This window comes from Sphingobium sp. RS1 (assembly GCF_056156825.1).
In genome coordinates this window covers 3134304-3244638 of record NZ_JBLZXE010000002.1, presented here as the reverse complement: position 1 = coordinate 3244638, position 110335 = coordinate 3134304, and the positions used below count along the sequence as shown (strand labels likewise).

Annotated in this window: 115 protein-coding genes and 1 riboswitch (2 of these 116 only partly in view); of the genes, 35 read left to right on the top strand and 80 right to left on the bottom strand. The window is 64.8% G+C overall.

What is annotated here, in order from left to right; all coding sequences use genetic code 11:
• On the bottom strand, nt 1–506 hold the 5' portion of the coding sequence (locus tag ACNHGR_RS17650; RefSeq protein WP_475287756.1) for a CAP domain-containing protein. Its footprint begins 166 nt before the window's first position; the window shows 506 of its 672 coding nt (coding positions 1–506); the start codon lies at nt 504–506; its stop codon lies beyond the left edge, outside the window.
• On the opposite strand from ACNHGR_RS17650, the gene hemW reads away from it, so the two are divergent.
• Entirely contained in the window at nt 505–1692 is a 1188-nt protein-coding gene (gene hemW / locus ACNHGR_RS17645) for a radical SAM family heme chaperone HemW (protein WP_475287755.1), read from the top strand. The genes ACNHGR_RS17650 and hemW overlap by 2 nt on opposite strands.
• Before the next feature lie 4 nt (nt 1693–1696).
• Here the strand turns inward: hemW and ACNHGR_RS17640 are convergent, their stop codons facing one another.
• Entirely contained in the window at nt 1697–3361 is a 1665-nt protein-coding gene (locus tag ACNHGR_RS17640; RefSeq protein ID WP_475287754.1) for a M56 family metallopeptidase, read from the bottom strand.
• On the bottom strand, nt 3358–3726 hold the full coding sequence (locus tag ACNHGR_RS17635; protein ID WP_184269899.1) for a BlaI/MecI/CopY family transcriptional regulator: 369 nt from the start codon (nt 3724–3726) through the stop codon (nt 3358–3360). Before ACNHGR_RS17635 ends, ACNHGR_RS17640 begins: the two co-directional genes overlap by 4 nt.
• 632 nt (nt 3727–4358) lie before the next feature.
• Here ACNHGR_RS17635 and ACNHGR_RS17630 point away from each other — a divergent pair.
• Nucleotides 4359–4658, top strand: coding sequence for a GIY-YIG nuclease family protein (locus tag ACNHGR_RS17630; protein ID WP_184272405.1), 300 nt, complete (start codon nt 4359–4361; stop codon nt 4656–4658).
• A 117-nt stretch (nt 4659–4775) separates the two neighbouring features.
• On the opposite strand, the gene grxD is transcribed toward ACNHGR_RS17630, so the two are convergent.
• The 6 genes from grxD to ACNHGR_RS17600 form a co-directional block, all read right to left on the bottom strand.
• The gene (gene grxD / locus ACNHGR_RS17625) at nt 4776–5108 is read right to left on the bottom strand and encodes a Grx4 family monothiol glutaredoxin (RefSeq protein WP_184269897.1); all 333 of its coding nucleotides are present in this window, start codon (nt 5106–5108) and stop codon (nt 4776–4778) included.
• A gap of 55 nt (nt 5109–5163) precedes the next feature.
• Nucleotides 5164–5397: a BolA/IbaG family iron-sulfur metabolism protein gene (locus ACNHGR_RS17620; RefSeq protein ID WP_475287751.1), complete on the bottom strand. Its 234-nt coding sequence runs from the start codon at nt 5395–5397 to the stop codon at nt 5164–5166.
• 13 nt (nt 5398–5410) lie between these two features.
• A complete protein-coding gene (locus ACNHGR_RS17615; RefSeq protein ID WP_475287750.1) occupies nt 5411–5734 on the bottom strand; it encodes a DUF1476 domain-containing protein in 324 nt (107 codons plus the stop codon).
• Between the two features lie 57 nt (nt 5735–5791).
• Complete coding sequence (gene leuD, locus ACNHGR_RS17610) at nt 5792–6388, bottom strand: 3-isopropylmalate dehydratase small subunit (RefSeq protein ID WP_184269891.1); 597 nt, start codon at nt 6386–6388, stop codon at nt 5792–5794.
• Nucleotides 6389–6497: 109 nt separating this feature from the next.
• Nucleotides 6498–7949 carry a 3-isopropylmalate dehydratase large subunit gene (gene leuC, locus ACNHGR_RS17605; RefSeq protein WP_475287748.1) on the bottom strand — a complete coding sequence of 484 codons (1452 nt, stop codon included), beginning with the start codon at nt 7947–7949 and terminating at the stop codon, nt 6498–6500.
• Nucleotides 7950–8038: 89 nt separating this feature from the next.
• Entirely contained in the window at nt 8039–8725 is a 687-nt protein-coding gene (locus ACNHGR_RS17600; protein ID WP_475287747.1) for a glutathione S-transferase family protein, read from the bottom strand.
• Nucleotides 8726–9021: 296 nt separating this feature from the next.
• Between ACNHGR_RS17600 and ACNHGR_RS17595 the strand changes: the two genes are divergently transcribed.
• Nucleotides 9022–10830 carry a DUF885 domain-containing protein gene (locus tag ACNHGR_RS17595; protein ID WP_475287745.1) on the top strand — a complete coding sequence of 603 codons (1809 nt, stop codon included), beginning with the start codon at nt 9022–9024 and terminating at the stop codon, nt 10828–10830.
• A 491-nt stretch (nt 10831–11321) separates the two neighbouring features.
• Here ACNHGR_RS17595 and ACNHGR_RS17590 read toward each other — a convergent pair whose 3' ends face one another.
• On the bottom strand, nt 11322–12920 hold the full coding sequence (locus ACNHGR_RS17590) for an isocitrate lyase (RefSeq protein WP_475287744.1): 1599 nt from the start codon (nt 12918–12920) through the stop codon (nt 11322–11324).
• 145 nt (nt 12921–13065) lie between these two features.
• On the opposite strand from ACNHGR_RS17590, the gene ACNHGR_RS17585 reads away from it, so the two are divergent.
• Both ACNHGR_RS17585 and ACNHGR_RS17580 read left to right on the top strand, forming a co-directional pair.
• Nucleotides 13066–14475 (top strand): helix-turn-helix domain-containing protein, encoded by a 1410-nt coding sequence (locus tag ACNHGR_RS17585; RefSeq protein WP_475287742.1) that lies wholly within the window; start codon nt 13066–13068, stop codon nt 14473–14475.
• A 33-nt stretch (nt 14476–14508) separates the two neighbouring features.
• Nucleotides 14509–15537, top strand: a complete 1029-nt coding sequence (locus ACNHGR_RS17580) for a glycosyltransferase family 2 protein (protein ID WP_475287741.1) — start codon at nt 14509–14511, stop codon at nt 15535–15537.
• Here the strand turns inward: ACNHGR_RS17580 and ACNHGR_RS17575 are convergent, their stop codons facing one another.
• The 10 genes from ACNHGR_RS17575 to ACNHGR_RS17530 form a co-directional block, all read right to left on the bottom strand.
• Nucleotides 15538–15732, bottom strand: a complete 195-nt coding sequence (locus ACNHGR_RS17575) for a hypothetical protein (RefSeq protein ID WP_184269878.1) — start codon at nt 15730–15732, stop codon at nt 15538–15540. It abuts the gene before it with no gap.
• Nucleotides 15733–15776: 44 nt separating this feature from the next.
• Nucleotides 15777–16715 (bottom strand): right-handed parallel beta-helix repeat-containing protein, encoded by a 939-nt coding sequence (locus ACNHGR_RS17570; RefSeq protein WP_184269876.1) that lies wholly within the window; start codon nt 16713–16715, stop codon nt 15777–15779.
• A 108-nt stretch (nt 16716–16823) separates the two neighbouring features.
• Nucleotides 16824–17183 carry an argininosuccinate lyase gene (locus ACNHGR_RS17565; RefSeq protein ID WP_475287740.1) on the bottom strand — a complete coding sequence of 120 codons (360 nt, stop codon included), beginning with the start codon at nt 17181–17183 and terminating at the stop codon, nt 16824–16826.
• Between the two features lie 126 nt (nt 17184–17309).
• Entirely contained in the window at nt 17310–17744 is a 435-nt protein-coding gene (locus ACNHGR_RS17560; RefSeq protein WP_475288468.1) for a DUF488 domain-containing protein, read from the bottom strand.
• 37 nt (nt 17745–17781) lie between these two features.
• A complete protein-coding gene (locus ACNHGR_RS17555; protein WP_475287739.1) occupies nt 17782–18072 on the bottom strand; it encodes a type II toxin-antitoxin system RelE/ParE family toxin in 291 nt (96 codons plus the stop codon).
• The gene (locus tag ACNHGR_RS17550; RefSeq protein ID WP_184269872.1) at nt 18065–18310 is read right to left on the bottom strand and encodes a type II toxin-antitoxin system ParD family antitoxin; all 246 of its coding nucleotides are present in this window, start codon (nt 18308–18310) and stop codon (nt 18065–18067) included. Before ACNHGR_RS17550 ends, ACNHGR_RS17555 begins: the two co-directional genes overlap by 8 nt.
• Nucleotides 18311–18409: 99 nt before the next feature.
• A complete protein-coding gene (metH, locus tag ACNHGR_RS17545) occupies nt 18410–21127 on the bottom strand; it encodes a methionine synthase (protein ID WP_475287738.1) in 2718 nt (905 codons plus the stop codon).
• A complete protein-coding gene (locus tag ACNHGR_RS17540; protein WP_475287737.1) occupies nt 21093–22139 on the bottom strand; it encodes a homocysteine S-methyltransferase family protein in 1047 nt (348 codons plus the stop codon). The genes metH and ACNHGR_RS17540 overlap by 35 nt, the downstream gene beginning before the upstream one ends.
• A 97-nt stretch (nt 22140–22236) precedes the next feature.
• Nucleotides 22237–23142 carry a methylenetetrahydrofolate reductase gene (gene metF, locus ACNHGR_RS17535; RefSeq protein WP_184269866.1) on the bottom strand — a complete coding sequence of 302 codons (906 nt, stop codon included), beginning with the start codon at nt 23140–23142 and terminating at the stop codon, nt 22237–22239.
• Nucleotides 23139–24110 carry an ArsR/SmtB family transcription factor gene (locus ACNHGR_RS17530; RefSeq protein ID WP_475287736.1) on the bottom strand — a complete coding sequence of 324 codons (972 nt, stop codon included), beginning with the start codon at nt 24108–24110 and terminating at the stop codon, nt 23139–23141. Before ACNHGR_RS17530 ends, metF begins: the two co-directional genes overlap by 4 nt.
• 229 nt (nt 24111–24339) lie before the next feature.
• On the opposite strand from ACNHGR_RS17530, the gene ACNHGR_RS17525 reads away from it, so the two are divergent.
• Both ACNHGR_RS17525 and ACNHGR_RS17520 read left to right on the top strand, forming a co-directional pair.
• Nucleotides 24340–24555: a circumsporozoite protein gene (locus ACNHGR_RS17525; protein ID WP_184269862.1), complete on the top strand. Its 216-nt coding sequence runs from the start codon at nt 24340–24342 to the stop codon at nt 24553–24555.
• A 78-nt stretch (nt 24556–24633) separates the two neighbouring features.
• The gene (locus tag ACNHGR_RS17520; RefSeq protein ID WP_184269860.1) at nt 24634–24876 is read left to right on the top strand and encodes a hypothetical protein; all 243 of its coding nucleotides are present in this window, start codon (nt 24634–24636) and stop codon (nt 24874–24876) included.
• Between the two features lie 57 nt (nt 24877–24933).
• Here ACNHGR_RS17520 and ACNHGR_RS17515 read toward each other — a convergent pair whose 3' ends face one another.
• Entirely contained in the window at nt 24934–25353 is a 420-nt protein-coding gene (locus ACNHGR_RS17515) for a hypothetical protein (protein WP_475287734.1), read from the bottom strand.
• A gap of 191 nt (nt 25354–25544) precedes the next feature.
• Here ACNHGR_RS17515 and ACNHGR_RS17510 point away from each other — a divergent pair, with 191 nt between their 5' ends.
• Nucleotides 25545–26549: an esterase-like activity of phytase family protein gene (locus ACNHGR_RS17510; RefSeq protein ID WP_475287733.1), complete on the top strand. Its 1005-nt coding sequence runs from the start codon at nt 25545–25547 to the stop codon at nt 26547–26549.
• A 14-nt stretch (nt 26550–26563) separates the two neighbouring features.
• Here the strand turns inward: ACNHGR_RS17510 and ACNHGR_RS17505 are convergent, their stop codons facing one another.
• The gene (locus tag ACNHGR_RS17505) at nt 26564–27469 is read right to left on the bottom strand and encodes an AraC family transcriptional regulator (protein WP_475287731.1); all 906 of its coding nucleotides are present in this window, start codon (nt 27467–27469) and stop codon (nt 26564–26566) included.
• 257 nt (nt 27470–27726) lie between these two features.
• Here ACNHGR_RS17505 and ACNHGR_RS17500 point away from each other — a divergent pair, with 257 nt between their 5' ends.
• Nucleotides 27727–28458 carry an SDR family oxidoreductase gene (locus ACNHGR_RS17500; protein ID WP_475287730.1) on the top strand — a complete coding sequence of 244 codons (732 nt, stop codon included), beginning with the start codon at nt 27727–27729 and terminating at the stop codon, nt 28456–28458.
• 110 nt (nt 28459–28568) lie between these two features.
• Here ACNHGR_RS17500 and ACNHGR_RS17495 read toward each other — a convergent pair whose 3' ends face one another.
• From ACNHGR_RS17495 to ACNHGR_RS17485, 3 genes are all read right to left on the bottom strand, one after another.
• On the bottom strand, nt 28569–29369 hold the full coding sequence (locus ACNHGR_RS17495) for a LytR/AlgR family response regulator transcription factor (protein WP_184269851.1): 801 nt from the start codon (nt 29367–29369) through the stop codon (nt 28569–28571).
• Nucleotides 29366–30478 carry a histidine kinase gene (locus ACNHGR_RS17490; RefSeq protein WP_184269849.1) on the bottom strand — a complete coding sequence of 371 codons (1113 nt, stop codon included), beginning with the start codon at nt 30476–30478 and terminating at the stop codon, nt 29366–29368. Before ACNHGR_RS17490 ends, ACNHGR_RS17495 begins: the two co-directional genes overlap by 4 nt.
• A gap of 155 nt (nt 30479–30633) precedes the next feature.
• Nucleotides 30634–31116, bottom strand: coding sequence for a winged helix-turn-helix transcriptional regulator (locus ACNHGR_RS17485; RefSeq protein ID WP_475287728.1), 483 nt, complete (start codon nt 31114–31116; stop codon nt 30634–30636).
• Nucleotides 31117–31226: 110 nt separating this feature from the next.
• Here ACNHGR_RS17485 and ACNHGR_RS17480 point away from each other — a divergent pair, with 110 nt between their 5' ends.
• Nucleotides 31227–33332: a RelA/SpoT family protein gene (locus ACNHGR_RS17480; protein ID WP_184269845.1), complete on the top strand. Its 2106-nt coding sequence runs from the start codon at nt 31227–31229 to the stop codon at nt 33330–33332.
• A gap of 21 nt (nt 33333–33353) precedes the next feature.
• Here the strand turns inward: ACNHGR_RS17480 and ACNHGR_RS17475 are convergent, their stop codons facing one another.
• Nucleotides 33354–33842: a hypothetical protein gene (locus ACNHGR_RS17475; RefSeq protein ID WP_475287727.1), complete on the bottom strand. Its 489-nt coding sequence runs from the start codon at nt 33840–33842 to the stop codon at nt 33354–33356.
• 372 nt (nt 33843–34214) lie between these two features.
• On the opposite strand from ACNHGR_RS17475, the gene rplJ reads away from it, so the two are divergent.
• A complete protein-coding gene (rplJ, locus tag ACNHGR_RS17470; RefSeq protein ID WP_475287725.1) occupies nt 34215–34730 on the top strand; it encodes a 50S ribosomal protein L10 in 516 nt (171 codons plus the stop codon).
• A gap of 68 nt (nt 34731–34798) precedes the next feature.
• Nucleotides 34799–35176 (top strand): 50S ribosomal protein L7/L12, encoded by a 378-nt coding sequence (gene rplL / locus ACNHGR_RS17465; protein WP_009820791.1) that lies wholly within the window; start codon nt 34799–34801, stop codon nt 35174–35176.
• Between the two features lie 310 nt (nt 35177–35486).
• Here rplL and ACNHGR_RS17460 read toward each other — a convergent pair whose 3' ends face one another.
• Both ACNHGR_RS17460 and ACNHGR_RS17455 read right to left on the bottom strand, forming a co-directional pair.
• A complete protein-coding gene (locus tag ACNHGR_RS17460) occupies nt 35487–35993 on the bottom strand; it encodes an SMI1/KNR4 family protein (protein ID WP_475287724.1) in 507 nt (168 codons plus the stop codon).
• A 119-nt stretch (nt 35994–36112) separates the two neighbouring features.
• Nucleotides 36113–37555, bottom strand: coding sequence for a porin (locus ACNHGR_RS17455; protein WP_475287722.1), 1443 nt, complete (start codon nt 37553–37555; stop codon nt 36113–36115).
• Between the two features lie 144 nt (nt 37556–37699).
• Between ACNHGR_RS17455 and ACNHGR_RS17450 the strand changes: the two genes are divergently transcribed.
• Entirely contained in the window at nt 37700–39193 is a 1494-nt protein-coding gene (locus tag ACNHGR_RS17450) for an ABC transporter substrate-binding protein (protein ID WP_475287721.1), read from the top strand.
• A 92-nt stretch (nt 39194–39285) separates the two neighbouring features.
• Nucleotides 39286–39708 carry a DUF4112 domain-containing protein gene (locus ACNHGR_RS17445; protein WP_184269835.1) on the top strand — a complete coding sequence of 141 codons (423 nt, stop codon included), beginning with the start codon at nt 39286–39288 and terminating at the stop codon, nt 39706–39708.
• Here ACNHGR_RS17445 and ACNHGR_RS17440 read toward each other — a convergent pair whose 3' ends face one another.
• A complete protein-coding gene (locus ACNHGR_RS17440; protein WP_475287719.1) occupies nt 39709–40554 on the bottom strand; it encodes a ribonuclease T2 family protein in 846 nt (281 codons plus the stop codon).
• Complete coding sequence (nadC, locus tag ACNHGR_RS17435; RefSeq protein ID WP_475287718.1) at nt 40547–41395, bottom strand: carboxylating nicotinate-nucleotide diphosphorylase; 849 nt, start codon at nt 41393–41395, stop codon at nt 40547–40549. The genes ACNHGR_RS17440 and nadC overlap by 8 nt, the downstream gene beginning before the upstream one ends.
• A gap of 83 nt (nt 41396–41478) precedes the next feature.
• Here nadC and ACNHGR_RS17430 point away from each other — a divergent pair, with 83 nt between their 5' ends.
• Complete coding sequence (locus ACNHGR_RS17430; RefSeq protein WP_475287717.1) at nt 41479–41727, top strand: type II toxin-antitoxin system Phd/YefM family antitoxin; 249 nt, start codon at nt 41479–41481, stop codon at nt 41725–41727.
• Nucleotides 41724–42110 (top strand): type II toxin-antitoxin system VapC family toxin, encoded by a 387-nt coding sequence (locus tag ACNHGR_RS17425; RefSeq protein ID WP_475287715.1) that lies wholly within the window; start codon nt 41724–41726, stop codon nt 42108–42110. Before ACNHGR_RS17430 ends, ACNHGR_RS17425 begins: the two co-directional genes overlap by 4 nt.
• Nucleotides 42111–42208: 98 nt before the next feature.
• On the opposite strand, the gene nadA is transcribed toward ACNHGR_RS17425, so the two are convergent.
• The 3 genes from nadA to ACNHGR_RS17410 are packed head-to-tail and all read right to left on the bottom strand — an operon-like array spanning nt 42209 to nt 44838.
• Nucleotides 42209–43198: a quinolinate synthase NadA gene (nadA, locus tag ACNHGR_RS17420; protein ID WP_475287714.1), complete on the bottom strand. Its 990-nt coding sequence runs from the start codon at nt 43196–43198 to the stop codon at nt 42209–42211.
• A 45-nt stretch (nt 43199–43243) separates the two neighbouring features.
• Entirely contained in the window at nt 43244–43975 is a 732-nt protein-coding gene (locus tag ACNHGR_RS17415) for a DUF4230 domain-containing protein (protein WP_475287713.1), read from the bottom strand.
• Nucleotides 43960–44838 (bottom strand): MBL fold metallo-hydrolase, encoded by an 879-nt coding sequence (locus ACNHGR_RS17410; protein WP_475288466.1) that lies wholly within the window; start codon nt 44836–44838, stop codon nt 43960–43962. The genes ACNHGR_RS17415 and ACNHGR_RS17410 overlap by 16 nt, the downstream gene beginning before the upstream one ends.
• Nucleotides 44839–45496: 658 nt before the next feature.
• Here ACNHGR_RS17410 and ACNHGR_RS17405 point away from each other — a divergent pair.
• Nucleotides 45497–46387, top strand: coding sequence for a tyrosine recombinase XerC (locus tag ACNHGR_RS17405; protein WP_475287712.1), 891 nt, complete (start codon nt 45497–45499; stop codon nt 46385–46387).
• Nucleotides 46388–46455: 68 nt separating this feature from the next.
• The gene (locus ACNHGR_RS17400; RefSeq protein ID WP_475287710.1) at nt 46456–46746 is read left to right on the top strand and encodes a hypothetical protein; all 291 of its coding nucleotides are present in this window, start codon (nt 46456–46458) and stop codon (nt 46744–46746) included.
• A 99-nt stretch (nt 46747–46845) separates the two neighbouring features.
• On the opposite strand, the gene ACNHGR_RS17395 is transcribed toward ACNHGR_RS17400, so the two are convergent.
• From ACNHGR_RS17395 to rsmI, 4 genes are all read right to left on the bottom strand, one after another.
• Nucleotides 46846–47445, bottom strand: a complete 600-nt coding sequence (locus ACNHGR_RS17395; protein WP_475287708.1) for a DedA family protein — start codon at nt 47443–47445, stop codon at nt 46846–46848.
• 111 nt (nt 47446–47556) lie between these two features.
• A complete protein-coding gene (gene gshB / locus ACNHGR_RS17390) occupies nt 47557–48531 on the bottom strand; it encodes a glutathione synthase (RefSeq protein ID WP_475287706.1) in 975 nt (324 codons plus the stop codon).
• A 121-nt stretch (nt 48532–48652) separates the two neighbouring features.
• Complete coding sequence (locus ACNHGR_RS17385) at nt 48653–49006, bottom strand: YraN family protein (RefSeq protein ID WP_475287705.1); 354 nt, start codon at nt 49004–49006, stop codon at nt 48653–48655.
• Entirely contained in the window at nt 49003–49845 is an 843-nt protein-coding gene (gene rsmI, locus ACNHGR_RS17380; RefSeq protein ID WP_475287704.1) for a 16S rRNA (cytidine(1402)-2'-O)-methyltransferase, read from the bottom strand. The genes ACNHGR_RS17385 and rsmI overlap by 4 nt, the downstream gene beginning before the upstream one ends.
• A gap of 11 nt (nt 49846–49856) precedes the next feature.
• Between rsmI and ACNHGR_RS17375 the strand changes: the two genes are divergently transcribed.
• Nucleotides 49857–51062, top strand: a complete 1206-nt coding sequence (locus tag ACNHGR_RS17375) for a penicillin-binding protein activator (RefSeq protein ID WP_475287703.1) — start codon at nt 49857–49859, stop codon at nt 51060–51062.
• Between the two features lie 138 nt (nt 51063–51200).
• Here ACNHGR_RS17375 and ACNHGR_RS17370 read toward each other — a convergent pair whose 3' ends face one another.
• Nucleotides 51201–51986: an ABC transporter ATP-binding protein gene (locus ACNHGR_RS17370; protein WP_475287701.1), complete on the bottom strand. Its 786-nt coding sequence runs from the start codon at nt 51984–51986 to the stop codon at nt 51201–51203.
• The gene (locus ACNHGR_RS17365; RefSeq protein ID WP_475287700.1) at nt 51980–52978 is read right to left on the bottom strand and encodes a FecCD family ABC transporter permease; all 999 of its coding nucleotides are present in this window, start codon (nt 52976–52978) and stop codon (nt 51980–51982) included. Before ACNHGR_RS17365 ends, ACNHGR_RS17370 begins: the two co-directional genes overlap by 7 nt.
• Before the next feature lie 50 nt (nt 52979–53028).
• Here ACNHGR_RS17365 and ACNHGR_RS17360 point away from each other — a divergent pair, with 50 nt between their 5' ends.
• Nucleotides 53029–53823, top strand: a complete 795-nt coding sequence (locus tag ACNHGR_RS17360) for an ABC transporter substrate-binding protein (RefSeq protein WP_475287699.1) — start codon at nt 53029–53031, stop codon at nt 53821–53823.
• Nucleotides 53824–53839: 16 nt separating this feature from the next.
• Here the strand turns inward: ACNHGR_RS17360 and ACNHGR_RS17355 are convergent, their stop codons facing one another.
• The 7 genes from ACNHGR_RS17355 to ACNHGR_RS17325 all read right to left on the bottom strand — a co-directional run bounded on the left by ACNHGR_RS17355 (nt 53840) and on the right by ACNHGR_RS17325 (nt 63165).
• On the bottom strand, nt 53840–55690 hold the full coding sequence (locus ACNHGR_RS17355) for a TonB-dependent receptor plug domain-containing protein (protein ID WP_475287698.1): 1851 nt from the start codon (nt 55688–55690) through the stop codon (nt 53840–53842).
• A 169-nt stretch (nt 55691–55859) separates the two neighbouring features.
• Nucleotides 55860–56071: riboswitch (cobalamin riboswitch) on the bottom strand.
• Nucleotides 56072–56138: 67 nt separating this feature from the next.
• Nucleotides 56139–56939: a formate dehydrogenase accessory sulfurtransferase FdhD gene (gene fdhD, locus ACNHGR_RS17350; protein WP_475288465.1), complete on the bottom strand. Its 801-nt coding sequence runs from the start codon at nt 56937–56939 to the stop codon at nt 56139–56141.
• 28 nt (nt 56940–56967) lie between these two features.
• Complete coding sequence (locus tag ACNHGR_RS17345) at nt 56968–57273, bottom strand: formate dehydrogenase subunit delta (protein WP_475287697.1); 306 nt, start codon at nt 57271–57273, stop codon at nt 56968–56970.
• Between the two features lie 9 nt (nt 57274–57282).
• Nucleotides 57283–60129 (bottom strand): formate dehydrogenase subunit alpha, encoded by a 2847-nt coding sequence (fdhF, locus tag ACNHGR_RS17340; RefSeq protein ID WP_475287695.1) that lies wholly within the window; start codon nt 60127–60129, stop codon nt 57283–57285.
• Nucleotides 60126–61715, bottom strand: a complete 1590-nt coding sequence (locus ACNHGR_RS17335) for an NADH-ubiquinone oxidoreductase-F iron-sulfur binding region domain-containing protein (protein ID WP_475287693.1) — start codon at nt 61713–61715, stop codon at nt 60126–60128. Before ACNHGR_RS17335 ends, fdhF begins: the two co-directional genes overlap by 4 nt.
• A complete protein-coding gene (locus tag ACNHGR_RS17330) occupies nt 61712–62164 on the bottom strand; it encodes an NAD(P)H-dependent oxidoreductase subunit E (protein ID WP_475287692.1) in 453 nt (150 codons plus the stop codon). The genes ACNHGR_RS17335 and ACNHGR_RS17330 overlap by 4 nt, the downstream gene beginning before the upstream one ends.
• A gap of 98 nt (nt 62165–62262) precedes the next feature.
• Entirely contained in the window at nt 62263–63165 is a 903-nt protein-coding gene (locus ACNHGR_RS17325; protein WP_475287690.1) for a LysR family transcriptional regulator, read from the bottom strand.
• A gap of 61 nt (nt 63166–63226) precedes the next feature.
• Here ACNHGR_RS17325 and mobA point away from each other — a divergent pair, with 61 nt between their 5' ends.
• Nucleotides 63227–63748: a molybdenum cofactor guanylyltransferase gene (mobA, locus tag ACNHGR_RS17320; RefSeq protein ID WP_475287688.1), complete on the top strand. Its 522-nt coding sequence runs from the start codon at nt 63227–63229 to the stop codon at nt 63746–63748.
• A gap of 235 nt (nt 63749–63983) precedes the next feature.
• Here mobA and cobA read toward each other — a convergent pair whose 3' ends face one another.
• The 9 genes from cobA to ACNHGR_RS17275 form a co-directional block, all read right to left on the bottom strand.
• Nucleotides 63984–64766: a uroporphyrinogen-III C-methyltransferase gene (gene cobA, locus ACNHGR_RS17315; RefSeq protein WP_475287686.1), complete on the bottom strand. Its 783-nt coding sequence runs from the start codon at nt 64764–64766 to the stop codon at nt 63984–63986.
• Nucleotides 64753–67365, bottom strand: coding sequence for a molybdopterin-dependent oxidoreductase (locus ACNHGR_RS17310; protein ID WP_475287685.1), 2613 nt, complete (start codon nt 67363–67365; stop codon nt 64753–64755). The genes cobA and ACNHGR_RS17310 overlap by 14 nt, the downstream gene beginning before the upstream one ends.
• Nucleotides 67365–67700 carry a nitrite reductase small subunit NirD gene (gene nirD, locus ACNHGR_RS17305; RefSeq protein ID WP_184269785.1) on the bottom strand — a complete coding sequence of 112 codons (336 nt, stop codon included), beginning with the start codon at nt 67698–67700 and terminating at the stop codon, nt 67365–67367. The genes ACNHGR_RS17310 and nirD overlap by 1 nt, the downstream gene beginning before the upstream one ends.
• A 5-nt stretch (nt 67701–67705) precedes the next feature.
• Nucleotides 67706–70228 carry a nitrite reductase large subunit NirB gene (gene nirB / locus ACNHGR_RS17300; protein WP_475287682.1) on the bottom strand — a complete coding sequence of 841 codons (2523 nt, stop codon included), beginning with the start codon at nt 70226–70228 and terminating at the stop codon, nt 67706–67708.
• 226 nt (nt 70229–70454) lie between these two features.
• The gene (locus ACNHGR_RS17295; RefSeq protein ID WP_475287681.1) at nt 70455–71663 is read right to left on the bottom strand and encodes a hypothetical protein; all 1209 of its coding nucleotides are present in this window, start codon (nt 71661–71663) and stop codon (nt 70455–70457) included.
• Between the two features lie 81 nt (nt 71664–71744).
• Entirely contained in the window at nt 71745–72989 is a 1245-nt protein-coding gene (locus ACNHGR_RS17290) for a nitrate/nitrite transporter (RefSeq protein WP_475287679.1), read from the bottom strand.
• Between the two features lie 215 nt (nt 72990–73204).
• Nucleotides 73205–74419, bottom strand: a complete 1215-nt coding sequence (locus ACNHGR_RS17285; RefSeq protein WP_475287678.1) for a CmpA/NrtA family ABC transporter substrate-binding protein — start codon at nt 74417–74419, stop codon at nt 73205–73207.
• Nucleotides 74416–74997: an ANTAR domain-containing protein gene (locus ACNHGR_RS17280; RefSeq protein WP_184269774.1), complete on the bottom strand. Its 582-nt coding sequence runs from the start codon at nt 74995–74997 to the stop codon at nt 74416–74418. The genes ACNHGR_RS17285 and ACNHGR_RS17280 overlap by 4 nt, the downstream gene beginning before the upstream one ends.
• Nucleotides 74998–75130: 133 nt before the next feature.
• Nucleotides 75131–75553, bottom strand: coding sequence for a hypothetical protein (locus ACNHGR_RS17275; RefSeq protein ID WP_475287676.1), 423 nt, complete (start codon nt 75551–75553; stop codon nt 75131–75133).
• 149 nt (nt 75554–75702) lie between these two features.
• On the opposite strand from ACNHGR_RS17275, the gene ACNHGR_RS17270 reads away from it, so the two are divergent.
• Nucleotides 75703–77280, top strand: coding sequence for an ABC-F family ATP-binding cassette domain-containing protein (locus ACNHGR_RS17270; RefSeq protein WP_475287675.1), 1578 nt, complete (start codon nt 75703–75705; stop codon nt 77278–77280).
• On the opposite strand, the gene ACNHGR_RS17265 is transcribed toward ACNHGR_RS17270, so the two are convergent.
• From ACNHGR_RS17265 to ACNHGR_RS17255, 3 genes are read right to left on the bottom strand one after another with little or no spacing between them, the layout of a single operon-like run.
• Nucleotides 77277–78806: a DHA2 family efflux MFS transporter permease subunit gene (locus ACNHGR_RS17265; RefSeq protein ID WP_475287673.1), complete on the bottom strand. Its 1530-nt coding sequence runs from the start codon at nt 78804–78806 to the stop codon at nt 77277–77279. The two genes, ACNHGR_RS17270 and ACNHGR_RS17265, sit on opposite strands and share 4 nt — an antisense overlap.
• A 25-nt stretch (nt 78807–78831) precedes the next feature.
• Nucleotides 78832–79980, bottom strand: a complete 1149-nt coding sequence (locus tag ACNHGR_RS17260; RefSeq protein WP_475287672.1) for an EmrA/EmrK family multidrug efflux transporter periplasmic adaptor subunit — start codon at nt 79978–79980, stop codon at nt 78832–78834.
• Nucleotides 79973–81487, bottom strand: a complete 1515-nt coding sequence (locus tag ACNHGR_RS17255; protein ID WP_184269763.1) for an efflux transporter outer membrane subunit — start codon at nt 81485–81487, stop codon at nt 79973–79975. The genes ACNHGR_RS17260 and ACNHGR_RS17255 overlap by 8 nt, the downstream gene beginning before the upstream one ends.
• Nucleotides 81488–81627: 140 nt before the next feature.
• On the opposite strand from ACNHGR_RS17255, the gene ACNHGR_RS17250 reads away from it, so the two are divergent.
• Nucleotides 81628–82221, top strand: coding sequence for a TetR/AcrR family transcriptional regulator (locus ACNHGR_RS17250; RefSeq protein WP_475287669.1), 594 nt, complete (start codon nt 81628–81630; stop codon nt 82219–82221).
• Between the two features lie 10 nt (nt 82222–82231).
• Here ACNHGR_RS17250 and ACNHGR_RS17245 read toward each other — a convergent pair whose 3' ends face one another.
• The 3 genes from ACNHGR_RS17245 to ACNHGR_RS17235 are packed head-to-tail and all read right to left on the bottom strand — an operon-like array spanning nt 82232 to nt 83557.
• The gene (locus ACNHGR_RS17245) at nt 82232–82453 is read right to left on the bottom strand and encodes a winged helix-turn-helix domain-containing protein (RefSeq protein WP_475287667.1); all 222 of its coding nucleotides are present in this window, start codon (nt 82451–82453) and stop codon (nt 82232–82234) included.
• Between the two features lie 4 nt (nt 82454–82457).
• Nucleotides 82458–83420, bottom strand: a complete 963-nt coding sequence (locus tag ACNHGR_RS17240; RefSeq protein ID WP_475287665.1) for a transposase — start codon at nt 83418–83420, stop codon at nt 82458–82460.
• Nucleotides 83417–83557, bottom strand: a complete 141-nt coding sequence (locus ACNHGR_RS17235; protein WP_475287663.1) for a hypothetical protein — start codon at nt 83555–83557, stop codon at nt 83417–83419. The genes ACNHGR_RS17240 and ACNHGR_RS17235 overlap by 4 nt, the downstream gene beginning before the upstream one ends.
• A 176-nt stretch (nt 83558–83733) precedes the next feature.
• Here ACNHGR_RS17235 and ACNHGR_RS17230 point away from each other — a divergent pair, with 176 nt between their 5' ends.
• Nucleotides 83734–84354, top strand: a complete 621-nt coding sequence (locus tag ACNHGR_RS17230) for a response regulator transcription factor (protein WP_475287661.1) — start codon at nt 83734–83736, stop codon at nt 84352–84354.
• Here the strand turns inward: ACNHGR_RS17230 and ACNHGR_RS17225 are convergent.
• Genes ACNHGR_RS17225 through argH form a run of 4 tightly spaced genes read right to left on the bottom strand, consistent with a single transcriptional unit; the run spans nt 84351 to nt 88005 of the window.
• Entirely contained in the window at nt 84351–85100 is a 750-nt protein-coding gene (locus ACNHGR_RS17225) for a precorrin-2 dehydrogenase/sirohydrochlorin ferrochelatase family protein (RefSeq protein ID WP_475287659.1), read from the bottom strand. The genes ACNHGR_RS17230 and ACNHGR_RS17225 overlap by 4 nt on opposite strands.
• A complete protein-coding gene (gene lysA, locus ACNHGR_RS17220; RefSeq protein WP_184269754.1) occupies nt 85100–86365 on the bottom strand; it encodes a diaminopimelate decarboxylase in 1266 nt (421 codons plus the stop codon). Before lysA ends, ACNHGR_RS17225 begins: the two co-directional genes overlap by 1 nt.
• A gap of 15 nt (nt 86366–86380) precedes the next feature.
• On the bottom strand, nt 86381–86638 hold the full coding sequence (locus ACNHGR_RS17215) for a hypothetical protein (protein WP_184269752.1): 258 nt from the start codon (nt 86636–86638) through the stop codon (nt 86381–86383).
• Nucleotides 86635–88005 carry an argininosuccinate lyase gene (argH, locus tag ACNHGR_RS17210; RefSeq protein ID WP_475287656.1) on the bottom strand — a complete coding sequence of 457 codons (1371 nt, stop codon included), beginning with the start codon at nt 88003–88005 and terminating at the stop codon, nt 86635–86637. Before argH ends, ACNHGR_RS17215 begins: the two co-directional genes overlap by 4 nt.
• Nucleotides 88006–88048: 43 nt before the next feature.
• On the opposite strand from argH, the gene ACNHGR_RS17205 reads away from it, so the two are divergent.
• Nucleotides 88049–88654, top strand: coding sequence for a TlpA disulfide reductase family protein (locus ACNHGR_RS17205; RefSeq protein ID WP_184269748.1), 606 nt, complete (start codon nt 88049–88051; stop codon nt 88652–88654).
• 175 nt (nt 88655–88829) lie between these two features.
• Here the strand turns inward: ACNHGR_RS17205 and ACNHGR_RS17200 are convergent, their stop codons facing one another.
• On the bottom strand, nt 88830–89060 hold the full coding sequence (locus ACNHGR_RS17200; RefSeq protein ID WP_475287654.1) for a hypothetical protein: 231 nt from the start codon (nt 89058–89060) through the stop codon (nt 88830–88832).
• Between the two features lie 26 nt (nt 89061–89086).
• On the opposite strand from ACNHGR_RS17200, the gene ACNHGR_RS17195 reads away from it, so the two are divergent.
• From ACNHGR_RS17195 to ACNHGR_RS17165, 7 genes are all read left to right on the top strand, one after another.
• Nucleotides 89087–91660: a TonB-dependent receptor gene (locus tag ACNHGR_RS17195; RefSeq protein WP_184269744.1), complete on the top strand. Its 2574-nt coding sequence runs from the start codon at nt 89087–89089 to the stop codon at nt 91658–91660.
• A gap of 67 nt (nt 91661–91727) precedes the next feature.
• A complete protein-coding gene (locus tag ACNHGR_RS17190) occupies nt 91728–92213 on the top strand; it encodes a RidA family protein (protein ID WP_475287651.1) in 486 nt (161 codons plus the stop codon).
• Nucleotides 92214–92325: 112 nt separating this feature from the next.
• Nucleotides 92326–93912, top strand: a complete 1587-nt coding sequence (locus tag ACNHGR_RS17185) for a flavin monoamine oxidase family protein (RefSeq protein ID WP_475287649.1) — start codon at nt 92326–92328, stop codon at nt 93910–93912.
• A gap of 2 nt (nt 93913–93914) precedes the next feature.
• Entirely contained in the window at nt 93915–94313 is a 399-nt protein-coding gene (locus ACNHGR_RS17180; protein WP_184269738.1) for a c-type cytochrome, read from the top strand.
• The gene (locus ACNHGR_RS17175) at nt 94310–95440 is read left to right on the top strand and encodes an aminotransferase class I/II-fold pyridoxal phosphate-dependent enzyme (protein ID WP_475287647.1); all 1131 of its coding nucleotides are present in this window, start codon (nt 94310–94312) and stop codon (nt 95438–95440) included. The genes ACNHGR_RS17180 and ACNHGR_RS17175 overlap by 4 nt, the downstream gene beginning before the upstream one ends.
• Complete coding sequence (locus tag ACNHGR_RS17170) at nt 95437–96696, top strand: aminotransferase class V-fold PLP-dependent enzyme (RefSeq protein ID WP_475287645.1); 1260 nt, start codon at nt 95437–95439, stop codon at nt 96694–96696. Before ACNHGR_RS17175 ends, ACNHGR_RS17170 begins: the two co-directional genes overlap by 4 nt.
• A gap of 19 nt (nt 96697–96715) precedes the next feature.
• Complete coding sequence (locus tag ACNHGR_RS17165) at nt 96716–97162, top strand: RidA family protein (protein ID WP_475287643.1); 447 nt, start codon at nt 96716–96718, stop codon at nt 97160–97162.
• Between the two features lie 91 nt (nt 97163–97253).
• Here the strand turns inward: ACNHGR_RS17165 and ACNHGR_RS17160 are convergent, their stop codons facing one another.
• From ACNHGR_RS17160 to ACNHGR_RS17115, 10 genes are all read right to left on the bottom strand, one after another.
• A complete protein-coding gene (locus ACNHGR_RS17160; protein ID WP_475287641.1) occupies nt 97254–97709 on the bottom strand; it encodes a hypothetical protein in 456 nt (151 codons plus the stop codon).
• A gap of 42 nt (nt 97710–97751) precedes the next feature.
• On the bottom strand, nt 97752–97931 hold the full coding sequence (locus ACNHGR_RS17155; protein WP_184269728.1) for a Trm112 family protein: 180 nt from the start codon (nt 97929–97931) through the stop codon (nt 97752–97754).
• A 21-nt stretch (nt 97932–97952) separates the two neighbouring features.
• On the bottom strand, nt 97953–98567 hold the full coding sequence (locus ACNHGR_RS17150) for an LON peptidase substrate-binding domain-containing protein (RefSeq protein ID WP_475287638.1): 615 nt from the start codon (nt 98565–98567) through the stop codon (nt 97953–97955).
• A gap of 4 nt (nt 98568–98571) precedes the next feature.
• The gene (locus ACNHGR_RS17145) at nt 98572–99483 is read right to left on the bottom strand and encodes a tetratricopeptide repeat protein (protein WP_475287636.1); all 912 of its coding nucleotides are present in this window, start codon (nt 99481–99483) and stop codon (nt 98572–98574) included.
• A gap of 98 nt (nt 99484–99581) precedes the next feature.
• Entirely contained in the window at nt 99582–100427 is an 846-nt protein-coding gene (locus tag ACNHGR_RS17140; RefSeq protein ID WP_475287634.1) for a MipA/OmpV family protein, read from the bottom strand.
• 86 nt (nt 100428–100513) lie between these two features.
• A complete protein-coding gene (locus tag ACNHGR_RS17135) occupies nt 100514–100915 on the bottom strand; it encodes a DUF2141 domain-containing protein (RefSeq protein WP_475288463.1) in 402 nt (133 codons plus the stop codon).
• Between the two features lie 29 nt (nt 100916–100944).
• The gene (locus tag ACNHGR_RS17130) at nt 100945–101673 is read right to left on the bottom strand and encodes a sterol desaturase family protein (RefSeq protein WP_475287632.1); all 729 of its coding nucleotides are present in this window, start codon (nt 101671–101673) and stop codon (nt 100945–100947) included.
• Nucleotides 101674–102010: 337 nt separating this feature from the next.
• A complete protein-coding gene (locus ACNHGR_RS17125; protein WP_475287630.1) occupies nt 102011–102460 on the bottom strand; it encodes a hypothetical protein in 450 nt (149 codons plus the stop codon).
• 157 nt (nt 102461–102617) lie between these two features.
• Nucleotides 102618–103448 (bottom strand): 23S rRNA (adenine(2030)-N(6))-methyltransferase RlmJ, encoded by an 831-nt coding sequence (locus ACNHGR_RS17120; RefSeq protein WP_475287628.1) that lies wholly within the window; start codon nt 103446–103448, stop codon nt 102618–102620.
• Nucleotides 103449–103580: 132 nt separating this feature from the next.
• A complete protein-coding gene (locus tag ACNHGR_RS17115; RefSeq protein WP_184269712.1) occupies nt 103581–104471 on the bottom strand; it encodes a prephenate dehydratase in 891 nt (296 codons plus the stop codon).
• A 173-nt stretch (nt 104472–104644) separates the two neighbouring features.
• On the opposite strand from ACNHGR_RS17115, the gene ACNHGR_RS17110 reads away from it, so the two are divergent.
• On the top strand, nt 104645–105271 hold the full coding sequence (locus tag ACNHGR_RS17110; RefSeq protein WP_184269711.1) for a c-type cytochrome: 627 nt from the start codon (nt 104645–104647) through the stop codon (nt 105269–105271).
• 33 nt (nt 105272–105304) lie between these two features.
• Nucleotides 105305–105883, top strand: a complete 579-nt coding sequence (locus ACNHGR_RS17105) for a GNAT family N-acetyltransferase (RefSeq protein WP_475288462.1) — start codon at nt 105305–105307, stop codon at nt 105881–105883.
• Nucleotides 105884–106058: 175 nt separating this feature from the next.
• On the opposite strand, the gene ACNHGR_RS17100 is transcribed toward ACNHGR_RS17105, so the two are convergent.
• Nucleotides 106059–107375 carry a hemolysin family protein gene (locus ACNHGR_RS17100; RefSeq protein WP_475287625.1) on the bottom strand — a complete coding sequence of 439 codons (1317 nt, stop codon included), beginning with the start codon at nt 107373–107375 and terminating at the stop codon, nt 106059–106061.
• Between the two features lie 152 nt (nt 107376–107527).
• Between ACNHGR_RS17100 and ACNHGR_RS17095 the strand changes: the two genes are divergently transcribed.
• Entirely contained in the window at nt 107528–108208 is a 681-nt protein-coding gene (locus ACNHGR_RS17095; protein WP_184269707.1) for a YiaD family glycine zipper/OmpA-like lipoprotein, read from the top strand.
• Between the two features lie 140 nt (nt 108209–108348).
• Here the strand turns inward: ACNHGR_RS17095 and ACNHGR_RS17090 are convergent, their stop codons facing one another.
• The 3 genes in view from ACNHGR_RS17090 to folD are tightly spaced (each overlapping or abutting the next) and all read right to left on the bottom strand, a layout consistent with a single transcriptional unit that may run on beyond the window.
• Nucleotides 108349–108969: a MarC family protein gene (locus tag ACNHGR_RS17090; protein WP_184269705.1), complete on the bottom strand. Its 621-nt coding sequence runs from the start codon at nt 108967–108969 to the stop codon at nt 108349–108351.
• Nucleotides 108966–109628, bottom strand: coding sequence for a YybH family protein (locus ACNHGR_RS17085; protein WP_475287622.1), 663 nt, complete (start codon nt 109626–109628; stop codon nt 108966–108968). Before ACNHGR_RS17085 ends, ACNHGR_RS17090 begins: the two co-directional genes overlap by 4 nt.
• Nucleotides 109625–110335, bottom strand: partial view of a bifunctional methylenetetrahydrofolate dehydrogenase/methenyltetrahydrofolate cyclohydrolase FolD gene (gene folD, locus ACNHGR_RS17080; RefSeq protein WP_184269701.1) — the 3' portion only. 183 nt of this gene lie beyond the right edge of the window; the window shows 711 of its 894 coding nt (coding positions 184–894); its start codon lies beyond the right edge, outside the window; it ends in the stop codon at nt 109625–109627. Before folD ends, ACNHGR_RS17085 begins: the two co-directional genes overlap by 4 nt.

Here is a 110335-nt window from a genome sequence, read left to right as displayed (position 1 = left end):
ATCATCTGGGTATAATGGCCGACATCCTGCCAGCGCCCGGTGCTGCTCATGTCGGGCAGCTTGCCCGCGATCCGGGTCAGCCGCTTCTCCTCCAGAAACGACCCGACCATGGCCTGATAGGCAAAGAGGCGGGGCGACCCCATCCACAGATTCTCGCCACTGGGTATGGCGCGGTCGACGCGCGGCGAATGACGGAACAGACCGCTACGCGCCATATCATCGGCATAGCGGGCCGCATCGGCCGCCAGCGCTTCGTCCCAGTCCAGCAGTGGCAGGCCGAGCGAGGCGCGCTCCCCATTATGCGCTTCGAGCATGACGGTCCGCAGCAAGGCCTTGCCGCGCGGCGCTTCCTCCATGCCATAATAAGCGGGCGGCATGGCCGTGCCGGCGGCGACGGACGCGGTCGGTGCGGCACGCTCCGACGCCGCCTGTGCACCCGTCGCACCGAGCGTGAGCGCCACCCATAGCGAAGCGCGCAAAAATTCTTTAGGGCTGCCCCCAGCCATGTCGTCTCTTAGCCCCCAACGCGTAACGGCTCCAGCCTCTGCCAGTGCCGACGCGCAAGCCTTATATATCCATTGGCCCTTTTGCGTATCCAAATGTCCCTACTGCGATTTTAACAGTCATGTCCGCGACGGCGTGGACATTGCCGCATGGGAAGCCGCGTTGCTGGCGGACATGGCGCATGAGGCGGCGCTGACGCCGGGCCGGCCGCTATCCTCCATCTTCTTCGGCGGCGGCACCCCGTCGCTAATGCCCCCCGCGCTGGTCGAAACGCTGATCGGCGCGGCGCAGCGCCATTGGGGCTTTACCCCGGACATAGAGATCACGCTGGAGGCCAATCCCAATTCGGTCGAAGCGGCGCGCTTTGCCGATCTGGCCGCCGCGGGGGTCAACCGCACCTCGCTCGGTCTTCAGGCGCTCGACAATCAGGCCCTCCTTTTCCTCGGCCGCGCCCATGACGTCAGCGAGGGACTGGCCGCGCTCGACACGGCGCAGCGGGTGTTCGACCGGGTAAGCTTCGACCTCATCTACGCCCGCCCCGACCAGAGCGAGGCGGATTGGGAGGCCGAACTGACGCGCGCCTTGTCGTTCGGCACCGGCCATTTGTCGCTTTATCAACTGACGATCGAGCCGGGCACCCGCTTTGCTACTTTGGTGGCGCAGGGTAAGCTGACGCCCGCCGATCCCGATCATGGCGCCACCCTTTATGAACTGACGCATGCGATGACCAATGCGGCGGGCATCCCCGCCTATGAGATCAGCAACCATGCCCGACCGGGGCAGGAGAGCCGCCATAATCTCGTCTACTGGCGCTATGGCGACTATGCCGGGATCGGGCCGGGGGCGCATGGGCGGCGTGGCGGCATGGCGACATTGCGGCACAAGAAGCCGGAAAACTGGATGGGCGCCGTAAGCCGCAACGGCCATGGCATCCAGAGCGAGGAGCCATTAGTGCCGGAGGACCGTGCGCGTGAAGCGCTGCTGATGGGATTGCGCCTCGGCGAAGGCGTGGACCTCGCCCGCATCGCTGCCCAGTCCGGCATCCGGGCGGACCGGCTGGTCGACGATCGGGCGATCGCCCAACTGACCGATCTTGGCCTCATCCGCCTGACCGGCGACCATTTGCAGGTGGCGCCGGCAGGGATGCTCCTGCTCGACGCCATTCTGCCGGAGGTGGTGGCGGTCTGAACAATCAGTTCCTGTCGCGATCCAGCGCCGCAATTTCATCATCGATGTCACGCAGAGCGTCGGCCTGATCCTTGGCGGGCATCCGGCTGTTGGCGATCTGAACCCGCGCATTCATCAGGCCACGCCGCGCCGCCAGCTTGCCCATGCGTTCGGCATAGGCACCATTGCGTTCCGCAACGGCAGCCTGTCGCTCGGCCAAAGCCTCAGCGCGGGCGGCCTGCCGTTCGGCCAGTGCTTCGGCCCGGCTGGCTTGCGCTTCTGCGCGGCGAGCCTGCGCTTCGATCGCGCTATTGCAAATGCGGATGCGGATCTGACGCTGGCCACTGGCATCCACCCATTCGCGGCGCGTTTGCATCTGGCCATTATGGCCATCGCACCCATCGCGAACATCGACATTCGGGACCATCCGCGCAATCTCGGCCTGCGTCGGGATGCGATGCGTTTCGACGCGACCATCGGCATGGGTGACGGTGATCCGGCCCTTTTCGCTGCGTACGATGGGCGGCGCCGGCGGTACGGGCGCAACCGGCGCGATCATATCGGCGGCGGGCACGATCGGTGCAGGCGGGGCCATGGGCGCAGGCGAGGGCCACGCGTCATCGCTCGCCTTTACGGCGGGGACGGCTGGAACCGCAGGCACGGCCGAAACAGCCGACACCGCGGCGGCGGCCGGTGCGCTGGCGGCGGCAGGCTGGGCCACCAGATCGGTCAGGCGGGCGAAGTCGGCGCCCTCCACCTTGTCGGTGATGCTAGCCATCTGCTGCGCGGCGCGGCTGCCCGATGCGGTGAGCGCCAGGCCAGCGGCGGTAACGATCGCGACGGCGGCCATGCCCCAGCTGATGCGCTGGAGCGAAATGTCATGGTTGGACAGCATTTTCAGCCTCCCCTTGAGCGTGGTGATACGGGTGAGATGGCAGGCGCCGGCAAATTGCCGACCGCCGGCCGCCTTCAATATGGCGCGACCATAGGCATGGGCCTGATCGCGGCCGTAGAGCGAAAGGACGCGGGCGTCGCAGGCGGTTTCCTGATCGGCGCGATAGGCGCGATAGGCGATCCAGGCGACCGGATTGCACCAGTGCACCGCCAGCAGCAGCAGCGCGACCATGTTGGCGGCCAGATCGCGCCGCTCATGATGCGCCCGTTCATGGGCGATCGCCATATCCTGTTCCTGCGCGTCATAGCGCAGGGCGAAATCGGCGGGCAGCACGATGTAGGGGCGCAGCACGCCGAAGGCGAGCGGACCGGACGCATGCGGGCTGGTGATGAGGCGGATGCGCCCTTCCTCCCCGATCGGGGTGGCGCCATCCAGCATATGACGGCGAAAACGGCTGTACCCCACGGCCTGCACGATCAGAAAGCCGATCATGCCGACAAACCAGAGCGACAGGCCAGCCTCCAGCCAGGGAAAGCCCTGCGCCGTGGCCACGACGGGCGCTGCGGGCGTCACGGCCAGCAGGTCGGGCAGGCCCGCCTGATCCACCGCCAGATGCAGCGGCGAAGGATCGACATCGTTCGGCAGCGCCGGCAGCAGCATCCGCGCGAGCGGCAGCGCCCAGAGCAGATAGGCCGCCCCCGCCCCCAGCCAGCGCGCCACCGGCCGCCGCAACATCATGACCAGCGCCATCAGCAGGGTGGTGGCGATCAGCGTTTCGGCCAGCCAGACGCTCATGATTTCAGCCCTTTCAGGATCGCCTCAAGCTCGGCGATATCGTCCGCCGTCAATTGATCCTGCTGCGCCAACTGGGCCACCAGCGGCGACACGCGCCCGCCGAACAGCCGGTTGACGAGACGCCCGGATTCACCCGCGACATAATCGTCGCGCGCCACCATCGGGCGATAGAGAAAGCGGCGCCCATCCTGATCGGCGGCGATGATATCCTTGGCCATCAGCCGCGACAGCAATGTCTTGACGGTCTGAAGGCTCCAGTCGCGTGTCGTCGCGACGCGATCGGCCACGTCATTGGCGGTCTGCGGCGCGGCTTCCCACAGCGCCTCCATCACCACCAGTTCCGCTTCGCTGATCTTCTCGCTCACGTCTTTTTACCCGACTCGATGTTTAACAACCACAGATGTAGTCGCATTGATTACAGATGTAGTCAATAGCCGTTCGAAGGTGGCAATCTTTGGGTCTATCCGTTGAAAAGGCGCAAAAATGTCGGAAATTTTGACAGATGGCGCTGGCGGGATCGACGCGTTAACCTTTGGAACCCGCAGCTTCCCGCGATCGCCCCAAATTGGCACGGCCATTGCGGCTTTAGTCGCGTTCCCACCGTTCAACTACCCGGGGGATGCAGGCAGGTCTCCGCAGGCATCCCCCACCCGGTGGCCCTCCCCCCATCCATCACAGCGACGCGACAGGCGAAGTTCATAGTGTCGTGCGGCTTTTGCGCCGGAAGCATTCGTGAAGCGCTCGCGAGGCTCTCGCAAAGCGTCACAGACGCGTCACGCACGCGACAGACGCGCGCCATCACGGCGACAACAGCGCACCACCCGCGCGCTCGCTCGTAACGGGCCGTGGGGGATCTGCGAAAGAATGAGGAAGGCTTCATCCCGCAGGATAGATCAGAGAAAATCCTACATTGGAAGGATGACAGCAGCTGTGTAACCAAAGTAAACATCGTCGCCCCGGGCTTGACCCGGGGCCCCGCTTTTCTGAAACTCGGATGATGGAGCGATCTCGAAAGGGCGGCTGGGTTTACATCATGGCCAACCGTTATCGCGGCACTATGTACGTGGGTGTAACAGCCGATTTGACTGCCCGCGTGAGCCAGCATCGCTCCGGCTCAGGGTCTGACTTCTGTTCCAAATATGCCTTGTTTCGCTTGGTATGGGCCGAGCGATGCGACGACATCATTTTGTGCATAGAGCAGGAGAAACGCGTCAAACGCTGGCGGCGAGAATGGAAATTTGAGCTGATAGAGCGAGGCAACCCAGAATGGCTCGACCTGTTTCACGTGCTACACTGAAATAGCGGGGCCCCGGGTCAAGCCCGGGGCGACGACCTGAGTGTAAATCAGCGTGCTCCCCAACAAAAAAGGCGGCCCGTTCCCGGACCGCCTTCCCTGTTATCTATCCGATCCCGCTCAGTTGGCGGCGGCAATGCCCTGATCGGCCATCAGCTGGCTCAGTTCGCCGGCCTCATACATTTCCATCATGATGTCGCTGCCGCCGACGAACTCGCCCTTCACATAAAGCTGGGGGATGGTGGGCCAGTCGGAGAAGGCCTTGATGCCCTGACGCACGGCCTGGTCCTGCAACACGTCGACCGTTTCATAGGTCACGCCCAGATGCTCCAGGATGGCGATGGCGCGGCTGGAAAAGCCGCACTGCGGGAAAAGCGGCGTGCCCTTCATGAAGAGCACCACGTCGCTGCCCTTGACGATCTCGGCGATCCGCTGCTGCACGGCGTCGGTCATGTGAAAATTTCCATTCCTGTCTGGCGCCCGGTCGCGGGCGCAAATATCTGGCCCGTTAGTTGGGAACGGCGGTGGTCAGTTGCAAGGCGTGAAGCACGCCCCCCATGCGCCCGCCGAGCGCGGCATAGACGGCGCGCTGCTGCGCCACCCGCGTCATCCCGCGAAAGCTTTCCGCCACAACTTTGGCCGCATAATGATCGCCATCGCCGGCCAGGTCGGTAATTTCGACCTGCGCATCGGGAATAGCGGCCTTTATCATGTCCGCAATATCGTCAGCCGCCATCGGCATCGTCGCGTGGTCCTTACTGCGCTTCGATGAACATGCGGCGGGCGATCACCGCCTGCTCGTCCAGCGCGGTGCGCACGCCGGCTTCGTCGATGTCGATGCCGGCCGAGGTCAAGTCGCCCAGCAGCTTGCGGATGACATCCTCATCGCCCGCTTCTTCGAAATCGGCCTGCACCACCGCCTTGGCATAAGCGTCGGTTTCTTCCGGCGTCAGGCCCATCTTCGCGGCAGCCCATTCGCCCAGCAGCCGATTGCGGCGCGCCTGGATGCGGAACTGCATTTCCTGATCATGGGCGAACATATTTTCGAACGCCTTTTCGCGATCGTCAAAGGTGGTCATGCGTCAAAGCCCTGTTGCAAGCGGTATCTGAACTAAGAGATAGGCAGAAGCGCGAAATTACGCAACGGCAGCGGGGACGATCCAGGGACGGTCCTGCGCAACTTTCGCTTCATAGCTGTCGATCACATCGCCCTGATCCAGCGTCAGGCCGATTTCGTCCAGGCCCCCGAGCAGGCAATGCTTGCGAAACGGGTCGATCTCGAAGGCGAAGCGATCCTGAAACTGGGTGGTGACGGACTGCGATTCCAGATCGACATGGATCGGGTCGGTCTTCGCCACTTCCAGCAGCCGGTCGACTGCCTCCTGCGGCAGCACTACGGTCAGGATGCCGTTCTTGAAGGCGTTGCCCGAGAAGATGTCCGAGAAGCTGGGCGCGATCACCACCTTGATGCCGAGGTCGCCAAGCGCCCAGGCGGCATGTTCGCGGCTGGAGCCGCAGCCGAAATTGTCGCCCGCGATCAGGATCGGACTGCCGGCATATTCGGGATCGTCGAAGACGTTACCCGGTTCCTTGCGCAACACTTCGAACGCGCCGCGCCCCAGGCCGTTGCGCGAAATGGTCTTCAGCCAATGCGCGGGGATGACGATGTCGGTGTCGACATTCTTCATCCCGAACGGATAGGCACGGCCGTCGACGGTCGTCAGCTTGTCCATCAGTGAACCTTCTTTACCTCAGCGGCCGGCGTGTCTTCGGCGCGGCCCAGGGTCGCGGCCATCGCCGCGCTCGCCAGCGCGCCCAGCGTCAGCAGCCAGAAAATCTTCTTCATGCGACCAGCCCCTTTTCTTCATTCAACAGTTCGCGCACGTCGGTCAGCCGGCCGGTGATGGCCGCCGCCGCCGCCATTTCGGGCGATACCAGATGGGTGCGCGATCCCGGTCCCTGACGGCCCATGAAATTGCGATTGCTGGTCGATGCGCAGCGCTCGCCCGCCGGCACCTTGTCCGGGTTCATGCCCAGGCAGGCTGAACAGCCCGGCTCGCGCCATTCGAAGCCAGCGTCGAGGAAGATGCGGTCCAGCCCTTCGGATTCCGCCATCTGCTTGACCAGACCGGAGCCGGGCACGACCATCGCATGCTTGATGCCGGCGGCAATATGTCGCCCTCTCAGCAGCGAAGCGGCCGCGCGCAGATCCTCGATCCGGCTGTTGGTGCAACTGCCGATGAAGACATGCTCAATGGCGACGTCGGCAAGTCTCTGACCCGCGGTCAGACCCATATAGTCCAGCGACTTCTGCGCCGCCGCCTGCTTGGACGGGTCGGCGAAGCTGCGCGGATCGGGCACCACGCCGGTCACGGCCACGACGTCTTCCGGGCTGGTGCCCCAGGTGACGTTGGGCACGATATCGGCGGCGTCGATCACGACGGTCTTGTCGAAGACGGCGCCTTCATCGGTGACGAGCGCCTTCCAATAAGTCACGGCCGCGTCGAAATCCGCCCCCTTGGGCGCCATCGGGCGGCCCTTGATATAGGCGAAGGTCTTTTCGTCCGGGGCGAACAGGCCGGAGCGCGCGCCCGCCTCGATCGACATGTTGGCGACGGTCAGGCGACCTTCGATCGACATGTCGCGGAACACGGAACCGCGATATTCCATGACATAGCCGGTGCCGCCGGCCGTACCGATGGTGCCGCAAATGGCCAGCGCGACGTCCTTGGGCGTGACGCCGGGCGCCAGTTCGCCATCGACCACCACGGCCATCGTCTTCGATTGCTTGAGCAGCAGCGTCTGGGTGGCCAGCACATGCTCCACCTCCGACGTGCCGATGCCGAAGGCCAGCGCGCCCAGCGCCCCATGCGAGGATGTATGGCTGTCGCCGCAGACAAGCGTCGTGCCGGGCAGCGTGAAACCCTGTTCCGGGCCGACGACATGGACGATGCCCTGTTCCAGATCCGCGTCACCGATCAGGCGCACGCCAAATTCGGGCGCGTTGCGTTCCAGCGCGGCCAGCTGCTGTGCGCTTTCCGGATCGGCGATCGGGATGCGATGGCCGTCCGCGGCGCGGCGCGGCGTGGTCGGCAGGTTATGATCGGGCACCGCCAGCGTCAGATCGGGCCGGCGCACCTTGCGGCCGGCAAGGCGTAGCCCCTCGAACGCCTGCGGACTCGTCACTTCATGGACGAGGTGCCGGTCGATATAGATGAGGCAGGTGCCGTCAGGACGCCGTTCGACAACGTGCGCGTCCCAGATCTTTTCATACAGGGTGCGAGGCTTGACCATAGTGTCCACCCCCTAGACCCGTCGGGCGGATCGGGAAAGGGGGTGAACGACCGATTTGCCCTGTTTTTCCTATCAGGCAGGCAAGAATGTTACACTGCCCGATAGTCTTCCACGATCCGGCCCGCCGCGCCGATCTCCGCCTCGTGACTCTCCTCGCGCCATGTTTCGGCCAACGCTTCCTCTTCCCACTGCTGCATCGCCGGATGAGCAAGCATATGATCGACCCAGCGCTGCGCGACGGGGCCAACGTCCAGCCCATAAGTGCGCACGCGGAAGGCCACCGGCGCGTAGAAGGCATCGATCGCAGTAAAGGCCTTGCCAGCGAGGAACGGCCCGCCGAAGCGATCCAGCCCCTGCTCCCACAATTCGCGCAGACGGGCGATATCCTTGTTCAGCGCGGGCGAGTGCATGTGCGGCTCGACGCGAACGCCGACATTCATGGTGCAATCGTTGCGCAGCGTCGAAAAACCACTGTGCATTTCGGCAGCGGCGCACTGGGCGAAAGCGCGCGCAGCCTCATCCGCCGGCCAGACGCCGGGATGACGATCGGCGAGGTAGAGGATGATCCCCAGCGAATCCCAGACGGTGCGCTCCCCGTCGACCAGCGCGGGCACCTGTCCGGTGGGTGAGAAGCTGCGGAACGCGGCATAGTTGGTGGCCGACGCGAACGGCTCGATCCGATCCTCGAACGGGATGGCCAGCGCCTTCATCAGCAGCCAGGGGCGCAGCGACCAGCTGCTATAGTTCCGGTTGGCGGTGATGAGCGTGTAGGACATCGGCTTTCCCCTTTCTGTAAGGCACGCGCGCCATATCGCAGGAAGAAACGGCGGGACAGCCGCAACGATCCATACAGCTCACAAGCTGGACTTATCAAACCTGAAGGCTCGTTCGGTTCGAGCCTGTCGAGAACCCTGCTCCCCAGTTCTCGACAGGCCTGTCCTGAGCGTGTCGAAGGGTTCGAACCGAACGGAGGCGCGGGTGGGCTAGCCAAGCTGTTGCACAGCCGTCAAAAGAGCGCGTCGCGGGCGGCGCCCCCTTGCCGCCTCTCAATCCCATAATGGAGCATCCTGTCGTGAACCGACGCCAATTTCTCGCCACCAGCGGCGCCACCGCGCTTGTTGCTGCCACCCCCAACGTCTTTGCCCAGACGAACAGTGCCGACGCCCGCTTCCGCGCCATGCTGGACGATTTCTTCTACGGCCGCCTGGACGAATCCCCGGAAAGCGCGACGCGGCTTGGCCTCGACACCGGCGCGCGCGCGGCGCTGCGCGGCAAGCTGTCCGACACCAGCGCAGCCGGCGCGGCAAAGGATCTCGCCCGTACCAAGGCACAGGCGAAGCAACTCGCCAGCGTCGATCGTGCCAAACTCAGCCCCGCCAGCCAGCTCGACTATGACGTCGTCGGCTATCAGCTGGACCGCGCCGTGGGCGGCGAACGCTTCGGCTATGGCGAAACGGCGGGCCGCTATGCCCCCTATATCCTCAGCCAGCTGACGGGCAGCTATCGCGAAGTCCCTGACTTCCTCGATTCCCAGCATCGCGTGAAGAATGCCGCCGACGCCGACGCCTATCTGTCGCGCCTCGAAGCCTTCCCCGCCGCGATGGATGGCGAACTGGCCCGGCAGAAGGCGGATGCGGCCAAGGGCGTGTTCGCGCCCGACTATATTCTCGACACCACCATGAAGATGCAGGCCGCGCTGCGCGACCAGCCCGCCGCGCAGACCGTGCTCGTCGCATCTTTCGTCAAGAAGCTGGCCGCCGCCGGCCTGCCGCCGGAACGCGCCGCACAGGCGGAAAAGATCGTCGCGGAAAAGATTTTCCCCGCCGTCGATCGCCAGCGCGAACTGGTGGCGCAGCTGCGCGCCAAGGCCAGCCATGATGCCGGCTGCTGGCGCCTGCCCGATGGCGAGGCCTTCTACGCCGCCGCCGCCGAAGCCGCGACTACGACCCGGCTGACCGGCGATGAAATTCATCAGATGGGTCTGGATCAGGTGGCCGACATCTCCGCCCGCATCGACGCGATCCTGAAGGGTCAGGGGATGAGCCAGGGCAGCGTCGGCGACCGGCTGGTCGAACTCAACAAGCGCCCCGACCAGCTGTTCCCCAACACCGATCCGGGCCGCGAGGCGCTGCTGGCGCAACTCAACAGCCAGATCATCGCCATGAGCAAGCGCCTCCCCGAAGCCTTCAACACCGTGCCCAAGGCGCCGGTGGAGGTCCGCCGCGTGCCGGTGACGATTCAGGCTGGCGCGCCGGGCGGCTATTATCAGAATGCCTCGCTAGACGGGTCGCGCCCGGCCATCTATTTCATCAACCTGCGCGACACGTTCGACCGGCCGAAATTCGGGCTGGCGACGCTCAGCTATCATGAAGCGGTGCCGGGCCATCATTTGCAGGTGTCGGTGGCGCTAGAATCCGATTCCATCCCCATGATCCGCCGTCGCGGCTTCTACAGCGGCTATTCGGAAGGCTGGGCACTCTATTCGGAGCAGCTGGCCGACGAAATGGGCATGTATGAAGGCGACCCGCTGGGGCAGGTCGGCTATCTCCAGTCGCTGCTGTTCCGCGCAACCCGTCTGGTGGTGGACAGCGGCATGCACGCCAAACGCTGGAGCCGGGAAAAGGCGACCGATTACCTCATCGCCACCACCGGCATCGCGCGCGGCCGCAGCCAGGGCGAGATCGATCGCTACACCGTCTGGCCGGGTCAGGCGTGCAGCTACAAGATCGGCCATACCGTGTGGACGCAGTTGCGCGACGCGGTGAAGGCGAAGCAGGGCGACAAGTTCGACCTCAAAGCGTTCCACGACGTGCTGACGCTGGGCGCGATGCCGCTCGACATTTTGAAGCAGACGGTGCGTCAGCGGGCGGGGATAGCTTAATCTCTGCCCCCGTTCGGGCTGAGCTTGTCGAAGCCCCTTACTTCTTAAAGAAGTGCCCTTCGACAGGCTCAGGGCGAACAGATTTTTTTGGGTTAGTTCAGTCAAAAAACGACCCGGCGGTGCGCCGCCGGGTCGTCCAGTTCCTTCCACCCAAAGACGCGAAGGGAGTGTCGAAGTCCCCGCGCTTTTGGCCATTGTCACGGCTTCCGCCGCAAATTTCATCGGCCGATCCACCTCCCCGGCCAGCATCGGGTTCCCGCCGGGGAGATGGAGCGCCTGCGGCCTGCACGCCGCAAACTCCTGCGTCATTCCCGCGACCCGAAGGGCGGCCGCAGGCCAACGCGGGAACCCATCTCCCAACGTTGCGCCCGGATGTTAGGTCGGAGGATGACGCGTATAGAGATCAGGCACCTTGCATGACCCACCTCATCCCAGTGACGCTGGGATGAGGCTATTGGTCTTTAGGCCGCCAACTGGTTCCCCCGCGGCCTTTAGGCCGCAAACTGGTTCATCGTGTTGTGGGCGCCACCAGCCTTCAGTGCAGCTTCCCCGGCGAAATAATCCTTGTGATCGTCGCCAATGTCGCTGCCCGACATATTCTGATGCTTCACGCAGGCGATGCCCTGACGGATTTCCTTGCGCTGCACGCCCTCGACATAGCCCAGCATGCCCGCCGCCCCGAAATATTCCTTGGCAAGGTTATCGGTGCTGAGCGCCGCCGTATGATAGGTCGGCAGGGTGATGAGGTGATGGAAGATGCCGGCCCGCGCCGCCGCATCCTTCTGGAAGGTGCGGATCTTCTCATCAGCCTCGACACCCAATTCCGTGCCGTCATAATCCGCGCTCATCAGCTTCGCCCGGTCATAGGCGCTGACATCCTTGCCGGCTTCAGCCCACGCATCAAACACCTGCTGGCGGAAATTCAGCGTCCAGTTGAAGCTGGGCGAATTATTATAGACCAGCTTGGCATTGGGGATGACTTCGCGGATACGGTCGACCATCGAGGCGATCTGCTCGATATGCGGCTTTTCCGTCTCGATCCACAGCAAGTCCGCGCCATTTTGAAGGCTGGTGATGCAGTCGAGGACGCAGCGATCCGCACCGGTGCCTTCGCGGAACTGGAACAGGTTGCTGGGCAGCCGCTTGGGCTTCAGCAGCTTGCCCCCACGATTGATGATGACGTCGCCATTGGCCTGCGCAATGTCGCTAATCTCTTCGCAGTCGAGGAAGCTGTTATACTGGTCGCCAATGTCGCCCGGTTCCTTCGAATAGGCAATCTGCTTGGTCAGGCCCGCACCCAGCGAGTCGGTGCGGGTCACGATGACGCCGTCATCGACGCCCAGTTCCAGGAAGGCATAGCGGCAGGCGCGAACCTTGGCCAGAAAGTCCTCATGCGGCACCGTGACCTTGCCGTCCTGATGGCCACACTGCTTTTCGTCCGAAACCTGATTTTCGATCTGGAGCGCGCAGGCGCCTGCCTCGATCATCTTCTTGGCGAGCAGATAGGTCGCCTCCGCATTGCCGAAGCCCGCGTCGATATCCGCGATGATCGGCACGACATGGGTTTCATAATTGTCGATGGCGTGGGTCAGGCGCTGGGCCTCGACTTCGTTGCCGGCCTCGCGTGCCTTGTCGAGATCGCGGAACATCATTCCCAGTTCGCGGGCATCGGCCTGCTTCAGGAAGGTGTAGAGTTCCTCAATCAGCGCAGCGACGCTGGTCTTTTCATGCATCGACTGGTCAGGCAGCGGGCCGAAATCGCTGCGCAGCGCGGCGACCATCCAGCCGGACAGATAGAGATACTTCTGCTTCGTCGTGCCGAAATGCTTCTTGATCGCGATCAGCTTCTGCTGGCCGATGAAGCCATGCCAGCAGCCAAGCGACTGGGTGTAGTTGGCCGGGTCCAGATCATAGGCGGCCATGTCGCGGCGCATGATGCCCGCGGTGTACTTGGCGATGTCGAGGCCGGTGTTGAAGCGGTTCTGGAGCTTCATGCGGGCAACGGATTCGGCGTTGATGCCATCCCAGGTGCCGGGGTGGCTGCCGATGAGGCTTTGCGCCTGCGCGATGCTGTCCTGATAGGTCGTCATGGGCCTTGTCCTTTGGATTGGGAGTGAGCTGTTGCGCCCGACCTAATCGCCCCTGTTGCAGTGCGGCAGTCCTCCTGAAGTTCAGTTGTCGATCTTTACAAAAATCTGCTGTAAAGTTGTAAAGCCTGCACAGGAGTCGGATGCCATGGCCAAGGATCGCCCGGTTTACATGGGGCCGCGCCTGCGGCGGTTGCGGCGCGAACTCGGCCTGACGCAGGCGGACATGGCCGCCGACCTCGACATTTCGGCCTCCTATGTCGCGCTGCTGGAACGCAACCAGCGGCCGCTGACCGCCGACATGCTGCTGCGCCTCGCCCGCACCTACAAGCTCGACATGGCCGAAGTGGCCGGGGATGGCGGCGCGGAACAGACGGCGCGGTTGCAGGCGGTGCTGAAAGACCCGATGTTCGCGGACATAGACCTGCCCGCGCTTGCGACTGGCGATGTGGCGGTCAACTATCCCGGCATCACCGAAGCGCTGTTGCGCCTCTATACCAGCTATCGCGAAGAGCATCTGGCGCTGGCGGATCGCGGGGCGGATCAGAGTGCGGGGTCCGAACCTGTCGAAGACGTTGCCGATCCCGTCGCCGAATCACGCCGCTTCCTCGCCGCCCGCCGCAACAGCTTCCCGTTGCTGGATGACGCGGCTGAAAAGCTGGCGGCCGAAGCGGAGGCCGAAGGCGGCCTTGCCGCCTGGCTCAAGGCCAAACATAATCTGCGCGTGCGCCGCCTGCCCTCCGACGTGATGGCCGGCTCCATGCGCCGGCTGGACCGGCATCGCGACGCGGTATTGCTGGACGATGCGCTGGACGGCGCCAGCGCGCAGTTCCAGCTTGCGCTCCAGATCGCCTATCTGGAAATGCGCAAGGCGTTCGATACGCTATTGAAGGACGGGCAGTTTAGCGGGGAGAGTGGCCGACGCCTCGCCCGCCGGGCGCTGGCCAGCTATGCCGCCGCCGCCATCCTGATGCCCTATACCGCCTTTGCCAAAGCGGTGGAGGCGCGCCGCTATGATGTGGAGGCGCTGGCCCGCCAGTTCGGCGCCAGCTTCGAACAGACCGCCCATCGCCTGACCACGCTGCAAAAGCCGGGGCAGGAGCGCGTGCCCTTCTTCTTCCTGCGGGTCGATCCGGCGGGCAATGTGTCCAAACGACTGGATGGCGCAGGCTTCCCCTTTGCCCGCCATGGCGGCTCCTGCCCGCTCTGGTCGGTGCATCGCGTGTTCGAAACCCCGCGTGAGGTAGTGACGCAATGGCTGGAACTGCCCGACGGCCAGCGCTTCTTCTCCATAGCGCGCACGGTGACGGCGGGCGGCGGCGGCTGGGGCGCGCCGAAGGTGGAGCGCGCCATTGCCCTATGCTGCGCGGCGGATCATGCGCACCGGCTGATCTACACGCAGGATGCGCCCGCGCCCGATCCCACGCCGATCGGCGTCACCTGTCGCCTGTGCCACCGCGCGCAATGCATGGCCCGATCCGCCCCGCCGATCGGCCGCGACATGCTGCCCGACGACTACCGCCGCACCCGCGCACCCTTCGGCTTTGCCGATGGTTAACGGCTTTTTAGGTCGGCCAAGCGAAACAGGGGCATGACCGCCGACCGCCCCCGCATCGCCGCGACGCTCATCATCCGCAACGAGGCGCGCTGCATCGCCCGCTGCCTGGACAGCGTGCGGCCCCATGTCGACGCCATGGTCGTGCTCGACACCGGATCGACCGACGACAGCGTCGCCATCGCCCGGCAATGCGGCGCGCAGGTCCATTATCTCGACTGGCCCAGCGACTTCTCGGCGGCGCGCAATCATGTGCTGGCGCTGGCCGATGCCGACTGGAATCTGGTGATCGACGCCGACGAATGGATCGCGGAAGGCGGCGAGGCCCTGCGCGACTGGTGCGACGGCCCGGCGCGGCTAGGCGCGCTCTGCATCCGCAGCAGCTTCGACCTGCCGCAGCAGGCTGGCACCGTCCTGCCCTCGACCCGCAACTGGATCGCCCGGCTGCTGCCGCGCGGCGTCCGCTATGCCGGGCGCATCCATGAACAGCCGGTATCGGACCTGCCGGTGGAGCGGACCGCCCTCATCCTCGACCATGACGGCTATGAGGAGGCGCAGGCGGCGGGCAAGCGCGATCGCAACACGCCGATGCTGCTGGCGGAATTGCAGGCCGAACCCGAAAACCCCTACATCCTCTACCAGTTGGGCAAGGAGGCGGAGACGGCGCGCGACTATGCGCGCGCGGCGGACTGGTATGCGCAAGCCAGCATCCGCACCCCCGATGGCGCGCCATGGACCCATGCCCTGCTGATCCGCCGCCTCCACTGCCTTGGCCAGTCGGGCGCGTCGGAGGAAGGCATTGCCATCGCCGGGCAACAGATGGCCCATTGGCAGGAGTCGCCCGACTTCTTCTTCGTGCTCGGCAACCTCGCCATGGACCGGGCGCTGGCCGAGCCGGCGCATGCCCTGACCGAATGGCTGCCGCTGGCCGCAACGGCGTGGGAACGCTGCCTGGAAATTGGCGAGCGCCCCGATCTGGACGGGTCGGTCGCGGGACGCGGCAGCCATCTGGCCCGGCATAATCTGGACGTCATCCGTCAGCAGTTGGCGCTGCTGGGCGGGTGATTACTCCTCGATCAGGTCCAGATAGGCGATCACGTCATTGTCGGTTGCCAGGAACAGCCCGTCCTGCACCTCCGCCGGCTGCTGCTCGGCGACATGCAGCGCCTGGCTCAGCGGGCCATACATGATCGTCATGGCCGCGCCGTCATCGCCCAGATGATAGAGACGGACGGTCGCGCTGTCATAAGTGGTTCGCATGGGCTCACCCTTATCAGATCAGCGCACGCAAGTCAGCGCCCGGACTAACGACGATCCTTGACCTTCATGGATGGCGCCAGTTCATTGGCTCCGATCCGTACCGCATCATCCGTGAAATTGGCGACGAAGGTGGAGCCGCGCTCCAGCCCCGGCACGAAGCCGGCCTTGTTGCCCTCGATCACCAGCCCCGCGCTCGAATGTTCCCGCCCTTCCGGCGCGACGGTGATGAAGGCGGACCAGTTATCCTTGTCCTTGCCCTGTACCATTTCATTGCCGGTGATGGTGCCGGTCGCTCCGTTGGACAGGTCGATCATGTAATTGGTCAGGTGCCCGCCGCTATCGTCGAAGCTGTTGCCGCTGATGGTGACGCGGGCGGTGCGGGTCTTGAGATAATGGCCGCCGTCACCCTGGTCGAAGCGGCTGTTGGTGACGGACAGGCTAGCAAGGCGGCCGATATAGATCCCATGCGCACAATCGAGATCGCGGTCGCAACGGCCGAGCTTGCGGAAGGTCGACTTGTCGATCACCACCTGCCCGCCGTCATAATCGCCGGTGAGGATGCCTTCCTCGCTGTTGCGGAACAGGCTGTTGCGGACGGTCAGGTTCCCGCTTTCCAGACGGATGCCCGCGCCATTGCCGTCGGGCACGCGGACATTTTGAAAGATGATGCCATCGACCGTGCTGGCCCGACCGCGCAGCACGAGCGCGCCCTTGCCCTCGCACGGCACCCCGTCGAAGATCACCGTACCGGGCGTGGCGGCGCGGATGGTGACGTCGCCACCCTGCTGCACGCCGCATTGACGATAGCTGCCCGGCGCCACGACCACCGTGCCGCGCGCATCGCCGATCGCGGCCAGCGCGTCGCCGATGGACGCGAAGCCCTGCCCGGTTTCGGCAACGGTGAAAGGAGCGGGACGGCCCTGCGCCAGCGCGGTCGACACGATCGCGACGGAGACGAGGAGGCTGGTGGACAAGATGCGCATGGGGACAGGCTATAGCGCCCGCCCCCAGGGGCCAATGGTCCGGCAGGCCCCAATATGCCACTGCCCCATAAAGGGACGGACCGGGCCCGCCGGGTTAACCGCGCGACATCACTCCCATTTCGCAGTCGCCTTCTGCGTCTTGGCGTTCCAGAAAATCTGGATCTTGCTGATCGTGCACAGGTCGAAATTGGTCCAATAGGCTTCGTCGCCGTCGGTGAAGATGACTTTCAGGTCGTAATTGCAGATCGCATTCTTCGCCTGAAAGGTGATGGGCACGCTATGGGCATCCTCCAGCACCTCATCCTCCATCACATCGTCGCCCCAATTTTTCGACTTTGCGGGCGAGACATAGACTTCGGCAATGTCATAGCCGGTCTTGTTGTACAGGGTGAAGTCCTGATCCCCGGCAAAGGCAGGCGCGGCAAAGGACAGGGCGCAAGCGCCCATGACGATGGCAATGGCTTTCATGATATTCCCCCCGACCTGGCAGGGCTGCCGGTCCGGGACGAAGATTAACCATATAAAATACGGTGGGAATAGGCGGATTCCGACAAGACTAACCTGCATTGTGCAAATAATGCGGACAGCCGCTGCTTAATCCACGAACAAATCCACCCGTTCAGCCTTCGGCATCACCGCATCCAGCAACAGCGAACGATGACAGCCTGACGGATCGCGTTCGAAGCACAGCAAGGCGGTGGGCGTTTGCGCCGCCATATCCTTCAACTGCTCGGCCTGGACGATCGCTTCGGGCAAATCGAGCTGGCGGGCGTAAATCTCCGCGAGACGGGCGCGGTGCCCCTTGCGCGCAGCTTCGCGCCCCTCCGCCGGGGTACCCAGCGCCTTGAGGCCGACATAGGCGATGCCGGCCTCCCGCAACCCGGCCGCAAGGATATTCTTCGAAAAGCCCGGCCGCCGCGACAGCGGCACCGCCCGGACATCGGCAAGGAGCCGCACGCCGGCGGCTTGCAGCGTGGCGACCTGTTCCGCCTGCGTCGCGCCTTCGTAGCCGATAGTGAAGATCTTCATGGGAGAGAGATAGGGATAGGCACCGTCGTCATCCAGCTCATATATGCCGCGACGCATCCATGCGCTGATGAAGAATGCGGATCACTGCGATTCCATAGTCGGTCTGACAGAAATAGAGGATGTGCTGCCCGACACTGCGCCGCCGATAGCCGGGTCGGATCGAGGCACAATCCTGCGAAAGATGCGGTGTCTGCACGAGGCTGGTAAAGGCCGCTTCGATCAGGTCGGCATAACGCAGGGCCTGTGCCAGCCCCCACTGGTCTACACTATAATCGAAAATGGCCTCCATATCGCGCAGCGCCCGAGGGCTGAGGCGATATTCAGCCATGTTCGGCAATTTTGTTCTGGCGGAAAGCGGCAAAATCAAACCGTTCCGGCTCACCGCTCTGCTCGCCTTCGATCAGCGCCTGGCGGATGGCATCCCGCTCGAACCCACGCTCCTGTTCGCGCCGGATCAAGTCGCGGATCGCTTCGCTGTCATTGGTGTAATGTCCCGCAGCGACCTGTGCCGCGATCCAAGCATCCTGCTGCTCCGTCAGGGTGATCGTCTTGCGAACCGCGCCCATGAGTTCTCCACAATTGGCATCATATGATATTTTCATACCATTGGCGCCGGGCAGAGGGAAGGGACGGACGACCGGCGCGCATCCCCTCGCCACGGCAACTCAGTCCAGGTTCGGCCGCAAATAGCGTTCCGCCGTGTCCAGATCGATGCCGCGCCGCTGCGCATAATCTTCCAGCTGGTCGCGGCCGACCCGCGCCACGCCGAAATATTCCGCCTGTGCATGGCCGAAATAGAAGCCGCTGACCGCCGCCGTCGGCAGCATGGCGAAGCTCTCCGTCAGGGTCGCGCCGGTGGCATGATGCGCATCCAGCATGTCGAACAGGATCGGCTTCAGGCTATGTTCCGGGCAGGCGGGATAGCCGGGCGCCGGGCGGATGCCGCGATACTGCTCCTTGATGAGCGCTTCGTTGGTGAGTTGCTCACCCTCCGCATAGCCCCACAAAGCGGTGCGGACATAATGGTGCAGCCGCTCGGCAAAGGCTTCGGCCAGACGATCGGCCAGTGCCTTCAATAGGATGTCCGAATAGTCATCAATCGCATTTTTGAACCGCGCCAGATGCGGTTCAATGCCATGGATCGACACGGCAAAGCCCCCCATCCAGTCGCCATCGGGACTGATGAAGTCGGCCAGGCACATATTCGCCCGCCCCTCCCGCTTCTGGATCTGCTGGCGCAGCATCGGCAGGCGGACATGTTTTTCATCCTCGACATGGACGATGATGTCGTCGCCATCCCGGCGGCAGGGCCACAGGCCGCACACGCCGCGCGCGGTCAGCCATTTGTCATTGATGATCCGGTCCAGCATCTTCTGCGCATCGGCGAACAGACTGGTGGCGCTTTCCCCCACCACTTCGTCGGTCAGGATCGCGGGATAATTGCCCGCCAGCTCCCACGCGCGGAAGAAGGGCGTCCAGTCGATATAATTGACCAGATCCTTCAAATCCCAGTCGGGGAATTTATGCACGCCGGGCAGGCGCGGGCGCGGCGCCTTCAGGCTCTCGTCGATTTCAAAGCCGTTGTCGCGCGCGTCGGCGATGCTGATGAGTGCGCTCTGCCCCTTGTTGGCGCGAGCGACGCGGACATGCTCATAATCGTCCTTGGTCTTCTGGACGAAATCATTCTTCTGCGTTTCACTGACCAGCGCGGTCGCCACGCCCACGGCACGGCTGGCGTCAAGCACATGGACGACCGGGCCGGTAAAGGCGGGATCGATGCGCAGCGCGGTATGCACGCGCGACGTCGTCGCCCCGCCGATCAGCAGCGGCATGGTCATGTTGGCGCGCTGCATTTCGGTGGCGACCGTCACCATCTCGTCCAGAGATGGCGTGATGAGGCCGGACAGGCCGATCATGTCCGCATCATTCTCGTTCGCGGCCTTGATGATGTCCTGCCAGGGGACCATCACGCCCATGTCGATGACTTCAAAGCCATTGCACTGGAGCACGACGCCAACGATATTCTTGCCGATATCATGCACGTCGCCCTTCACGGTCGCCATGATGATCTTGCCCTTGCCCTTGGCGCCCGGCTCCTTTGCCGCTTCGATGAAGGGCAGCAGATGCGCCACCGCCTTCTTCATGACGCGGGCGGACTTCACGACTTGCGGCAGGAACATCTTGCCCGCGCCGAACAGGTCGCCGACCACGTTCATGCCGTCCATCAGCGGGCCTTCGATCACCTGGATGGGCTTTTCGGCGGCGAGGCGGCATTCCTCCGTATCCTCGACCACATACATGTCGATGCCCTTGACCAGCGCATGTTCCAGCCGCTTGGCGACCGGCCAGCCGCGCCATTCCTGCGCGGCCTTTTCCGACGCGGCATCCTTGCCCTTGAAGGACTCCGCCAGCGCGACGAGGCGGTCGCCCGCTTCGGGATCGCTGTTCAGCAGCACATCCTCGCACGCCTTGCGAAGCGCCGGGTCGATCGCGTCATAGACGTCGAGCTGCCCGGCATTGACGATCGCCATGTCGAGGCCGGCGGGAATGGCGTGATAGAGGAACACGCTGTGCATCGCCCGGCGCACCGGCTCATTGCCACGGAAGGAGAAGGAGAAGTTCGACAGGCCGCCCGAAATATGAACATGCGGGCAGCGCTTCTTGATCTCCCGGCAGGCTTCGATGAAGTCGACGCCGTAATTATTATGCTCTTCGATCCCCGTCGCCACCGCAAAGATATTGGGGTCGAAAATGATGTCCTCGGGCGGGAAACCGATCGTCATCAGCAGCTTGTAGGCGCGCTCGCATATCTCGACCTTGCGGGCCTTGGTATCGGCCTGCCCCGTCTCGTCGAAGGCCATGACCACCACCGCTGCGCCATAGGCCATGCACAGGCGCGCATGATGCAGGAAGGCTTCCTCGCCCTCCTTCATGCTGATCGAGTTGACCACCGGTTTGCCCGAAACGCATTTCAGCCCCGCCTCGATGACTTCCCACTTGGAGCTGTCGATCATGACCGGCACGCGGCTGATATCCGGCTCCGACGTCATGAGCTTCAGGAAAGTGGTCATCGCCTCGACCGCATCGAGCAGACCCTCGTCCATGTTCACATCGACGATCTGCGCGCCATTCTCGACCTGTTCGCGCGCGATGTCGATGGCGGCGGCGTAATCGCCCGCCATGATCAGCTTCTTGAACTTGGCCGAACCGGTGACGTTGGTACGTTCGCCGATATTGACGAAGGTGGCGGTGGAGGTCTTGGTCATTCTATCGTTCCGTTCGCTTCGAGCCTGTCGAGAAGCGTTGCGCGCCCGGTTCTCGACAAGCTCGAACCGAACGGAGGGTGGTTTACGCCGCGATGTGCATCGGTTCGAGGCCCGCAAGCCGCGTCACAACCGGCAGTTCCGGCACGACGCGCGGCTTGTGCCCGTCCAGCGCCTTGGCCACCGCGCCGATATGCGCGGGCGTCGTGCCACAACAGCCCCCAACCATGTTGACCAGCCCCTCGTCCACCCAGTCGCGGATCAGCTTTGCGGTGGTTTCGGGCAGTTCGTCATATTGGCCCAGTTCATTGGGCAGGCCGGCATTGGGATAAGCCAGGATCAGCGTGTCGGCATTCTTGGACAGTTCGCTGAGGTACGGCCGCAGCAAATCCGCCCCGAACGCGCAGTTCACGCCGATGGTCAGCGGCTTCAAATGCCGGAGCGAATACCAGAAGGCGTTGATCGTATGGCCCGACAGGTTGCGGCCGGACATGTCGGTGATGGTGAAGCTGAGCATTAGCGGCACCGAACGGCCCGCCGCCGCTTCCGCCTCGCGCGCGGCCATGCCGGCGGCCTTGGCATTGAGCGTATCGAAGCAGGTTTCGACCAGCAGGAAATCCACCCCCCCCGCGATCAGCGCCTCGCACTGTTCACGATAGTCGGCCTTGAGCGTGTCATAATCGACCTCGCGATAGGCGGGGTCGTTGACATCGGGCGAGATCGACAGCGTCTTGTTGGTCGGGCCGATCGAACCGCACACGAAACGCGGTTTGCCGTCCTTGGCCGTCGCTTTTTCGCAGGCCGAACGGGCCAGCTTCGCCGCCGCGACATTGATGTCCCACACCAGATGCTCGCATCCATAATCGGCCATCGCGATCTTGGTCGAGGAAAAGGTGTTCGTCTCGATCATGTCTGCGCCGGCTTCCAGATAGGCGCTATGAATGCCTTCCACGATGTCGGGGCGCGTGAGGCACAGTAGGTCGTTATTGCCCTTCTGATCCTTGGCGAGGTCCAGATCGCCGCGATAATCGGCCTCGGTCAGGCCATGTTTCTGGATCGACGTACCGTACCCGCCGTCGAAGATCAGGATCTTGTCAGCGGCCAGCGCGCGCAATTTCTGTTCAGCCGTCATAATCTTTTCCCTCGTTCCATTCGGTTCGAGCTTGTCGAGAACCCTCGCGCAACCGGTTCTCGACAGGCTCGAACCGAACGGAGGGGGTTGATCCATTTCAGGCGTCGGTCATCACCTTCGCCCGAAGCCCGAGCAGGTGGCAGATCGCAAAGCTGAGTTCCGCCCGGTTGAGCGTGTAGAAATGAAAGTCGCGCACGCCGCCTTCATACAGTTTGCGGCACAGTTCGGCGGCGATCGTCGCCGACACCAGCTGGCGCGACGCGGGATGATCGTCCAGCCCCTCGAACAGCCGCGCCATCCATAGTGGCACGTCCGTATTGCACATCGCCGCCATGCGCTGCGTCGCGGCGAAATTGCTGACCGGCATGATGCCCGGCACGATATCCGCCGTGATGCCCGCCGCGCCGACCTTGTCCATGAAGCGGAAATAGGCTTCGGGCGAGAAGAAGAATTGGGTGATCGCGCGGGTCGCCCCGGCGTCCAGCTTGCGCTTCAAATTATCGAGGTCGCTCTGCGCGCTCGCAGCATCGGGATGGACTTCGGGATAGGCCGATACGCTGATTTCGAAGGGATGGCGCTTCATCAGCCCTTCGACCAGATCGGCCGCGCCCGTATAACCGTCCGGATGCGGTTCGAACATGCCGCCGACTTCGGGCGGATCGCCGCGCAGCGCAACGATATGGCGCACGCCCGCTTCCCAATAGGCGTCGGCAATCTCGCCGATCTCGTCCTTGCTGGCGGCCACGCAGGTCAGGTGCGCGGCGGCGGCCAGCGACGTTTCCCTGGCGATGCGCGCGACCGTATTATGGGTGCGTTCGCGCGTGGAGCCGCCCGCGCCATAGGTGACGGACACGAATTTGGGCGCCAGCGGGGCCAAAGTCTCGATCGCCGACCAGAGCTGCGCTTCCATCTTCTCCGTCTTGGGCGGGAAAAATTCGAAGCTGACGCGGGCGTCGCCGGCCAGATCCGCATAGAGCGGGGCAGCTGGATCATTCAGAGTCATGCGGAAATCCGTCCTTCGATGGGCAGAACCTTCGCGCTCTGGCGCCGGCCCAGCCACAATACTACCGTCAATTCCTGGCCGGGCAGCGTTTCCACCCGTTCCAGCGCCAGGCCCGCCTGCGCGAACCAGCCGGTCATCTGCTCTTCGGAAAAGCCCAGCCGCGCATGCTGGTCACGCAGGCGCAGCTCTTCCCGTTCATGGGCCGCGAAATCGGCGATCAGCACCCGCCCGTTCGCCGCCGCCACCCGCGCCGCTTCCGCGATCACCCGTTCGGGCGCCTGCGCATAATGCAGCACCTGATGCAGCACCACCGTATCGGCGCTGCCCGGCTCCAGCGGCAGGTCCAGGAAATCGCCCAGCAGCAACGCATATTTGTCGCCGGCATCCTGCGGCAGCTTCGCCCGGGCCAGACGCAGCATGTCCGGGCTGCGATCCAGCGCCGTCACCTGATCCGCGTCGCCGCCCAGCAGTTCGATCATGCGGCCTGTGCCGGTGCCGATATCGAGCAGATGGCCGATCGGCTCACGCCCCAGCAGCGCGACCATGGCCGCCTCCACCTTCGCCTCCGCCACATGAAGGGAGCGGATCGCGTCCCATTCCTCGGCATGTTCGGCGAAATAGCTTTCCGCCGCCCGTGCCCGGTCGGCGCGCACCGCCGCCAGCCGGGCGAGGTCCGCCGCCTGCCACAGGGCTTCGCTGTCGGACGGGGTCAGACGGTCGAACAGGGTGAGGAAAGGCACGACCGACCGGTCCTTGCCCAGCCGCAGAAACACCCAGTTGCCTTCCTTGCGCCGCTCTACCAGCCCCGCTTCGGCGAGAATGCGGACATGGCGCGATACGCGCGGCTGGCTTTGCCCCACGACCTGCGCAATCTCCCCCACGGCCAGCTCCATCGCCCGCAACAGGTGGATGATGCGCAGCCGCGTCGGGTCGCCAAGTGCCCGGAATATGTCGAGTGCCGCATGCATGCCCATGTCATATAAAGAAATCTTTATATACGTCAATGCCAGTGAATTTTCCGTGCATTTTTCATCCATAAAGCGATGAAATGGCGGGTATCCGACCTTTCAGCCCCATGAATGGGATTGCCTTGCGCATTCCAAGGCAGTACGAATCGGCCCGCAGGCGCAATGGGGGGTGAGCTTTTCTCCGAGAGTGGTCTGCATTTTTATTTTTCTCAGAGAGGGGTTTAAACCCATGACCAAGTCGATTGCTCTTTCGCTCGTTCTCGCCGCTTCGCTGGGCCTGGCTGCTTGCTCGGGCGGCGCTGAAAACGCTGCCAACAACGCCGCCAACTCGGCCGAGAACGCCTCGAACGCCGCCGACAACGCCATGAACGCCGCGCTAAACGCTGCCGACAACGCCGCCAACGCTGCGTCGAACGCGACCAACAACGCCGCGAACGCGATGTAATTCGGTCCCGTTCGGGTCTTGAATTTAGGAAAGGGTCGCACCGGCAACGGCGCGGCCCTTTTTCTGTTGGAGCAAGCCATGGTCCGTCCTCTCCTCCCCCTCGCTGCCCTCATCGGCCTGGCCGCCTGTGGATCGGGATCGCAGGATGGCGTCGGCGGCGTCAGCGCCGGCGAAGCCCAGGCCTTGAACGATGCGGCAGCACAGCTCGACGCGCGCACCGGCGCTGCACAGAGCGGCGAGCCCGGTCTCAACCCCGCCGCCGTCACCGCCGCCCGCGCCGACCGCAAGCGCATCCCGCCGCAGCCCGCACCAAAACCCTGACGCAAAAAAGGGCCGCCCCACCGGGACGGCCCTTCTCATATCCAGATCAAACCGGATTTAGCAGTTGCGGTCGATCGCCCGGCCGGCCAGCGCACCCACGCCTGCGCCGATGATGGCGCCCGTGGTGCCGTCGCCGCGACGACCATAGCGGCCCGAACCCTTGCCGATTTCGTTACCCAGCAGGCCACCGGCGATCGCCCCGATGATGGTGCCGCCCGTGCCATTGTCCCGGCAACGATAGCCGCCGCGATAGCCACGATAGCTGTTGCGATAATAGCCGTCGCCGCGATAGCCGCGATTGTAACCGCGATAATAACGATCGCCGCGATAGCCACGGTCATAGCCGCGATAATAATCGCCACGCTCATAACCGCGATAATAATGGTCGCGTGCTGCGGCCGGGGTTGCCGTCACGGCGAAGGAAGCGGCGCCCATGGCCAGAGCGGCTCCCAGATTGACAAGAAACTTCATCTTCATGGCGTTGCTCCTCATAATGCCATCCTCTTGGGCCGGCCGTTGAAAAGGAACGGGATTGCCCATCGATTGACGTCTTTATGACCGATTCGCCTTGAGCCGAGCCTGAATGGGGGTGTCAGCCGCCGTTCACCTGCGCACGACCCGTCACGCCGCTGCTGCGCCCTGCCGGATTATGCCCTATGGCGGGCGGGATGCAGCGAATCCTGATCGTCCTCCTCCTTGCCGTCCTGCTGCTGCCGGCTCCGCATATGGGGAAGCAGGAGATGGTGCGTCCCGGCACGTTGCTGGTCACCGCGCGCGCGCTGCCGCTCAGCAGCATCGACCCCGGCCTTACCCATGTCGGCGCCCTGACCTATCTGGGCGGCTGGCAGCTGGAGAGCGACAATCCCGGCTTTGGCGGCATTTCGGCGCTGCTGGTGTCACCCGTCGGCGACCTGTTGGGGCTGAGCGATTCCGGCATATTGATGGGGTTTCGCATCGCGCCGGGCGACGGACAGGGCCACCCCTTCATCGCCCCGCTGCCGATCCGCCCGCAGGATCGCTATCGCCCATGGTGGGCGTGGGATTCGGAAAGCATGACCCATGATCCGGCGACCGGCCGCTATTGGGTGGGGTTCGAACTGCAACAGGCGATCTGCCGCTATGGCCCCGGCTTCGCACGGGTGGAGGCATGCCGCACCTGGCCGGAAATCATGGCCTGGCCCAAGACCGGATCGATCGAATCCCTCGCCCGCCTGCCCGACGGCCGGTTCCTCGCCATTGGCGAGATGGGGATGACCGCGGACGGGCGACATGACAGCCTGCTCTTCGCCGGCGATCCGGCGGAAAAGGACACGCCCAGCCCCATCCATCTGCGCTACACCGCACCACGCGGCTATCGCCCGACCGATGCCGTGGCGCTGGACGACCGGCACCTGCTGGTACTCAACCGCCGCCTGACCGTGGAGCAGTTGTTCACCGGCGTGATCGCCATCGTCGACCTGCCCGAAAAGCTGGAGCCGGGCACGGAACTGAAAGCCCGGACCCTCGCCCGGCTGGCGCCGCCCCTTCTGGCGGACAATTTCGAGGGGCTGGCGGTATCCCATGAACATGGCCGGCCGGTCATCTGGATCGTGTCCGACGACAATCATGAATTTTTCCAGCGCACGCTTCTGTTGAAATTCGGCATGGATGGGCAGGCCGGCCAGCAACCCTGACCGGCCCGGCGCGCTCAGATTGCCAGCGCCACCTGCGGCAACGCCCGCAGCCGCCCCATGTCCCGCTGCGGCGGGGCGCCGAAGAGGCGGCGATATTCACGGCTGAACTGCGACGGACTGTCATAGCCGACGCGAAACCCCGCCTCCGCCGCATCCAGCCGGTCGGCCAGCATCAGCGTGCGCGCGGCCTGCAACCGCAACTGCTTCTGATATTGCAGCGGCGTCATCGCGGTCGCGCGGCGGAAATGCTCGTGAAAGCTGGACACGCTCATGCCCGCCAGGTCCGCCAGGCCCGGCCCGTTGAAGGGCTCGCGAAAATGCGCCTTGAGCCAGCCGATCGCCCGCGCAATCTGCCCGGTACGGCTTTCGCCGGCCGCGATCGCGCGCACGATGCCGCCGCTCGGCCCGGTCATCAGCCGCACCAGTAATTCCCGCTCGATCAATGGCGCCAGCAGCGGTGCCCCGGCCGGGTCGCCCAGCAAAGCCGTCAGCCGGCTCGCCGCGTCCAGCAATTCGGGCGTGATCGGATGCAGCGACAGCGCACGCCCTTCCGTCACCGGCGCCATCGGCGGCGTCATGGGCGGCAAGCTGATGGCGATGTCGGACAGCAGCACCGGGTCCAGATAGAGACAGAAGCAGAGATAGGGCGCGTCGTCGCTGGCCTGCGTCACCATGCCGGTGATTGGCAGGTCGAGGGAGGCGACCAGATAGCTGGCCGGCCCATAGGCGACCACGCTATCCCCCAGCATCACCCGCTTGGCGCCTTGCGCGATGATGCAGAGCGCGGGCCGTTGGAGCATATGCACCGGCTCGTCCGCATGGCTCCAGCGTACCAGCGTCAGGCGCGGGATCGCCGTGTCCAAGATCCCGTCGCCATCGGCATATCGGGCAATCTGCTGACCCAGGGCATCATGGGACATCTGACTCTTCCCGATCTCCAACTCCACTCGTCATTGCGAGCGTAGCGAAGCAATCCATCGGCACAACATGGATTGCTTCGCTACGCTCGCAATGACGAAACAGCTAAACGCATCGGCGAGGCATGAACAGCCCGCCGACCTCATATCTGGAAAATCGTGCAATCATCGCGCAAGCCCACTCTACCGCCTCCACGCCATGATGGCGCATCCATGGCCCATCGGATCGACGGTCGATCCGCCCAATCAGGAGACGGGATATGGCAATCGACAACAAGGTCATCGCGATCACCGGCGCCAGCAGCGGCATCGGCGAGGGCACGGCGCGGCTGCTGGCGGGGCGCGGCGCGAAGCTGATGCTGGGCGCGCGGCGCACAGACCGGCTGGCCAGCCTTGCGGACGAACTGAACGCCGCCGGCGGCACGGTCGCCTTCCGCGCGCTCGACGTCACCGACCCCGCCGATGTCGAAGCCTTCATCGCCGCGGCGGAAGCGGAATTTGGCCGCATCGATGTGCTCGTGAACAATGCGGGGCTGATGCCGCTCTCGCGCTTCGACAGCCTCAAGGTCGAAGAATGGGATCGGATGATTGACGTCAACATCCGCGGCGTGCTGCACGGCATCGCCGCCGCCCTGCCCCGCTTCAAGGCACAAGGCAGCGGCCATTTCGTCAATATCTCGTCGATCGGCGGCTACCGCGTCTGGCCCGCCTGCGGCGTCTATTGCGCCACCAAATATGCCGTGCGCGCCATTTCCGACGGACTGCGCATGGAACATGACGACATCCGCGTGACGATCGTGTCGCCCGGCACCGTGGAATCGGAACTGGCCGACAGCATCACCGAAGCCGGCGCGGCCGCCGCCATGGTAGATTTCCGCGCCATCTGCCTCACCCCGGACGCGATCGCCCGCGCCATCGCCTATGCGGTGGAACAACCCGACGACGTAGACGTCAACGAACTGATCGTGCGCCCGGTCCGTACGATGGAGTGATATGCTCAACTCCGTTCGTTTCGAGCATGTCGAGAAACGAGAAGCACAACGCTGGCCGCTTCTCGACTTCGCTCGAAGCGAACGGGCCTGCTAAATGGCCCGCACGAGCATCAGTGCACGAACCGCGCCACCACGTCGCGATAGGAGCGGCTGACCTTCACCTGCGCGCCGCTTTCCAGCACCAGGAAACATTCGCCATTGGTATGCGGCTTCACCTGCCGCACCTGGCTCAAATTCACGATGGTCGAGCGATGCACCCGCTGGAAATTGCGCGGGTCCAGCCGCTTTTCCAGATCCTTCATCGTCTCGCGCAGGATCAGCGAATTGTCGGCGGTATAGATGCACATATAGTCGCCCGCCGCGTCGATCCGCTCGATCGAATCCACGTCGACGCGGAAAATCTGGCCGCGATCCTTGATGTTGATGAGCTTTTCGAACCGGCTGGACGCGGGCGAATCATCGTCGGCGACGAAATCGCTCATCGCCTGCGGCGCAACCTCGGCCAGCACTTCGCGCAGCTTCTCGACTTCCTGCACCTGCCGCTTCTCGTTCAGGCGCTGGCGCACCCGGTCGAGCGCATCGGCCAGCCGCCCTTCGTCCACCGGCTTCATCAGGTAATCGACCGCCTGCGCCTCGAACGCGCGGATCGCATGGTCGCTATAGGCGGTGCAGAAGATCACCAGCGGCGGTTCGACCTCCATCAACCCCTGCACGACGGAAAAGCCGTCGAAACCGGGCATCTGAATGTCGAGGAACACAAGGTCGGGTTTATGCGTCTTGATCGCACGGATGGCTTCGCGGCCGTTGTTGCAGGTTTCGATAATTTCGACATCCTCATGCGCTTGCAGACGCAGCTGGAGCCCTTGAATGGCCAGGCTTTCGTCATCGACGAGGATTGTTCTGATGGTCATGCGGCCACTTTCGATGTTTCATCCATGTTAAGCGGAAATTCGATGATGACCGAAAATCCGCCCGGCGTGGAACGCGTTTCGAAGCTCTGTCGTTCCCCGAAGGCCTGAATTAATCGGTCCCGGATGTTCGGCAGGCCCACGCCCGTCCCCTCGCTCATGGGAATGTGCGGCTTCATTCCGCCTTCGTTCAATCCCGGTCCGCTGTCCGATACGACGATCCGGACATTATCCCCGGCAGGCTGCGCGCTGACCGATATTTCGGCCCCCTCTTCCTTGGGCGTGACCGCATATTTGATCGCATTTTCGACCAGCGGCTGAAGCAGGAGCGAGGGCAGCCGCGCCCGCGCGACCGCCGGATCGATGGTGAAGACCGGGCGCAACCGGTCCTCGAACCGCATCTTCTCGATCTCCAGATAGAGTTTCAGCGTCTCGATCTCCTGCTCGATCGTCACCTGCGCGGTCGGCTCGTTGATGAGCGTGTAGCGCAGGAAGGAGGATAGCCGCGACAGCATCGCATTGGCGCGATCGGTCTGCTTGAGCAGCACCAGCGTCGAGATCGAGTTGAGCGTATTGAACAGGAAATGCGGGTTCAGCTGGTAGCGCAGCATCGCCAGCTGGGCATTGGCCGCCTGATTTTCCAGCCGCAGCAGCTGGTCCGCCTGCTCCTCCACCGTCAGGTAGAAATTGATCGCATAATAAAGCGAGGACCATGCCCCCAGCAGCGTCATCGACAGATAGAAGGCGCCCAGAAACAGTTGCAGCCCCGCCGTCTCGCTCGCACGGTTCTGGGTTGAAAAGACCCAGGCGTCGATGAACGCGACCAGCGCAGCGGCCGCCACCACCGTCACGATCGACACGCCCCATGTTATGATCGGCCGCTTCTTCACCAGAAAACGGAACATCACCGCGATCAGCAGCGTCACCGAATAGCCCGAAACGGTCGAGATCAGCACCGGCACCAGGCTGGACAGCGGCTGGCCGTTGGCGATGGTGGACGATCCGCGCAGCAGGAAGGCCCCGGCCCAGCCCAGCGACTGGAGGTTCCAGAAAGCACGATTCTTGTCAGCGAAGAAAGGCTGCGGCTTGATGCGGGGGACGGTGACGGACATTGCCCCCAGACTTAGAGTGATTTCGAGTGAAATGGAACATTTCACGGCTCGGAAATCACGGCAGGCAAAAACTAGATCGCGATTTTGATTCAATCAAAATCCAACGACGCCCAGCCGATTTGTGCCCGGGTCAAAGACGCTTTGATCGTCCGCTCTCAGGCAGCCGCAGCCGGCTCCTCGGCCATTGGCGTCACTTCATCGGTGCACAGCCAGACCAGATCGGACAGATCCAGCGTGCGCCCGTCATGCGCCTGGATGCCGATGGTGCGGATCGGCTGGCCATCGCGCTTGTCCGCCAGAACCTGACAGGCGGGGGTGCCGCAGCCCCATTTTTCGCCCCACTGGCGCAGCGCGATCATGGCGGGGGCCAGCCCCTGCCCCTTTTCGGTCAGGCGATATTCCACCTTGCGCCGGTCGCACTGCATCGGCTGGCGGATCAGGATGCCATTTTCCACCAGCCGCGACAGCCGGTTGGCCAGGATGTTGCGGGCGATGCCCAGCGTCGACTGAAATTCCTCGAAATGGCGGATACCCGACAGGGCGCCGCGCAGGATGAGGAAGGACCAGCGTTCGCCCATCATCTCCAGCGCGCTGGGCAGCGCGCATTGTTCCAGATCCTGAGCCAGATTATGTTTCATGGGTCCAACCCATAGCGTAAAGTCACAGGCGTTGCAAAATCGCCGCCTTATTCGCTCAAATGGGATTTTTTTGTTGCACCGCAAGCCCGTTCTCACACAATCGGGCAACGATGCTGCGTCAATATGAACTTGTCGAACGGGTAAAGCGCTACGATCCGGATGCGGACGAAGCGATGATCAATCGCGCTTATGTGTTTTCGGTCCAGAAGCACGGCTCGCAAAAGCGCGCCAGCGGTGATCCCTATTTCAGCCACCCGATCGAGGTGGCGGGCATCCTGACCGATTTCAATCTGGACGACCAGACGATCGTGACCGCGCTGCTGCACGACACGATCGAGGATACGCTGGTCACCTATGAGGAGATTGAAAGCGCGTTCGGCAAGGATGTCGCGCGCATGGTCGACGGCGTGACCAAGCTCAGCAAGATCGAGGCCATGTCCGAAAATGAGCGGGCGGCGGAAAATCTGCGCAAATTCCTGCTCGCCATGTCGGACGATATCCGCGTGCTGCTGGTGAAACTGGCCGACCGGCTGCACAATATGCGCACGCTGCACTTCATCAAGAATCCCGACAAGCGCCGCCGCATCGCGCGCGAGACGATGGATATCTATGCCCCGCTGGCGGAGCGGATCGGCATGTATGATTTCATGCGCGAAATGCAGCTGCTCTCCTTCCGCGAGATCGAGCCGGAAGCCTATGCCAGCATCACCAAGCGGCTGGAGCAGCTGAAGGAAGGCGGCCATGACAAGGTCGACCGGATCGGCGCCGAACTGCAACTGCTGCTCGCCGGCAAGGGCATGACGGTCAGCGTGTCGGGGCGTGAGAAGCATCCCTATTCCATCTGGAAGAAGATGCAGGAACGGCATATCAGCTTCGAACAGCTGACCGACGTCATGGCCTTCCGCGTCATCACCGACAGCCATGAGGATTGCTACCGCGCGCTGGGCATCATCCACCAGACGTTCAAGATGGTGCCGGGCCGGTTCAAGGATTATATCTCCACGCCCAAGCGCAACGGCTATCAGTCGCTGCACACCACCGTCATCCATCAGGACAATGCCCGGATCGAGGTGCAGATTCGCAGCCGCGACATGCATAATGACGCGGAACTGGGGCTGGCGGCGCACTGGGCCTACAAGCAGAAGGGTGACGCCACCGACCATCATGCCGCCTGGCTGCGCGACCTCGTCGAAATTCTGGAACAGAGCCAGGATGCCGACGAACTGCTCGAACATACCCGCATGGCGATGTATCAGGACCGCATCTTCGCCTTCTCGCCCAAGGGCGAACTGCACCAGATGCCCAAGGGATCGACCCCGGTCGATTTCGCCTATGCGGTGCACACCTCGCTCGGCAACCAGACGGTCGGGGCCAAGGTGAATGGCCGGGTGGTGCCGCTGCGCACATCCCTCGAAAATGGCGATCAGGTCGAAATCCTGAAATCGGAGGGGCAGGAGCCGCAACCGGGCTGGCTGACCTTCGCCATCACCGGCAAGGCCCGCGCCGCCATCCGCCGCTATATCCGCCAGAAACAGCGCGGCGAGGAGATCAAGCTCGGCGAGAAGCTCTATGAGGAAATCGTCGGCCGCTTCTCGCCCGACCTCGCCAAGGAACTGGGCGACAAGGCGCTGACCGCCGCCCTGAAACGCCTCAAGCTGGACGATCGGGCCGCGCTGATGGTGGCGATCGCGACCCATCGCCTGCTCGACAGCGAGGTGATGGAGGCGCTGATCCCCGGCTCGACCACCGCCGCAGGGATGGAGGAAGCCCACCCCCGCCAGCATGAACCCGTGTCGATCCGTGGCCTGACCCCCGGCATCGCCTATAATCTGGGCGATTGCTGCCATCCCGTCCCCGGCGACCGCATTGTTGGCGTGCGCCGCACCGGCGAACCGATCGAGGTCCACACCATCGACTGCCGCTCGCTGGAGGTGGACCAGGACGATGACTGGGTCGATCTGTCCTGGGACAGCAAGTCGAAGGGCGGCACCGCGCGCCTCTCCGTCATCGTCAAGAACCAGCCGGGTGCGCTCGCCGCCGTCGCCAATGTGTTCGGCGCGACCAAGGCGAACATCCTCAACCTGCAACTGGTGAACCGCGAAGGCCCGTTCCACACCGACATCATCGATCTGGAAGTGGCCGACGCCCAGCATTTGAACCGCATCCTGTCGGCATTGCGGGCGATCGACGTGGTGGTGCAGGCGGACCGGGTCTGACCGGGCCGCCCACCTCCACGCTTATTTTTCGGCCGGCGCCTTCACCCCGGCCTCGGCCATCAGCTCGGCCCACCGGGCCTTGTCCAGATGATTGCCCAGGTCCGACATATAGGCGCTCGTGCTGTCCTCGCGCATCAGGTCCGCCATGGCGATCTGCCCCAATGTGCCGAACGCCTGCTGGATCGCCCCCGCACCCTCATATTTGATCGCATCGACCGTCTGCTTGTGACAATCGGTCAGCATCAGCCGCTGGATCAGCAGCGCCGCGTCCTTGCTCAGCCCGGTTGCCCGCTCGGGCGACACCTGCGCCATGTCCTTGATCTTGGGATTGGACGCCATGGCCGCAAATACCCACCGCAACAACATGGTGCGATCCTCCGGCTTGGCCCCGGCGACGATGCAACGGCTCAGGTCGTCCTGATACAGGCCCGCTCTTGCCGGAACCGCGCTGCCCGCCATCGCCACGGTCGCTATCGCCAGCATCGCCCGGCGACCATATCGCAAATCCATATTTCCTCCCTGTAAAACCACTATCGCTATTCCCCGTGCCGGCCCGGCGCGCAATGGCAGAATCCGCGTGACATCGCCCTCCCTTTCCCCTAATGGCGCCGGCAGCAGATCGGTGGGCCAGTCCCGTCGATCTTCCGTCCGAGACAGTTGGTGAAGGGAATTTGCCCTTCTTAATGTCCAGCCTAGACGGGGAAAAGTTCTTTACCGGTCGGGTCACGCACCCGATTCGGGTCTGCCTGCTTCCTTTTGAGGATAGGCCAGTCGATCTCTCCCCTTCGGACTTAGTGCCCCGCGCGCCCAAAAGGCCTGCGGGTTTTAGCCGTTCGCTTGGTCCCTAAACCCGGCGAAGCGAACATGAAGTGGAGTAATGGCATGGATCGTAATCAGAAAGCTGATGTCGTCTCCGCGCTGAATGCACAGCTGAACGAAGTTGGCGTGGTCGTCGTGACCCGCAACCTCGGCATGACCGTCGCCCAGTCGACGGTCCTGCGTCAGAAGATGCGCGATGCCGGTGCGACCTACAAGGTTACGAAGAACCGCCTCGCCAAGATCGCCCTCGAAGGCACCAGCTACACCGGCCTGAGCGACCTGCTCACCGGCCCGGTTGGCCTCGCCTCCTCGGTCGATCCGGTCGCCGCCGCAAAGGTTGCGATCGATTTCGCCAAGACCAACGACAAGCTTGAGATCGTTGGCGGCGCGATGGGCGAAGTGCTGCTCGATGCGGAGGGCGTCAAGGCCCTGGCGTCGATGCCGTCGCTGGATGAACTGCGTGCGAAGCTGGTCGGCCTTCTGGTCGCCCCGGCTACCAAGCTCGCAACCGTCACCCAGGCACCGGCTGCGCAGCTTGCGCGCGTCTTCAACGCCTATGCGGAGAAGGAAGCGGCATAAGCCGTTCCGGAACCGATTTTTTGACCCTCATCTGACGGGGCATTTCGCCCCAATAAAGGAACTATATCATGGCAGACATCAACGCTCTGGTCGACCAGCTCTCGGCCCTCACCGTCCTCGAAGCCGCTGAACTCTCGAAGGCTCTGGAAGAAAAGTGGGGCGTTTCGGCCGCCGCCGCTGTTGCCGTTGCCGGCCCCGCCGCTGGCGCCCCGGCCGCTGCCGCTGAAGAAGTGAAGGACGAATTCGACGTCGTTCTGACCGGCGACGGTGGCAAGAAGATCAACGTCATCAAGGAAGTCCGCGCCATCACCGGCCTGGGCCTGACCGAAGCCAAGGCTCTGGTCGAAGGCGCTCCCAAGGCCGTCAAGGAAGGCGTGAACAAGGAAGAAGCCGAAAAGCTGAAGAAGCAGCTGGAAGAAGCCGGCGCGACCGTCGAGCTGAAGTAATCGGAACTTGCCCCATCCCTATGGGTGGGGCGAACCGATCCGGTCCAGCCGGACAAGGAGGCGGCACCTTTAAGGTTGCCGCCTTTTTTGTGCCTGCTTGCGATGGGGATTTTTGGGCCGGGTAGCGAGGCAGGCTCGCACCAGATTGTACCGTCTGGAGATATGACCGCCGACGACCAACTTCCGTCACCCCGGACTTGATCCGGGGTCCGGCTTTTCATCTTACGTCACATCTCGATAGAAGCGGGATGCCGGGTCAAGCCCGGCATGACGAAAGAATCTATGGCGGTTGACGACCAAAAGTCGCCGATTAGCTTCTACCAATCCAAGCCCGGAAGCGGTCTAATGCTCCCGCCTTCTGAACCTGACTGATCGAGTGCCAATCTGTAGTATATTTTTGAACGAACTCGGTGAAGCTATCAGCAACATATCCGTCAGATGCACCACCTCCACCTATTATGGCGACCTTTCCATGCGTATCATCACTCGCGCACGAAATTGCCCACGCCCAGCTCCAAATGCTGAAATCGAGAAAAACGAGATGTTGAATCGCATTCGGCGCTATTTCGTCGCCGACCGGGTGCGGGTATTCGTCAGGAATATTCTTTATGCGCTCCATTGGCCACCAGTTGCCGTCCTCTGCATCCCAATTTGGTGCAGCGGGCCCTCCGGCACGCAGATATTCTCGAAAGTCATCGGGCAGGCTAACGCCATAGTGCTGTTCCAAAGCGGCTATTTCCGCTTCAGAACTCGATCGCGTTGTTATCCCTGCTTCGGTCTGGAACCACCAACTCTGTAGGGTCAAATGCGGCTGCATATCTTTGGATCGTACATTGCAAGGTGCGCGTCAATGTCCGCGAATATCGAACGATCCCCAAAACCAGCCGTTCCGCTTCCCACCCAAATCAGTCATCCACGCTCCGGTATCCTCACCCCTCAATAATTCCACTGCACCTGCGTGCGGATCAGATTGCCTTCGGCGCGACCTGTGCGGCGTTCATCCGCCTCGGCACGTTTCATCCGCGCATAGGCGACCGTCAGTTCGAACGCCTTCCAGATCTGCCATTCGACGCCCAGCTCGAACTCGTCGGTTTCCAGCCGCGGTGCGTTGGTCCCGGCCTTCCACCCGCCGCGATAATGTTGCCAGCGGCCATAGGGCATGAGCGTGCCGACCGTTTCGGTGGGCAGGCGGTACATCATCTGGACATAGCCGCCATTCAGCGTCTTCGTGTCGATCGACTGGCTGTCCAGGTCGAACTCCGGCCCCTTGCCCCAATTCCATTCCGCCTGGATGCCGAAGGGCTGGGGATAGAGCATGGCGTGCAGGCCGACGCGATTATCCTTGTAGGCAACGGGGCTGATCGATCCGCTGCGCAATTCGGGCTGCACGTCGTTCAGCATCGCCGATCCGCCGAATTCGAACACCTGCCCCTCAAAGGCCCCGCCCAAACCATCCAGTTCGAACGGCCAGGTGGCGAAGGCGACCTTCATCAACCCGCGATTCTGCTCGGTCCGGTTCGTCCCCTGCCCGTTGAAGACACCCAGGCCAAAGGCGCCATAATTGCCGAACAGCTTCTGCCCGCCCTGCTCCAGCCGGTCCCAGATCCGGTCCACCGACGCCGGCGTATAATAAGCGACGATGCCCAGATCGCGCTCGCTCGGCACCGCGCTGTTGATCGCGTCGCTGCGATCGAGCGTCAGCCGGTTGGACGAGGATTGCATATTCTCCCAACCGAAGGGCACCTTGGACTGGCCGAAACGCAGGCGCAGGCTCTTGCCCTTGTCGATGAAGACGTCGGCATAGGCATCGCGCAACTGGGCAAAGCCTTCGCGCCGCTCGGTCCCCGCCTGATTGTTCACGGCGGTCGCGAAATCGGACTGGAGGTAGAGCGATACGCGATCGGACACATCGCCCTGCAACACCAGGCGCGCCCGGCGCAGCGAAAAGCCGCCGCGATCCGAAATGGAGCTGTCATGGACCGAGCGCAGGCGCGACACGCCTGCCGGCGCGCTGTCGTCCCCGGACAGGAAAGCGTTGTAGCGCATCTGCGTATAGCCGCGCAGCGTCAGCTTCTCATACCAGGCCTTCGATCTGGGCGCTGGCGCGGCGGCGGCGACCGGTACGGCCGGCGGCGGGGATGCGGCGGCCAGCGCGGACGGGGCCGCATCGGCCGCAGGCACGGGTGCCGCTGCCGGTACGGATGCAGGCGAGGGCGCGGTCTTGCTGGCGGCCAGCGCAGCCGTCAGCGCCTGTACCTGCGCCTTCAACTCATCGATCTGCTGCTGCAACGCGGCATTGCTCTGCGCCTGCGCCACCTCCGGCATCAGGGCGATCAGGCTCACCGCCACCATCGCGCGCTTCAGTCCCGTTCCTGCCATTACCCGCCTCCGATCCGCATGCGGCGGAGCGCTATGGCAGTTTGATGACGCCAAAATGACGTTTATATCTCAGTTTGATGACAGTCACGCCGCGACGCCGACTGTTTCCCCCCGCGCCGAAAATGCTTTAAGCCCTTGCCCAGCATGTCGATCATCCTTGCCTCCGCCCGGTCCTGCCGCCGCATCATCCTGATCGCCGGAGCGGGACTCACCCTGCTGGCGAGCGGCTGCTCGGACGAAGGCCGCGATCCCGTCGTCGTCAGCGTATTGGGCGATCGCGACGATTTTGCGAAACCGCTGCCCAACCTGCCCGATCCCGGCGCCAAGCTGATCCTGGAAGCGACCGCGCAGGGGCTGGTCGCCTTCGATGCGGGCGGGGAAATCCTGCCCGCGCTGGCGCAGCGCTGGATCGTGGAGGATGACGGGCGCTCCTACATCTTCCGCCTGCGCCGCGCTTTCTGGGCCAATGGATCGCGCGTCACCGCGCCCGATGTCGCCCGGATGCTGATGGCGCGAATCGAATCGCTGCGCCGGCTGGACCCGGACGGCCCGCTCGATGCGGTGCAGGCGGTGGTGCCGATGACCGGCGAAGTGATCGAAATCCGGCTCGCCGCGCCGCGCCCTTATGTGTTGCAGATGCTGGCCCAGCCGCAAATGGCCGTCCTGTCGCGCGATGGCGGCACTGGCCCCTATCGCCGTGCGGCACGGGGCAATGCGCTCGTCCTCACCCCGGTCGACCGGTCGACCGGCGATGATGCGAGCGACGAGCCGGTCCAGCCCTGGCAGACCCGCGTGCTGCGCGCCGAACGCGCGGCGCTGGCCATCATCCGCTTTCGCGAAGGCGATGCCGCGCTGGTGCTGGGCGGCCGCTTCACCGATCTGCCACTGCTGGTCCCCGCCGGCATCGACCGTGACAATGTCCGGGTCGACCCGGTGCGCGGACTGCTGGGGCTGGCGATCACCGGCCGGGGCAAGTTGCTGGACGATCCCGCCATCCGCGCGGCGATCAACATGAGCATCGACCGCAGCCAGTTGCCCGCCATCTTCCCGCTCGGCGGCTGGGCGACCAGCGAACGCCTCCTCCCCGACCAGATGGACCTTGGCCGCCCGCCCACCGATCCCGACTGGGCCGCGCTGCCGCTAGACCAGAGGCGCGCGCAGGCCGGGGCCAGCGTCACCCGCTGGCGCGCAGACAACGGCCCGCCGCCACCGCTGCGCATCGCCCTGCCGCGCGGCCCGGGCGCCACGCTGCTGTTCGGCATGCTGCGCCGCGATCTGGCCAGCATCGGCCTGCCGGTCCAGCGCGTCACCCTCACCGCAGAGGCCGACCTGCGTCTGGTCGATGAAGTCGCCGCCTATGACAGCGCGCTCTGGTATCTCGGCCGCATCGGCTGCGCGCGCAAGATTCATTGCAGCGACATTGCCGATGCCCAGTTGCAGGCGGCCAGCCTCGCCAGCACGGCGGACGAACGCGCTGCCCGCATCGCCGAGGCGGAAGCGCAGATGGTCGCCCATAATGGCTATATCCCGCTGGGCGCGCCGGTGCGCTGGTCGCTGGTGTCGAAACGGCTCAGCGGCTTCCAGCTTTCGGCCCGTGCGCGCCACCCATTGAACCATCTCTTCCGCGCCACCAATTAGGACTTGGAGCGTTCGAACCGTGAATGCGCCGGCGTGCCGGTTCGGACGTGAATCAGGCTCCCATCGGAAAGGGGGCGAGGAGTTCAGACAAGATGGCGATTTCGCAGGACCAGTTCGACCGCGTTGTGCGCGACATGCCGGGTTTCGGCCGCGACCCCGCCTCGATCCGCCGCCGGATCGAGACGATGGAAGCCGTGCTGGAGGGATTGTTCGTCATTCCGGGCACGCGCTTTCGCGTCGGCCTCGACAGCATGGTCGGCCTCGTCCCGGTGGTGGGCGATCTCGCCACCGCCGCCATGGGGGCGTGGATCGTGTGGGAAGCCCGCAACCTCGGCATGTCGAAATGGCAGATCACGCGCATGGCCGCCAATGTCGGCATCGACACGCTGGTCGGCGCCATTCCCTTCGCCGGCGACCTGTTCGACTTCCTCTACAAGTCGAACACGAAGAATCTGCGCATCATCCGCAAGCATCTCGACCGCCACCATCCCTCGACGGTGACGATCGACGGCTGATTATCCGGCGCCGTTGGCGATCGGCTGGACCTTGGGATCAAGGTCTAGGATCAGGCCGGGCTTGCGCGCGGGCTGGCTGCCCGGCCTGACGGGCGCAGCGGCGGGCCGGCGCGCATTGGGGATGTTCGGCCCCGGTTCGATCCGCAGATAGCTGGACGTCGGCGCACCGCCCTGATGCGCGGGGCAGCGGGTGAATTCCAGCGCCTTGTCCATGCACAGCCAGATTTCGCTCAGCCAGTTGCCCCGCACCGTCGTGACGCGCAGCATGTCGGCCCGCAGCCCCTTGTTGGCGCGGGCAAAGGCTTCCGCAAACTGTCCGACCGTCAGCGTCTTGCGCTGTGCCAGCGCCGCCATGTCGGGATAACGCATCGACTGGTAGAGCGCGCGCGACAGGTTGAAATACAGCTCCGGCTTGGTTGTCATGCAGGTGCCATGCTTGGCCCATTCATGCTGGAGCAGCTGGACCGAAGGCGTGGTGCAGAGATTGTCGCGCAGCACCTCGCGCGGCAGCAGGTCGGTCGACCGGCAATATTGCGGCCATTCCTTGCCCACGCCATCGGGCCACAGGCCATGCAGGGTGAAGCCGAATCGCCCATTGCCGCCGCCACACTGGAGCCGGCTGGAAGCCCCGCGCGCGGTCGAGCAAAATTGCGGCGACCAGCTGATCGCCAGCGTATAGCTGCCGATCGGCAGGACGCGCTTGGGTTCCTTGGCGCTCGGTGCCTCGATCTCCGGCCGTGGCAACTGGCCGGGCATGCTGCACTGGGCCGACTGGGCAAAGGCTGCGCCGGGAACGGCCAGCAGCGCCAGCGCGGTCAGGGCGGGGGCAATCAGCGGCTTAAGCATAAGCGAAGTCCAGTCCGATGTCGGCCGCCGGCGCCGACTGGGTCAGCCGGCCGACGCTGATATAGGTGACGCCGGTATCCGCCTTCGCCCGGATGGTGTCCAGCGTGACGCCGCCCGACGCCTCGGTCGGCACGCGCCCGCCCACCAAAGTCACCGCGCCGCGCAGCGTCGGCGCATCCATATTGTCGAGCAGCAAATGGGTGGCACCGGCGGCCAGCGCCGGTTCGATCTGGTCGACCCGGTCGACCTCCACGATGATGCTGGCGATCCCGGCGGCGGCCGCGCGGCGCACCGCTTCCCCGACCGATCCGGCGACCGCGACATGATTGTCCTTGATCATCGCCGCGTCCCACAGGCCCATGCGATGATTGGTCGCCCCGCCCTGCCGCGTCGCATATTTTTCCAGTACCCGCAGGCCCGGAATCGTCTTGCGCGTATCGAGCAGGGTCGCGCCCGTACCCAGAATGGCATCGACATAGGCCCGCGTCATCGTCGCGATGCCGGTCAGATGCTGCACTGTGTTGAGCGCCGACCGCTCCGCCGTCAGCATCGCCCGCGCCTTGCCCCGGATGCGCAGGATGTCGGTCCCCGCAGACACCCGATCGCCATCGCGATGCAGCAGCTCGATCTCGACGTCGGGGTCCAGCGCCCGGAAGAACGCCACTGCAATCGGCAGTCCGGCCAGCGTCACATCGTCCCGGCTGTCCATCACCCCGTCGAAGATCGCATCGGCCGGGATCACCGCCTCGCTGGTCACGTCCCGGCCATCAGGGCCGAGGTCTTCGGCCAGCGTGGCCGCCACAAAAGCATCAAGGTCGAAACCGGGAAGGGAGAAAGTCATGAGGCTTCTCTAACTATCTTGCGTCTACTCGCAAGCTTTCTCGAAACTTGACTTAGTCCACGGACTTAGTCCATTCTGCACCCATGACCGAAATCGTCAACGTCCATCAAGCCAAGACGCATTTTTCCAAGCTGCTGGAACGCGCCCATGCCGGCGAAGAAATCATTCTGGCAAAGGCTGGCAAGCCTTACGCGAAGCTGGTGCCGATCGCGGCGGATCAACCGCAACGCAAACCGGGGCGGTTCGAAGGCCAGATGGTGTATGACGACTCCTCTTTCTTCGATCCACTGCCGGAAGATGAATTGCGCCTCTGGGAAGGACGCGACGATTGAATCTCTTGCTCGACAGCCATGTGCTGATCTGGTGGTGGGCGAATGATCGCAAGCGCCTGGGCAAGGCTATGGAGCATTTGCTCTCACCGTCCGGCACATTGTTCGTCAGCGCCGCTTCGGCGTGGGAAATCGCGACCAAGCAACGCCTCGGCAAATTACAGCCCGGCGTTGCGATGACAGCCTTCGAAGATGCGTTGGAAGCGGACGGTTTCATCCCGCTCGATATAAGCACGGCTCATGCGCTGCATGCTGGCAGCTATAGCATGACACATGCCGACCCGTTTGATCGCCTGCTCGCCGCACAGGCAGAACTGGAAGGCCTGACGCTCCTGAGCTGCGACAAGGCCTTCCGTGACTTTCCCTGCATGACGCTCTGGGATTAGAGCATCGTGTGCAAAAGTGGGAACCGGTTTTGCGCTTAAAATGATGCGACAACAAAACTTGGAGCGCGCGGCTTGCGTCAGATTTAACGCGGCGCGCTCTAAGGCCGCGCGCCCACATCCCCCTGCCCCACCGTGCCGCTGGCCATTTCCAGCATCCGGTCCAGGCTCTTCTTCGCCGCGACGCGCAGCGTCTCGTCCATTTCGATCCGCGGCGTCAGGTCGCGCAGCGACAGATACAGCTTCTCCATCGTGTTGAGCGCCATATAGGGGCAGATATTGCAGTTGCAGTTGCCGTCCGCACCGGGCGCGCCGATGAAATTCTTGTCCGGCACCGCCTTTTGCATCTGGTGGATGATATGCGGTTCGGTCGCCACGATCAGCGTGTCGCCGGGCATGGTCTTGGCAAAGTCCAGGATGCCGCTGGTCGACCCGACATAGTCGGCATGGTCGACGATATAGGGCGGGCATTCGGGGTGCGCGGCGATCGGCGCATCGGGGTGGACCGCCTTCAGCTTCAGCAATTCGGTTTCGCTGAACGCCTCATGCACGATGCACACGCCCGGCCACAGCAGCATGTCGCGGCCCAGCTTGCGCTTGAGGTAACCGCCCAGATGCTTGTCGGGGCCGAAGATGATCTTCTGCTCCTTGGGGATCTGCGCCAGGATCTTCTCGGCTGAAGAGGACGTCACGATGATGTCGGACAGCGCCTTCACCTCGGCCGAACAGTTGATGTAGCTCAGCGCAATATGATCGGGATGCGCCTCACGAAACGCCTTGAACTGGGCCGGAGGGCAGGAATCTTCGAGGCTGCAACCGGCATCCATGTCCGGCAGCACCACGATCTTTTCGGGCGACAGGATCTTCGCCGTCTCCGCCATGAAGCGCACGCCGCAAAAGGCGATGACGTCCGCATCCGTCTCCGCCGCCTTGCGCGACAGTTCAAGGCTATCGCCGACGAAATCGGACAGATCCTGAATTTCGGGCGACTGGTAATAATGGCCAAGGATCACGGCGTTGCGCTCCTTGCGCAGACGCTCGATTTCAGCGCGCAGGTCCGTGCCCTGCGGAATCCCGGTGAAAGCGTTCATACCCTGTAACTCCTGCGTCCCTGCAAAACGGGCTTGACCCGCGCCCTAGCGCTGCGGTCGCCGGTTTGCCAGTACCTCGTTGATCGGCGTAGTGACGTCCCACCGTTCGCGACTCTGATCCTTGCGCTCCGGCGGGAACGTCACGATCACACGCGCATCGCCAAGGCCCATCGCGGCGAGCGGCGCGCCCATGACCTTCACGACCGCCGAGCGCCCATATTCGCGCGCCTGCGCCATGCGTTCGGGCGACCGCGCGGAGGCCTCCGCCCGCGCCTGCGCATGGGCCGACGCCTTACGGCTCAATGCCTCGCCAGCCTCGCGCGTCACGAACATCCCGCTCGTGCGCACCAAAGTCCGCCGCGCTTCATCGACATTGGCCTTGTCCGGCTTCACGTCGGGCGCATTGACGATCAGCGTCCGTCCCTTCTCGTCCCATTCCAGATCGTCTGGCGAAAGCCCCGACAGGTCGATGAAATAATCGACCGAATAGGGCATTTTTACCACCTGATCGGACTTGAGCCAGCCAAAGCCGCGCACATCCCGCGCCGTGCTCTGGACCACGCCGTTCAGTCGCGACACGCGCAGGTCGCTGGTGCCGGCGATCTTCTCGGCGATGATCTTCGTCACCGCCGACCCGTCATCTTCCACCGTGACGACATAGTCGCGATTATAGCGTTGCCAGCCGACCAGCATCGCCGCCCCCACGAACAGAATCAGCAACGCCGCGCCGACCGGGCCGGCATAGCGCCTGACCATGGGCTTCAACGCATCTGCCATCGCCCGTCCCCAGTCGGTGCCGCCAGCCCCCGGCCGTCCAGATCAATGAGATGCGCCAGCACCGATCGCCCCGCAGCCCCATGCAGGCGCGGATCGACGCCCTTGTACATGTCCGCCACCATGTCCGGAATGGCGCTGTCGCCGTTCCGCTCCAGGAAGCGCAATATCTGCCCCTCGCGTTGCTTGCGATGCCCCATCATCCCGCGCACCAGCCGCTGCGGATTTTCGATCGGCTCGCCATGGGCGGGATAATAGATCACGTCGTGGCGCCCCAGCAGCAATTGCATGGAGCGCATATAGGCAGTCATGTCGCCATCGGGCGGGGAGATCACACTGGTGGACCAGCCCATCACATGATCGCCGCTGAACAGCGCTTTTTCTTCCAACAGGGCAAAACACAGATGGTTGGACGTATGGCCCGGCGTCGCCACCGCTTCCAGCGTCCAGCCCGGCCCGCGCACCTGCTCGCCATCGCCCAAAATCCGATCGGGGCGATAACCCGCATCGAACGCCGCATCGGCGCGCGGCCCGTCATCGTCCAGCGTCAGCGGCGCGCAGCCGATCACCGGCGCACCGGTCAGGTCGCTCAGCGGCCGCGCAGCCGGGCTATGGTCGCGATGGGTATGGGTGCACAGGATCGCCACCACCGGCCGCCCCGCGATCGCGGCGATCAGCGCGGCCAGATGATCGGCATCGTCCGGCCCCGGATCGATCACCGCCACGGCCTGCGCCCCGACGATATAGGTCTGCGTGCCGGTAAAGGTGAAAGGCGACGGATTGGGCGCCAGCACACGATGAACCAGAGGGCTGAGCGGCATCAGGAGGCCGGTCGGCAGGTCGGCCGGATCGAAGGGAGGTGCCATAACCACCCATGTGCCCATTTACGCGCGGATTTCAAGGGCGGGCATGGGTGGGCGGCGAAGGCCGCATGTGCTGAAACGACCATTTGCGGACACCCCTCTCCGTTCGGGCTGAGCCTGTCGAAGCCCTGCTCTTTCTTTTGGGCTTATGTTGAAGGAAAGTGCGCCCCCCTTCGATGCCGCCTGCGGCGTCGCTCAGGACAGGCTTCGACAGGCTCAGGGCGAACGGATATTTATGTCTGGAAACGACCAATGACGGGCAATCTGTGCTCCTGCGAAAGCAGGAGCCTAGGGGCGGCCTAGCGCTTCTTTGCCCTGGGTTCCTGCCTTCGCAGGAACACGGCTGAGTTTAACCAAGATCGTCCCCTAACCAACCTTTTGTCATTCTCGCGAAAGCGGGAACCCATCTCCTGACCTTGCCTCCAGCGCAACGCTGGGAAGATGGCCCCCGCCTTCGCTGGGATCACGGTATTGGAAAGGCGCGCCTGAACCCCCTCCACGCCATCCACCTGTCCTACTCTGCCCCCCTCTGCTATGCTTCTCCCATGCCGACCCCGCCCCTCTCCTCCCATTCCCCCGCCTCGCAACAATATTTCCAACTCCTGTTCCAAAATGTCGAAATCAGCGGGAAAAGTGCGAAGTGAAGCGCGGCTTTTCCAACATGAGCGCCGCCCTCCCCGAACGCTGGCGCCAGCATCTCAGCCTCGACCGCCGCCGCTCCATCCACACGGTGCGGGCCTATGTCGCCACCGCCGAGCGGCTGATCGCCTTCCTTGCCGAGCATCGGGGCGAGGCCGTTACCCCGGCGCTCCTCGCCAGCCTCGATCAGGCGGACCTGCGCGCCTTCCTGTCCAGCCGCCGCGCCGACGGTATCGGCAACCTGTCCGCCGCGCGCGAGCTTTCCGCCGTGCGTGGTTTCCTGAAGTTCGTCGGCGGCGATGAAGCCCGCCTGCCCGCGCTCAAGGGGCCACGGGTCAAGCGCGGCCTGCCCCGCCCCGTCTCCCCCGACGAAGCGGTCGCGCTGGCCGCCGACATCGCCGAAACCGCCCGCGACGGCTGGATCGGCGCGCGCGACTGGGCAGTGTTGCTGCTGCTCTATGGCGCAGGCCTGCGCATCGGGGAGGCGCTGGGATTGCAAGGCGACGTCCTGCCGCTGGCCGACACGCTGCGCGTTACCGGCAAGCGCAACAAGACCCGCATCGTGCCGCTGCTGCCGCAGGTGCGCGACGCGATCGCCGCCTATCTCGATCTTTGCCCCTATCCCCCGTCCCGCACCGAACCGCTGTTCCGGGGCGCACGCGGCGGAGCACTCTCCCCCGCGCTGATCCGCCGCGCGGTGCAGGGCGCGCGTGGGCGACTCGGCCTGTCGGAGCGGACAACGCCCCACGCGCTGCGCCACAGTTTCGCGACCCACCTGCTCGGTCGCGGCGCCGACCTGCGCTCCCTTCAGGAACTGCTGGGCCATGCCAGCCTGTCATCCACGCAAATCTATACCCAGGTGGACGCCGCCCATCTGCTCGATATCTATCGCAACGCCCATCCCCGCGCCTGAAATCGCCTTATATCGGCCTTAATCCCACGCCAGCCTGCGCTTGCCTCGACCCAAAGGGGAATGCGATCATGCTGCGTCTGATACTGGCCTTGCAAAGCGTGGGCGGGGCCGACATTCCCGCCGACTTCGACCTTCAGAAGGTCAAGCCGTCCCCCGATGCCAACGCCATCGTCGTCACCGCCCGCCGCCAGAGCCAGCGGGTCGATCGCAGCCAGCCGCCCGATACCGAACCCCCGCTCGGCCGTGCGGAATTCGGCCTGTTCGGTCAGGCAAAGGGCAATGTCCATGTCGAAAGCCAGGGCTTTAGCAACGGCACCGCCTCCCAGCGGGTGATGGTGGGGGTAAAGATCCCCTTCTAGAGCGCGCTGCGTTAAATCTGACGCAGTTCGCGCGCTCTAGTTTTTTGTTATCGCATCGTTTTAAGCGCAAAACCGGTTCCCACTTTTGCGCACGATGCTCTAGCCCTTGGGCCGCCAGGTCGCGAGCCGCCACAGATAGATCAGCACCGCGCCGATGACGCAGGCAGTCGCGGTCGGCCCGACATAATGGTCGATATCGCGGAAATTCTGCCCCAGAACATAGCCGGCATAGGCCAGGATGACATTCCAGATCAGCGCCCCCCCGGTGGTCCATAGCAGGAAGCGGACATGCCCCATGCGGAACAGCCCGGCCGGCAGCGATATCATCGTGCGAAACGCCGGCATGAAGCGGAAGACGAAGACGACGATCTGGCCATATTTGCCGAACAGATGGTCGAGCGCCTCGACATCCCGCCATTCCAGCGTCGCCCAGCGGCCATAGCGATCCACCAGCGGCTTCAGCCGGCCAAAGCCCAGCACATGCCCGATCAGATACCAGAAGTAATTGCCGATGGTCGTCCCGATCGTGCCGGCCAGCAGCAACCATTCCATCGCCATCCGCCCCTGACCGACGCGGATGCCGCCAATGCCCATGATGAGTTCGGACGGGATCGGCGGAAAGACATTTTCAAGGATCATCAACAGGAAGATCCCCCAATATCCACCCGCGTCGATCAGGCGGAGCACCCAGTCGGTCATCCACCCAACTCCGTCATCCCAGCGAACGCTGGGATCTCACTTTTCTTGTCAGCCCCGAAAGAAGAAGAGAGATGCCAGCCTGCGCTGGCATGACGGACGGTAGGCATCAGATCACGCCGCCGCCCGCGCCGCCAGCCTTGCATCGATCGCATCCCAGATCATGCCGCCGGTGTCGGTGCCGTCGAACGCATCGATCGACACGATCCCGGTCGGCGACGTCACGTTGATTTCCGTCAGCCATTCGCCGCCGATCACGTCGATCCCCACGAACAGCAATCCGCGCGCCTTGAGTTCCGGGCCAAGCGCGGCACAGATCTCGCGCTCCTTCTCGGTCAGCACCGTCTTCGCCGCCGACCCGCCCACGGCCAGGTTGGACCGGATTTCGCCCTTGCCAGGAATGCGGTTGACCGCGCCCGCGACCTCGCCGTCGATCAGCACGATCCGCTTGTCGCCCTCCGCGACGCCGGGGATGAAGGCCTGTACCATGAAGGGTTCGACCCATGAGGCGTTGAACAGTTCCACCAGCGACGACAGGTTCGCCCCATTGCTGCCGACATGGAAGACCGCCACCCCGCCATTGCCATAAAGCGGTTTCACCACGATCTCGCCATGCTCGGCCAGGAACGCCTTCACTTGGCCCAGATCGCGGGTAATCATCGTCGGCGGCATGAAGCGCGCATAGTCGAGCACGAACAGCTTTTCCGGCGCATTGCGGACGCTGGCGGGATCATTCACCACCAATGTCTCTGCCTGCACCCGCTCCAGCAAATGCGTGGCGGTGATGTAACTGAGGTCAAAGGGCGGGTCCTGCCGCATCCACACGACATCGACGTCCCGGCCGAGGTCCAGCACTTCCCATTCGCCGAACGCGAAATGGTCGCCCTGTACCTTCTGCACTTTCACCGGGCGCGCCTTGGCCAGCACGCGGCCGTCGCGGAAGGTCAGGTCGGGCGCCAGATAATGATAGAGTCGGTGCCCCCGCGCCTGCGCCGCCAGCATGATGTGAAAGGTCGAATCGCCCCCGATCTTGATCCCCTCCATGGGGTCCATCTGCACGGCAACGGTCAGGGGGTTGAGTTGGGTCATCTAGAAGCCTTCCGCTAACAACAGCCGTTCGCTTCGAGCCTAGTCGAGAAGTGGCCAGAACTGCGCTTCCGGTTTCTCGACTGCGCTCGACACGAACGGGATAGATTGATGGGGCATATGCTCACCCCCCATGCCAGACGTTCGCCAGATGGCGTGGCGCGCGGCCCGGCGCAAGGAGGATGACGTCGATTCGCATGTCATCGCCCGGTTTCGCCAGTTCATGCCACAGGATTTCCGCCGCCGCGGCGACCCGCGCCAGCCTTCGTTCGTCGATCGCCAGATCCAGTTCCGCCGCGCTCCCCCGCGCCTTCACCTCGACAAAGGCGATCATGCTGCCCCGCCGCGCGACCAGATCGACCTCGCCCGCCGGCGTGCGCATCCGCCGGCCTACAATCTGCCAGCCCTTCAGGCGCAGCCACCAGGCGGCGATGCGTTCGGCCTGTCGCCCCCGCTTCTCCGCCGCCTCTCTCTTCACCCCTTCAATTCCATCGCCCGGTCGTAGAGCGTCCGGCGGTCCAGCCCCAGCTTCTTGGCGACCTCACCCGCAGCCTTCGACACCGGCAGCCGCGCCATCGCCTCCAGCAGCGCCGCGTCGGCATCCTCCGCGCTGGCGGGCGGCGCCTCACCGGGCGGGCCGACGATCACAACGATCTCCCCCTTGGGCGGCGCATCGGCATAGCGGGCGGACAATTGCGTCAACGTCCCCGTCGCCGTCTCCTCATAGGCCTTGCTGATCTCGCGGCTCACCGCCGCCTCCCGGTCGCCCAGATGCGCGGCCATCGACGCCAGACTGTCCGACAGGCGCGGTCCGCTTTCGTAGAAGACCAAAGTGGCCCGCAGCGCCGCCACCTCGTCCAGCGCATCGCCCCGCGCTTTCGCCTTGCTCGGCAAAAAGCCCATGAACAGGAAACGATCGGTCGGCAGGCCCGACAGCGTCAACGCCGCAATCGCCGCACTGGGTCCGGGCAATGTCGTGATCTTGCGCCCCGCCGCCCGCGCATCGCGCACCAGCTTATATCCGGGATCGGAAATCAGCGGCGTTCCCGCGTCGGACAGCAAAGCGACCGATTCGCTCGCCATCCGCTCGATCAGCCGCTGCCGCACATTTTCGGCGCTATGGTCGTGATAGGGGACCATCGGCCGGTCCGACCCGGCATGGCGCAGCAGCCGTGCGCTCACCCGTGTATCTTCCACGGCGACCACATCGGCCAGCCGCAGGACTTCCGCACCACGCGGCGTAAGGTCTCCGAGGTTGCCGATCGGCCCCGCAACGATATAAAGCCCGGGTTCAAGCCCTGAAGGTTCAGTTTCCATAAGGACGCCAGATGACAGAGACGGATGCCCCCCGGCAAGCAAACATGTTCGCCGCCGCAAAAAGGGGCGCACGGATCGCCTTCATGGGCGCCGCCCTGTTCCTCGCCGCCTGTCAGTCGATCGTGCCCAAGGGGCCGGGGCCAGTCGCGCCCACCGGCCCCGCCCAGCCGACCGGCCCGGAAGTGGTACAGGGCCTGCCGACCGATACGGCGCGCCATCGCGTCGCTTTGCTGGTGCCGATGACCGGCAACAATGCGGGCGTGGGCCAGTCGATCGCCAATGCCACCACGCTGGCGCTGCTGGATACCAGGACCGATCGGGTCCGCATCACCACCTATGACACGGCGCTGGGTGCGGCGGCGGCGGTGAACAAGGCGCTGGCCGACGGCAACCGCCTGATCCTTGGCCCCCTACTGGCGGAGGATGCCCGCATCATCGGGCCGATCGCGGCGCGCGCCAATGTGCCGGTCATCAGCTTCTCCAACGATGCCAGCATTGCGGGCAGCGGCGTCTATGTGCTGGGCTACAACACCGCCCAGTCGATCGACCGCGTCGTCGATTATGCCAAGGACAAGGGCCTGACCCGCTTCGGCGCACTGGTGCCGCGCGGCGTCTATGGCGAACGCGCCGGCAACGCCATGCTGCGCGCGGTCGAGCAGGCCGGCGGCACGGTCGTGTCGATGCAGACCTTCGACCGCTCGCCCGCCTCGATCACGGCCGCAGTGAAGAAATTGCAGGCCTCGTCCAGCTATGACGCGCTGCTGATCGCCGATAGCGGCCGGGTTGCGCTTCAGGTCGCGCCGATAGTGCGGAAAAATGGCGGCGCCACCGCGCGCCTGCTGGGCACGGAACTGTGGAACACCGACGCCTCGCTCGCCGCCAGCCCGATCCTGCGCGGCGCCTGGTTCGCCAGCGTATCGGACACGCTCTATCGCCAGCTCGCCAACAAATATCGCGCCCGCTACGGCAGCGCGCCCTTCCGCCTGTCCTCGCTTGGCTATGATTCGGTGCTGCTGACCGTGCGCATCGCGCAGGACTGGAAGCCCGGCACGCCCTTCCCGGCGGCCCGGCTGCGCGATGCCGGCGGCTTTTCCGGCATCGACGGCGCCTTCCGCTTCAACCGCGCGGGCGTTGCCGAACGCGCGCTGGAAGTCGGCGAAGTAGGCGCTGGCGCCATCGCCGTGATCGACCCCGCCCCGCGCGGCTTCGGCGAGTAACTGACCAGACGCGGGATAGCTCCCGGTCAATTCACCTCATTCCGTTCGCTTCGAGCGAAGTCGAGAAGCAGCTAGCGCCGCACTTATCGTTTCTCGCCTACGCTCGAAACGAACGGATCAAAATGCAATCATCTCGCTCTAGGTGCCACTCCTGACTCTCCCCACCGGCAGGATCAGCGGCACGTCCCCGTCCCGCTCGATCCGCGCGGTCACGCCGTAGACCCGCGCCAGCATGTCAGGCGTCAGCACATCCATCGGCGCACCGTCAGCCACCAACGCGCCACCGTCCATCAGCAGCAGCCGGTCGCAATAACGCGCCGCCATGCCCAGGTCGTGCAGCACCGTGACGACCAGCGCGCCATCCCGCGCCTCGGCCCGCAGCAGGTCCATCACATCGATCTGATGCCCCGGATCAAGCGCGGCGAGCGGCTCGTCGGCGATCAGCGCTGGCGCGCCCACCGCCAGCGCCCGCGCCAGCAGCACCCGCGCCCGTTCCCCGCCCGACAATTCGGTCGCGACCCGGCCTTTCAGATGCAGCACATCGGCCCGCGCCATCGCCGCCTCGATCACCGCCTCGTCCGCCGCCGACAGGCGCGACAGCGGCCCCAGATGCGGCAACCGCCCCAGCGCCACCAGCCGCTCGACGCCCAGCGGCCAGTGCAGCGTCTGCCCCTGCGGCAAATAGGCGACGGACCGCGCGATCGTCTGCCGATCCAGCCCGGCGACATCGCGCCCGTCCATCTGCACCCGCCCGACTTGCGGCTTCACCAGCCCCAGCAGCGCGCGGATCAGCGTCGACTTGCCCGCGCCATTGGGACCGATCACCCCCACCAGCGTTCCCGGCGCCAGCGTCACGCCGACATCCCTAACTGCCGCATGGCGCCCCAGCCGGACCGACAGCCCGTCCGCAACAATCGTCACCATAGCCGCCGCTCCCGCATCAGATGGACAAGGAAGACCGGGACGCCCAGCAACGCCGTCACCACGCCCAGCTTCAGTTCGTTGGTCGACGGGATCAGCCGAACGCCGATATCCGCCAGCGTCAGCAGCGCCGCCCCGCCCAGCAGCGAAGGCAGCAGCACGGCCGAGGGCGACCGGTCGGTCAGCGGCCGCACCAGATGCGGCACGATCAGGCCGATGAAGCCGATCGATCCCGACACCGCCACCGCGCCGCCCACGCCGATCGCCACGCCCAGCATCATGCGCAGCCGCGCTGCCGACAGGTTGACGCCCAGCGCCTGCGCGCCTTCCTCGCCCAAAGTCAGCGCGTCCAGCGTCCGCCCGTCCGCCACCAGCAGCGCCGCGCCAACGACGACACAGGGCAGCGCTATCCAGACATGGTCGTAACTGCGATTTTCCAGGCTCCCCAACAGCCAGCTCATGATTTCCATCGCCGCAAAGGGATTGGACGACAGGTTGAGTGCCAGGCTGATCCCCGCCCCCGCCAGCGTCGACACAGCGATACCCGCCAGGATCAGCGTCAACGGGCTTTCCGCCGATCCCGACAGCAGGAACAAAGTCAGGATCGCGATCGCTCCGCCCACGATCGCCAGCAATGGCAAAGCCAGCGGATGCAGTTCGGACAGCCCGAAATAGAGCGCACACACCGCCCCCAACGCCGCCGAATTGGACGCGCCCAGCACGGACGGCTCGGCCAGCGGATTGCGCAAATAGCCTTGCAACGAAGCGCCTGCCACGCCCAGCATCGCGCCGACCAGCAGGCCCAGCAGCATGCGCGGCAATCGCAGGTCCAGAATGATGGTGCGCGCGATCATGTCGCCGCCGCCGGTCAGCACCGCCATGATGCGGGCCGGGCTGATCGTCACCGCACCCAGAAATATGGAGCCAAAGGCCGCACCGATCAGGATCAGCGACAGGCCGGGAATCAACAGGGGATGATGGCGGCGTGCGCTCATGGCTTGCCTCCTTGCCTGTGCTTGTTAAGGCGATGGGAATGATCGGCCGGATGATCCTTGCGGCAACCGCCCTGTTCGCGCTCGGCGGCGCTGCACCCGCGCCACCGCGCCGGATCGTCTCGCTCAATGTCTGCGCCGATCAATATCTGCTCGCGCTGGCCGACCCGAACCAGATCGCCGCGCTCAGCAGCAATGCCCGCGACCCGGCCTTGTCGGCCGCGGCGGACAAGGCGCGCACTTTCCGCACGCTGCGGCGTCCATTGGAGGAGGTGCTGGCGATCCAGCCCGACCTGATCCTGGGCTATCCGATCGGGCCCGATAAGGTCGCTGGCGCGCCGCCGGGCGACTGGCGCACGCTCGGCCTCGCCAGCGCGGAAAGCTATGGCGCGATCCTCGACCAGATCCGGCAGGTCGCGCGCGCCGTGGGGCATGCCGACCGGGGCGAGGCGCTGATCGCGCGGATGAACCGCGATCTTGCCGCCCTGCCCCGCACTCGCCGTGGCAAGGTGGCGGCCTATTATCAGCGGCGCGGCTATATGACCGGCACCGGCACATTGATCGACGATCTCATGCATCGCACTGGCCTCACCCATCTCGCTGCCCGGCTCGGCAAGCCGATGCTGGCGCAGATATCGCTGGAGGAAATGGTCGCCGCCCGGCCCGACTGGCTGATCGTGGAAAGTGCGACCGACCATGTGGTCGATCAGGGCACGGAAATGCTGCACCATCCCGCGCTGCGCACCATCCCGCGCATCAGCCTGCCGCAAAGCTGGACCGTGTGCGGCGGCCCAGCCTATGTGCAGGCGGCAAGGGCCATCACGGCGCGCCTGAACGCGCCGCGCTGACCCCGGCCAAAAGCCCTCAGAAGCGGACACGCACGCCACCATAGGCCGCGCGGCCATAGGTGCCATAGCCATAGGCCGTCTGGTAATTCTCATCGGTCAGATTGTCGACGCGGCCATAGACTTCCAGATGATCGCCCACAGGGAAGGACGCCCGCACGCCCGCCAGCGCATAGCCGTCGAGCCGGCGCGTGTTCGCCGCATTGTCGAAACTGTCGCCGACCATCGTGATGGTCGCGCCGGTCGACAGGCCGAACGGCCAGACATAGTCGGCCGACACGCTCACCGCATTGGCCGCGCGGCGGGCCAGGCGATTGCCGAAATTGGCCGACCCGGCCGACCGGTCACGCGCGTCGACATAGCTATAGCTGCCCGTCACGGTCAGCGCGTCCACCGGCTTCAGCGCGATCGAGGCTTCCACGCCCTTGGCACGGGTGCGGTCCAGATTGCCGTAGCGGAACGTGTCATTATCATAATTGATCTGGTTGCGGGTATCGCGCTGGAAAGCCGTGACCGACAGCACAGCCCGCCCCCCGTCGAGGCTCTGGTCGAAGCCGATATCATAGCTTTTCGACCGTTCGGGGGTCAGCGCCGCATTACCGCTCCAGCTATCATAAAGCTGATAGAGCGAGGGCGCCTTGAACCCCTCGCCATAGCTCAACCGCACATTGGTGGCGCCGCCATTGGGCGAATAATTGGCGTTGGCGCCAACGGTGGTCGCGCCGCCGAACTGGCTGTGATCGTCATGGCGCAGACCGCCGGTGACGGCCAGGCCGGTGAAGGGCTTCACGATCGCCAGCGCATAGACGCTGTCGATGTTGATCTTCGCACTCGTCGTGCTGCCAAAGCCGAAATAATCATAGTCCGGCCGTTCATGCTCATAACCGAAGACCAGCTTGGCCTGATCGACCGGCGCATAGACGCCTTCATATTCGAAGCGCAAATTGGTGCCCGAATAGCCGTAATCGACATCCGCGCCGCGCGCCGAATAATAATCGCGATCATTGCGCATCCAGGTGACCGCCGCGCGATTGGTCAGCTTGCCGTCCAGCAGCGCCAGATTGAGGCCGGCATAGCCGACATATTGATCGGTGATGGCCACTTCGGGCGTATCCGCCAGCGCATAGGTCGGCGCCGGGAAGCCATCCACATCCAGATCGGCATGGATATAATAGCCGCGCAGGTCGAGGCTCAGATTGTCCGAAAAGGCCAACTTCACCCGCGCATTGGCGGCGATATTCTCGGTGCCGTCCCGCTCCGTACCATTGGCCGCCGACGAAATGCCGTCGGTGCGAAAATAGGCCGCGCCCACGCCACCCGACGCGATGCCAGCCGTGCCGGACACATCCGCCTTGGCACTGAACGTGTCGGCATAGCCGTATTCGGCCGACGCATTGGCGCCGAAGCCTTCGGCCGGCACGCCGGTCATGATGTTGACCACGCCGCCAATCGCCTGGCTGCCATGCACCACCGAGTTGGACCCGCGCAGCACTTCGATCCGGCGGATATTGCCGGTCAGCAGCGGGCCGAAATCATAGCCGTCACCGATGCCGCTGGGATCGTTCACCTTCACCCCGTCGATCAGCACCAGAGTCTGGGTCGTTTCGGCGCCGCGCAGCGACACGCCGGTCTGCGCGCCGACGGTGCCGTTGCGGTTGAACCGCACGCCCGGCGTCGTCGCCAGCAGGTCCACCACGTCGATCGCCTGCCGCGTCCTGATCGTATCCGCGTCGATGATGGTGATCGCCTGCCCGACCTCGTCGCGCGACTGTTCGATGCCGGCAGCGGTCACGACGATCTCGTCATCCGTCTGCGCAAAGGCGGAGTTCGCGGCCATCAATGCTACGAGCGAAAGTCCATATTTCAACATTATCATTGCCCCTCAAGCGTCACAGCGACGTTGGCTGGGGCGTCCGCCTGACAGCGGTCGGGTCGCGAAGGGATGACGCCATGTCCCGTCCGCGGCCCGATGCGGCCCCGGCCGCATGGCGTCGCTCGACGGAAAAACCACCGTGCCCCGACCATCCCCTGGACCAAAGCAGAGCGACCATGCGCCGGCCGGTCTCCTGGCTCGCGGGTCGCAGCACGATGCACACCTTCCCGGATCGCTCCAGTGGTTGCCCTTGTTGGGGGCCAGTGCATCGCGCTATCCGCTTACAGTTGCAGGGACAGCCGTGGATTAGGGCACTTGCACGCCCGCACCACATTCCCGATTAACCCGTTACCGGGCACCGGCGCGATCATATTGCAGGAAAGCCAAACCTCCCCACGCCGCGCGCCATAAGGGAAAGCGGGGACGCTGCCAAGCGGGCGCGGGTTTAGATCCGGTCGCTGTGTCCCCGCAGCAACAGCGCGTCGGACCGCGCCAGCACGACCAGCAGCAACCCCGCCGCCTCGGCCCGCTCCGCCGCCAGCCGGGTCGGCGCGGAAATGGTGACCAGCAGCGGGCAATCGGCCAGCACCGCCTTCTCCACCAGTTCATAGGAGCAGCGCGACGACAGCAGCGCAAAACCGCCATCCCAGCCCGCACCCATCCGCGCCATCGCGCCGATCAGCTTGTCAAACGCATTGTGCCGCCCGACATCCTCCCGCACCAGCCGGATCGCCCCGTCCGCGCCCACCCACGCCGCCGCATGCGCTGCCCCAGTCGCGCCATTCAACGGCTGATGATCCCGCAAATCCGCCAGCGCGCGGAAGATGGCCGCCCGGTCCGCCTGCGACGTCGTCGTCACGCGCGGCAGCGGCCGGATCGCCTGCTCCAGATTCTCGATCCCGCACAGCCCGCAGGAAGAATCCGACGCACGATGCCGCACCCGCTCCAGCAGCCCATCGGTGCGATGCGGCGGCAATGTCGCGCGGGCGATGACCCCTGCACCGGTATCATGCACATCCACGTCCAGCAGCGCATCGTCCCGGCCCACCAGTCGCTCGGCCAGGCTGAACCCCTGCACCAGATCACCGATATCTGCCGGCGTCGCCATCAGCACGGCATAGCCCGCGCCATTATATTCGATCGCGACCGGCACTTCCTCCGCCAACGGTCGGTCGATCGCCTGCGTGGCGCCGTCGGGCGTCAAACGATCGAATGTCAGGGAACTGGAGGCAGGCTCATCCATCATCATGGCCTAGCGGTGGATGGCCTGCCGCTCAACCGGCGTCGCAATGGCCCGCCTGGTCCACCGCGTTGAACTGCGTCGCATCGACATCGGACGCCGGCCTGCCCTGCGCCATTCGGGCGACGGCGGCAGCCACCGTTGGCGACAGTCGTTCAGGCTGATCCTGCGCGATCGCGATGATCTGCGTCTTCATCCGCGGATCCCAAAAGCGGGCCAGATGTTCGGCGAGCGCTTCCGTCGCCTTCGCCTCGCCCATCATCGCCATGTTGCGGGCAATCTGGTGCGCCATATAGATCAGCCGATCCGTGGTCGACATGACATGCGCGTCGTCGCTCATATGCTCCGCCTATTCCGCCGCTTCCAGCGGCGCAATGCGGCGGCTGTTGCGGGCCTGCTCGGCATAGTCCTGCTGCCAGTCGCTCGGCCCGTTGCTGGCCATCACCTGCACCGCCGTCACCTTATATTCCGGGCAATTGGTGGCCCAGTCCGAATAGTCGGTGGTGATGACATTGGCCTGCGTCTCGGGATGGTGGAAGGTCGTATAGACGACGCCCGGCGCCACCCGTTCCGTCACCAGCGCGCGCAGGGTCGTCTCCCCGGCCCGGCTGCGCAGCGTCACCCAGTCGCCATCCTTCAGGCCCCGGTTGTCGGCATCGCTCGGATGCATTTCCAGCCGGTCCTCCGGGTGCCAGGCGGTGTTCGCCGTCCGCCGCGTCTGCGCACCGACATTATAATGGCTGAGGATTCGGCCCGTCGTCAGCAATAACGGGAAGCGCGGCCCGGTCTTCTCGTCGGTCGGCACATAGTCGGTGACGACGAACTTGCCCTTCCCCCGCACGAAGCCGCCGATATGCATGGTCGGCGTGCCGTCCGGCGCGGCATCATTGGCCGGCCATTGCAGCGATCCTTCCGCTTCCAGCCGGTCATAATGCACGCCGGCGAAAGTCGGAGTCAGCGCCGCAATCTCGTCCATGATCTGCGACGGATGGCTATAGTCCCAGTTCAGCTCCATGGCCTGCGCCACCAGCTGCACGATCTCCCAGTCGGCATAACCATTGAGCGGCGCCATCACCTTGCGCACGCGCTGGATGCGCCGCTCGGCATTGGTGAAGGTGCCGTCCTTCTCCAGGAATGTCGATCCGGGCAGGAAGACATGCGCATAATTGGCGGTTTCATTGAGGAACAGATCCTGCACCACCACGCATTCCATCGCCGCCAGCCCGGCCGCGACATGGTGCGTATTGGGGTCGGACTGGAGGATATCCTCACCCTGCACGAACAGCCCCTTGAACGTGCCGTCGGTCGCGGCGTCCAGCATGTTGGGGATGCGCAGGCCCGGCTCGGCATCCAGCGCAACGCCCCATGTCCGCTCGAACAGGCTGCGCGTGGCATCGTCCGACACATGGCGATAGCCGCTGAATTCATGCGGGAAGCTGCCCATGTCACAGGCGCCCTGCACATTATTCTGCCCCCGCAGCGGGTTCACGCCCACGCCTTCGCGCCCGACATTGCCGGTCGCCATGGCGAGATTGGCGATCGACATGACGGTCGAAGACCCTTGCGAATGTTCGGTGACGCCCAGCCCATAATAGATCGCGCCATTGCCCCCGGTGGCATAGAGCCGCGCGGCCGCCCGCACATCCTGCGCCTTCACGCCCGTCAGCGGCTCGATCGCCTCGGGCGAGCGCGCCGCTTCCGACACGAACTCCGCCCAGTCCTGAAACTCATCCCAGTCGCACCGTTCGCGGATGAAGGCTTCGTCATACAGCTTCTCGGTCACGACCACATGGGCGATCGCGGTCAGCATCGCGACATTGGTGCCGGGGCGTAAGGGAAGATGATGTTCCGCCGCGATATGGGGCGACTGGACCAGATCGGTGCGCCGCGGATCGATGACGATCAGCTTCGCGCCCTGCCGCAACCTTTTCTTCATGCGGCTGGCAAAGACAGGATGCCCGTCGGTTGGATTGGCGCCGATGACGAGAATCACGTCGGCCTGCATCACGCTGTCGAAATCCTGCGTCCCCGCCGACGTGCCGAAGGTCTGGCTGAGGCCATAGCCGGTCGGCGAGTGGCAGACGCGCGCGCAGGTATCGACATTATTATTGCCGAACCCCTGCCGGATCAGCTTCTGGACGAGGAAGGTTTCCTCATTGGTGCAGCGGCTCGACGTGATCCCGCCGATCGAGCGGGTGCCATATTTCGCCTGTATACGGCGAAACTCGCTGGCGGTATGCGCGATCGCCTCCTCCCACGACACTTCGCGCCAGGGCTGGTCCACCGATGCGCGGATCATGGGGTTCAATATGCGGTCCTGATGCTGGGCATAGCCCCAGGCGAAGCGCCCCTTGACGCAGCTATGGCCGCGATTGGCCTTGCCGTCCTTCCACGGCACCATCCGCACCAGTTCCTCGCCGCGCATTTCCGCGCGGAAGGTGCAACCGACGCCGCAATAGGCGCAGGTGGTGACGACGGCCCGGTCGGGCGTACCGCTTTCCACCACCTTCTTCTCGATGAGGGACGCGGTCGGGCAGGCCTGCACGCACGCCCCGCAGGACACGCATTCGGAGCCGAGGAAATCCTCACCCTGCGACGGCGACACCTTGGACTCGAAGCCCTTATTCTCGATCGTCAGCGCAAAGGTGCCCTGCACTTCCTCGCACGCACGCACGCAGCGCGAACAGACGATGCACTTGCTGGGATCGAAATCGAAATAGGGGTTCGACTGGTCCTTCGCCTGCCCCATATTGGTCGCGCCGTCATAGCCATAGCGCACGTCGCGCAAGCCCACCGCGCCGGCCTGATCCTGCAATTCGCAATCGCCATTGGCGCCGCAGGTCAGGCAATCCAGCGGATGATCGGAAATATAAAGTTCCATCACCCCGCGCCGCAATTGCTTCAGCCGGTCGGTCTGGGTGCGCACCACCATGCCCTCCGCAACCGGCGTGGTGCAGGAGGCGGGATAGCCGTTGCGCCCCTCGACTTCGACCAGGCAGAGGCGGCAGGAACCGAAACTTTCCACGCTGTCGGTCGCGCACAGCTTGGGGATGGAGCCGCCCAGCAGCGATGTGGCACGCATGATGCTTGTGCCTTCGGGCAGGGTCACGCTCTGCCCGTCGATGGTCAGGGTGACAGTCTTGCCAGTCGCCAGCGCGGGTGGCGTGCCATGGTCGGTTTCGCGGGAAAAGCTCATTCCGCGGCCTCCTTTACGGGCGCAGATGCGCCAAAATCCTCTGGGAAATAATCAAGCGCACTCAGCACCGGATAAGGCGTGAAGCCCCCCAGCGCGCAGAGCGATCCATATTTCATCGTATCGGCCAGATCGCGCAGCAGGTTGGTCTGCGCTTCGATCGACACATCGATCCGATCCGGCGCGCGGGAATAGAGCGCCTTGCCCAGATACCCCCCCGTAACCGTATCCACTGACCCAGCAACATCATTCCGCGCCCCGATAATCCGATCCATGATCTCCACCCCACGGGTCGATCCGATCCGGCACGGCGTGCATTTGCCGCAGCTTTCCGCCGCGCAGAATTCCATCGCGAAGCGGGCCATATGCGCCATGTCGACACTATCGTCGAACACCGTGATCCCCGCATGGCCGATCAGCCCGCCCGCCTGCGCAAAGGCTTCATAGTCGAACGGCAGGTGAAACATGGATGGCGGGAAATAGGCACCCAGCGGCCCACCCACCTGCACCGCACGCACCGGCCGCCCGCTTGCCGTGCCGCCGCCAATCTCGTTCACCAGCTCCCCCAGCGTGATGCCGAACCCAATCTCGTACAGCCCGCCATGCCGCACATTGCCGGCCAGCTGCACCGGCATCGTCCCGCGCGACCGCCCGAAACCGACCGCCGCATAGGCCTCCGCCCCCTCGGCCATGATGAACGGCACGGCCGCCAGCGACAGCACATTGTTGATGACGGTCGGCCGCCCGAACAACCCCTGCAAGGCCGGCAGCGGCGGCTTGGCCCGCACCTGCCCACGCTTGCCCTCGATACTGTCGAGCAGCGCCGTCTCCTCCCCGCAGACATAGGCGCCCGCGCCCTCGCGCACCTCCAGCACGAACGGCGCGACCAGATGCGCCGACGCCTCGATCGCCGCGCGCATGATCGCGATGCAGAACGGATATTCGGACCGGATATAGATATAGCCACGCCCCGCGCCGACCGCATGGGCCGCGATCGCCATGCCCTCGATCAGGCAATAGGGGTCGCCTTCCATCAGCATCCGGTCGGCGAAGGTGCCGCTGTCGCCCTCGTCCGCGTTGCAGACGATATATTTGTCGCCAGCGGGGGCATCCAGCACCGTCTGCCACTTGATCCCGGTGGGGAAGCCCGCCCCGCCGCGCCCGCGCAGGCCCGACGCCTTGACCGCATCGACCACCTGTTGCGGCGCCAGCGCCCGCGCCTTTTCCAGTCCCTGCCAGCCGCCATGCGCGGCATAGTCGGTCAAGTCGACCGGATCGATGATGCCGCAACGGGCAAAGGTGAAACGCTGCTGCCCGGCAAAGAAGGGCAAATCCTCGATCCGGCCCAGCCGATTGGCGTGACTGCCATCCAGCACCGCCGCCACGTCATCCGGCCCGACCGCCCCCCAAAGCGGACCAAAGCCGATCCGCCCTTCGTCCGTCTCCACCTCGACCAGCGGCTCGATGCTGAACAGCCCGCGCGATCCGGTGCGCACCACCTCGCACCCCGCCTCGGCAAAGGCGCGCGCCACATCGTCCGCGCCCAGCGCGACCGACGCCATGTCGCGGCTCACAAAGACCCGGCTCATGCCGCCACCTCCAGCGCGATCCGCTCCAGCGCCGCCGCGTCGATCCGCGCCACCGGCCGGCCGTCGACCAGCGCATTGGGGCCGATCGCGCACAGGCCCAGGCAATAGACCGGCTCCAGCGCCACCTGCCCATCGCCTCGCGTTTCGCCCATCGCCACGCCCAGCCGCTTGGCCGCCGCCGCCTCGATTGCCGCGCCGCCCCGCGCCTGACAACTTTCCGCCCGGCACAATTTCACGACATGCCGCCCCGGCGCGGTCCGGCGAAAATCATGGTAGAAGGTGATGACGCCATGCACGTCCGCCCGGCTCAGGTTCAGCGCCTTCGCGATCGCCGGGACCAGCGCATCGTCGATATGCCCCGCCTCTTCCTGCATCGCATGGAGCAGCGGCAACAGCCGGTCGCGCGTCGCGCCATGGCGCGCGGTCCATGCGCTGATAAACTCTTCCATCACCTTACCCTGCCTTTTGGCTCATTTTGCGCGCAATTCTGCGCCCGCACGGTCACGGGGTCAAATCGAACTCCGGCATCGATGATAGAAATAATCTATCACACTGCCCGAAATCCGGGCGGCAGCCGCAGCGATCGCGCCACGCCCAGCACCGCCTGCGCCAGCGGCCCCATCGGCGCGCTGTCGGATACGATCACCCCGACCCGGCTACCTTCGCCCATATCGGGCAAGGGCCGGGTCCGCGCCCAGTTGAGTCCGTCGAGCAGGGTCGCGTGACTGTCCGGTATGATCGAGCAAAGCCGCCCCTGCTGCACCAGCCCCAGCAGTGCGACATAGGAGTCCGCCGTCACCAACGGCCGCAGCGCCAGCCCGCGCTCGGCCAGCCGTGCGTCCAATATCCGCCGGTTCTGCATCCCCTGATGCAACAGGCACAGCGGCAGCATGGCCAGTGCCGTCCAGTCGAGCGGATCGGGAATTGGCACGCCATCGACGGCACTGACCAGCATCGTCCGCTCGACATAGAGCGGCGCCGACAGCGCATGGGCAGGCGGCTCGAAATCCAGATAGGTCAGCCCCGCATCCAGTTCGAACGCCGCCAGCTCCCGTTCGATCTGCCGTGACGTCAGCGCCCGCACCGACACGTTCAACCCCGGATGGCGCGCCAGCATCGCCGCAACCAGACAGCCGATCGCCGGCATCGCGGCGGGAATCGCCCCCAGCCGCAACTCGCCTTTCAGCGGCCCGCGCGCCGTTTCCGCCGCCTGCCCCAGCGCCTCTGCCGCTGCCACCAATTGCCGCGCCCAGGGCAATATCGCTTCGCCCTCGGCCGTCAGCCCGGCATATTTGCGGTCGCGCCGGATCAGCCTTTTGCCCAGTTGCGCCTCCAGCGCGGCGATGCCGGCGGACAGGGTCGGCTGGGATACATGGCAATAGGCGGCCGCCCGCGCAAAATGGCCTTCGCGCTCCAGCGCCAGAAAATATTCGACAAGCCGTGTCTGCATAAAGCTGCTATAATGACAGCCTGCCCTCCTTGATAGAGGAGAGCTATGACGGGAGGCGCATATGCGCAACGGGCCGATTTTGGGCGCAGTGCTGGCCGGCGGCCGTTCCAGCCGCTTCGGCAGCGACAAGGCCATGGCCCTGCTGGATGGCCGAACGCTGCTGGATCATGCCATGGCAGGGCTGGCGCCGCATGTCGCGGACATCGTTATATGCGGCCGCGACGGCGGCCTTGCGGACCGGCCCCGTGCCGATATGGGGCCGCTGGGCGGCCTCAATGCGGCGCTGCATCATGCACTAAGCCATGGCCATGTCGGCGTGCTGACCACCGGCTGCGACATGCCCTGTTATCCCGCGGCTTTGCCCGCCGCGCTGATCGGCGACGGCGCAGCGATCCTGCTCGGCCAGCAACTGCTCGGCTGGTGGCCCGCGACGCTGGCCTTCGACCTCGACACCCATCTGGGCGAGGAAAATAATCGCTCCATCTTCGGCTGGCTCGACCGTATCGGCGCGCGCATCGTGGAACTGCCGGACCTCATCCTGCCCAATATCAACCGGCCGGAGGATCTGGCAGCGCTGGCCTGATCGCGCCCGCTTCCGTTCGTTCCGATCGAAGTCGAGAAACGGGAAGCACCGTTCTATCCGCTTCTCGACACGCTCGAAGTGAACGAAGAGGCTAGGGCCTATCGACATTCAGGAGATGGTGAGCCGAAAATGGTGCTTTTGCGTGACCCGGAGCGCAGCGGACTAAATGTCCGTGAGCACCGGAAGCACGGAAAAGTGCCATTTGCAGGCCGCCAGAACTGAATGTCGATTGGTCCTAAGCGGGGAGCGCCACACTCGCCACGACTTCCGCCGGGCCATGCGTCCCCGCGATCGCTTCGCCGATGAGCAGCAGGGTCGGGTCTTCATCGCTGATCGTCTGCACCAGAAAGGCGAGCGCCGACAGCTTGCCGCGGATCAACCGCTCATCGGGCAGCGAGACATTGACCGCCACCATCACCGGCGTTTCGGGATCGCGACCGGCGGCGATCAGATTGCGGCTGATCTCGCCCGCCGCCGCGCGCCCCATATAGATGCCGAGCGTCCCGCCCGGTCGCGCCAGCGCGTCCCAGTCGAGCTTGAGCGGTTCGCCGGCCTTCAGATGCGCCGTCACCAAAGTCAGCCCCCGCGCCACGCCGCGCAGGGTGAGCGAGGCATGACCGCTCGCCGCCGCTGCGCTGGCCGTGGTGATGCCGGGGCAGATGCGAAAACGGATGCCGTCAGATGCCAGATGCGCCATCTCCTCGGCAGAACGGCCAAACACCGACGGGTCGCCCCCCTTCAGCCGCACGACGCGCTTGCCCGCCTTCGCCGCCGCCAGCAGCAGGTCGTTGATGCTCTCCTGCGCCTTGGAATGACGACCGGAGCGCTTGCCGACGCTTATCCGTTCGACCCCGGCCGGGATCAGGTCCAGTACGCCCGGCCCGACCAGCGCGTCATAGAAGACGATCTCGGCGGCCGCGATCAGCTTTTCGGCCTTGCGGGTCAGCAGGTCCGGGTCGCCGGGGCCTGCGCCCACCAGCCAGACTTCGCCCGGCGCGATAAGGTCATTCGGCTGCATGAAGCGTCTCCTGCGTAGCTTGGGCAAGAATGTTGGCGATGGCCGGCCGGCACGATCCGCAATTGGTGCCCGCGCCCAGCGCCTTGCCGACCGCCGCGACATCGACCAGTTCCTGTTCACGGATGGCGGCGACGATCTGGTTCAACCCGATGTCGAAACAGACGCAAATGGTCGCCCCCTTGTCCGGCTGGCTGCCAGGACCGCGCGCGGCGAGGACGGAGCCGCCCACCCCTTCGACCTCCAGCTGCCGGATCAGCCAGTCGCGCGAGGGCAACAGGCCCGTGCGCGTCACGAACAGCACGCCGTTCAGCCTGCCTTCGCTGATGGTCGCGATGCGGCGGGTGCCGCGCGACGCATCCATCGCCTCGACCCGGTCGCCCTTGGGCAGGAATGCTTCCAGCCGCGCCGGATCGCCATTGCCGGCAACCTCATAGAGCGCGCCTCCCGGCACCGCCACCTTGGTGGCCCACAGGCAGGGCAGCTTCACCGCATCCTGCCCGCGCAGGATCAGGAACCCCTTCCATTCGGTCGCCACCCGCTCGACGCTGGCCGGGGTCGCCTTGAAGCCCGGCTGGCCCGAATGGGGATCGACCAGCGGCCGGGGCAGCAGACCGGTGCGGCCGCCATTGGACATCTGGTCGGTCCAGTGAATCGGCGTGAAGATTTCGCCTGCACGCTGGCCTTCGCTATAGGCGACGCGAAAGATGCTGTTGCCCTGCGCGGTCTGGACGCGAGCCAGATCACGGTCGGCGATGCCCAATGCCTCGGCATCGCGCGGGTGGATTTCGACCAGCGGTTCTTCGCGATGGCGCGCCAGCTTTGGCGACAGGCCGGTGCGGCTCATCGTGTGCCACTGGTCGCGATAGCGGCCGGTGTTCAGCGTCATCGGCCATAGTTTCAGCGGTGCCTGAACCTCCATCTGCTTCGTCAGCACCAGCCGCGCCTTGCCGTCCGGCGTGGTGAAGCGCCCGTCGGCAAAGGGCTTGTCACCGCCCCAGCGAAACGGGGCCATCGCCTCATAGGCGTCGTTGCCGATCGTCGCATGACTGCGCAGGTTCAGCACGCGCGCGCCGTCATTCTGATAGGCGGTCAAGCGCGCATGTTCGCGCCAGATATCGGCGGGCCGGTCATAGGCGAAGGCGTTACGCCAGCCCATGCGCCGGCTGACTTCCTTGACGATCCACCAGTCCGGCTTCGCCTCGCCCGGCAGCGCCAGGAAGGGACGTTGCCGGCTGACGGTGCGGTCCGAATTGGTGACGGTGCCGTCCTTCTCGCCCCAGCCGGCGGCGGGCAGGCGGACATGGGCATGGGTGCTGCTGTCGGTGTCCGCCATGATGTCCGACACGACCAGAAAAGGGATCGACTCCAGCGCATCCCGCACGCGCCCCGCATCGGGCAGCGAGACGGCCGGGTTAGTCGCCATAATCCACAGCGCCTTCACCCGCCCCTCATTGATCGCGCGGAACAGGTCTACGGCCTTCAGCCCCGGCTTGGTCGCCATGGTCGGCGCGGCCCAGAAGCGACCGACCCGCGCCACATTCTCTGGAGCAAAGTCCATATGCGCCGCCAGCGTGGACGCCAGCCCCCCCACTTCGCGCCCGCCCATGGCGTTGGGCTGGCCGGTGATCGAGAAGGGCGCCGCGCCCGGCTTGCCGATGCGGCCCGTCGCCAGATGGACGTTGATGATCGCATTGACCTGATCGGTGCCGCGGATCGACTGGTTGATCCCCTGGCTGAACAGGGTGACGGTGCGCGGGGTCGCCGCGAACAGCTCGAAAAACTGCTTCAGCAGCGCCGGTTCGAGGTCGCAGGTCGCCGCCGTGGTCCACAGGTCATGACCAGTGCGGACATGCTCCCAGAACCCTTCGGGCGCATTCAGATGGTCGGCGATATAGACGGGGTCGGTAATCCCTTCCGCATCACACCATGCCAGCAGCCCGTTCATCAGCGCAACGTCGGCGCCGGGCTTGACCGGCAAATGCAGGTCGGCGCCCTCGCAGGTTTCGGTGCGGCGCGGGTCGATCACGACCAGCTTCGTGCCGCGCGCGGCGCGGGCGGCCTGGATGCGCTGATAGACGATCGGATGGCACCAGGCGGTATTGGAGCCGACCAGCACGATCAGGTCCGCGTCCTCCAGATCGTCATAGGTGGCAGGCACGATGTCCTCGCCGAATGCCCGGTTATGCCCGGCGACCGCGCTCGACATGCAGAGGCGTGAATTGGTGTCGATGTTCGCCGATCCGATGAAGCCCTTCATCAGCTTGTTGGCGACATAATAATCCTCGGTCATCAACTGACCGGAAACGTAGAAGGCGACGCTATCCGGGCCGTAACGGTCGATCGTTTCCTTGAAGCGCTTCGCCACCAGGTCCAGCGCCTTGTCCCAACCGGTGCGCTTGCTGCCGATCATCGGATGCAGCAACCGGCCGCTCAGCCCGACGGTCTCGCCCAGATGCGTGCCCTTGGAACAGAGGCGCCCGCCATTGGCCGGATGCGCCTCGTCGCCCTCGATGACCACCGATCGCGGCCCTGTCGGCGTGGCCGAAATGCCGCAGCCGACGCCACAATAGGCGCAGGTGGTGCGGATGGCCTCTCCCATCAGGCCGCAGCCTGCATCGCGGCCGGACGGGCGATCAGTATCCGCTCGCCGTCCATCCGCACCGCGATAGTGGGCGTGCAGCCTTCATCCGCGCCCTGCGCCTCGCCCGTCTTCAGGGCGATGTTCCAGTTGTGCAGCGGACAGGCGACGCTGTGGCCATGGACGATGCCCTGGCTCAGCGGGCCTTTCTTATGCGGGCATTCATTGACCAGCGCGAACACATGGTCGTCGCCGGTGCGGAACACCGCGATTTCCTTCTCCCCCGCAATTTGTACAGTGCGGGCGCCGCGCTGGGGAATGTCGGCCAGCGTTCCGATGTCGATCCAGTCGGTCATGTCGTTCACTCCGCAGCGATGGCAATAGGGGCGAGCGGCTGGTGCAGTTCGGCCTGCGCGCCGGCGGCACGCTCTGCCCATGGGTCTTCCTGGCTGAAGCTCTGCGAATAGAGGAAGCGCGCGCGCAGCGCCTCCCGGCCCGCCTCGTCGTCCACTATTCGGCTCTTGATATAATCGACGCCGACCCGCTCGATCCAGGGCGCGGTGCGCTCCAGATAGCGCGCTTCCTCACGATAAAGCTGAGTGAAGGCGGCGCAATAATCCATCGCCTCCTGCTCGGTCGCGACCTTGCACAACAGGTCGGTGGCACGGACATGGATGCCGCCATTGCCGCCGACATGCAGTTCATAGCCGGAGTCCACGCAAACCACGCCGAAATCCTTGATCGTCGCTTCGGCACAGTTGCGGGGGCAGCCCGATACCGCGATCTTGAACTTGTGGGGCATCCACGATCCCCAGGTCATCCGCTCGATCTTGACGCCAAGGCCGGTCGAATCCTGCGTGCCGAAGCGGCACCATTCGGACCCGACACAGGTCTTCACCGTCCGCAGCGACTTGCCATAGGCATGGCCCGACACCATGCCCGCGGCATTCAGGTCGGCCCAGACGGCGGGCAAATCTTCCTTCTTGATACCGAAGATATCGAGACGCTGACCGCCCGTCACCTTCACCATCGGCGCGTTGAACTTCTCGACCACATCGGCGATCGCCCGCAATTCGCGCGGGTTGGTCAGGCCACCCCACATGCGCGGGACGACCGAATAGGTGCCGTCCTTCTGGATGTTGGCGTGCATCCGTTCATTGACGAAGCGGCTCTGCTGGTCGTCCTGATACTCACCGGGCAGCGCGCAGAGCAGATAATAGTTGAGCGCAGGGCGGCACGAGGAACAGCCGTCCGGGGTCGACCAGTGCAGCAACTGCATCACTTCGGGGATCGAACGCATATTCTGCGCCACGATCTCGCGACGGACATCGTCATGGGTGAAGCTGGTGCATTTGCACATGGTCTTGGGGCCGGATTTCACATCGTCGCCCAGCACCACGGCCAACAGATTTTCAACGAGCCCCGTGCAGCTGCCGCAGCTGGCCGACGCCTTGCAGGTGGCGCGAACCGCGTCGAGGCTGCAATTGCCTGCTTCGATGCACGACACGACCTGGCCCTTGCTGACGCCGTTGCAGCCGCAAATCTCGGCATCGTCCGAGAGCGCCGCAACGGCCGCCTTAGGGTCCAGCGCGCCTCCTCCCGAGGCGAAGGCCTGACCGAAGATCAGCAGGTCGCGAATGTCCGCAACATCCTCTTCGCGCTTCAGCAGGTCGAAATACCAGCCGCCATCGACGGTATCGCCATAGAGCACCGCGCCGACGATCCTGTCGTCCTTGACGATGACGCGCTTGTAGACCCCGCGCGAGGCATCGCGCAGGACAATGTCCTCGCAGCCTTCGCCACCCGAAAAATCACCGGCCGAGAAGACGTCCAGCCCCGCGACCTTCAGCTTGGTCGACGTAACCGACCCCTTGTAGCCCGTGTGCTGGTCGGTCAGGCCGTCCGCGAGGCTGCGGCACATGTCCCACAGCGGCGCGACGAGGCCGTAGACATTGCCGTCATGCTCGACGCATTCGCCGACCGCGAGCACATCGGGGTCGCTCGTGACCATATGGTCATCCACCTTGATGCCGCGATTGACCTCCAACCCGGCTTCGCGCGCCAGCGCGGTGGCCGGGCGGATGCCCACCGCCATCACGACGAGGCTGGCCGGGATTTCGCGACCGTCCTTCAGGCGGACGCCCTCAACCTTGCCGTCGCCATAAATGGCTTCGGTATTGGCGCCGGTCAGGATGGTCTGACCGCGTCCTTCCAGCGCGCTCTTGAGCAGCCAGCCGGCCGCTTCGTCCAGCTGCCGCTCCATCAGAGTGTCCATCAGGTGAATGACCGTCACCTTCATGCCGCGCAGGGTCAGGCCATGCGCCGCTTCCAGGCCGAGCAGACCGCCGCCGATCACCACCGCGCTGCCACCGCCTGCGGCCTTGCCGGCTTCGGCCGCGGCCAGCATCGTGTCGACATCCTTCATGTCGCGGAAGCTGATGACGCCGGGCAGATCCTTGCCCGGCACCGGGATGATGAAGGGGTCCGATCCGGTAGCGATCAGCAGCTTGTCATAATGAACCGTGCGACCGCTCTGTGCGGTTACGCATTTGGTCGCGCGATCGATCGACGCCACCGGATCGCCAGCAATCAGTTCGATGCCGTTGTCATTGTACCATGCGCGGTCGTTGATGACGATCTGCTCGAACGTCTTCTCCCCCGCCAGCACCGGCGACAACATGATACGGTTATAGTTCACATAGGGTTCGGCGCCGAAGATGGTGACGCGATAGCGTCCCGCATCCCGCGCCAGCAGTTCCTCAACCGCGCGGCAACCGGCCATGCCGTTGCCCACGACCACCAGATGCTCCCGCACATCGTCGGCGGGGACGAGGATATCCTCCTCGCAGTCCGTCACCGCGCCTGTCTCGATCTGAAATTCCATCCCCGTGACTCCAGAAAAGAAAAAAGCCGCCATCCTGACCCCCCGGTCAGAACCGAGAGTCAGGATGGCGGCTTTGCCATCATATCGCGCCTTGCCGGTTCTACCCTGAACCGCCGCGGCTATGTGAAGGAGGACATCCTTGTCCCTTGCAGCGCAGCATATGAGGAATCGCCTGACGGCTCAAGCGATTCCTCTCGCTGTTTTTCAATCAGATGGTCCTGTGGGTTCAAATGGCCCAGTCGGCCTGAATCCACAGCTTGTCGGTATCGGTAGCCATCGCCCTCGCGTCATAATGGGCATAGCGGACCGACAGGCTCGTCTTCTTCACCTTCGCAGATGCGAGAAGGTCGATTTCATTGCCATAATGCTGGTCCAGCCGATCGCTGTCGAACCGGTGCCAGCTGGCCGACAGCGCCACGCCCGACAGCGGCCCCAGCTGCTTCCAGCCATAGCCGCCGCCGACATAGAGGTCGCGGATGCCATTGGCCGGCGTGGTCAGGAATTTGTCGGCCCAACCCTGAAACTTGAAATTGGTGCCCAGCGGCGTCTGGAAACTGGTGAAGGGCAGGCCATTGCTGGCACCCAGCACCTCATAGCCGCCATTCAGCTTCCATCCCTTCACGTCCAGCGTCGCGTCGGCCAGCCAGTAGTCGGCGCTATACTCATTGGGGTTGCGGTGCGCGTCGGACTGGCGTGCATAGCTGAACTGATAGCTCAGCTTCGCGACCTTCGACAGTGGCCGCGCGCCTGCCAGCCGCAGTCCGTATGTCTGGCTCGACAGGCGAAACGCCTGCACTGCCGCCTCGTCCTGGTCCACCAGATAGGCAAAGCCGCTCAGCGTGCCGACGGGCGTGGCATAGGAGAGGTTGGCAAGGATATTGTCGCCGCTCACTGCCTGCTGCCGCGCGCCCTTGCCCTGGAATCCCCAGATGGTCCGCACGCTCCACGCATAGGCGATGTCGAGTTTCAGACCCTTGGCCGGGGTCAGCTCCGCCCGCACCGCGTCGAAGGTCTGCGCATTGTCGCGAAAGGCGACATTGCCCACGAACCGCTCGTCATCCAATAGGATCTTCTGCCGCCCGGCGGTCAGCGTCAGCGCCTTGGTCTTATATTGGAGCTGGGCGATGTAGAGCGCGATATTCTCCGGATCGGCGACGATCGGCCGGGTGGCCGCGCCGTTCAGCCCGTCATGATAATCGTCGACGATCGCCAGCGTCCCCTGCCCGACGATGGTCGCCGACAGCGCGCCGCTGGTCGCGACCAGCCCGGCGCGGGCGCGGACGGTCAGGGCGTCGGCCTTTTCCTCCGCCAACCCGTCCTGATCGGCATGTTCGTAGCGCAGCCGCGCTTCGGCGACGGGTTTCAGGCTGATGGTCTGGGCATAAGCGGGCCCTGCGACGGCCAGCACGGCCGCCGTTGCGAATAGAGTCTTCATGGAAAATCGTCCCCCCTCGGACGAATGATGGTGCGACCGAAACGGGGCGGCGGTGATTCCCGCCGCCCTCCTCTCCAACCCTCAGATGCGGGCGCCCGTGCTCCAGGTGGCGCGCCACTTGGCCTTCACCATCGTCAGGCCCAGCAGGGCGACGACCGCAAGGCCGGCAAAGATCAGGAAGCCCGGTGCGAAGCTGCCGGTGATCTGCTTGGCCAGACCCAGCGAACTGGCGAGGTAGAAGCCGCCAATGCCACCGGCCATGCCGACCAGGCCCGTCATCACGCCGATTTCCGCCTGGAACCGCTGCGGCACCAGTTGGAACACCGAACCATTGCCGGTCCCCAGCGCCAGCATCGCCAGTACGAACAGGCCCAGCGCGCCGCCCAGCGTCGTCGCATAGCCCACCCCGGCCAGCGCCAGCGCCGCCACGACATAGACCATCGACAGCGCCTTCACGCCGCCGATCCGATCGGCCAGCGCGCCGCCCATCGGCCGCACCAGCGACCCGGCGAAAACGCAGCCCGCGGTGCAATAGCCCGCGATGATCGGGGTCAGGCCGAACTGGTCGGTGAAGTAGATCGGCAGGCTGGCGGCCAGGCCCACGAACCCGCCGAAGGTGACGGCGTAGAAGGCCATCAGCCACCAGGCGTCGGCCTGCTTCAGCGGCTGGAAATAATCGACCATCTTCTTGGCCGGCGGTGCATTGGGCGCATCCTTGGCCATCAGCATATAGGCAAAAAACACGATCGTCAGCGGGATGCAGGCGAGGCCCAGCACGGCGTTCCAGCCGAACAGCTTGGCCAGCATCGGCGCAAAGAGCGAAGCGAGCACCGTGCCCGAATTGCCCATGCCGGCAAGGCCCATCGCCTTGCCCTGATGTTCGGCCGGGTACCAGCGGCTCGCCAGCGGCAGCGCGATCGCGAAGCTCGCGCCCGCAAAGCCCAGGATCACGCCCAGCGCCAGCGTCCCGCCAAAGCTGTTGACGCCCATCACCCAGGCGGTGAACAGGCCGGCGATGACGATGATCTGGCTGATCGCGCCGGACCGCTTCGGCCCGATCCGGTCGACCAGCAGGCCATTGACCACGCGCAGCAGCGCCCCGGCCAGCGTCGGCGTGGCGACCATCAGGCCCTTTTCGGCCGGGGTCAGCATCAGCGTCTTGGAAATCATGGGCGCAAGCGGCCCAAGCAGCACCCACACCATGAAGGCGAGGTCGAAATACAGAAATGCGGCGATCAGGGTCGGCGTGTGGCCGGCCTTCCAGAAACTGGTTGCGGGCGCCGGTGCGGCGCCTTCCCCTTCGCGGTCCCAATAAGCGGTTGCCATGGTACGTCCCCCAATAAACGGAAAATCGACATGAAAAAAGCCGCAGCCCGGACGTACCCTTGCGGTAGTCCGGTCAGCGGCTTTGCTGCGAAATATGGTGAGGACGGCGATCCCACCCTTGGGACGGCACATCCGGATAAGCGCGCTTCGGTGCGCGACTCCTATATCATCATGCAGAACGCATCATGTTGCAAGGCACAAAATTCAGCGGAAAATCAACGCGCCTGCACAAATTCCGCCAGATAGGCCTCGATCTTTTCCGGATCGAACACCCGCCCGTCGAAGAAGCGGTCCGGCCCCAGCGTCAGTTCCCCCCGGCGCGATCCCACCGCCAGCGGCAGGTCGACCGCGCCTTCCAGCTTCATGCTCGCGCCCGGCATCGGCATGTCGCTGTCGGCCAGCGCGCGGCGGAAGATATCGGGGCGGAACACCGCGCCTGCCCGCGCGGCGGTCGCCGCGTCATGCGCCACCATGTCCCACCGCACCAGCTGCGAATAGATCCACAGCGCCTGGCTGCGCCACGGAAACGGCGTCGCTTCCCGGCTGAACAGCATGAAATCGGGGTTGGCAATCGCCGCCTCCCCTGCCCGCGCGACCACCTGCCCCGACAAGGCGCGCCCGATCAGGTCGGCCGGCTGGTCGACATAGCGCGGATCGGCCAGCAACGCCGCCAGCATGTCATGATTGGCCGGATCGTCGCACCAGGCCGCCGCTCGCGCCAGCGCCCGCAACAACCGATCGACCGTCTGCGGATTTTCCTCCAGCCAGGCTTCACGAAAGGCCAGCACCTTCTCCACCCCGCGCCGCCAGATACGCTCGCCGATCGCCACCGTCTCGGCCAGCCCCGCCTCGACCGCCGCGCTGCCCCACGGCTCGCCTGCGATGAATCCGTCAATCTCGCCCGCGCGCATCGCCTCCACCGTCAGCGACGGCGGCAGCACGCGCAGCACCACATCCCGGTCCGGGTCCACTCCCGCGCTCGCCAGCCAGTAGCGCAGCATCAGCGAATGGCTGGAAAAGCGATGCACCACGCCGATCACCGGCTTGCGCCGCCACAGCCCGATCGCGGCGGCAAAGTCATGTGCCGTGCCCAGCGGATCGGCCAGCCGCGCCGCCACGTCCGGCTCCAGCGCCTTGGCGAAATCGCTCGCCATCACCAGCATATTGCCGTTGACGCCCAGCTTGTAGGGCGCGGCCAGCGCGGCGGGCTGCTGGCTCAGGCCCAGCGTCACCGCCACCGCCAGCGGCGCCAGCATCTGCGCGGCATGGACCTGCCCATAGACCAGCCGGTCGCGCAACGTCGCCCAGCTCGTCGTGCGAATGAGGTCGAGGCTCAGCCCCTCCGCCTCGGCAAAGCCCTTTTCGCGCGCGGCGACCAGCACGGCCGCGTCGGTCAGCGGCAGGAAGGCGATCTTCAACTCGGTCGTCATATCCCTCCTCCCAACAGGTCGCTGGCGGTTATCAGCGCCTGCGCCACATCCACGATCTTCTTGCCCTGGTTCATCGCACTCGATCGCAGCAACGCATAGGCGTCCTGCTCGCTCAGCTGTCGCTGGTTCATCAGGATCGACTTGGCCCGGTCGATGATCTTGCGGTCGGACAAGGCCGTGCGCGCCTCATCCAGCTCTGACTGGATTTTGGCGAACGCGTTGAAACGTCGCACCGCCAGTTCCAGCACCGGCTTCACCCGCTCCTTGCGCAATCCGTCCACGACATAGGCGGACACGCCCGCATCGATCGCCGCGCCGATCATGCTGTCGTCCGACTGGTCCACGAACATCGCGATCGGCTTGGCCAGCGCCCGGCTGACGATCAGCATTTCTTCCAGCGTGTCGCGGCTGGGACTCCCCAGGTCCATCAGCACGACATCGGGCGCCATCCGCTCCAGCCGCGCGACGAAGGCGCCGCGCGGGGGCACGATATGGATATCGTCATAGCCTGCCTCGCGCAGCCCCTCTTCCAGGACGGTCGCGCGCAACCCGCTGTCGTCGATGATGACGATTCGCATCTACCCTTGCCTCTTTTGCCCCGTGAGTGACGCCAATGCTGCGCCGCGTCAATCGGTGGGGCGGGGAAGGCCGTGCGGGAAAGGCCGGGATGGGTGGTTAGGCGACAGGCCGGTTTCGGGTGCCCCAATAGGGTTAGCTGCCGTCGATCACCGTCGCCTCGCCTATAAAACTACCCTCCCAAAGGTAGAAGTGGCCGGCGTTTTGCATCAGCGGCACAGCCTCTTCGTAGGAAAGAAAATAGAAGCCTAAACGGCGGGTCTCACCCGGCAGGAGGTTGCCATCGTCCAAAAAAGGCAAAGCGTCATAGCCGATTAGTGGCTCTGCCTTCGATAGCATGCAGGGGCACCCCCAGCCCGGATATGCCGGGCCTTTCCTGCCGCCATCAGCTGTATCGAACATCCGAACCTCAGCGACTAGATGCGGCGTTTGGGTGCGTAAAAAGTCTGCGCGGCTCATTCCACAATAGTGACCCGAGTGTGCAATGTCCGCAATCAGGAAAGTTTGATCGTGGCCTGCACGGCGACGATTGGTCGTTTGCAGCCAATCCGTACCCATTTCCCGCACGGCCTTTTCCTGCTAAACGCCGCTCCCAAGAGGCGGCGTTCATCATCGTCGCCCAGTTTCGGACCGCCAGAGGATAACCGCCATGGACTTCATCCTGACCGCACAGCCCACCTGCTCTGCCTTCAGGAAAATCATCGTCCATGCCTGCCATCTCTCTCTCGCAACTCTGCTGGTCCGCGCCTGACGGAACCCCCGTCCTTTCCGGCCTCGACTTCCGCTTCACGCCCGAACGCATCGGCCTGATCGGCCGCAACGGCGTCGGCAAATCGACCCTGCTCGCCCTGATCGCTGGCGACCTGCGTCCAACAGCCGGCGAAGTCCGGGTCAACGGCAGCATCGCCACGCTACGCCAGACCCGCGCGCCAGCACCCGACGACAGGCTCGCCGACCTGTTCGCCGCCCGCGCGGCCCTCACCCTGCTCGACAAGGCCGAAGCGGGCAACGCGACCATGGACGAGCTTGAGGCGTGCGACTGGACCCTGCCCCCGCGCCTGGCCGATGCGCTGGCGGAGGTCGGCCTGACCGCCGACCCGCTGACTCCGCTCGCCAGCCTGTCGGGCGGCCAGCAGACCCGCGCGGCGCTGGCGGCAACCATCTTCGCCCGCCCCGACTGGCTGTTGCTGGACGAGCCGACCAATCATCTGGATGCCGACGGCCGCGATGCGCTGGCCGCCCTGCTCCGCCGCTGGCGTGGTGGTGCGATCATCGTCAGCCATGACCGCGCCCTGCTGGAGCAGGTGGATGCGATCGCCGAACTCACCAGCCTCGGCCTCTCCCGCCATGGCGGCAACTGGTCCAGCTGGCGTGCACACAAGGATATCGAACTGGCCGCCGCCCAGCATAGTCTCGACCATGCCCAGCGGCAGGCGTCCGACCTCGCCCGCAAGATCCAGGTCGCGACAGAACGACAGCAACGCCGCGACGGCGCCGGCGCGCGTCAGGCGGCCAAGGGCGGCATGCCCCGCATCCTGCTCGGCCGGCGCAAGCAACAGGCCGAGCAATCGAGCGGCAACGCCGCCCGCCGTGCGCAGCAACAGGGCCTTGAAGCACAGGCCGCCATCGCTGACGCGCGCGCGAAAATCGAAATCCTCGCCCCGCTCACCGTTACCCTGCCCTCCGCCAATGTCCCGCCGGGCCGCATCCTCCTGACGCTGGACGGGGTGACGGCTGGCCATGATCCCGCCCGTCCGCTGCTGCGTGACATTAATCTGACCATCGCCGGGCCGGAACGCATCGCCGTCACCGGCCCCAACGGCTCCGGCAAGTCGACCCTGCTCCATCTGATCGCCGGCCAACTTGCCCCGCTCGCAGGCGAAGTCCGTCGCCCCGCCGCCAGCGCCCTGCTCGACCAGCATGCCAGCCTGCTCGATCCTGCCGTCAGCATCGCCGACAATTTCGCCCGCCTGCATCCTGCCGCCACCCGCAATGCGATCCATGCTGCGCTCGCCCGCTTCCGCTTCCGCGCGGACCTGGCGCTGCAACGGGTGGAGAGGCTGAGCGGCGGGCAGCGGTTACGCGCCGCCCTCGCCTGCGTGCTGGGCGGAGAGGCACTGCCTCCGCTGCTGCTGCTGGACGAGCCGACCAACCATCTCGACCTCGACTCCATCGCCGCGGTCGAACAGGGGCTTGCCGCCTATGACGGCGCGCTGGTCGTGGTCAGCCACGACCCCGCCTTCCTCGACGCGATCGGCATCACCCGCCACATCAGTCTGGGTTAATGCGCCGACGATGTATCGACATTGGCGCGCGGCTTGGGCGCGATCCACACGATCACGGCGGCGGCAAACAGGATCAGCGCCGACAGGTAGAAGACATGGTCGACCGCCATGACGACCGCTTCCCCTTCGACCAGATTGGAAATGGTCTGCCGCGCCTGCTCGGTGGAAAAGCCAAGGCTCGACAGCGCCGACTGGGTCTGGTCGGGTTGCAGCACGCTGGCCATGTCGCTGCGCGACACGCGCTGGCTGTCGCCCCAACTGGTCAGCACCAGCGACGTCGCGATCGCGGTCGCCATGGTCCGCACGAAATTCTGGAGGCCGGCGGCTGATGCCGTCTCCTCCGGTCGTACCGAACCCAAAGTCAGGGTCGTCAGCGGAATGAAGAAGAAGGGCAGCGCAAAGCCCTGCACGAATTGCGGGATCGCCATGGTGGTGAAGTCCACGCCGCTGGTCCAGTGCGCGCGCCACAGAGACATGATCCCGATCCACGCCACCGCGCCGGAAATCATCAACCGCACATCGACCCGAGAGATCAGCATGCCGGCGATCGGTGCCGTGAACAGCGCGGCAAAGGCGGTCAGCGCGGTAATGATGCCGGCCCATGTCGCAGTATAGCCCATCGACATCTGCAACCATTGCGGGATGACGACAATGCTCGCGAAATAGGAACCGAAGCAGAGCGACATGGTGAACAGGCCGGAACTGAAGCCGACATGGCGGAACACGCGCAGGTCCACCACCGGATGCTCCTCGGTCAGCTCCCAGATGACGAAGGCGACAAAGCCGATGATCGCCATCAGCGCCAGCGCCAGGATCATGGGGTCGGCAAACCAGTCATGGTCGCGGCCAATGTCCAGCATGACCTGCAAGCAACCGATCCAGAAGACCAGCAGGAACAGGCCCACCTTGTCGATCGGCACATTGGCGGTTTCCGTCTCCACCGGCTTCAACAGCGCCTGCGCCGCCAAAATACACACTACCGCGATCGGCAGATTGATGAAGAAGATCCAGTGCCAGCTCCAATTGTCGCTGATATAGCCGCCGACGATCGGCCCCAATGCCGGCCCCATCAGCGTCGTCATCGCCCACAGGCCCATGGCTCGCCCGCGCGTTTCCGGCGGGAAGATGCGCATCAACAGCGTCTGCGACATGGGCATGATCGGCCCGCCGCAAATACCCTGCCCGATCCGGCAGGCGACCAGCATGCCCAGCGTCGACGACAGGCCGCACAGCACCGAAAACAGGCCAAAGCCGATCATCGCCCAGGTAAACATGCGCACCACGCCGAAACGCTGCGCCAGCCACCCGGTCAGCGGCACGCAGATCGCCTCCGCCACCGCATAGGATGTGATGATCCAGGTGCCCTGATCGGGCGAGATACCGAGGTTGCCGGCAATATGCGGCACGGACACGTTGGCGATCGTCAGGTCGAGCACGACCATCAGATTGCTCATCGCCAGCACCAGGCCCGCCAGCGTCCGGCTGCGCGGGGACAGCCGCGAGAAGATATCGTCGTCGCCGCTCATCGCCGGGGGTTCCTTGTCTTTGGCCTTACTTGCCGCTCAGGTCGATCTCGACATCCATGGACAGGCCCACGCGCAGCGGATGTTCGGCCAGTTCCTTGGGGTCGAGCGCGATGCGCAGCGGCAGGCGCTGCACCACCTTGATCCAGTTGCCGGTCGCGTTCTGCGCCGGGATCAGCGACATGGACGCACCGGTGCCGCCCGAAAAGCCGACGACCTTGCCATGATAGACGACGTCACCGCCATAGAGGTCGGACGTCACCGTGGCGGGCATGCCGACCTTCACGTCGCGCAGCTGGCGCTCCTTGAAGTTAGCGTCGACATAAACCTGACTCAGCGGCACGATGCTCATGATCGGGCTGCCCTGCATCACGCGCTGGCCGACCTGCACCTGCCGCTTGCTGATGACGCCGTCGATCGGCGCGCGGATGACGCTGCGGTCCAGATTGAGCTTGGCCGTATCCAGCTTCGCCTGCGCCGCCATCACCGCCGGATCGGTATCGATCGTCGATCCGCGCACCAGCGCATCATTGGCCGCCAGTTGCCCGCTTGCCGCGCTGCGCGTCGCCTGCGCCGTCTGCACGCCGGCCCGCGCCAGTTCCAGCGCCGCCTTCGCGCTGACATAGGCCTTGCGCGCCGTGGTCACTTCGTCACCCGACACCGCGCCATCGCCGACCAGCGCCTCGCGACGTTGAAGGTCGATCCGCGCCTTGTCGAAATCGGCCTGTGCGCTCGTCAACTGCGCGCGCGCCTGCACGATGTCCGCGCCGCGTGCATCGACCTGCGCCGCCAGCGAGGTGCTGGTCGCGCTGGTCTGGCGGAACTTGCGCCTGGCTTCGGCCAGATCGGCCTCCGCCTGCGCCACCGCAATCTTCGCGTCGGTCGGGTCCAGCTTGACCAATATGTCGCCGCGCTTCACCGCCTGGGTATCGCTCACCAGCACTTCGATGGCCTGCGCCGACATCAACGGCGTGACCTGCGCCAGTTCGGCGTTCACATAGGCATTGTCGGTGCTGACATGGGTGCGCCCGACCAGCAGATACCAGCCGGCCCACAGCACGCCGCCAATGACGACGACCAGCGCCAGCCGGGTCAGCCATGTCTTGCGCGCCGACTGGCGAGCGTCCTGCTGCGCGTCATTGTCCGCAGCGGTGGTTTCGGGCGTGGCGTCAGCCATTGGGACGATCCTTGGACTGGAAGTCGCTGGCGGCAAAACCGCCGCCCAGCGCACGGATGAGGGCAATATCGGTGGAGAAGGCGCTCGCCTCCAGCCCGGCAAGGGACTGGCGCGCACCCAGCAACTGATCCTCGACATTCAACACGTCGAGATAGGTGGACAGGCCACCCTTGTAGCGCTTCTGCGCCACGGCATAGGCATCTTGCGACGCCGCAACCGCCGCCCGCGCATCGATCAGCCGCTGGTCCAGCGTCTTGCGCGTGGTCACGGCGTCGGCCACCTCCTGATAGGCGGCGAGCACGGTCTTGTCGTAGGATGCGACCGCTTCGTCATAGGTGGCGCGCGCGCCGCGATACTGGCCCTGCAACGCCCCGCCATGGAAGATCGGCAGGCTGATTGCCGGGCCGACATTGCCGAACAGCGATCCCTTGTCGAACAGGCTGTTGATGAAGGGCTTGGACGTACCGGTCGCCGACGTGCCGTTGAATACGGTATCGTAACCGAGCGACTGGAAACCGATCAGCGCGGACAGGCGAATGGCCGGGAAGAAATCGGCCCGCGCCACCTTGATCCGCTTGGCGGCCGCTTCGGTCCGCGCCAGCGCGGCGGCGATGTCCGGGCGGCGGGCGACCAGATTGGTGGTGACGTCGGCGGGTAGCCCCAGCGGCGCCAGCGCGCCGACCTTCGGCCGGCCGATCGACAGGCCGCGATCCGGCCCGGCACCGATCAGCGCCGCAATCTGATGCTGGCGCAGTTCGATCGCCATTTTGGCGGCGGCCAGTTGCGCCCTGGCGGACGACACGGTGGCGTCGGCCTGCCGCACGCTGCCGCGCGTTTCCAGCCCGTTGTCGCGCCGGTCGGCGACCAGCTTCTGACTGGCCAGCCTTATGTCCAGCGTGCGCTGCGCAATATCGGCCTCGTCATGCAGCCGCGCCAGATCGGCATAGGCGTCCGCAATGCCCGTGGTCAGCGCCAGCCGCGCCTGCTGCGCGTCGATCTCCGCCGCGCGCGTCTCGGACGTGGCGGCGGCCAGCGACGCCTTGTTCTTGCCCCACAGGTCAAGGTCAAAGCCCAGGTCGAGCGCCGTGCGCCCGGTGCCCAGCCAGCCCTGCGGCACGAACGCCTTGGGCATGCCCATATTGTAGCTTTGCTTGGTCGCGTTGGCGCTCGCCTCCAGGTCGACCGACGGCAGCAGTGCCGCGCCCGCCTGCTGCGCCATGCCCGCCGCCTTGCGGAAACGGGCGCTGGCGGCGGCGACGTCCGGCGACGCGCGCAGCCCTTCGGCAATCAGCTGGTCCAGCTGCGGATCGCCATAGGCGGTCCACCAGCCATCGCCCGGCCAGGCGACCGGCGCGGCCGCCAGACTGCGCTCGGCGGCAACGCTCGCGGGCGCACGCAATTCGGGTTTCGCGCCCAGATCGGGCACTGCGGCGCAGGCAGCCAGCAGCAAAAGGGAAGAGGCCATGCCGCCCAGACGGGCAGCTTTGGCAATGCGACTCACGGGCATATCTAACCGTACCATATAGTATGAATATCGCCCTTGCGCCTCGCGCCGAGCCTTGTCAACCGAAATAGCGTACTCTATAGTATGATTTCATGACACCGCCTGACTGCCCCCTGATTCCCACCAAAAGGGAAGCCCGCCGCATGGATCGCCGCGACGCGATCCTGACCGTGGCGCAGGGCTATTTCCTCAAACATGGCTTTGCCGGCACCACCATGTCGGGCATTGCGGCGGAACTGGGTGGGTCGAAGGGAACGTTGTGGAATCACTTCCCTTCCAAGGAGGAATTGTTCGCCGCCGTGCTCGACCGGGCAGCAACGGCGTATCGCGCGCACCTGTCACAACTGCTCGATCCCAGCGGCCCCTTGGAACCCACGCTCAAGGATGTGTGCCGCAGCCTGATCCAGAAGGTAACGTCGAGTGAAGCAGGCGCGCTGCATCGCCTCATCATCTCGGAAAGCCGTCGCTTCCCCGAACTGGGCCAGATTTTCTTTGACCTGGCCCCGCAAAATACCCGGCTGTTGTTGGCGGACTTTCTGCACGGCGCGATGGAACGCGGCCAAATCCGCAAGGGTGACCCGATCGACGCCGCCCGCGCGCTGCTCAGCCTTTCGCTATCGGGCTGTCACCAGCAGATGCTGATCGGCCGGATCGAGCATCCCGCCCCGAACGAGATCGCCGCCGACGCGGAGTTCGCGGTCGACATCTTCCTGCGCGCCTACGCCCTTCCCGCCTGACCAACGCGCATCAGCTTTCGTCGGGCCAGCATCCATCCGGGCACAGCGCATAGCCCCGCCCCTTGATCGTCCGGAGCATCGCGGTGGCAAAGCCCCGGTCCAGCTTCGCGCGCAACCGCGACATATGCACTTCGACGCTATTGGTGCCGGGGTCGAAATCCAGCCGCCATACCGCGCGCAGCAGGTCCGCCCTGCTCACCGCCTGCCCCGGCCGCCGCGCCAGATTCAGCAACAGCTCATATTCGCGCGTCAGCAGCGCAATGGCATGGCCGTTCCGCCGACTCGCCCGCCCCCAACCCGATTGCCTCGCCGATCGCGTGCCAGGTGGTCGCGCGCATGGCATCGACCGGATGCCGGGCGGCAAAATCCTGCGCCAGGTCGATCGCATTGCCGGTGCCGCATCCCACCGCCAGTTCCAGCAGCATTTGCGCACTCGCCAATATGTTCAGCGATACCGACATGCTTTCCGCCGGCAATTGCGCATGGACATCGCGATTGGCACGATACAGCAGCATCCTGCCTTCCGACAGGCAACTGCGCTCGACAAAGTGCAGCGCCACCGCCTCCCCATTCGCCCCGGCAACCGCGTTGGGATCATAGTCATAATAGTCCGACGCATAGCCCGGCCCGAGATAGCCGACGGTCAGGAAGTCGAAGCTGTGATCGTGCGGCACATGATAGAGGAAGGCAGACGCCCCGCTCATCCGCACCACATGGTCGCGCTCCGCCGGCCAGAAGGCGGCACGCAGCACATAGCGGTCGGTCGGCGGATGCAGCAGCAATACCTGCGCCGAATAAGGGTTGGCGTGCCTTTGCCCGGCGCAGCGCGTCTTGAGTTCCGCCACCGCCAGGTTGGACAGGAAATGGCGGTTGCGGGCCAGCGCGGCCAGCATCGGCGCAGCCTGTGCCAGCCCTTCCTCGCAATGCGGGTCGAAATCGGCGCTCTCGCACCAGCAGATCAGGACATCCAGTTCGATGACATGGTCGTCGGCCGGCGATGCGATCAGGCGGGGCATGCAGCGCCTTCCACCTGCGCCAGCGTTCGCATCGCCAGCCCGCGCACAGCCGGATCGAACTCCCGCCCCGCCATCGTCCGCAATGCAGGCATGTCGGTGGCAGGGCCGGATCAGGCCCACCGCCTCGGCCAGCGGCGCTGATCCGGCCGCCTCGACCGCCGCGACCAGCGCCGCCGGGATCATGGCCGCACGATCACCGCGATCACCACATCCATCACGCTGATCTCCAGCGCGTCACGATCCTCCAGTCCGAACAGGCTGGCCCCCACATGCCGGTCCGCAATATCCTCGATGGCAAGCTGGATCACTGGTTCCGACATGACGACCTCCTCCGGTTGTTGCCGGTGGAGGCTATGGCGCAGCGCGGCCGCGAACCAATTAAATCCAATTAATCGCATCGCGATCGGGCCGGCCCTCATTAACCATTTCTTCGGGCACGCTTTCTATTCTGCACCACCATGGCCGGATCAGGGTCCGACCGTGAAAGTGGGACGACATGCCAATCTTCAAGCGCAATCGCATCCGCCATGCCGAACCGGACAGCGCCGTCGACGCGCGGCCGCAACGCCGCCTGCGCCTGTTGCTGATCGACGAAAATCCGACCGCGCGCGCCGTCGCCGCCCGGCGCCTCTCCCACCTCGACTATGATGTCGTGCTGGCGGAAAATGGCTTTATCGCCCTCAATCTGCTGGTCACCCGCCCGGTCGACATCATCCTGGTCGATATGGGCCTGGCCATGCTGCCGGCGGTTGCCGTGATGCAGAAGATTCGCGCCGCCAATCTGGCCGGCAATGCCTGTTTCGTGATGATCGCCGGCCGGCTGGACAGCCAGTCGGTCATCGAAGCACTGGACGCGGGCGCTGACGACCATGTCGTCAAGCCCTTCGATTTCGACATATTGGATGCACGCATGCGGCACCTGTGCCAGCGTGCCGAACAGCTAGGCGCCCTCACCCGCCACAATGCCGAACTCGACGCCCGCATCGCCCGCCGCGCGGTGGAACTGGGCGAAACCCGCGAAGCGCTGCGCGAAATGCAGATCGACCGCGCCCGCCTCGTCTCCTCGATCCAGGCGCTGCATGACGAGGTCGAACGGCTACAGGCCGCGCAGGGCTAAAGCGTCACCCAGACGGTCAGCCCTTCGCCCCGCTCGTCAGGCGGGCCGTCCGCCATCACCCGCACCGCATCCGCCCGCGCCCGGTCGAGGATCGTCGCCGGCACATCGGCCGCATGACAAACCCGGTCCGCCATCGCCAGCATCCGTGCATCGCGCAGCGTCAGATCGTCCGGGTCCGCAGACCGCAACTGTACGACATACAGCTCAGCCCCGGCCACGGCGCTCGCATCCGCCAGCCAAAAACCAACATCGGGATCACGCCCCAACGGGTCGATCGCGCCACCCGGCGCCAGCGCCTTGCCAATCGCCTGTCGCCGCTGCCCCGCATCGGGCCATAGCCGCCGCAATTCCCCCCGTGCCGCAAACAATGCGCGCGCCAGATCGCCCAGATGGACCGGCAACAGCGCTTCCAGCCGCTGCCGCAAAGCCGCCGCCAGCCCTGCCGACGCCCCGCCGGTGCCGATGGCAATCAGCACCGGATCGCGATCCACGATCGCCGGCAGGGTGAAATCGCACAAGGCCGGGCGGTCGGTCGCATTGACCAGCACGCCCCGCGCCTTCAGCCGCGCAACGACCGCCTCATCGCCATCCGAAACGATGGCGATTTGCGCGTCCCCATCATCCTCGCCGACGATGATCGCGCCCGCCCGCTCCAGCAGGCGGCGCTTGGCATCGGCCGCCTCGCCTTCGCCGGTCAGGATGACCGGCCTGCCCGTCAGTGCCAGAAAGACGGGCAGGCTCTGCATCAGTTGCCGACCCAGTCGGGGATGATGTCCGCCGCGATCAGCGCCTCGACCGGTGGCCGCTCGCGCACCACTGCCCATTTGTCGCCCGACACCAGCACTTCGGGGGTCAGCGGTCGGCTGTTATAGGTGCCCGCCATCGTCGCGCCATAGGCGCCCGCCGTCATGAAGGCGACCAGATCGCCCGCCTGCACCACGTCCATGTCGCGGTGCATGGCAAAGGTATCGCCCGTCTCGCACACCGGCCCCACGACATTGGCCGTCTCGCGCGTACCCGCCGGCTTCACCGCGCGGATATCATGCCATGCATCATAAAGGCTGGGGCGCATCAGGTCGTTCATCGCCGCATCGACGATCACGAAGGGCGCCTGCGCACCCTGCTTCACCCGCACCACGCGCGACACCAGCGCGCCGGCATTGCCCACGATCACCCGGCCCGGCTCGAACATCAGCCGCACGGGCCAGCCCTGGGTCACGCGGCACACCATCGCGCCATAGTCGGCGGGGCTGGGCGGCAGAGGCTGGGACGGATCATAGGGGACGCCGAGGCCACCACCCAGATCGGCGGTGCGGATATCATGCCCGGCCGCGCGCAGCGCCTCGATCAGCACGCCGACCTTGGTGAAGGCGGCCTCCAGCGGGGCGAGGTCGGTCAGCTGGCTGCCGATATGCACGGCCACGCCCTGCACATCCAGGCCCGGCAGGTCGCGCGCGGCGGCATAGCTTTCCAGCGCCCGGTCATAGGGGATGCCGAACTTGTTTTCCGACTTGCCGGTCGAGATCTTGGCATGGGTGCCCGCATCGACATCGGGGTTGATACGATAGGCGACCGGCGCCCGCTTCCCCATGGACAGCGCGACCTCGGACAGCATTTCCGCTTCCGGCTCGCTCTCCAGATTGAACTGATAAATGCCCTTGTCCAGCGCCAGCCGCATTTCCTCGGCGGTCTTGCCGACGCCCGAAAAGACTATGCGGCTGGCCGGGATGCCCGCCGCCATCGCGCGCAGCAACTCGCCGCCCGACACCACATCCGCGCCCAGTCCCAGCTTCGCCAGCGTCGCGAGCACCGCGCCATTGGGATTGGCCTTCACCGCAAAGGCGATCAGCGGATTGTCGAGCGCGCTCAGCCCTTCGCGGAACACGCTGACATGGCGTTCCAGCGTCGCGGTCGAATAGACATAGACGGGCGTACCGACCGCATCGGCGATCGCATCCAGCGGCACCTGCTCCACATGCATGGCGCCGTTCACATAATCAAAATGGTCCAAAGTCGGATTCCTGGCTTATTGCGGCTGCTTTTCGGGCGGCAGGTCGAACGGGTCGTCGCCCCGTTTGCGGGACTGGGTCAGCAATTCCACATTGCGCTCGGGCCGCGCCTGAATGGATGGCTGCATCAGTTGCGCAGCGGTCGGCGCGGTCGCGGCGCCCACCGGCACGGCAGGCAGGCTCTGGCCCTTGACCGGTTTCAATGGCTGGCGACCGCCGCATCCGGCCAGCGCCACCGCCATCAACCCCAGCCCGACCAGCGCGCGCGTCTTCATGATCCCAGTTCCTTCCTTGCGTCGGCGATCCGCGCCCGCACCTGGGCAGGCGCCGTGCCGCCATGGCTCTGCCGGCTGGCGACCGATGCATCCACCGTCAGCACAGCATAGATGCGATCGTCGATCCGCGCGTCGATATCCTTCAGTGTCTCCAGCGGCAACTGGTCCAGCGGCACCGCCGCCGCCTCCGCCGCCGCCACGGCGCGGCCGGTGATATGATGCGCCTCGCGGAACGGAATGCCGCCCTCGCGCACCAGCCAGTCGGCCAGATCGGTGGCAGTCGCAAAGCCGCTTTCGGCCAGTCCGCGCATGCGGTCGGTGCGGAACGTCACCGTCTCGATCATCCCGGTCATCGCCGCGATCGACAGGCCGAGCAGGTCGTGCGCCTCGAACACCGGCGGCTTGTCGTCCTGCATGTCCTTCGAATAGGCGAGCGGCAGGCCCTTCATCGTGACGCACAGCGCGTTCATGCAGCCCATGATCCGCCCGGCATGGCCGCGCACCAGTTCGGCGGCATCGGGATTGCGCTTTTGCGGCATGATCGAACTGCCGGTCGAATAAGCGTCGGGCAGCTTGACGAAACCAAAGGGCTGGCTCGCCCAGATGATGAACTCCTCCGCCAGCCGCGACAGGTGCAGCGACGCCTGCGTCGCCGCCATCAGATAGTCGAGCGCGAAGTCGCGATCGGACACGCTGTCCAGGCTGTTGTCGGTCGGCTTGGCAAAGCCCAGCGCCGCCGCCGTCATGTGGCGATCGGTCGGAAAGCCGGTGCCGGCCAGCGCCGCCGCGCCCAGCGGGCATTCGTCCGCCCGCGCCCGCGCATCGGCAAAACGGCTACGGTCGCGGCGCACCATTTCATAATAGGCCATCAGATGATGGCCCAGCGTCACCGGCTGCGCCGATTGCAGGTGGGTGAAGCCCGGCATCACCGCATCGACATGCTCTTCCGCCCGCGCCACCAGCGCGCGCTGGAGACCGAGCAGGCCCGCCTCGACCTCGTCGATGGCGTCGCGCACCCACAGGCGGAAATCGGTCGCCACCTGATCGTTGCGGCTGCGCGCGGTATGCAGCCGCCCGGCCGCCGGGCCGATCAGTTGCGCCAGCCGCGACTCGGTGACCATATGGATATCTTCCAGGTCCAGGTCGACCGGCACGCCATTGGCCTCATATTCGGCCGCGATCCTATCAAGGCCCGCGCTGATCGCGTCGGCATCCGCCTGCGAAACGATGCCCTGCTTCGCCAGCATCGCGACATGCGCCTTGGACCCGGCGATATCCTGTTTCCACAATCGCTTGTCGAAGGGGATGGAGGCATTTATCTCACGCATGATCGATGCCGGACCGGCCGCGAACCGGCCGCCCCACATGCTGTTGGAGCCCTTTCCAGTGATCTCTTCTTCACGCGCGCTAATGATACTGCTCCTGCCTGCCGCTCTGGCGGCCTGCGATAGGCAATCGCCGCCCCCGGAGCAAGACAATGCGCAAGCCAATGCCGCCATCAGCGGCGAGGTTCCGGCCACCTCGGGCGAAGTGAAAGGGATCGGCAGCAAGGACGGCACGTTCGACTATCGGCTCGATCGCAGCAAGGCAGGCACCCCCGCCCCCGACTTCGCCTTCCTCGATCCCGATGGCGGTGAAAAGACGCTGAAGGATTTTGCCGGCAAGCCGCTGATCGTCAATCTCTGGGCGACATGGTGCGCGCCCTGCATCGCCGAAATGCCCACGCTCGATCGGATCGCGGCGACCTATGGGCCAAAGGGCCTCGCCGTCCTCACCATATCGCAGGACAATCAGGGGCTGAAGGCCGCAAAACCCTTCTTCGAAAAGCATAAGCTCCCCCACCTGAAGGGCTGGGCCGACCCGGAAACCAATTTCGGCTTCCATTATGCCACCGGCCTGCTGCCCACCACCGTCATCTATGACGCCCAGGGCAAGGAAATGGTGCGCGTCATCGGCGCGATGGACTGGGAAGGGGCGGAGGCCAAGGCCTTGATCGACGCAGCGATGCAATCCTGATGGTCTGTCCGGATATGCGCTAAGAGTCTGTTTGGAAATGCGCCTCTGGCGCATCCGCACCGGCCCGCACCCCCACCCGACCACCCCGACCTGGTACCCTGATGGGCGGTCGGGTGGGGGTGCGGGCCGGTGCCGCATCGAAAATGCGCCCTTCCGCGCATTTTCCAAACAGACTCTAAATCATATCGGAAACTGCAAAGACGAATGAAGACCAAAAACCCGCCATGCCAGCTGATTGCAAAATGGCATGACGGTCATGTGCAATCATCAATTGCACCATTTCGTACATCGCCAATATCCTGCCCTGCTTGCCAGCAGAAATAATTGAGAAATATTGCATATTTGATTCATTTTTTTGCGGTGCGGTAGAGGATTTCACAAAACCGTCCGTCGTTCCCCTTGTCATAGATAATGCATAAACAGGGGGCATGAATGACAAGACTGTCTGCACTGAAGCTTTCACTTATCCTCGCCTCGTCCTGGTCGGCTTGCGCACTCGCACAAGAAGCTCCGCAGGAACCGCAGGCTGATGATGGTACCGCCATCATCGTTACCGGCACCCGTGCCGTTGGCATGTCCGCCGCGGAAGCCGCTGCACCGGTGCAGGTGCTGAGCGAAGAAGCCATCAGCCATGTTGGCCAGCCCAACCTCAACCAGGTTCTGACCCAGATCGTGCCGGGCTTCACCGCCCAGACCCAGGGCACCGACATGTCGAGCTTCTCGCTGTCGGCTCGTCTGCGCGGCCTGTCGCCCAACCACACGCTGCTGCTGGTCAACGGTAAGCGTCGCCATGGCTCGGCCATTCTTCAGGTCGCCAGCGGCCCGTTCGGCGGTTCGGCCGCGCCCAGCATGGACCTCATTCCGCCCGATGCCATCGCCCGTGTAGAAATCCTTCAGGAAGGCGCTGCGGCCGTTTACGGTACCGACGCAATCGCCGGCGTTATCAACCTCATCCTCAAGGATGATAATGAAGGCGGCAGCTTCAAGGTCACCGGCGGCCAGAACTATAACAGCGAAGGCGAACTCTTCTCGGTTTCCGGCAATGTCGGCTTCAAACTGGGCGAAGACGGCTATTTCAACCTCAGCGCCTTCCATCGTCGCCAGGATTACACCACCACCGGCACCGGCCAGGTCCAGGTCACGCAGCTGGACGGCACGCTCCAGCCCAACGCCCCGGCCCAGTGGTCGAACCTGACCGGCGACGCGCTGGCTCATATCAACGGCGGCCAGCCCAAGACGTACCTCACCAACGTCTTCTACAATATGGGCTATGACTTCGGCGGCGTCGAACTCTACAGCTTCGGCGACTATGCCCGCCGCGTCGGCTATGCCAAGCAGGGCTACCGTCATCCCAAGCGCGTCTGCTACGAAGCCGGCAATATCGGCGGCAGCGTGACGTCAGCGGCCTATGACGCCAGCGCCATCTGCTACGGCAACACCGGCGTCGTCGGCATGGTCCCGCTGCAGCACGTCGCACAGGAAGAATATAGCTTCACCGTCGGTGCCAAGGGCGAATTCGGCGGCGGCTGGAACTACGACCTCTCCACCACCTACGGCAATGACAAGACCGAAATCTGGACCGAGAATTCGGCCCATCGCGAAGTCTGGCAGGAAACCTATGCCCAGTATCTCGCCGGTTCGGGCGTTCTGCCCAACACGCCCAGCTCGGCCTATGACGGCGGCTTCCGCCTGAGCCAGACCACGGTCACGGCCGACATGCGCAAGGAATTCGACGTCGGCATGGCCGAGCCGCTGACCTTCGCCTTCGGTGGCGAATATCGCCGCGACACCTATAAGATCGTCGCCGGCGACTATTACTCGACCTACAAGACTGGCGTTCAGTCCTTCCCCGGCTACAAGCCCAGCGATGCAGGCGACTGGAGCCGCAGCTCGAAGGCCGGCTATATCAACTTCATCGCCAAGCCGGTGGACGCATGGTCGATCGACCTTGCTGGCCGTTACGAAGATTATAGCGACGCCGGCGACACGCTGATCGGCAAGGTCACCAGCCGTTACGACTTCAGCGATGCAGTTGCGCTGCGCGGTACGGTCAGCACGGGCTTCCGTGCACCGACGCTTGCCGAACAGCATTATTCGACCGTGGCGGTCGGCCCGACCAGCGCCGTTGCGGTGCTGCCGGCCGGTTCGGCGGCGGCCAGCCTGCTGGGCTTCTCCGCACTGAAGCCGGAAAAATCGACCAACTTCTCGGGTGGCTTCGTCTTCCGCCCGGTGCCGAAGCTGACCGTGACGCTTGATGGCTATCTCATCAAGATCAAGGATCGCATCGCGCTGACGGCTGCCCGCTACGCGGTTCAGGGCGGCGTCGCCACACCGGAAGCCCCGGCCATCATCTCGGCGCTTCAGGCGGCGGGCGTGGTGTTCGATGCCGCCTTGCCGAACATCGGTGCGCAAAGCTTCACCAACGGCATCGACACCCGCACCTGGGGTATCGACTTCTCGGCCGCCTATCCGGTAGCTCTGGACTTCGGTAGCCTGAACCTGTCGCTTTCGGCCAACTACAACAAGACGAAGATCACGAAGAACAAGATTCCGACTGTCTTCAACGCCATCTCCGAAAGCAACATCGAAGATTCCTCGCCGGAATATAAGGTCGTCCTGGGCGCTCTGTTCAAGAGCGGCCGGTTCACCCTGAACGCCCGCGAGACCTTCTACGGCAAGTCGAGCCTGCTGGTGCAGCCGGGCGTATCCGCAGCGACCCTGACGGCGGCCGGTTTGCCGACCATCTATACCGCAGAGGTCAAGCCGGCGGGCATCACCGATCTGGAAGCCAGCTATGACTTCACCGATGCGGTAACCGTCTCGATCGGCGCGAACAACCTGTTCAACAAGAAGCCGGAAGTGCCGGCCCTGTTGCAGGGTGTGACCATCCCTGCGGGTACCTCGCCTTACATCAACGGCACGGCTACCTATAACAGCCCGTACAACTTCGGCCCCTACGGCACGGCGGGCGGCTACTACTACGCCCGTATCGACTTCAAGTTCTAAGCGAAGTCACGAAGGAGGGCCGGTCCGGCAAGGACCGGCCCTTCACTCTTTTGGAAGGGGGATTGTCATGAAAGCAGCGATTGCCGCATTGATCCTGGCCGCCATGGGCGCCGGATCGGCTTCGGCCGCCACCGTCGAACATAAGCAGGCGCCCGGCGCCATGATCGCCAGCGCCGCCATCGTGCCGCCCGGCAGCACCTTCTACTATCTGTCCGGCGCCACCGCCGCGCCGATCAACCCGGCCGACACCGACAGCGCGGACGCCTATGGCGATACCGAAGCACAGGCCATGTCCATCTTCACCAAGATGAAGGCGCAGCTGGCCGAAATGGGCCTGACCATGGGCGATGTGGTGAAGCTCACCGTCTTCCTGGTCGGCGATCCCAAAAAGGACGGCAAGATGGACCGGGACGGCCTGACCCGCGCCTACAAGACATTCTTCGGCACCACCGACCAGCCCAATCTGCCGACTCGCTCGGCCTTCCAGATCGCGGCCCTCGCGCGGCCGCAGCAGCTGATCGAGATCGAAGGCATCGCGGCAAAAGCCCCCTGAGCCGTTCGGGTCGCACCGACGGACGAAGACAAGACAGGGGCCATAACGGCAGGGGACAAGGGGGCGAGACCCCTGCCGCCACAACACTCGCCCGTAAAAACGGGAAGCCAGCATGACAGACAGCACAGCACCCAGCCGCCGCGACCTTCTCACCATGATCGGCAAGGTCGGCGGCGCCGCGGCCATGTATCAGGCGATGACCGCGCTTGGCCACGCTGCCGAAACGCAGTTCACCGGCCCGCCGGTGCTGAGCGGCGCGAAGCCTGGTGCCTCCGTCATCATTCTGGGCGCGGGTCTGGCCGGCATGGCCGCCGCTTATGAGCTGCAAAAGGCCGGCTATGCGGTCAAGATCCTGGAATTTCAGAATCGCCCCGGCGGGCGCAACTATTCTCTGCGCGGTGGCGACACCTTCACCGAAAGCGACGGCACGGTGCAGAAGGTGCGGTTCGCGCCCGGCAACTATATCAATCCCGGCCCCTGGCGCATCCCGCACCATCACAAGGCGCTGCTCCATTATTGCCGCCAGTTCGGCGTCGCGCTGGAGCCCTTCATCCAGCTCAACCATAATGGCTTCATCCATTCGACCGAAGCCTTTGGCGGCAAGCCGATGCGCTACAAGGAGGTCGCAACCGACTTTAAAGGGCACACGTCCGAACTGCTGGCCAAGGCGGTCAGCGCCAAGGCGCTGGACGACAAACTGTCTGGCGAGGACAAGGAAAAGCTGATGGAGGCGCTCCGCAGCTGGGGCGTGCTGGACAAGAATCTGGCCTATACCAGCAGCCTGAAGGTGTCGGCCCAGCGCGGCTATGATCAGGCGCCCGGCGGCGGCCGCAACGGCGCCCCCACCCCGTCGCAGATCGCGAAGCTACAGGATGTGCTGGACCCGCAGGTCTGGACCGCCATGTCCTTCTATTTCAGCTATGTGATGCAGACGACGATGTTCCAGCCGGTCGGCGGCATGGACATGATCGGCAAGGCGTTCGCGAAGAAGATCGGCAAGATCGTCACCTACAACGCCAAGGCGACGAAGGTCGCCCAGTCGGACAAGGGCGTGACGGTCAGCTACAAGGATGTCGCGACCGGTCAGATGCACGATGTCAGCGCCGACTGGTGCGTCTGCACCATCCCGCTGTCGATCATCAGCCAGGTCGATATGCAGGTGTCCCCGGCGCTGAAAGCCGCGATGAAGGCCGTCCCCTATGGCGGCCATGCGAAGATCGGTCTGGAATTCAAGCGCCGCTTCTGGGAAGAAGACGACAATATCTATGGCGGTCACAGCTTCACCGACCAGACGATCACCCAGCTTTCCTACCCCAATGACAAGATGTTCGGCCAAGGCCCCGCGGTCTTGCTGGGCGCCTTTGCCCGTGGGCTTGCCGGGTTCCAGATCGCCAGCATGACGCCAGAACAGCGCATCGAAACCGCGCTGAAACAGGGCGAGGTCTTCCATCCCCAATATCGCAAGGAATTCCTCAGCGGCGTGTCCGTGCCATGGACCCGCGTGCCGTGGATTTTGGGCTGCACGTCCGAATGGAGCGAGGAAAACCGCAAGGCGCATTACAAGAATCTGGTCACGCTCGACAATCGCGTCGTTCTGGCGGGGGAACATGCCAGCTACTATGGCGGCTGGATGGAAGGATCGATCCTGTCGGGCATCGACGCCATCACCCAGATTCACGAACGCGCGCAGGCGGCATAGACATGCGCGGCCCGATCCTGCGCCTTGGCGCGCTTGCCATTCTCGCCGCCACGCCCGCGCTGGCGGATTCGCCCGGCGGCAGGCCTGCAAAGGTCGCGCTGCCCGATGGGGAGCAGGTCTATAACCAGATCTGCGCCGCCTGCCATCTGGACAAGGCGCAGGGGTCGCCGGACGGCACCGTCCCTGCCCTCGCCCATAATGCCAAGCTGGCCGACCCCGATTATCCGGTGACCGTGGTCATGAAGGGTCAGGGCGGCATGCCCTGGTTTTCGGAAATGCTCACCCCCGCGCAGGTCGCGTCGGTCGTCGGCTATGTCCGCACCCATTTCGACAATGCTTATCCCGAACCGATCAGCGAAGCGGACGTGAAGCGCATCGCGGCAAAAGGAAGCGAAGAATGACGGATAGCAGCTTTTCCCGCCGCATGCTGATGCGCGGCGCCATCGCGGCGGCCGGCGCCGCCAGCGCCGCCCCGGCTCTGGCCCAGCGCGGCCGCAAGGTCGCCCTGCCCGAAGACCCGGCCGGCATGGTGTCCACGCTGACCGACGCGGTCTATATCAACAGCAACGAAAATCCGCTCGGCCCCTGCCCCGCCGCACTGGAAGCGTTGAGCGGCCTCGACAGGCTGTCCGGCCGCTATGGCATGGCCTTCGCCGCGCAGCTGGAGCGGCTGTTCGCCCGGCAGAACGGCCTGACGCCCGAACAGGTGCAGGTCCATCCCGGCTCCTATATGACGCTCCGCTCGGTAGCCCTCACCTATTCGTCGCAGGACCGGCCGATCGCCTTCTTCGAACCGACCTTCGACAGCGGCTTCGTGGGCAAAGGGAACAAGGTCGTCACCAGCGCCGTCCCCATTCCGCTGTCGGGCGATTTCCGCGGCGACCTGCGCCAGATGCTCGCCGCCGCGCCCAATGCCGGCGTCTATTATATCTGTAATCCCAACAATCCGACCGGCCTCGTCACCCCGCGCGCCGACATCGAATGGCTGCTCGCCAACAAGCCGGCCGGGTCGCTACTGCTGATCGACGAAGCCTATATCCACTTCAGCGAGGCGCCGTCCTGCCTCGATCTGGTGGCCAAGGGCGCGGACGTGCTGGTCACGCGCACCTTCTCGAAAATCTATGGGCTTGCGGGACTGCGCTGCGGGCTCATCGCCGGGCGGAAGGATCTGCTCGACGGCATGGCCGATTATGGCGTCAACATCACGCCCATGCCTGCCGTGATCGCCGCCGAAGCCAGCCTGCTCGACCCCAAATTGCTGCCGGAGCGTAAGGCTTATAACCGGGCGGTGCGCGACGATCTCTTCGCCTGGCTCGATCAACGCGGCATCCGCTATCTGCCGAGCGAAGGCAGTTTTGCGATGATCCATGTCGGCCGATCCGGCGCGGACGTCACCGCCGCGCTCGCCGCGCAGAAAATCTTCATCGGCGGCGCGCGCAAGCATATGGACGACTGGGTCCGCGTCTCCTTCGGCACGCCGGCGGAAATGCAGGCGTTCAAGCTCGCCTTTGCGAAAGTCATGGCATGACCCTGTCCCGCCGGCAGGCGCTGGGCGCGGCGATCGCCGTTCCGCTGGTGGCGCAGGCCACCCGCGCGGCCGCCACTCCGCCCAGCCTGCCGGACCGGGCCAGCTTCGCGCCCACCCCCGTCGCCTATCTCGACAGCGCCTCCACCCACCCGATCAGCCTGGGTGCGCGGGCAGCGATGGACGCCTATGTCGCGGGCCGCACGCTCGATCCCGCTGCCGCCGCGCGCAAGCCGGTGGATCGCGCCGCGACCATCGCCAAATTCGCCCGACTGGTGAATGCCGACCCGGACGAACTCTGCTGGGTCCAGTCCACCACCATGGGCGAACAGGCGGTGCTGCGCGCGCTCGGCTTCCCGCACGGCAAAGGTCGCATCGTCACCGACCCGCTCCATTTCTACGCCGGCTTCCCCATGTATCAGGAACTGGCCAAGCAGGGCGTCGACGTCCACTGGGTGCAGGCCCGCGATGGCCGCATCGTCCTGGAGGATATGGCCAAGGCCATCACGCCGGCCACGAAGCTGGTCAGCCTCTCGCTCGTCTCCACCTATAATGGCTTCCAGCATGATCTGAAGGCGGTCTGCGACCTCGCCCATGCCGCCGGCGCGCTGGTCTACGCCGACATCATCCACGCCGCCGGCGCGGTTCCCGTCGACCTGCATGACAGCGGCGTCGATTTCGCCGCCTGCGCCACCTATAAATGGCTGATGGGCGATTTCGGCCTCGGCTTCCTCTATGCCCGGCGCGGCGTGCTGGACAATCTGCCACTCGCGGATTTCGGCTATTATGGCTTTGCTGCACCCGGGGCCCCGCCGGGCATCGGCCTGTCACCGCCAGCTACCCATATCTACCCCATGGACCCGCCCGGCGACACCCCGGTCAGCTACAGCATCCGCCCCGGCGCACTCGGCCATTTCGGCACCGGAACCTATGCCCAATCGGTTATCGCGGCGATCGACCACAGCCTCGATTACATCAGCACGCTCGGCGTCTCTGCGATCCAGGCTCACGCCCAAGGCCTGATCGCATCGCTGCGCGACGGCCTCACCGCCAGGGGCTATACCATCATCACCCCGCCCGGCACGAAGACCCCGATCCTGACCGCCCTGCACCCGCAGGCCAAGGCCCGCCTGACCGATCCGCTGGCCAAGGCCCAGGTCCGCATTTCGCTCCATGACCATCATTTCCGCATCGCGCCGTCGGTCTTCAACGATAGCAATGATGTGGACCGCCTGCTCGCCGCGCTCCCCCGCGCCTGATCTTTCAACGGAGACATCTATGAAACGCCTTCTTGCCGCCGCCCTGTTGCTGGGCGCCCCGCCCGCTCTGACCACGCCCGCTCTGGCCCAGCCCGCCGCCGCACCGCAGCCCCTGCCCGCCAAGCTACCCTTCTCGCCCTCCATCCGCGTGGGCGACCTGCTCTTCATGTCGGGCCAGATCGGTCAGGTACCCGAAGGCATGGACAAGCATAAGGAAGGGTTCGACGCCGCCGTCAAAGGCGCAATGGATTCGATCGGCAAGATATTGGCAACCAATGGCCTCGACTATGGCCATGTCGTCAAATGCACGGTGATGCTGGCCGACATGGCCGACTGGCCCCGCTTCAACGCCGCCTATATCCCCTATTTCGAAGGCAAGCGCCTCCCCACCCGCAGCGCCTTCGGGGCCAGCGGCCTGGCACTCGGCGCCCCGCTCGAAGTGGAATGTATCGCCGCGTTCAAATGACCGTCAAAATCCTCCCCAAGCCTGCTTGGGGAGGGAGACCGCCGCCGCAGGCGGGGGTGGAGGGGAAAAAGCGCAACCTCGACCCTGAAGCCTAAATCTGCCGTTTGGCGTCAAAAGGCGCGACGATCTCGCAACGGTAGGATCGGGCCTCGTCGATCAGCCCGGTATGCAACTGCGTCGACAGCATCAGCGTCGCCCGGTCCAGCTTCTCCACCCGGCGCAGGTCGCTCAATATCCCGCCCAGCATGCCGCCGCCCTGATTGACCAGTGTGATGGTCGCATCGTCCTGCGCGGCGATCTTGTTCCAGTCGCCCCCGGCATCGCGCCAGCGCCCGCCAGTAAAGTCGATCACGATCTCCCGCACCGACCGGTCATCGGCGGTGCAGGACAGGCCCCGACTGTCCGTCAATGTCGGCACAGCGATGGGGGGCGCAGCGACGGGCGGCCCGGCAACAGGCGGCGCCACGGGCGGGCTGCCGGCTACAGCCGGCGCAGCCAGCATGTTCGCCAGAAGCGTCAGCGCAGGGGGAACCAGTCTCTCATGCATGGGCCCTCTTTATCAGACCCGCAGGACAAACGATAGCGCTGGTCAGAGTGCCACCGCTTCCCGCACCAGCAGCACCGGCACACCATCGCGCACCGGGAAGGCAAGACCGGCCGCATCGGACAGCAAGGCCCCCCGCCCGGCGTCCCAGCGCAGTGGCGTGCGCGTTACCGGGCACACCAGCTTGGCCAGCAACCACGGGTCGATCGGTGCATCGTCACTCATGTCGTCAATCACAGCCCACACTCATTGCATCGTCGCGCCGCCGTCGCGCTCGATCCGGCCGACAATCTGCATCAACTGGATGATCCGCTCCGACCGTTCGGACAGGCTGTCCGCCTCCAGCAGGGTCTGCTTGGCCGCCGGGTCGAACGGCACGATCTGGGCGATACCATTGACCAGCGCAGTATCGTCCAGCCGCGACACCGCCGTCCAGTCCACCACATAGCCCAGCGCATCGGCAAAGCGCCGCGATTCCTGCTCCAGCGCCGCCCGCTCCACCGCGTGCAGCACCTCATCCTCCTGCGGCGCCTGCTCGATATCCGCCTCGATCTGGCGAAACTGGGTCGGCACGGACAATTCCCGCACCACCCGGAACCGGGCAAGGCCGGTCAGCACGATATTGAACCGCCCGTCCTCCAGCGCCTCGATATGGCTGACATGGCCCAGACATCCGACATCGAACAGCGGCGGCACAGGGCCTTCGCCGCGCGGCTGGATCATGCCGATCCGCCGGTCGCGGGCCATGACGTCATAGATCAGCGCCCGGTACCGCGGCTCGAAAATATGCAGCGGCAGGTCCATCCCCGGCAGCAGCAAGGCGCCGGACAAGGGAAAGATCGAGACGCGCGCGACAGGCATGGGCTTACGAGAACAATATCTGCGACAGCTTGCGCCGCTGCGCCGACACCCATGGATCTTCCAGGCCCACGGCGTCGAAGATGGTCAGCAACTGCGCGCGCGCCGCGCCGTCATTCCATGCCCGGTCGCGCCGCACGATCTCCAGCAGCGCTTCGGCCGCACCGTCGCGATCGCCATTGGCCATCAGCCCGCCGGCCAGCTCGAACCGCGCCTCATGATCGTCGCCATCGGCATCGACCCGCGCCTGCACGCCCGACAGGTCGTCCACCGGCCTTGCGTCCCGCGCCAGCGCGATCGCGGCGCGCGCCTGATCGATTGCCACATTCTTCGCCACATCGGCGGGCAGCGCGGCCAGCACCGCCTCCGCCTCGTCCAGCTGGCCCAGCGCCACCAGCGTCCGCGCCAGCCCCGACGCCACCTCGACATTGTCGGGCACCATCTCGGCCAGCTGGCCGAACACCGACAGCGCCCGCTCGGCGTCACCGGCCGCCAGCACTTCCTCGCCCATGGCGATCAGCGGCGCGATTTCCTGCAACTGCGCCTTTTCGTCGGATTCGATCGGCAATTGCGACAGCAGCTGGTCCAGATACTGCTTCAGCTGCCCTTCGGTCCGCGCCTGGCTGAGGTCCGCGACCGGCTGGCCCTGAAACACGGCATAGACGGTCGGGATCGACTGCACCCGGAACTGGCTGGCGATAAAGCCATTCTCGTCGACATTCACCTTGACCAGCTTCACGCCCTTGGGCGCATATTCCGCGCACACCTTCTCGATCACCGGCGTCAGCTGCTTGCACGGCCCGCACCATTCGGCCCAGAAATCGACGATTACCAGGCTCGTGCGCGACGGCTCGACTACATCCTGGCGAAACGCCTCCACGGCCGCCTTGTCAGCCTCGCTCAATCCCAGGGTCGCCACGCTTCTAATCTCCTGCCAATGCGGTCATTCGCCGCCGTCATACCGCGCCTTATGTGGGGCGTCACCCCTTGCGGACAAGACGAAAGGGCAGGAAAGCGTCAGAAGGTATAGCCGATGCCCAGTGCGCCGACGAACTGGTTGCGTGATCCGGCATCCGCGACGATCGGCGAATCCGCATATTTGCCCAGCACGCGGGCATAGCCGGCCACGCCGAAGATCGCCCAGCCCTTGCGCAGGTCGCCCGACAGCGACTTGCCGGCCGACATGTTGACGTTCAGCCGCTTGAAGCCCGACCCGCCAGCCCGGTCATAGACAGCAAGTCCGCTCGCCGCGCTCTCCGTTGGTGTGATGTCGAAATAATAGCGGCCATAATTCTTGCCGACATATTCCGCCGATACGCCCATGCCGACGAAACTCGTGGTCGACAGCGGCGTGAAATATTCGATCGTCGGGGTCACGACATAGCTGCCATGCGCGCCCGCCACATCCTTGGTCACCGCCACCCGCGCCGACAGATTGTCATAGTCGCTGGTGATGACCCCGGTCTTGCCGACGCCGACAAAGCCGCCGACCTCCACCGCCACGTCGCGCTTGCCCAGCAAACGCACGGCATCGTCCTTGATATTCTTGCGGCTGGTACGGTCCAGCCGGACATTGACCACCGGTCCCAGTTCGAAATCCACGCCCGTACCGGTCGGATCGGGAATGGCATCGACATAGAGCGCCGTGCCGCGCGTCCAGAAGGCAAAGTCATGTACCTTGCCCCGCGCCTGGACCAGCGGCATCACCCGATAATCGTCGGACCCTTCATAGCTGGGGATCGCCGCGATCCCCGCACCGATGGTCAGCGTGCTATGCTGCTCCTCTTCCTGCGCCATGGCAGGCGCGACAAGCAGTTGAGCCACGACGAATGTCGCGGCCAGTCGGCAGCGGAGATGATCCATGATGACCCTGTTTATGAAGATGCGTTCAGGGCCTAGAATGTTTCGAGGGGCTTAGCGGTTCCGCTGCCCCGAAAAACGGCCCTGCATCACAGGAAATATTTGAGTTTTATCGCCTGCTCCACCGGCACGCCCGCGACCGGAAAACTGGCCGACTTGAAGCTCGGCGCGCCGAAGCGCAGCACCGGATTGCGCGAAAAACCCACGCCCTCGCGCGGGATGCCGGCAAAGGTATCCAGCTTCCCATTGCCATTTTCGTCATGGATGATCGCGATGGCATAATCGCCCGGCGCCAGCGTGCCGAGCGGGATCGGCCCGCTCTTCGACGCCACGGTGAAATGGCGCTTGTCCGGGTCTTTCGTGCAATCGGGGAAATAGGCTGCCGTCCGCGTCACGCACACCAATATCTGTCCCCTGGCGGATCGCAGCCCGTCCAGCGTCATGCTGAGCGACTGCCCCGCCGGCGCCGCGCCGGTCTGCCCCGCCATCATCGCCAGCACCGCGACCCCGATTGCTCGCTTCACCCGTTCACCTTCTTGAAGTCGCCCAAGCCCTTGTCCGTCCCGCACAGCCGGTCCCAGACGCGAAAATAGAGGCCATAATTGCAAACATACTGGTCATGATGCCGCTGATGATGGGTCGCGGTAATCAGCCACCCGCCCAGTGGCCCGCGGACCATCCAGCGCGGGAACATCTCCCACCCCATATGGTTGCTCACGCCCATCACCGTCATGATCGTCAGCACGGCGCCCAGCACCCCGACATGGATCGGAATCAGCAGCACCAGCACGGGGATCACGAATGCCCCGGTCAGCGCTTCCCAGGGATGAAAACTCATCGCCGCCCAGGCCGTCGGCGGGCGGCTGGCATGATGCACCGCATGAGCGACACGAAACAGGCGCGGCCGGTGCATCCAGCGATGCGTCCAGTAAAACCATGTGTCATGCAGCGCGAGATAGAGCAGCAGCGAAACCGGCATCCACCAGAGCGGATAATCGCCGACATCTGCATAGATGCGCGTCCAGCCCCGCGCCTGCCAGCCCCAGGCGACCACGCCGGCGGGCACGCCATAGATGATCGCGGACAGCAGCGACCAGCCGATCTCCCGCCCCATCTGGGCCTCCAGCCCGCGATAGAGGCCCGGCTGCCGTATCCGCGTCGCCAGCGCAAAACCCCCGCTCGCCAGCAGATAGCGGACGCCGACAATGGCGCTCATGGCAAGAGCGGACAGAAGGATGGCTGCGACCATGGCAGCGGCTATAGGCGCGATCCCGCACGGGCGAAAGCACAGGAATGACGCCCGAGAAGCGACAATCTGCAAACGACATTTGAGGACACCCAACATCCGTTCGGGCTGAGCCTGTCGAAGCCCTGCTCTTTCTTTTGGGCTTATGTTGGAAGAAAAGTATGGCCCTTCGACAGGCTCAGGGCGAACGGATGTTTAGGTCTGGAAACGACCATCTATTGTCGCTCCGCCAGATTATCCGCATCCCTGAAACCGGCCATTTATTCAGGAGGCACGTAGAAGGCTGGATGACGAAATCTGGTGGATAACGGACTAACTGCTTGGCGTTGGCTCTGATCGCCTACGAGGCTGGGTCGACCACGTGAACAATCTCGTCCTCTCCCTCAGAGGCCAAGGCCCTTTCAAATACCGCCTCGTATTGTTTTTCGTGACTGGAACCACGCCAGTTTACAGCGAAATCGCCCTTCAGGTCTTCGACCGAGATGATGGCTTGCAGCATCGCATCCCCCGCGCCGCCGCCCAGACTGAAATCAGCGATAGCCTTCGCGGCCCCAATAATTCTGGCCAAGCGAAGGAACCTCCACGGCTCCGGTCGATGTGCAACTAGGTCAGGTAGGCCCTGACCGGCAAATGCTTCTTGTCGAACTAGGCCGCTAAAGCGCCGCTCGTCGAGCTCGATGGGTATGTGATCGATATCCATGCGGACAGAATGACAGCGACAGGCAATGTCCGCAATTGGGCGAATGTTGCCGAACGATTTTTCCGTGCCTCGTCCGCTATCGCCGGTCATCGCTCCAAAAGCTGACTGACTGAAATCCACCCCTTGTAGACGTTCGACGCCGCAATCCCATCTCTCAGGTGCGGACCGGTCGCTTTGCGGGCGCATAAGCCCGATCGTCTGACACGCGACAACGCCCCTCCGAAAGAAGAGAGGATGAGCGCCTGTCCTAACCGCCCAGCCAATCGCATATGATCTCGCCCTTATGCCCTTCGGGCGCCAACGCGGCGCGCAATGCTTCCAACAGGGGCGGCAGCGCCTGCGTGAAAGCGTAGGGCGGATTGACGATAAAAAGACCCGCGCCGTTGTAGATGCCGGGTTGCTCGCTATCGTACAGCCAATGCTCCACCAGCAGCAATTTCGGGATGCCGATCTTGCGCAACTGCTTCTTCCACTGTCCATGCGTGGCCTGGTCTTTCAGCGGATACCAGATCACCGTCACGCCATGCGCCCATTTGCGTTGCGCGGCGGCGAGGGTGGCGGTGATGCGCGCGCGTTCGTCCGTCTGCTCATAGGGCGGGTCGACCACCACCACGCCGCGCGGGGTACGGGGCGGCACCATGGCCAGCCAAAGTTCGTAGGCGTCGCGTTCATGCACGGCCGCGCTGGTGCCCCGCATCACGCCGCGCAGGGTATAAGCGTCTTGCGGGTGCTTTTCGTTGAGGATCAGGGCATCCTGCGGGCGCAAAAGCTGCGCCAGAAAGCGCGGTGATCCGGGGTAAAGCTGCGGCCCGCCCTCCTCATTCACCGCCTGCACGGCCGCGCGATAGTCGTCCAGCAAGGGGTTCGGGTCGGCAAAGGCCCGCCGCACGCCCTGCGTGGCTTCGCCGGTGCGCTGCGCGTCATCGCCGCCAAGGTCGTACAGCCCGCAGCCGGCATGGGTGTCGATCAAGGTCAGCGCGCCCGGCTTCTGCTGCAAGGCCCGCACCAGGGCAATCAACAGGCTGTGCTTCACGACATCGGCGCTATTGCCGGCATGGAAGGAATGGCGATAGTTCATTGTGGTTCAAAATCCTGACGTTCGGCCGTCGCGCGAATATTGCCAGATGCGTTTTTACCATCCGGCGCAGATATTGCCGCCAGTTTCAGTAAAAGCAGACCCTCGCCCGCTCAGCCATCCGGCAACCACAGGTCAGGTTCTGGGCCGCGCCTGCCGATAGCTGCCCAGTTGCCGCACCCATTTGGTATGGAATTCCAGCTCCGCCAGCGCGCGATCGACCGCCGGGTCGCCCGGCATCCCCTCGATATCGCAGAAAAACTCGGTCGCCGCGAAGCTCGCCCCGCGCTGATAGCTTTCCAGCTTGGTCATATTGACCCCGTTGGTCGCAAAGCCACCCATCGCCTTGTAGAGCGCGGCCGGGATATTCTTCACCTCGAACAGGAAGGTGGTCATGACCGGCCCGACATTGGCGGTCGGCACCTTGGGCTCGCGCGCCAGCACCAGGAAGCGGGTCATATTGTCGTCGCTATCCTCGATATTCTCGGCGATCAGGCGCAGGCCATACAGCTCCGCCGCCAGATAGGGCGCGATTGCTCCTTCGCCCGGCGTGCGCGTCTCCGCCACCAGCGCGGCGGCACCAGCCGTATCGGCATAGGCGACCGGCTGGATGCCGCGCTCGCGCAGATAATGGCGGCACTGGCCCAGCGCCTGCGGATGGCTGATCGCGCTCTTCACCGGGCTGTTGTCCGGCGCCATCAGGCAATGGCGGATGCGCAGGAAATATTCGTCGATGATCGACAGGCCCGATTCGGGCAGCAGGAAATGCATGTCCGCCACCCGGCCATGCAGGCTGTTCTCGATCGGGATGATCGCCCGCGCCGCCAGGCCGCTGCGCACGGCATCAATCGCATCCTCGAACGCGAAACAGGGCAGCGGCACGCAATCGGGGGCGTAGCCGAGCGCCGCCAGATGCGAATTGGCGCCGGGCGCGCCCTGATAGGCGACGGCACGGGCCGGATCGATCGCGGCCTTGGCGGCCAGGTCCGCGACGATCGCGCGGGCGGGGGCGGGATAATTTTCCATGGGTGCCCGCGCGCTTAGGATTTCCCCCGTCCCCGCGCAAGTATTGGCAGGCACTTCCATGACAATAGGGATGAACCCGGCTTGCGCCTGCGCGTATCCGCCATTATGGCAACCCACAAGAGGGGGCGCGGAAGACAGCCGCCATAACAATAAGGCAAGGGAAGTCGAGCGAGATGGGCGATCGTTTCAATACCGCAGCGGGTTGGGCGTTGTTTGCAGGGATCGTAGCGCTCGGCGGCGCGATCGTCAGTTCCAAGATCTTCCATGAAGAACGGCCCGAAAAGATGGGCTATGCCATCGAAGGCGTCGAGGCAGAGGGTGAAGGCGGCGCGGCCAGCGGTCCTGGCCTCAACACTCTGCTCGCCAGCGCGGACGTCGCCGCCGGTGAGAAGGTCTTCGCCAAATGCGCTGCCTGCCACACCGTCAATCAGGGCGGCGCCAACGGCATCGGCCCCAATCTCTATGCCACCGTCGGTGAGGAAATCGGCCATGGCAAGGCGGGCTTCGCCTTCTCCGAAGCGCTCAAGGGCAAGGGCGGAACCTGGACCTTCGAAGCGCTGGATCACTGGCTTAAAAGCCCTCGCGAATTTGCCCCCGGCACGAAGATGACCTTCGCCGGCCTCGGCAACCCGGCCGACCGCGCCAACCTGATCGCCTGGCTCAACACGCAGGGGTCCAACCTGCCGCTGCCCGCCGCCGACGCTGCGCCGGCTGCCGAAGGCGCGAATGCGGCCGAAGCCGGCAATGCCGCCAATGCGGCGGAAGCCCCGGCGGAGAACGCCGCCAACGCCAGCGAGTAAGCGGCGATCGCCGACAGCATCGAAATACGCGATCTGACGGGCGCGGCACTGGTTGCCGCGCTCGATTCATTGGCGCAACTGCGCATCGCCGTCTTCCGCGACTATCCCTATCTGTACGAAGGCAGCGGCGGCTATGAGCGCGGCTATCTGACCGCCTATGCGGAAAGTCCGGGCGCCCTGATCGCCGGTGCCTTCGCGCAGGTCGATGGGCGCGAACAGATCGTCGGCGCCGCCACCGCCGCCCCCATGGCCGATCATGCCGCTGCCTTTGCCGAGCCTTTCCGCGCGCGCGGCATGGATATCGGCACTATCTATTATTTCGGGGAATCGGTGCTGCTGCCGCAATGGCGCGGCCATGGCGTCGGCCACGCCTTTTTCGACCGGCGGGAGGCCAAGGCGCGCGAACTGGGCTTCGCCATGGCCAGCTTCTGCGCCGTGATTCGCCCCGCCGACCATCCGGCCCGCCCGGCCGACTATAGCCCGCTCGACTCCTTCTGGCGCAAGCGCGGCTATGCGCCCGTCGATGGCCTGATCGGCCATTTCAACTGGCGGGAACCGGGCGACGCGGCCGAAAGCGACCACGCCATGCAATTCTGGGTCAAGGCGCTGTAACTGCCGGCTTCCGTTTCTCCGACGCCGGCATGCACGCAGTTAATCCGCGATCAAGCAACCACCTCCGTTCGGGCTGAGCCTGTCGAAGCCCTTTTCTGCTCTCCCAAACGAGACACAGAAAAGCCGTCCTTCGACAAGCTCAGGACGAACGGTTCTGAATGATGTGGGCGAAGCCTTACTGCGCCGCCACCAGCAGCTTGTCGATCTTGCGCCCGTCCATGTCGACAATCTCGAATCGCCACCCCTGATCGTCGACATAATCGCCGACCTCCGGCAATCGGCGCATCAGCCACAGCGCATGGCCCGCCACCGTCGCATAGTCGCGATCCTCGGACAGGGTGATGCCGATCCGCTCGGCCAGTTGGTCCATCGGCATCTGCCCCGACACCAGCAGGCTGCCATCCTCGCGCTCGACCATGTCCGGCTCGTCATAGGCGTCACGGTCCGACGCGAAATGGCCTGCGATCGCCGACAACAGGTCCGCCGGGGTCACGATCCCCTCGAAATGGCCATATTCGTCGTGGACCATCACCATCGGCACATCGGACCGGCGCAGCACTTCCAGCGCGTCCATCGCATCGACCTGGTCGGGCACGACCTCGGCCCTGCGCATCAGGCTTTCCAGATTGAGCGATTCGCCCCGGAACAGCGCGGTCATGATGTCGCGCGCCTGGACGATGCCGATAATATCCTCCACCGACCCGCGCCCCACCGGCAGGCGGGTATGCGGCGTTTCCAGCAAGCGGCTGCGGATGGTGGCGTCGTCGGCGGCGATGTCGATCCAGTCGACATCCATGCGCTGCGTCATCACCTCGCGCACCGGCCGGTCGGCCAGCCGCACCACGCCGGAAATGATCGCCCGCTCGCTTTCCTCGATCACACCGGACTTGCTCGCCTCGGCAACGATCAGGTGCAGTTCCTCGGCGGTGACATGGCTCTCCGATTCGCGGGTCAGGCCCAAAGCCTTGAAGATCAGCCCGCTCGATGCATCCAGCACCCATACGACCGGCGCCGTCAGCTTGGCCAGCCATTGCATCGGCACCGCCACCAGCACCGCAATCGGTTCGGGTTGGCGCAGCGCGAACTGCTTGGGCACCAGCTCGCCGACGATCAGCGAGGCATAGGTGGTCAGGCCGATGACGATGGCAAAGCCCAGATTTTCCGCCGTGTTGGGCGCCAGGCCCAGCCCCTGCAACCGCTCGCCGGTCGGCCCGCCCAGGCTCGCGCCCGAATAGGCGCCCGATATGATGCCGATCAGCGTGATGCCGATCTGCACCGTGGACAGGAAGCGGCCCGGATCGGCCGCCAGCGCCAGCGCCGCCTTCGCCCCGCTGCGCCCGGCCTTCTCCATCGCCTGCAAGCGCGGCTTGCGCGCCGACACGATCGCCAGCTCGGACATGGCAAAGACACCATTCAGCGCGACGAGCGCCAGAATGATGACAAGGTCTACCCAGGGAAAGGGCGTCGGATTGGGAGGGGGGATCGTGGCCATGGTGGTCAGTTTCCCCCTATAACCGCTATTCTTTCAATTTCACAACATTGCCATCATCATCAGTTCAGTTCGGATGTGGAACAAACCTCCCCGTTCGGCCATTGAGGGGTACAGTCGCCCCCGAACGGACGAAAAGACAAGGGAACAGGATCATGAGGATTTCTCACCGCATCATCGGCGCAGCCGGCCTTGCCGCCATGCTCGCCACCACCGCCTGCACCACCGACCCCCAGACCGGCCAGCGCAGCATATCGAAGGCCGCGATCGGCGGCATCGGCGGCGCGCTTGGCGGCTATCTGCTCGGCGATCTGGTCGGCGGCCGCAACGACCGCACCGAAAAGATTCTGGGCGCGGGCATCGGCGCCGTCGCGGGTGCGGGCATCGGCGCCTATATGGACGCCCAGGAACGCAAGCTGCGCGAAGAAACCGCCGGCAGCGGCGTGGACGTGATTCGCGATGGCGACAATCTGCTGCTGCGCATGCCCTCGGGCATCACCTTCGCCTATAACAAGGCGGACGTGCAGCCCCAGTTCCAGCCGACGCTGAACGACGTCGCCTCGGTCCTGGCGCAATATCCCAAAACCTATATCGACGTGTACGGCCATACCGACAGCGACGGCGCCGACGCCTATAACCAGACGCTGTCCGAACGCCGTGCCCAGTCGGTCGCCGCCTATCTGACCAGCAAGGGCGTCCAGTCCGCCCGTATCGGCACCCGCGGCTTTGGCGAGACGCAGCCGATCGCCTCCAACGCGACCGAGGAAGGCAAGGCCGCCAACCGCCGCGTCGAAATCAAGATTGCCCCGGTGACCGAAGCCGACGTGAAGGGTTAAGCCTTTCAATCGTCATCCCAGCGGATGCTGGGATCTCTTTTTCTTGATCCGTGCGCGACAGGAGAAGGGAGATCCCAGCCTTCGCTGGGATGACGTACAAGGATGAAGCGTGCCCTGCCCGGCCACTTCACCCCGACCCTCTAAAAACTCGCCTTCAACCCATCGATCACGAACTGCGCCGCCAGCGCCGCCAGCAGCACGCCCAGCAGGCGCGTAATCACCGCCTCGATCTTGTGGCCCAGCATCGCCATCAGCGGTCCCGCCGCGATCAGTGCGCCCAGCATCAGCGCCAGCGTCAGCACCACCGCGCCCAGCACCACGCCGCGCTCGGCCATGCCATTGGCCCGCGACATCAGCAGCATCACCGTCGCGATCGATCCCGGCCCGGCGATCATCGGCATCGCCATCGGAAAGACGGAGACGTCCTCGACATGCGGCTCTTCGCTACTGATCTTCTGCGCCCGGTCCTCGCGCCGCTGGGTCCGCTTCTCGAACACCATGTCCATCGCGATCATGAACAGCATGATGCCGCCGGCAATGCGGAAACTGTCGAGCGCAATGCCCAGAACGCCCAGCAACTGCTTGCCCCACAGGGCGAAGACCAGCAGGATCGCCGCAGCGATGCCGACCGCGCGGATCGCCATCGCCCGCCGCTGCGCATGGCTCGCGCCGCTGGTCAGGCTGGCATAGATGGGCGCGCAGCCCGGCGGGTCGATGACCACGAACAGCGTGACGAAGGCAGAAATGAACAATTCGATCATGATCCGGCCTTTACCTGATCGTCTATCACGGTTTCATAGGCGGCGCCGGTCCACATCCGCACCGTGACATGGCGGCTGCCGTCGGTTGCCACATCGGCGCTCCAGACCAGGCTTTCGTCAGGCGGTGGCGGCGGGGCACCCTTCGCCGGCTTGCCACCGGGCGGCGGCCCCATGGGCGCACCTTCCACAGGGGGCTTGCAGGTGGCGACCTTCCCGGTCAGGAATTCCGGCGCCTCCCGCGCAACGCTCAGCGTGTCGCCATGGTCCATGATCCACTGCCAGCGCCCCTTCTTGTCGCGCCGCCAGATGGTCGTGAAATAACCGACCGATCCGTCCGGCCGCTTCCAGTTGCCGGTGCTCGCCGCCAGATTGCCGTCACACGACACATAGACGATGGACGGCGCCCAGCTGACCGAAGCTGCCGGATTCGCCTGCTTCCTCAGCCACTCCTTCGCCACCACTTTCTGCGGCACGAACATCACGGCATCGTCGGCGGCGGTCTGGGCAAAGGCGGTCCATTGCCCCTTTTCCTGCGCCAGCCGGTTGAACGCGATCTCCGCCGCGATCACGCTGCTGGGATCGGGCTGGAACCGCAAGGGCGGTTTCGCGGCGACAAGCGCCACCGCCCCCACCATCAGCAGCGCCAGCCGCGCCCTCACAGGCCCGCCGGTTTGGTCAGGCCCGCACGCGCATGCGCCGCGACCAGCGTGTTGCGCAGCAGTACGGCGATCGTCATCGGCCCCACGCCGCCCGGCACCGGGGTGATGGCGCGCACATGGGCCAGCGCTTCGGCGGTGGCGACGTCGCCCACGATCCGGCTCTTGCCATCCTCGGTATCGGCGATGCGGTTGATGCCGACGTCGATCACGGTCGCGCCAGGCTTGATCCATTCGCCCTTCACCATCTCGGCGCGGCCTACGGCGGCGACGACGATGTCGGCGCGATGCACCACGCTGGCCAGATCACGGGTACGGCTGTGCGCGATCGTCACCGTCGCGCTTTCTGCCAGCAGCAACTGCGCCATCGGCTTGCCGACGATGTTGGACCGGCCCACCACCACGGCCTCCAGCCCACTCAGGTCGCCCAGCTCGTCCTTCAGCAGCATGATGCAGCCCAGCGGCGTGCACGGCACCAGCGCCTCCTGCCCGGTCGCCAGAAGGCCCGAATTGACGACATGGAAGCCGTCCACATCCTTGGCCGGGTCGATCGCGCCGATCACCGCTGCCTCGTTGATATGCTTGGGCAGCGGCAACTGCACCAATATGCCGTCGACCCGCTCGTCGTGATTGAGTTCCTCGATCAGGTCGAGCAGATCCTCCTCGCCGATGCTGTCCGGGCGCTTGAACTCGAAACTTTCCATGCCGGC

Bases quoted from the DNA above. Each gene is read 5' to 3' on its own strand.
- hemW (WP_475287755.1), top strand. From the start codon at position 505: ATGTCGTCTCTTAGCCCCCAACGCGTAACGGCTCCAGCCTCTGCCAGT.
- ACNHGR_RS17640 (WP_475287754.1), bottom strand. From the start codon at position 3,361: ATGAGCGTCTGGCTGGCCGAAACGCTGATCGCCACCACCCTGCTGATG.
- ACNHGR_RS17630 (WP_184272405.1), top strand. From the start codon at position 4,359: ATGGAGCGATCTCGAAAGGGCGGCTGGGTTTACATCATGGCCAACCGT.
- grxD (WP_184269897.1), bottom strand. From the start codon at position 5,108: ATGACCGACGCCGTGCAGCAGCGGATCGCCGAGATCGTCAAGGGCAGC.
- ACNHGR_RS17620 (WP_475287751.1), bottom strand. From the start codon at position 5,397: ATGCCGATGGCGGCTGACGATATTGCGGACATGATAAAGGCCGCTATT.
- ACNHGR_RS17615 (WP_475287750.1), bottom strand. From the start codon at position 5,734: ATGACCACCTTTGACGATCGCGAAAAGGCGTTCGAAAATATGTTCGCC.
- leuD (WP_184269891.1), bottom strand. From the start codon at position 6,388: ATGGACAAGCTGACGACCGTCGACGGCCGTGCCTATCCGTTCGGGATG.
- leuC (WP_475287748.1), bottom strand. From the start codon at position 7,949: ATGGTCAAGCCTCGCACCCTGTATGAAAAGATCTGGGACGCGCACGTT.
- ACNHGR_RS17600 (WP_475287747.1), bottom strand. From the start codon at position 8,725: ATGTCCTACACGCTCATCACCGCCAACCGGAACTATAGCAGCTGGTCG.
- ACNHGR_RS17590 (WP_475287744.1), bottom strand. From the start codon at position 12,920: ATGACGACCTATCAGGACAGCATCGCGCAGGCGCAAAGCCTCATCGGC.
- ACNHGR_RS17585 (WP_475287742.1), top strand. From the start codon at position 13,066: ATGGCCAAGGATCGCCCGGTTTACATGGGGCCGCGCCTGCGGCGGTTG.
- ACNHGR_RS17580 (WP_475287741.1), top strand. From the start codon at position 14,509: ATGACCGCCGACCGCCCCCGCATCGCCGCGACGCTCATCATCCGCAAC.
- ACNHGR_RS17575 (WP_184269878.1), bottom strand. From the start codon at position 15,732: ATGCGAACCACTTATGACAGCGCGACCGTCCGTCTCTATCATCTGGGC.
- ACNHGR_RS17570 (WP_184269876.1), bottom strand. From the start codon at position 16,715: ATGCGCATCTTGTCCACCAGCCTCCTCGTCTCCGTCGCGATCGTGTCG.
- ACNHGR_RS17565 (WP_475287740.1), bottom strand. From the start codon at position 17,183: ATGAAAGCCATTGCCATCGTCATGGGCGCTTGCGCCCTGTCCTTTGCC.
- ACNHGR_RS17560 (WP_475288468.1), bottom strand. From the start codon at position 17,744: ATGAAGATCTTCACTATCGGCTACGAAGGCGCGACGCAGGCGGAACAG.
- ACNHGR_RS17555 (WP_475287739.1), bottom strand. From the start codon at position 18,072: ATGGCTGAATATCGCCTCAGCCCTCGGGCGCTGCGCGATATGGAGGCC.
- ACNHGR_RS17550 (WP_184269872.1), bottom strand. From the start codon at position 18,310: ATGGGCGCGGTTCGCAAGACGATCACCCTGACGGAGCAGCAGGATGCT.
- ACNHGR_RS17540 (WP_475287737.1), bottom strand. From the start codon at position 22,139: ATGACGGCTGAACAGAAATTGCGCGCGCTGGCCGCTGACAAGATCCTG.
- metF (WP_184269866.1), bottom strand. From the start codon at position 23,142: ATGACTCTGAATGATCCAGCTGCCCCGCTCTATGCGGATCTGGCCGGC.
- ACNHGR_RS17530 (WP_475287736.1), bottom strand. From the start codon at position 24,110: ATGCATGCGGCACTCGACATATTCCGGGCACTTGGCGACCCGACGCGG.
- ACNHGR_RS17525 (WP_184269862.1), top strand. From the start codon at position 24,340: ATGACCAAGTCGATTGCTCTTTCGCTCGTTCTCGCCGCTTCGCTGGGC.
- ACNHGR_RS17520 (WP_184269860.1), top strand. From the start codon at position 24,634: ATGGTCCGTCCTCTCCTCCCCCTCGCTGCCCTCATCGGCCTGGCCGCC.
- ACNHGR_RS17515 (WP_475287734.1), bottom strand. From the start codon at position 25,353: ATGAAGATGAAGTTTCTTGTCAATCTGGGAGCCGCTCTGGCCATGGGC.
- ACNHGR_RS17510 (WP_475287733.1), top strand. From the start codon at position 25,545: ATGCAGCGAATCCTGATCGTCCTCCTCCTTGCCGTCCTGCTGCTGCCG.
- ACNHGR_RS17505 (WP_475287731.1), bottom strand. From the start codon at position 27,469: ATGTCCCATGATGCCCTGGGTCAGCAGATTGCCCGATATGCCGATGGC.
- ACNHGR_RS17500 (WP_475287730.1), top strand. From the start codon at position 27,727: ATGGCAATCGACAACAAGGTCATCGCGATCACCGGCGCCAGCAGCGGC.
- ACNHGR_RS17495 (WP_184269851.1), bottom strand. From the start codon at position 29,369: ATGACCATCAGAACAATCCTCGTCGATGACGAAAGCCTGGCCATTCAA.
- ACNHGR_RS17490 (WP_184269849.1), bottom strand. From the start codon at position 30,478: ATGTCCGTCACCGTCCCCCGCATCAAGCCGCAGCCTTTCTTCGCTGAC.
- ACNHGR_RS17485 (WP_475287728.1), bottom strand. From the start codon at position 31,116: ATGAAACATAATCTGGCTCAGGATCTGGAACAATGCGCGCTGCCCAGC.
- ACNHGR_RS17480 (WP_184269845.1), top strand. From the start codon at position 31,227: ATGCTGCGTCAATATGAACTTGTCGAACGGGTAAAGCGCTACGATCCG.
- ACNHGR_RS17475 (WP_475287727.1), bottom strand. From the start codon at position 33,842: ATGGATTTGCGATATGGTCGCCGGGCGATGCTGGCGATAGCGACCGTG.
- rplJ (WP_475287725.1), top strand. From the start codon at position 34,215: ATGGATCGTAATCAGAAAGCTGATGTCGTCTCCGCGCTGAATGCACAG.
- rplL (WP_009820791.1), top strand. From the start codon at position 34,799: ATGGCAGACATCAACGCTCTGGTCGACCAGCTCTCGGCCCTCACCGTC.
- ACNHGR_RS17460 (WP_475287724.1), bottom strand. From the start codon at position 35,993: ATGCAGCCGCATTTGACCCTACAGAGTTGGTGGTTCCAGACCGAAGCA.
- ACNHGR_RS17455 (WP_475287722.1), bottom strand. From the start codon at position 37,555: ATGGCAGGAACGGGACTGAAGCGCGCGATGGTGGCGGTGAGCCTGATC.
- ACNHGR_RS17450 (WP_475287721.1), top strand. From the start codon at position 37,700: ATGTCGATCATCCTTGCCTCCGCCCGGTCCTGCCGCCGCATCATCCTG.
- ACNHGR_RS17445 (WP_184269835.1), top strand. From the start codon at position 39,286: ATGGCGATTTCGCAGGACCAGTTCGACCGCGTTGTGCGCGACATGCCG.
- ACNHGR_RS17440 (WP_475287719.1), bottom strand. From the start codon at position 40,554: ATGCTTAAGCCGCTGATTGCCCCCGCCCTGACCGCGCTGGCGCTGCTG.
- nadC (WP_475287718.1), bottom strand. From the start codon at position 41,395: ATGACTTTCTCCCTTCCCGGTTTCGACCTTGATGCTTTTGTGGCGGCC.
- ACNHGR_RS17430 (WP_475287717.1), top strand. From the start codon at position 41,479: ATGACCGAAATCGTCAACGTCCATCAAGCCAAGACGCATTTTTCCAAG.
- nadA (WP_475287714.1), bottom strand. From the start codon at position 43,198: ATGAACGCTTTCACCGGGATTCCGCAGGGCACGGACCTGCGCGCTGAA.
- ACNHGR_RS17415 (WP_475287713.1), bottom strand. From the start codon at position 43,975: ATGGCAGATGCGTTGAAGCCCATGGTCAGGCGCTATGCCGGCCCGGTC.
- ACNHGR_RS17410 (WP_475288466.1), bottom strand. From the start codon at position 44,838: ATGGCACCTCCCTTCGATCCGGCCGACCTGCCGACCGGCCTCCTGATG.
- ACNHGR_RS17405 (WP_475287712.1), top strand. From the start codon at position 45,497: ATGAGCGCCGCCCTCCCCGAACGCTGGCGCCAGCATCTCAGCCTCGAC.
- ACNHGR_RS17400 (WP_475287710.1), top strand. From the start codon at position 46,456: ATGCTGCGTCTGATACTGGCCTTGCAAAGCGTGGGCGGGGCCGACATT.
- ACNHGR_RS17395 (WP_475287708.1), bottom strand. From the start codon at position 47,445: ATGACCGACTGGGTGCTCCGCCTGATCGACGCGGGTGGATATTGGGGG.
- gshB (WP_475287706.1), bottom strand. From the start codon at position 48,531: ATGACCCAACTCAACCCCCTGACCGTTGCCGTGCAGATGGACCCCATG.
- rsmI (WP_475287704.1), bottom strand. From the start codon at position 49,845: ATGGAAACTGAACCTTCAGGGCTTGAACCCGGGCTTTATATCGTTGCG.
- ACNHGR_RS17375 (WP_475287703.1), top strand. From the start codon at position 49,857: ATGACAGAGACGGATGCCCCCCGGCAAGCAAACATGTTCGCCGCCGCA.
- ACNHGR_RS17370 (WP_475287701.1), bottom strand. From the start codon at position 51,986: ATGGTGACGATTGTTGCGGACGGGCTGTCGGTCCGGCTGGGGCGCCAT.
- ACNHGR_RS17365 (WP_475287700.1), bottom strand. From the start codon at position 52,978: ATGAGCGCACGCCGCCATCATCCCCTGTTGATTCCCGGCCTGTCGCTG.
- ACNHGR_RS17360 (WP_475287699.1), top strand. From the start codon at position 53,029: ATGATCCTTGCGGCAACCGCCCTGTTCGCGCTCGGCGGCGCTGCACCC.
- ACNHGR_RS17355 (WP_475287698.1), bottom strand. From the start codon at position 55,690: ATGTTGAAATATGGACTTTCGCTCGTAGCATTGATGGCCGCGAACTCC.
- fdhD (WP_475288465.1), bottom strand. From the start codon at position 56,939: ATGATGGATGAGCCTGCCTCCAGTTCCCTGACATTCGATCGTTTGACG.
- ACNHGR_RS17345 (WP_475287697.1), bottom strand. From the start codon at position 57,273: ATGAGCGACGACGCGCATGTCATGTCGACCACGGATCGGCTGATCTAT.
- fdhF (WP_475287695.1), bottom strand. From the start codon at position 60,129: ATGAGCTTTTCCCGCGAAACCGACCATGGCACGCCACCCGCGCTGGCG.
- ACNHGR_RS17335 (WP_475287693.1), bottom strand. From the start codon at position 61,715: ATGAGCCGGGTCTTTGTGAGCCGCGACATGGCGTCGGTCGCGCTGGGC.
- ACNHGR_RS17330 (WP_475287692.1), bottom strand. From the start codon at position 62,164: ATGGAAGAGTTTATCAGCGCATGGACCGCGCGCCATGGCGCGACGCGC.
- ACNHGR_RS17325 (WP_475287690.1), bottom strand. From the start codon at position 63,165: ATGCAGACACGGCTTGTCGAATATTTTCTGGCGCTGGAGCGCGAAGGC.
- mobA (WP_475287688.1), top strand. From the start codon at position 63,227: ATGCGCAACGGGCCGATTTTGGGCGCAGTGCTGGCCGGCGGCCGTTCC.
- cobA (WP_475287686.1), bottom strand. From the start codon at position 64,766: ATGCAGCCGAATGACCTTATCGCGCCGGGCGAAGTCTGGCTGGTGGGC.
- ACNHGR_RS17310 (WP_475287685.1), bottom strand. From the start codon at position 67,365: ATGGGAGAGGCCATCCGCACCACCTGCGCCTATTGTGGCGTCGGCTGC.
- nirD (WP_184269785.1), bottom strand. From the start codon at position 67,700: ATGACCGACTGGATCGACATCGGAACGCTGGCCGACATTCCCCAGCGC.
- nirB (WP_475287682.1), bottom strand. From the start codon at position 70,228: ATGGAATTTCAGATCGAGACAGGCGCGGTGACGGACTGCGAGGAGGAT.
- ACNHGR_RS17295 (WP_475287681.1), bottom strand. From the start codon at position 71,663: ATGAAGACTCTATTCGCAACGGCGGCCGTGCTGGCCGTCGCAGGGCCC.
- ACNHGR_RS17290 (WP_475287679.1), bottom strand. From the start codon at position 72,989: ATGGCAACCGCTTATTGGGACCGCGAAGGGGAAGGCGCCGCACCGGCG.
- ACNHGR_RS17285 (WP_475287678.1), bottom strand. From the start codon at position 74,419: ATGACGACCGAGTTGAAGATCGCCTTCCTGCCGCTGACCGACGCGGCC.
- ACNHGR_RS17280 (WP_184269774.1), bottom strand. From the start codon at position 74,997: ATGCGAATCGTCATCATCGACGACAGCGGGTTGCGCGCGACCGTCCTG.
- ACNHGR_RS17275 (WP_475287676.1), bottom strand. From the start codon at position 75,553: ATGGGTACGGATTGGCTGCAAACGACCAATCGTCGCCGTGCAGGCCAC.
- ACNHGR_RS17270 (WP_475287675.1), top strand. From the start codon at position 75,703: ATGCCTGCCATCTCTCTCTCGCAACTCTGCTGGTCCGCGCCTGACGGA.
- ACNHGR_RS17265 (WP_475287673.1), bottom strand. From the start codon at position 78,806: ATGAGCGGCGACGACGATATCTTCTCGCGGCTGTCCCCGCGCAGCCGG.
- ACNHGR_RS17260 (WP_475287672.1), bottom strand. From the start codon at position 79,980: ATGGCTGACGCCACGCCCGAAACCACCGCTGCGGACAATGACGCGCAG.
- ACNHGR_RS17255 (WP_184269763.1), bottom strand. From the start codon at position 81,487: ATGCCCGTGAGTCGCATTGCCAAAGCTGCCCGTCTGGGCGGCATGGCC.
- ACNHGR_RS17250 (WP_475287669.1), top strand. From the start codon at position 81,628: ATGGATCGCCGCGACGCGATCCTGACCGTGGCGCAGGGCTATTTCCTC.
- ACNHGR_RS17240 (WP_475287665.1), bottom strand. From the start codon at position 83,420: ATGATCCCGGCGGCGCTGGTCGCGGCGGTCGAGGCGGCCGGATCAGCG.
- ACNHGR_RS17235 (WP_475287663.1), bottom strand. From the start codon at position 83,557: ATGTCGGAACCAGTGATCCAGCTTGCCATCGAGGATATTGCGGACCGG.
- ACNHGR_RS17230 (WP_475287661.1), top strand. From the start codon at position 83,734: ATGCCAATCTTCAAGCGCAATCGCATCCGCCATGCCGAACCGGACAGC.
- ACNHGR_RS17225 (WP_475287659.1), bottom strand. From the start codon at position 85,100: ATGCAGAGCCTGCCCGTCTTTCTGGCACTGACGGGCAGGCCGGTCATC.
- ACNHGR_RS17215 (WP_184269752.1), bottom strand. From the start codon at position 86,638: ATGAAGACGCGCGCGCTGGTCGGGCTGGGGTTGATGGCGGTGGCGCTG.
- argH (WP_475287656.1), bottom strand. From the start codon at position 88,005: ATGTGGGGCGGCCGGTTCGCGGCCGGTCCGGCATCGATCATGCGTGAG.
- ACNHGR_RS17205 (WP_184269748.1), top strand. From the start codon at position 88,049: ATGATACTGCTCCTGCCTGCCGCTCTGGCGGCCTGCGATAGGCAATCG.
- ACNHGR_RS17200 (WP_475287654.1), bottom strand. From the start codon at position 89,060: ATGACAAGGGGAACGACGGACGGTTTTGTGAAATCCTCTACCGCACCG.
- ACNHGR_RS17195 (WP_184269744.1), top strand. From the start codon at position 89,087: ATGACAAGACTGTCTGCACTGAAGCTTTCACTTATCCTCGCCTCGTCC.
- ACNHGR_RS17190 (WP_475287651.1), top strand. From the start codon at position 91,728: ATGAAAGCAGCGATTGCCGCATTGATCCTGGCCGCCATGGGCGCCGGA.
- ACNHGR_RS17185 (WP_475287649.1), top strand. From the start codon at position 92,326: ATGACAGACAGCACAGCACCCAGCCGCCGCGACCTTCTCACCATGATC.
- ACNHGR_RS17180 (WP_184269738.1), top strand. From the start codon at position 93,915: ATGCGCGGCCCGATCCTGCGCCTTGGCGCGCTTGCCATTCTCGCCGCC.
- ACNHGR_RS17175 (WP_475287647.1), top strand. From the start codon at position 94,310: ATGACGGATAGCAGCTTTTCCCGCCGCATGCTGATGCGCGGCGCCATC.
- ACNHGR_RS17170 (WP_475287645.1), top strand. From the start codon at position 95,437: ATGACCCTGTCCCGCCGGCAGGCGCTGGGCGCGGCGATCGCCGTTCCG.
- ACNHGR_RS17165 (WP_475287643.1), top strand. From the start codon at position 96,716: ATGAAACGCCTTCTTGCCGCCGCCCTGTTGCTGGGCGCCCCGCCCGCT.
- ACNHGR_RS17160 (WP_475287641.1), bottom strand. From the start codon at position 97,709: ATGCATGAGAGACTGGTTCCCCCTGCGCTGACGCTTCTGGCGAACATG.
- ACNHGR_RS17155 (WP_184269728.1), bottom strand. From the start codon at position 97,931: ATGAGTGACGATGCACCGATCGACCCGTGGTTGCTGGCCAAGCTGGTG.
- ACNHGR_RS17150 (WP_475287638.1), bottom strand. From the start codon at position 98,567: ATGCCTGTCGCGCGCGTCTCGATCTTTCCCTTGTCCGGCGCCTTGCTG.
- ACNHGR_RS17140 (WP_475287634.1), bottom strand. From the start codon at position 100,427: ATGGATCATCTCCGCTGCCGACTGGCCGCGACATTCGTCGTGGCTCAA.
- ACNHGR_RS17135 (WP_475288463.1), bottom strand. From the start codon at position 100,915: ATGATGGCGGGGCAGACCGGCGCGGCGCCGGCGGGGCAGTCGCTCAGC.
- ACNHGR_RS17130 (WP_475287632.1), bottom strand. From the start codon at position 101,673: ATGGTCGCAGCCATCCTTCTGTCCGCTCTTGCCATGAGCGCCATTGTC.
- ACNHGR_RS17125 (WP_475287630.1), bottom strand. From the start codon at position 102,460: ATGACCGGCGATAGCGGACGAGGCACGGAAAAATCGTTCGGCAACATT.
- ACNHGR_RS17120 (WP_475287628.1), bottom strand. From the start codon at position 103,448: ATGAACTATCGCCATTCCTTCCATGCCGGCAATAGCGCCGATGTCGTG.
- ACNHGR_RS17115 (WP_184269712.1), bottom strand. From the start codon at position 104,471: ATGGAAAATTATCCCGCCCCCGCCCGCGCGATCGTCGCGGACCTGGCC.
- ACNHGR_RS17110 (WP_184269711.1), top strand. From the start codon at position 104,645: ATGGGCGATCGTTTCAATACCGCAGCGGGTTGGGCGTTGTTTGCAGGG.
- ACNHGR_RS17100 (WP_475287625.1), bottom strand. From the start codon at position 107,375: ATGGCCACGATCCCCCCTCCCAATCCGACGCCCTTTCCCTGGGTAGAC.
- ACNHGR_RS17095 (WP_184269707.1), top strand. From the start codon at position 107,528: ATGAGGATTTCTCACCGCATCATCGGCGCAGCCGGCCTTGCCGCCATG.
- ACNHGR_RS17090 (WP_184269705.1), bottom strand. From the start codon at position 108,969: ATGATCGAATTGTTCATTTCTGCCTTCGTCACGCTGTTCGTGGTCATC.